This window comes from Halomicrobium zhouii, assembly GCF_900114435.1.
Taxonomy (GTDB): Archaea; Halobacteriota; Halobacteria; order Halobacteriales; family Haloarculaceae; genus Halomicrobium; species Halomicrobium zhouii.
The window spans coordinates 1-109,757 of record NZ_FOZK01000001.1 but is presented as its reverse complement, the minus strand read 5'-3'; the positions used below and the strand labels follow the sequence as shown (position 1 = coordinate 109,757).

The window sequence follows — 109,757 nt, the reverse complement described above, 5'->3', positions numbered from 1 at the left end:
CACTACGGCGACCGCGGTGGCGCCGAGTGGTGTAACCACTACAACCAGCCCATCTCGGAACTCAAGACCCAGCCCGTCCAGCCCGGCGAGGAAGTCGCCGTCGAGGTCGAGGACATCCACGAGAGCGGCGCCGGCGTCGGCCGCACCGACGACGGCTTCATCATCATGGTCGACGGCGTGCTCCCGCCGGCGAAGTCCAAGGTGAAGGTGACCAAGGTCCGCTCGAACCACGCCCGCGCCGAGGAGATTGAACGACTCGAACTCGACGACGAAGGCGAGGACGCGGACGACGACGAGGCCGACGCGGCCGACGCGGAGGGCGAGGACGACGAGGAAGAGGAGAGCAGCCGCGGCCCCGACCGCGAACGACTCGGCAGCCGCGACAACTTCTGGGGCAGCTAGCCCCGGACCGACGGCGCGCCCGACGTGGACAGTCTCGACGCCGTCTCTCTGGTGCATTTTTCCGACGTCTGCTGCTCTGTTTCGGAGTGGGTGTGACGATTTCGTGACTCAGTGAGCACTGGCACAGTACCGACGCAGACGCCTCGAAAGCCCCCGACCGGGCCTCGCCCTTTCAGTCCACCGTCAGAGCAAGTCGTTCGAAAGGCGCTCCGCGCCTTTCGTGATGACGAGAGACCTTCGGTCTCTCGAACCACTCTGACGAGCCCTCGTTCGCTTCGCTCACGAGGACTCCAGGGGCAGCGTTGCTCGCGCGAGTTCAGCGCGCCGAGAGCTTTCCGGGTGTTGTTGTCCCTACAGTGCCGTCCAGCACTCAGGTCCCAGAACTACCCGTTACAGAAGCACCGTCACTCACACACCGACTCCGAAGCCCGTGGACATTTGAGGGTGCCACGCGAGCGCTCACACATGGATCTGGAACTCGACGGCAACGTCGCACTGTGTACCGCAGCGACCAGCGGTCTCGGCCTCGCAAGCGCGACCGCACTGGCCCAGGAGGGCGCCGACGTCGCCATCTGTGGCCGCACCGAGTCGCACCTCCACGACGCCCGCGAACAGCTGGCGGACGCCGGCGACGGCGACGTCCTGGCGGTCCAGGCCGACATCACCGACCGGGACCAGATAGAGGCGTTCGTCGAGCAGACCGTCGAGGAACTCGGCGCGCTCGACCACGTCGTGACGAGCGCCGGCGGGCCGCCCAGCGGCTCGTTCCTCGACTCCACGGAGCGCGACTGGTACCAGGCCTACGACCTGCTGGTGATGAGCGCCGTCTGGACGACCAGACTGGCCTACCCGTACCTGAAGGAATCGGACGCCGGCACGATCGTCAACATCACCTCCGGGTCGGTCCGGGAGGTCATCGACGACCTGGTGCTCTCGAACTCGGTCCGGCGGGCCGTCATCGGGTTGATGAAGACCCAGTCTCGCGAGTTCGGCCCCGAGGTCCGCGTCAACGCCGTCCTCCCGGGCGCCCACGAGACCCCGCGCATCCAGGAACTCGTCGAGGACGCCGTCGAGCGCGGCGACTACGACAGCTACGAGGAGGGGATCGAGAACTGGTCCGACGCGCCGCTGGGCCGGGTCGGCGACCCGCGGGAACTCGGCGACGTCGTCGCCTTCCTCTCCAGTGCCCGCTCGTCGTACGTCACCGGCGCGGCGCTGGCCGTCGACGGCGGGTCGATGCGGAGCACGTGACCGACCACTGTCGCTGACGGGACGAGCCTAGAACAGCCCCCGTTCCCGGAGTTCGGCGACGACGTCACGCACTCGCTGGGCGTCGTCTTTCGGAACGACGAGCGTCCGGTCGTCGAAACTGGCGACGATCAGGTCCTCGACGCCGACGAGGCTGACGTGGCCGTCGGTGGCGACGACGTTGTCCGCGGCGTCGACGGCGAGGGCGTCGCCGAGGACCGCGTTGTCGTTGTCGTCCTCGCCCTCGCCACTCCCACCGTCGACCAGCCGCTCGATGGCGTCCCACGCCCCCAGGTCGTCCCACTCGAAGTCGGCGGGGACGACGAACACCGAATCCGACCGTTCGAGCACGGCGTAATCGACGCTAACGGGGTCGACGGCGTCGAAACCCCGACTCGAATCGCCGTCGTCGAGCGCGTCGACCAGCGGTTCGAGTGGCGATTCCCTCGCCTCCTGCAGGAACGCCTCCGGCGTCCACGCGAACATCCCGGCGTTCCAGTAGAAGCCGCGGTCGACGTACCCCGCTGCCGTCTCGCGATCGGGTTTCTCGCGGAACTGCTTCACCGCGAAATAGCCGTCCTGCGGGTCGCCGGGCTCGATGTAGCCGTACCCGGGATCCGGCCGCGTCGGCTCGACGCCGACGGTGGCGACCCCTCCCGTTTCCACTGCAACTCGCGCCGCGCGCTCGGCGACGCCCCGAAAGTCGCCGGCGACGTGGTGGTCGCTCGGCAGCACGAGCATCGCACAGTCCCCTACCTGCTCCCGGACTCGGTGGGCGGCGTAGACCAGCGCCGGCCCGGTGTCCTTCGGTTCGGGCTCGGTCAACACCGCCGCGTCGGGGGCGTGCTCGTGGATCTCGTCCGCGTACGCCTCGCGCGTGAGGACGTACGTCTCGTCGGCGAAGGCGGCGCGGTCGACGGTCTGCGTGAGGAGGGAGTCGTCCCCGCCGAAGGAGAGGAACTGCTTCGGGCGGTTCGACCGGCTCGCGGGGTAGAGCCGTGTGCCCGTGCCGCCGGCGAGTATCAGCGCGACGAGTGGCCTGTCCATCAGATGTTCGTAGTCGCGTACTCGCTGTGAAGGTTTGGCTAGGAGAACGTTGTGGTGAGTACGACGAAACCAATGAGAGAGGAAAGCCCCGGCGTGCTCGATGGCTGCGACTCGCTGCGGTCCTCGCCTACGGCTCCGGTCCTTACTTCGTCTCGCTCACCGAAAGACTCGCTTCGCTCGTCTTTCGAGCCTTCGCTCACTCCGTTCACGAAGACATCGAGCACGCTGCCCCTTTCATTCCCACCCTGCCTGATTACTCTCCTCGGCCATAGCGGTGGCCGGGAGTGCGTTTTATCGCGCGACCAGGGGAAGGGCAGGCTGGCACTAGCAATTGTACCGCGAGCGACCGGAGGGAGCGAGCGGCATCCTCACGAGCGAAGCGAGTGAGGGCTCGCGGGAGCTTTGCTCCCGCGGTGTTTTTCCCCGACGTTTTTCAAGGAGTGGTTCCCGCAGCGACCGGAGGGAGCGAGGAGACCCGACGCAGAAAAAGGTCGTTCCTACCAGGTCTCGACAGTCCCGTCCTGGACGTCCTCCGCACAGCCCTGGCAGTCCGGATGATCGGGGTCGAAACAGGCGGGCCGGCCCTCGTCGTCGAGGGCGACGGCCCGGCGTTCGGCGTAGCGACGGCAGACGATGCGGGCCTTGCCGTCGTCGGTCTGCGGGAGGTCCGCGAGTGCGCTTCGCTTCGCGTCGGCGTAGGCCGTCTTGGCCTCCTGGAGCTGGCGGCCCGCCGAGCGGAGCGTGGACTGGATGAAGCGCTGGATGCTCCCGCCGTCGTCGACCATACACGGGGTTGTACACCGGGACAAATCAATCTTCTCGAAGGGCGGAAAATCGCTCCCGGGTACTGGTCGGAACCACAGGACAGCGCCTCGTTCCCGTTCACTTTCACTTCCACTGCGCACTCTCCGTGACTTTATAGGGGAGCACGGCCAATCTCCACCTGTCTCCCATTGAAATCACGCGGAGACAGCAACCATGACAGATTTGCGTACACACGCCGAAGAGATACAGGAGCAGTTTTCCGACCAGCTCGACATCGACGTCGACGACGTCGTCGAACGCCTCGAAACCCTGGTGAACGACTACCAGGTGCCGCTGAACGAGGCGCGCCGGAGCGTCGTCAGCAACTACCTCGACGAGGCCGGGATGGAGCGCGACCAGCTCGGCGGCGGTGGCGGCGGGAACGAGCACGTCCAGGTCGCCGAGGTCGACGAGCCCGAACAGTGGATCGACATCACCGCGAAGGTCACCGAACTGTGGGAGCCCCGTTCGGACTCCGTCGGCCAGGTGGGCCTGCTCGGTGACGAGAGCGGGACCATCAAGTTCACCAAGTGGGCCAAGTCAGACCTCCAGGAACTGGAAGAGGGCAAGGTCTACGATCTGGGCAACGTCGTCACCGACGAGTACGAGGGCCGCTACTCGGTGAAGCTCAACTCCACGACGACCATCGAGGAGCTCGACGAGGACCTCGAGGTCGGCAACGACGACGTCACCGTCGAGGGAGCGCTCGTGGACATCCAGTCCGGGAGCGGCCTCATCAAGCGCTGCCCCGAGGAGGACTGCACACGCGTCCTCCAGAACGGCCGCTGCAGCGAGCACGGCGAGGGTGAGGGGGAGTTCGACCTCCGCATCAAGGGCGTGCTCGACGACGGCGACGAGGTGACCGAGGTCATCTTCGACCAGGACGCCACCGAGGAACTGACCGGTATCACGCTCGAGGAGGCCAAGGAGATGGCCATGGACGCCCTCGACACCGAGGTCGTCGCCGACGAGATGAGCGAGGGGATACTGGGCTACTACTACCGCGTCACCGGACCGACGTTCGGCCGCTACGTCCTGGTCAACGACCAGGAGCGCCTGACCGACCCGGTCGACGGTGAAGCGGCGCTGATCAAAGCGAGGTCGATCTAGATGTCCGGCGCACCTACCCGCGAAGTCGCCCGCCGCGTCTTCGCAGACGAGTTCAACGACGCGAGTTACACGTTCAAAGAGTCCGACGACGAGCGCGCGCCCGTCTACGTCCTCCTCCCGACCGGGGAGCGAGCCAACCGCATCTTCGTGGTCGGCACGCTCACCGAGACGGAGGACGTCGGCGAGGACAGCGAGTACTGGCAGGGACGCGTCGTCGACCCGAACGGCGACACGTTCTTCATGTACGCCGGGCAGTACCAGCCCGACGCCGCGTCGATGCTCCGCGAACTGGAACCGCCGGCGTACGTCTCCGTCGTCGGCAAACCCCGCACCTACGAGACGGACGACGGCGAGGTCAACGTCTCGCTGCGCCCCGAGTCCATCTCGCAGGTCGACGAGGCCACGCGCGACCGCTGGGTCGTCGAGACGGCCGAGCGCACGACCGAGCGCATCCAGCGCTACGAGGGCGACGAGACCAACGAGTACGCCGAGATGGCCCGCGAGGAGTACGACCTCCCCGTGGAGAACTACCGGCGAACCGTGGTCGGCGCGCTAGAAAGCTTAGAGGAGGAGCAGCGCGACGAGAGCGAAGCGACGGTCTAGAAGGCTTCTCCGCCGCGGCTTTTCTTTTGGCGTCGGTGACTGGTGGTTTCTGGGCGAGAGAGCGACTGAGTTGATCAGTTCGCGACTAAACTACTGACGGCGCTACCAACAACAAAGGAAAGCCCCCTCCCGCTCGGGTCGGGGGGCTTGCTGCGCTCCTCGCTTCGCTGCGGTGCTTACTGCGCCCACCTTCCCCGAGCGGTCGGCCCCTTTCAGTCCCACCCGTTTCTCCAGGCCGATTAGCTGACTCGGGTGGGACTGAAAGGGGCGGCGTGCTGCGGGAACCCCGGCGACGTAAGCACTGGAGCGAGCGTAGCGAGTGAAGGGCGCAGCGAGCCGCGGGACCGCAGCACGCCGGGGCTTTCCTCTGTTGGCGGAAGGGTGAGCAGTTCCGTCCACACCGACCGATCAACACAGTAGTTCTGCTAGTCACTCGAACGCCGATATTCCAGTCAGGTCCTCACCCAGGATCAGCGTGTGGATGTCGTGGGTGCCCTCGTAGGTGTAGACGGTCTCCATGTTCGCCGCGTGGCGCATCGGCGAGTAGTCAGTCGTGATGCCGTTGGCGCCGAGCATCTCGCGGGCGGTCCGGGCGACGTCGCGGGCCGTGCGGACGTTGTTGCGCTTGGCCATCGACACCTGCTGGGGGCGTAACTCGCCGCGTTCTTTCAGTTCGGCCAGCCGGTCGGCAAGCAGTTGCGCCGTGGTGATCTGGGTGGCCATCTCGGCGAGTTTCTCCTGCTGGAGCTGGAAGCGTCCGATGGGGCCGCCGAACTGGTCCCGGTCGGTGGCGTACTCGCGGGCGACCTCGAAGCAGTCCCGGGCGGCGCCGACGGCGCCCCAGGCGATGCCGTAGCGGGCCTGCGTGAGACAGGAGAGCGGCCCCTTCATCCCCTCGACGCCGGGGAGGACGGCGTCCTCGGGGACCCGGACGTCGTCCAGCACGACCTGGCCGGTCGAAGAGGCTCGCATCGAGAGCTTGCCGCCGATCTCGGGCGTCTCCACCCCGTCGGCGTCCGTCTCGACGAGGAATCCCCTGACCGGTCCGTCTCCATCGTCGGCCTCACCGTCCGTTCCGCTATCCAGTTTCGCCCACACGAGCGCGACGTCGGCGATGGGGGCGTTAGTGATCCAGGTCTTCGTTCCGAACAGTCGATACCCGTCGCCGTCCCCGACCGACTCGGCGCGCGTCTCCATGCTCGCCGGGTCGGAACCGTGTTCGGGTTCCGTGAGGCCGAAACAGCCGACGAGGTCGCCGCTTGCCAGGCCGGGGAGCCAGCGCTCGCGCTGGGCGTCGCTGCCGTACTCCGCGATGGGCCACATCACGAGCGCGCCCTGGACGCTGGCCATCGACCTGACTGCCGAGTCGCCGGCCTCCAGTTCCCGCATCAGGAGGCCGTAGGCCGTCTCCGAGAGGCCTGGCAGGTCGCCCCACGAGAGGGTGGGCGCGTAGAAGTCGAGGTCGCCCATCTCGCCGACGAGGCGCTCGGGGAACCGGCCGTCCTCGAACCAGTCGCCGACGTCCGGGGCGACCTCGCGGTCGACGAACCTGCGGGCCGCGTCGCGGACCTGGCGCTCCTCAGCAGTGTAGTCGTCGTCGAGCGCGAGGTAATCGAGCATGCCGGAGATGGGGTCGCTGGCGTGAAAAAGCGTCCGGCGGTGCGCGGCGTCCCCCGGCTGAACGGACCGCACAACCTTTATTACGCCCTTTCACGACACTCCGGCAATCATGCTTTCGCTCGGCCAGAAGCTGGTCGCGGTGGCCATGCTCGCGTTCCTCGAACTCGTCGCCTTCCTCTTCTTTCCGATAGCCGGCGTCATCGGTCTGTTCTTCGCGATCCCGATGGCGATCCTGACCTGCAAACGGTGAACGCCCCGGTGCCCGATCACCGTGTAACGTCACCGTTATCTCCGGGCAGACGGACCGTTGCCCTGTGCCGGATCGACACACGTTGCGGGAGTGGCTCCGACAGGCCGGCCGCGCCGGCGCGCTGCTGGCCGGCCTCGGCGGGGTCGTGTGGGCGAGCGGGTTACCGTTCGTCTTCCCCAGCCTCGGCCCGACGGCCTACCTGTTCGCCACCGACCCCGACGGCCCGGAGTCGGCGCCGCGTCGCGTGGTCGGTGGCCACGCTCTCGGCGTCGCTGCCGGCCTGGTGGCGTACCACCTCGTCGCCGGCGACGTGACCCTGACCGCCGCGACTGGACCGGGCACCCTCGCGTCGCTCCGGCTGGCCGTCAGCGGCGTCGTCGCCGTCGGACTGACGACGGTCGGGATGCTGGCGACCGACACCGGGCACGCGCCCGCGTGTGCGACGACGCTCATCGTCTCGCTCGGCATCCTCTCCTCGCCGCTGGAGGGAGCGATCATCGTCCTCGCGGTGGTCGCTCTCCTCGTCGAACACGAACTGTTGCTCCGGCTTCCGTGAGGACTGGGCCGTCGAAGAAGTAGCTGTCAGTCGTCGGCAGCGGCCGAGTCGCCGCCGTCGCCAGTCCCAGTCGGCGTCTCGTCGTCCGACGTGACGTCGCCAGATTCGGCGTCCACCGCGGCGTCGGCGGAACCGGTCCCCGCTCGCGCCTCGACGTAGTCGACGAAGTTGTCGAACAGCTGTTTGGCCTCGCAGGCGGCCTGGTAGTTCGACGGCGTGATGCCGTCGAGCACCTGCTCGATGCGCTCGGCGGAGAGCTGGCCGTCCTTGCCCCTCGTCACCATCTCGGCTGTCTCGGGGTCGTACTCGGGGTGGAACTGGACCGAGAAGACGTCGTCGGCCCGGAAGCCGTGGACGCCGTACTCGTTCTCGGCGAAGCGCTCGGCGCCGGGCGGGAGTTCGACGACGCGGTCGGAGTGGGTCGTGAAGACGGTGAACTCCTCGTCGACGCCGTCGAGCAGCGGCGACTCGCCGTCGTGGCTGACGCTGCGATAGCCGATCTCGTAGTCGTCCATCGCCTCGACGGTCCCGCCCAGCGCGTCGGCGAGCAGCTGGTGGCCGAAACAGACGCCCAGGAACGGGATATCGCGTTCCACCGCCTCGCGGACCCACTCGCGTAGCTCCGCGATCCACGGTTCCTCCCAGTAGACGGAGGCGCGCGACCCGGTGACGACGCAGCCGTCGAACGCGAAGTGCTCGGGGAGGTCGCGGTCGACGACGTCGTACTCGACGAGGTCGGCGGCCAGTTCCCGGCGGAAGTTCCGCCGGTTGTCCGACCCATCGTGGGCGGCGTTCAGCAGCGCGATCCTGGGACTCATTCGGTAGTAGCTGACGGCCTCGAGGCTGAAAAGGGTGCACATTCGTGGATAAATCTGTCACTTTCTCTGACGCGCCGTGGCGAGGCCCTACCGGTCGTCCGTCTGCTCGTCCAGCCATCGCACCAGTGCGTCGCTGACGGCGGCCGACTCCTCGATAAAACACCAGTGACCACCTTCCACGGCCTGGTAGTCGCCGCGGGGGAGGTCCTCGGCCAGCGACTCGCCGGCGCTCGCCGGAACGATCACGTCCTCGACGCCGTGCATGACGAGCGACGGCAGCGTCACCTCGTACAGCGGCGGCGCCTCGAACTCGCGCATGGCGGCGGCCTGGGCGTCCCAGCCGTCGAGAGCGGCGTCGTCTTCCGCCCGCCACTCGGTGATCTGATCGACGACGTCGGGATAGTCCGCCAGGTCCGCCGCGAAGGCGGCGTCGAGCGAGGCCCGCAACGCCTCGGGATCGTCGGGCGCGGCCCGCAGGGTACTGAGCCGGTCGGTGACGGCGTCGCCGTTGGCGGCCGTTCCGAGGAGCGTCAGCGAGTTCGCTCGATTGTATCGATGGGCGTAGGCGAGCGCGACCATCCCGCCCAAGCCGGCGCCGACGAGGTGGACGTCGGCGACCGAGTGGTCGGACAGCACCGCCTCCAGGTCGTTGACCAGCGTCGCGACGTCGTAGGGACCCGGCGGTGCGTCGGAGCGGCCAGTCCCGCGGAGGTCCCAGACCAGGGTCTCGTAGGGACCGGCGAGCGCGGGCTGTTGCCAGCCCCAGAGCCAGGCGCCGGCGCCGACGTCGCCGATAAACGCGACCGTCGGGCCGGTGCCGTCGACGTCGTAGTGGAGCCGCGTGCCGTTGCGGTCGACGGAAGGCATCGGCGGTGCTACGGTGGGGTGCCTCAAGGGGCTTTCCAGTCGTGACGGACGGCCGACGCTACCGGCGGGTCGTGGTGCGCGTCAGCGAGACGAGCAGGCCCACGCCGGCGAGGAACAGCAACACGTCGAACAGCTCGGGAATCGGCAGGTACGGGTCGCCGAACAGGCCGGCGGCGACGAGTGCGAGCGCGATCGCCCCCGGTATCGGCCGAGCGGCCACAGCCCGGCCGATTAGCCGCCCCTGCCAGGCGAGGCCGTCGAGTTGCCCGGCGACGGCCGCGGCCAGTGATCGGTTCTCGTCCGGGTTCGTGGCCGGTTCGAACCGGTCGAGGTCGGTTCGCGGAACGCGGTGGATCTGGCCGGTGTGGACCCGCCGGCCGTCGGCGTCGACGACCCGAAGGACCGTGACACTGTCCTCGGGGGTTCCGACGACGCGATAGACGCCCGGTGGGAGGTCGGCGTCGACCGGTCCGTCCCCGGACAGCCGAAAGTGGTCGGAGACGGCGACGTCGTCCCCGGATGCGTCGGCGTTCGCGGCCATCCTCACTCCCAGGGGTGGAACCCGCGCCGGTCGGGCCACAGTGCGTACCAGTACTTCTTGTCGTTCTCGATGCTCAACTCGCCGTCCAGGTTACTCTCCAGTTTGAACTCGGCGCCGGAGTCGCGCTCGTGGTCGTCGTGGGGTTCGGGGACGAACGGGTAGTAGGCGCCGCGCCGGAACGAGTAGATCCAGTAGGCGAGCAGGCCGTCGTGGTCGCGCTCGAAGGCGAAGACGGCGGCGAGCAGCCGCGAGCCGTAGCGCGCCTCGATCAGCGTGTCGGCGGCGAAGTGGATGGACGTCACGAGGTCCTCGAACTCCTCGTCGTGGAGGACGATCCACTGGTAGCCGTGGTCGTCGCTGGTGAACTCCGCGGTCGTGCCGGTCTCGACCTCGCCGGCGTCGAGGATGGCCTCCACCTCGTCCATGGCGTCACGGAAGTCGGTGTTGTCCACGTCGGCGAAACACAGCGCTGCGTCGCCGGTCGGCGCGTAACCGAGTTCGGCCTCCATCGTCAGGTAGGCCGTCGACATCCCGAACAGGTCGTCGGGGTCGGCGTCGCGGGTGGCGTCGGCCTCGGCCTTGATGCCGAGGACGCTCTTGAGGCCGTCGAACAGTCCCATGGGTCGACTGTGGGGTGCCTGCGATAAGGTGGTTTCCGTCCGGGACCGACGAGGTCGAGCGACGGACGGCGGTGAGAGACCGTCCGACTCAGAACCCTTCGAGTTCCCGCTCCAGGTCACGGAGGCGTTCCACGCGCTTCTCCGTCGAGGGGTGGGTGCTGAACACCTTCCCGACGAAGCCGGACTTGATGGGGATGATGAAGAACGCGTTCATCTCCGCCTGGTCGCGCATGTCCTCCTTGGGGACTTTGTCCATCCGGCCGGATATCTTCATGAGCGCCGAGGCCAGCGCGGCGGGCTTGCCGGTGATGGTCGCACCGCCGCGGTCGGCGGCGAACTCCCGGTACCGGGAGAGCGCCCGGATGAGGAGGAAGGAGATGATCCACACCACGAGCGAGGCGAGGATGGCGACGATGACGCCCCCGCCCCCGTTCCGGCGGTTGCCGCCGCCGAAGAAGGTGCCCCAGCGGACGACCATGAACGCGATGGTCGAGAGGAACGAGGCGATGGTCATCACCATCACGTCGCGGTTCTTGATGTGGGCGAGTTCGTGGGCGAGCACCCCTTCGAGTTCGTCCTGGTCGAGCGTGTCCATGATGCCCGTCGTCACGGCGACGGCGCTGCTCTTCTTCGAGCGGCCCGTGGCGAAGGCGTTGGGTACGCGCGAGTCGGCGACAGCGATCTTCGGCTTGGGCAGGTCGGCCTGCTGGGAGAGCCGCTCGACCATCCGGTGGAGTTCCGGATACTCGTCCTCGTCGACGGTCCTGGCGCCCATCGAGCGCAACGCCAGCTTGTCGCTGAAGAAGAACTGCGCGAACAGGAACACTCCCATCAGCGGGAGCATCCAGAAGTACGAAAACTCCACGAGGACGCCGACGAAGACGATGTAGAGGGCGAACAGCAGGAACATCGTCAGCACCATCCGGGCGCGGAGTCCCCAGTCGGTTTTCCACTGCATATGGGGGCCGTACGTACTGAAACGGGTAAAGGCGTTCGTTAGTGGTTCACGCTCTCGAGGCGGTCGCTCACGGCGAGCTGGCCCGTTCCGGTGAGGTCCGTGGCCGCCTCGGCCGAGCGAACGAGCTCCTTGGCGGCCAGGGACTGCAGCGCCGCCGAAAGCTCCTGTTCGGTCAGGTCCAGCAGCGAGCCCAGATCCGGCGTGCCGTCGGTGGAGTACAGCGCGACCATCACCATCTTCTCGGCGTCGGAGAGCCGGATCCCGCGGACCGTCGCCAGCGTCTGGTGGTACTCCCGGCGCACGTAGCGCCAGACCAGGCGGCGCAGGCGGTCGTCCGCGGCGGTGACGACCGTCGTCACCGGTCGATTGTCCGTGACCCTGCGGAGCTGGACGGCCGGTCGGCTCTCGCCGTCGAAACTCCGTTCGATGCGTTCGACGTCGACCACGTCCGAGAGGTCGAAGGCGAGGCGCGCCGCGTCCCCGGCCTCGTCGGTGAACGCGACGCCGTGGGGTCGGACGTACAGCACCATCTCCTCCGGGTCGGCGTCGGTGACGCGTCCGCCCTCCCGGGCCGGGTCGACGACCGTCATCGGCGTGACGTTGAGGAGGATGCGGTACAGCGCCGACGCCATGTCCCGGCGCTGGGCGGGCGGGAGCTGGATGCTGACGGCGAGTTCGTCGCGGCCCGACGGCCGGTGGCCGACGGTGACTGCGTGGGGGAACGAGGCGCTCAGGCGACCGGGGACGTCGTCGATGCGGACGTCCCAGACGTCCTCGAGGGGGACCAGCAGGTGCGGCGCGTCGGCGTCCTCGGCGCCCTTCTCCTCGCTCCAGAGGACGAACAGCTCTTCCTGCCCGAGGATGACCCGGCCGGGAATCTCGCGGCCGCCACAGAGCCCGTCGGCGGCGGCGCGGGTCGAGAAGTCCGCGACGACCGGCTGGGTGACGACGTCGCGGGCGCAGGTCACGTCGGGCGCCGTCGCCTGGCTGCCGCTCGCTGTGGACGGATCGTCGGGTAGGCCGGCGCGACCGCGGTCGGCACCCGTGACCGCCGACGCCCCGTCCGCGCGGAGCGCGTTTTCGTTCCCGTCGGCAGCACTCGGACCCTCCGCCCACGATCCGGCGTCGGTCCGCCTGTTCGGGCCGCCCGCCGCGGCGTGGTCGGCCGGGTCGTAGTCCACGGACGCCGGCAGGTCGGTCGGCCGCGGGACCCGCTCGGGGGCGTCGGTCGCGGTTGCTCGCTCGGCCAGTGCGTCGGCGTCGGCCGCCCCGACGTCGAACGGTTCCGACTCGAAGGCCTCGGTTCCGCAGGCGACCGGGAACGCCGATTCGGGGTCGGCGCTGCCGTCGACGCCCGCCAGGCGGGCCATCCGGGTCGTCACGTCGGACTCGCCGGCGGCGGCGTAGGGTTCGACCCGCGCCTCGCCGACGCCGAGGACGGCCGCGGTGCCGTCGGCTTCCAGCCCCAGGTCGGACAGAAAGTCGACGGTCGTGGCGGCGAGCAGCCCCGGCGTGAGGTCGTCGGGCTCGATACCGTCCGCGGCCTCGCCGGCGGCCCGGAGGAGTTCCCGGGCGTCCCCGGGCAACAGATCCAGCAGGTACCGGTCGGCCGTCGCCAGCAGCGCCGCGCTGATCCGCCGTGACCAGCCGAACGGAACGGTCCGGGGCGCCCTGTCGGGCGACGGCGACCAGCACTCCTCGTAGAGTACCTCCCGGATCGGGTCCGTGTGCTCCCGGCGCCGGCGAGCCAGTTCCCAGCACCCGGCACAGGCACAGGGATCCTTCTCGGGGACCTGCAACTCGGCACGCTCCCAGTCGACCCACCCTTCGTTGCAATGCAGCGCCTCCTCGAGGGTCAGTCCCAGCCGGCCGGTCAGCAGGACCAGCGTCGCCGCGCGAGTCCGTTCGACCGACGACGCCAGCTCCAGCGCGCCCCTGTACAGCCGCTCGAACGACGCCGTCTCGAGCGTCTCCCCCGGGTCCACCCAGTCGTCCATCACCTGCTATCGTCGATCATAGTATATGAATGGTGGCGACTGTTCGCACGAGTGATACTGGCCTTTATCGGTGTCTGTCCCCTGGACACGGACAGATGTCTACCGTACTCGTCACCGGCGGCCTCGGTGGCTCGGGCCGATGGATCGTCGACCGACTCGCTGCGGAGTACGAGGAGGTGGTCTGCGTCGACCGGGTCCGCGGCGAGAGCGGTCACCGGAACGTCGACGTCCGCCAGGCCGACCTGACCGACCGCGGCGAGGTCTTCGATCTGATAACGGCGTTCGACCCCGACGCAGTCGTCCACTGGGGCGCCATCCCCCACCCCGAGGGCCACGCCGGCGGCACTGTCTTCGAGAACAACGTCGTCTCGGCGTACAACGTGCTCGAAGCGGCCGGCCGCGCCGGCGCCGACGTCGTCTGGGCCTCCTCGGAGAGCGCCTACGGCTTCCCCTTCGCCGCGGAGACGCCGCTACCGGACTACCTCCCCGTCGACGAGGCCCACCCGATGCGGCCCGAGGACCCCTACGGCACCTCCAAGGTCGTCGGCGAGGAGGTCGCCGAGATGGTCGTCCGCCAGTACGACGTCTCCGTCGTCTCCATCCGTCCCTCGTGGATCCAGTACCCCGGCGACTACGAGTGCAAGAACTTCGACCCCAGCGACGGCGGCGTCGGCAACTTCTGGAGCTACGTCGACGTCCGTGACATCGCCAGCGCCGTCAGCGCCGCGCTGGCGGCCGATATCGACGGCCACGAACCGCTGCTCGTCGCCGCCGACGAGAACTACGGGGGCAAGCCCACCGTCGACCTGTTCGAGGACTGGTTCGGCGAGGTCCCCGACGACGTGAATCTGGACGGCGAGGAGTCGGGCATGTCGAACGCGCGAGCGACGGAGCTGCTGGACTGGACACCCGAACACACCTGGCGCGAGGCACAGGACGAGGACGCCGAGGGGCCGGACGTACGGGCGCTGTAGTCGCCGACCGGCGCGCCGACGGACCCTATTGCATCGCGCCGTCAGCCACCCAATACACTTTCGTCCCGCGGTCCAAGGGAGCGTATGGCACACTCCAGTTCGACGCCGGGCAGCGGCGGATTCGACCGCCGGGACCTCCTGTGGGCAGCTGGCGCCGTCGTCGCCGTCAACGCGCTCGGGGCGGCGCCCGCGCTTCTCGCCGGCCCCGACTCGGCGTGGTTCGCCGCGCTCGAAAAACCCGCCATCTACCCGCCGGGCTGGCTCTTCGGCGTCGTCTGGACGGCGCTGTTCACGCTGCTGGGCGTCGCGGTGTACCTGGTGGCGCGGCGCGGTCTCGATGCACGGGCCGTGCGAGTTGCGCTCGGTCTGTTCGCGCTGCAGTTCGCGTTCAATCTCGCCTGGACGCCGGTCTTCTTCGGCGCCCAGGACCTCCTCGCTGCCCTGGGTGTCATCGTCGTCCTCGACGTTCTCGTCGCGGCGACTCTCTGGGCCTTCGCCCGGGTGGACCGGCGGGCCGCTGCGTTACTGGTGCCCTACCTGGCGTGGGTCCTGTTCGCGACGCTCCTGAACTACCGCTTCTGGGCGCTGAACTGAGGAGTCGCTGCAGAAACGGGGAACCGCTCCCTCGAAAACCGCCCCCGTCGACAGAACTTGTTCACTCCATTCGCTGCTTCCGCCAGCGCAGCGTCAGGATGAGCAGTTCGAAGCCGACGATGAGGCCCGCGGTGACGGCCACGGCCTCGGACTGGGGCAGCGCGAGCGCCTCGACGGTCTGGAGGCCCGGCGGGTTCGGACTGGCGAAGTAGCCGACGACCAGCGCGAGGATCCAGTAGGGGACCCGGGCGCGGTTGACGACGTCCCAGACACGGACGTTCCGCGAGTAGTTGCGGACCAGATAGGCCAGCAGTTCGAACAGGCCGATCAGGACGACTGCGGTGATGATCGGCGTCATCGCGACCAGGTCGTTGAACTCCAGCGTGCTCTGGACGAGGGCGGGGAACTGCTCGTAGTAGCTGCCGGGCAGCGGCGCCGCGCTGGCGAGGTAGCCCGCGGCGACGGCCAGCGCCCAGGCGTAGGGCCGCCGTTCGGCGAAGGCCGCCGGGTCGAACAGCGGCGAGTCGCTGTCGGTCCAGCGGAGCAGGAACAGCGTCCCCTCGAACAGGCCGATCATCGTGACGGCGACCATCAGCGGCGCCATCCCGGTCGGGTCGGGACTGAACACGAACGCCAGCGCGCCGAAGCCACCCCAGAAGTACAGTCGGCGGTCTTCGAGCCACCGGCGGGTCGTGACGCCCATCATGATGGCGAGCATCACGAGCAGCGGGATCTGGAAGACGATGGCGAAAAAGCCGATCATCAGGACGATGAGGTTGAACGTCTCCGTCAGGCCGAAGGCGATCTCGGCGGCCTGCTCGCTGTAGTTCGTGAAGTACGAGAACATCGCCGGCAGGACGGCGAAGTAGGCGAAGCCGACGCCGACGGCCGCGAGCACCAGGCTCGTCGGGACCGCGGCGAGGTAGTACCGGCGCTCGCGGGGGTAGAGACCGGGGCGCATGAACCGGTAGGTCTGGTAGACGGCGACCGGGAGCGCGGCGATGATCCCGACCAGCGAGGCCACCTTCAGACGCGCGAGCACGAGCGCGAGCGGGTGGTAGATCCGCGGGCTGACAGAGTCGGGACAGGCGTCGGTGACGGACAGCCGCCCGCCCAGGAACGATCCCTCCAGGCAGGTCTGCTGGCCGGGACCCAGGAAGGAGTACCAGAGGAAGTTGATCAGTTCGTCAGCGTAGAACAGCGTGATGGCGCCGACGCCGACGACGACGAGACCGACGGCCATGAACCGCAGCGCCATCTCCTCGACGTGTTCGGTGAGCGGCATCTCCTCGTCGTCCGGCGCCGTCGCGCCGCCGAGTGCGCCACCGCCGCCACCGCCGCCACCACCGGCGCCGGCGGCGACCGGGTCGTGGCCCGCGGGGCCGCCGGGCGCCGCCTCATTCCTGACCGCCGACGCCTCGCTGGGACCGATCTCGTAGGCGTCGTCGTCCGCGTCGTCGTCGGCCCCGTCGTCGGCGTCGCCACCGGACGGGTCGGCGGCGGTGATCTCGTCGCCGGTGACCTCGTCGGTATCGCTCTCGTCACCGTCGTCGCTCTCGTCGGCACCTTCATCGGCCTCGACGCTCTCGTCGTCACCCTCGGTTTCGTCGTCACCCTCGGATTCGTCGTCACCCGACTCTCGCTTGACCTCCTCGACCCACTCGGGCGGTTCCCTGCCCTCGGTGTAGTCGCTCGGGTCGCCCATCTTGCCGTCGAAGTCGATGGAGGACTGCTCCCGGTAGGAGTCCGAGGACTCCTCGGTGTCTTCTTCGACCTCGGTGTCGGTACCGTTCCCGGTGTCGTCCTCGTTCCCGGCGTCGCCCTCTCCACCGATGTCGTTCGTGATCCCGGCGTCGTCCCCGGGATCGTCGTCGGGATCGCCGCCGCTGGCACCCGCTGGCCCGTCGTCCTCGCCCGGCTCGGTGTCTCGGCGATCGCCCATCTGTCCCGGGTTTGGCCACTCGCTGTTGTAAACTTTCTTTTCCCGCGGCCCGGCGCGGACCGGAGTCCTGATGAACAAATTGATAACGGGCAGCGGGCTACCAACGGCAAAGATGGCGAGTGGGCTCGACGAGGACACGATGCGGACGGTCCAGAGCGGTCGGGAGACCGCCGGGACCATGCTCCGGACCGCCCAGAAGCACCTGCAGAAGGTGTTCATCGTCTGGGTGGTCGTCCTGCTCGCGACTATCATGGTCCTGCAGAGCTTCCTGTGGGACCAGCTCAAGCGGGACCTGCTGTACTCGAAGATGGACCTGACGACGTCGCAGGCCTCCAAGGTCATCGCGGTCACGCCGTTCGACGTCATCCTGCTGCAGGTGAAGATCGGCGCCGTCGCCGGGATTCTGGTGGCGCTGCCGATTCTGATCTACCTCAGCCGCGACGCGCTGCGCGAACGGGGCTTCTGGCCCGGCGACGAGGTGGCGACCTGGAAGATCGGCGCCATCGCCGTCACCAGCCTCGCGCTGTTCGTCGGCGGCGTCGTGTACGCGTACGAACTGTTCTTCCCCCTGATGTTCGGCTTCCTGGCCGAGAACGCGCTGAACGCGGACTTCCAGCCCAACTACTCCATCGTGCTGTGGGTCCAGTTCATCGCGCTGCTGGGGATGTCGTTCGGCCTCGCCGCCCAGATGCCGCTGATGATGAGTGCGCTCTCCTACTCCGGCATCGTCCCCTACGAGACGTTCCGGGACCGCTGGAAGTGGGCCGTCGTCGCCATCTTCGGCTTCGGCGCCCTGTTCTCGCCGCCGGACCCGTTCACCCAGATCATGTGGGCCGCGCCGCTCGTGGGGCTGTACGCGATCAGCCTCGGCATCTCGAAGATGCTCGTCCAGGCGAAGCGGGCGGGCGAAGAGGTCAGCGCCCGGTCGGTCGCCCGGGCGCGCTGGAACAAGCTCGCCGCCGCCGCGCTGGTCGTCGGCGCGCTCGTCACCTACGTCATCGCTTCCCCCACTACGTTCGGCTACGTCCAGCGCTTCGCCGCCTGGTTCCCCTCGGACGAACTCACTGGCGACATCCAGCAACCGGCCTGGTTCGGCCTCCCGCCGGAGACGACTGCACTGCTCATCGGCGCGGCCGTCGGCCTGCTCGCGGCCGTCCTGGTGCTGTACTACTACATGATCCAGGAACTCGGCGTCGCCGCCGCCGAGGCCGGGAACTTCGGCGACCCGACCGCCATCGACGTCGGGTCACTCTCCGCGGACGCGGTCCGCGCTGCGCCGCGCGAGGCCTTCGAGGAGATGGAGGAGACCGAGGCGCTCAAGCTGGCCGACCAGGCCATGAGCGACGACGACACGGACAAGGCCCAGGCCATCCTCGACCGGTTCGACCAGATACACGCGAGCGACGGGGCGGCCGCCGAAGGCGGCGAGGGCGCGACCGAAGGCCCCGCCGAACCCGAGGACGAAGAGGGCGGGGGCGTCTTCACCGAGACCTCCGCGGGGATGCTCAACGCCTTCACGGAGGAGGAGACCACCGAGGACGACATCGGCGGCTACTACCACGACCTGGCCTTCATCTTCGACTCGCTCACCTCGAAGGCCATCTGGTTCGTCGCGACGTTCATGATCGTCACGAGCGTCGTCTTCGTCTTCCTCTACTCGGGCATCCCCGGCGCCGGCGCCGCGGCGATGGCCGACGGCGGGACCGTCATCGCGGAGAACGGCACCGTCGTCGCCGAGAACGTCGACGTGCTCAACGAGGGCGTCACTGTCCTCGCTCGTAACGAGACCAGCGGGCGGGCAGACGCCGTCGCGAGTAACGCCGTCCTGACGACGCGGGAGGGGACGGGGGACTCCGGCGCGAGACCGAGCACAGCCGTGCTGCAAAACGATTCCGTCCTGCTGTACAACGCGACGGTGACTGGCCAGAACATCTCGGAGCCCGGCGGCCCCTACCGGATCGAGAACGCGACCGTGCTGGTCCAGCAAGAACCCGTCGTCGACACCACATCCGGCATCGGCATCATCAAGAACGCCTTCGTCTCCCACCTCCCGCCGGAGATGCAAGAGGACGTCCGCTTCATCACGCTCCACCCCGTCGAGCACCTCATCTTCATCGTGAAGTTCTCGACCATCATGGGGGCCATCTCCGTCGTGCCGCTCCTGCTGTACTTCGCCTGGCCCGCCATGGAGAAGCGCGGGCTCGTCGGTGGTGACCGGAACGTACTCGGCGTCTGGGGCGGCACCGTCTTCCTCACCCTCATCGGCGGGAGTCTCATCGGGTTCCTCTACGTCGCGCCCACGGTCATCTCCTGGCTCGCCTACGACGTCCTCCAGGCGGACATGATCATCTCCTACCGCGTCGCCAAGTTCGGGTGGCTGGTGCTGATGTTCACTGTCGGCGTCGGCCTCCTCATCGAGGTGCCGGTGACGATGCTGCTGTTCCACCGCGGCGGCATCGTCCCCTTCCAGACGCTCCAGGAGCGCTGGCGCACCATCACCCTCGGCGTGTTCGCAGCCGGTGCGCTGTTCTCCCCGAAGGGAATCTGGACGATGTTCCTCGTGGCCATCCCCATCACCATCGCCTTCCTGGTCGGCCTGGGACTGCTGTGGCTATACACCCTGGGCGGCCGACGCGCGCCCAAGGCCAGCCGGAAGGCCGCGGACTGAGGCCGAGAGGGAGTTTGACCACATTCACCTTACTCAACTACATTCTTCGATAGCCGATGGACCAGCCGATCTCCTGGTGGACTGAAAGGGCGAGCCGGGCTGAACGAAGCACGGACCCGTAAGCACCGAACGGAGTGAGGCGCGCAGCGTGGTCCGCGCGAGTTCAGCGCGGCGAGGGCTTTCTTCTGTCGTTAGTGGTTCTGTCGCAGTCTTCCGATCCCCTCCATCTACAGTTCGTCCCAACAGATCGCATCCCATATTACCGAGAGTGCACCTGGAGAAGACATGCCCAAGATTAGCGTGGAGATTCCCCGGGAACTCCTGAACGACCTGGACCGCCACGTCGGCGACGACGGGAAGTTCGTCAACCGGAGCGACGCCATCCGCGCGTCGATCCGCAAGAACCTCGACATCCTCGACGAGATAGACGACCGACACGGCCGACTGGCAGACGAAGAGGTGTCCGAAGATGAGTGACGGCACTGCGACGGCAGCGACGCCGGCAAGCGCTCCGTCGATGGCGCCGCTGCAGGTGGGGCTGGTCGCGCTGTTCGTCACGGCGCTCGTGACTGCGCAGGTGACGGCGTCGAAGCTGCTGGCGTTCGGGCTGCCGTTCTCGCTGCCGCTCGGCATCGACGCGCTCGTCCTGCCGGGGGCGGCGCTGGCGTACGCGCTGACGTTCTTCGCGTCGGACTGCATCGCAGAGCTGTACGGCAAGCGGAACGCCCAGGTGGTGGTCAACGTCGGCTTCGTGATGAACTTCGTCTTACTGCTCCTGATCTGGTCGACCATCGAGGCGCCGGCGCTCCCCCAGGCCGCCCAGTCCGTCGACCTCGACGCCTTCCGGAACGTGCTGGGCTCCAGCACGGCCATCGTCGTCGCCAGCCTCTCGGCGTACGTCGTCAGCCAGAACTGGGACGTGATCGTCTTCCACCGACTCCGCGAGTACACTGACGGCGACCACCTCTGGCTGCGAAACATCGGCTCGACGGCGACCAGCCAGTTGCTCGACACCGTCATCTTCGTCGGCGTCGGCTTCTACGTCCTCCAGGGACTGCCGTTCGCCGAGGCCCTGACGCTCGTCGTCGGCCAGTACGTCTTCAAGCTCCTCGTCGCCGTCGCCGACACCCCGTTCGTCTACGGCGTCGTCGAACTGGCCAAGCGGACGGACGCGAACGTCGTCCCGGTCCGGGCGGACTGACAGGCGCGCTTCGGGGGCTCTTCTCTCCACCTCTCCACTTCTCCCGGCAGCTCACCCGTTTCCGTTCTGGTCCCGTCCCAGATCGTAGAACTCCGCGTTCGGGCGTATGTCCGCGAGGTGGGCCAGCCGGTTCGAGAGGGCGAAGAAGGCAGCCACGCTGCCGATATCCCAGATAGCCCGACGGCTGAAGCCGTGGTCCTCCAGGCGGGCGAAATCGTCCTCCCCGATCTCGGCGGGCTGCTCGGTCAATTTTACTGCGAAGTCGAGCATCGCCAGGTGCGCGTCGCCGACGTTCGCCGTCCGGTGGTTCGTCGCGAGTTGCTCGGCGAGGTGGGGATCCTCGGCGTAGATGCGACACAGCGCGCCGTGGGCGACCACGCAGTAGAGGCAGTCGTTGGCGCCGCTGACGGCGACGACGATCATCTCCACCTCTTCGCGCTCGAGTTCGGTCCACTCGACCAGCGCGTCGTGATAGGCGAAGAAGGCCCGGAAGTGCGAGGGGCGGTACGCCAGCGCGCGGAAGACGTTCGGTGTGAAGCCCGCTCGCTCCGTCTCTTCCTCGATGCGCTCCCGGAGGTCGTCCGGAAGGTCGTCGACGTCGGGGACCTCGAATCGTCGCATCGCTGGTTCGGCGCTTGTCATGTGGTACCGAACGGTCCGGGGCGGCAAGAAGATTGGCCGGTCGATTCGACGGCGCTTTCGAGGAAAACGCGGTGAGCCGCTGGGTCGTCCGCGCCCTCAGTAGCCGTCCAGCGGCTGTGCGAAGCCGAAGTCCGGCTTGACGTCGTCGACGCGCACGGTGAGCGTCTCGCCTTGCTCCGTCCCGCCGACGAAGAGGGTGAACCCCTCCACCTTGGCGATGCCGTCGCCCTCGCTGCCGACGTCCTCGATGGTCACCTCGAGTTCGTCGCCCTCGCGGACCGGCGCGGTGAGGAAGCCCTTGCCGACGAGGTAGAGTTCGGAGGAGGCGTCGCGGGAGGCCTCGGGGCGGACCTCGCGGACGTACTCGAACTCGTTCTCGACGCGTTCCTTGAGGTCGTCGAGGTCGCGGCCGTCGAACACCTTCGCCGCGAAGTCGCCGCCGCTGCCCAGCACGTGCAGGGCGACGTCGAACGCCTGGCTCGCCAGGTGGACCGAGCGCGCGTGGTCGAGGTCGTAGTCGCCGGTCATGTTCGGTGCCATGTCGGAGATGACGGTATCGGCATCGCCGACGATGTCGATGACCTCGTCGACGGTGTCCGCGTCGGTCATGTCGCCGCGGACCAGTTCGACGTCGGCGCCGTGGTCCTCCTCCAGTTCGTCGATGCGCTGGCGGTCGACGCCGACGACGGTGCCCCCGTCGCCGACGCGTTCGGCCGCGACCTGGAGCCACCCACCGGGGGCGGCGCCCAGGTCGACGACGGTGCCGCCCTCGCCGAGCAACCCGGCCGTCTCGTCGAGTTGCTGCAGCTTGTAGGCCGAGCGGGCGCGATACCCCTCCTGCTTGGCCCTGTTGTAGTAGTCGTCCTTGCCACTCATTTGGCGTCGATAATCGGCGGAGGGGGTTAGGGGTGTCGTCTCGGTGCTCAGTCGGTGAACTCCGACAGCTCTCGCCGCCGGCGTTCGTCGGCTGGTACGTTCGTGATGATGACCTCGGCGACCTCACCGCGGTTGTCCCCGTCCGAATTGATCGCTCTGGTCGCCTGGACGATCTCCACCTCGAACGAGTCGTACTCTTCGTACAGTTCCGCCACGGGCGGGGAGTTCGAGAGGACGACGCGGACGCCGGCCTCGTCCAGGTCGACGGCGAGATCGCGGAGGCGGCGCTGGTCGTCCCTGTCGAACCCTTCGGCGTGGTAGTCGTTGAAGTCCGCCGTCGTCGACACTGGCTGGTACGGCGGGTCGAAGTAGACCAGGTCACCGGCGCTGGCCGCTTCGCGGACGTACTCGAAGTCGTCGTTGTGGATGGCGGTGTCCTGGAGCGCTTCGCTGACGGCGCGGACCCGCTCGGCCTGGACCCAGTCGGGGTTGACATAGTTGCCGACGGGGACGTTGAACTCGCCGTCCTGGTTCTCGCGGTAGAGGCCGTTGAAGCAGGTGCGGTTGAGGTAGATGAAGAGGCTCGCCTCGCGGACGCGCTCGTCCGCCGTCTTGTCGTCGATAGCGTGTAGTCGGTTGAACTCGTCGCGGGCGTCGTAGTAGTAGTCGTCCGAGTGTTCGTGTGTCCGGTTCTCCTCGACGAGTCGCTCGGGCTGGCGCTGGACGACGCGATAGAGGTTCACCAGGCGTCGGTTGATGTCGTTGATCGAGCCCTCCGCGGGCGCGAGGTCGAAGAAGACGGCGCCGCCGCCGAAGAAGGGCTCGTGATAGCGCTCGTGGGACTCGGGGAAGCGAGCAGTGATCTCGGAGAGTAACTGGCGCTTCCCGCCCGCCCACTTCAGCACCGGCTGGACCATCACTCACGAGTGGACCGCTCTACACCATAAATCCCCGTAAGCGTGGCCGGTCCCGTTGCACCCGCCCGCGTTCGAGTCTCGGGACGACCAGGGGAATCGTTCCCGGATCGAACAGGAGGGGTCGTCCCGGATCCGAACACGTTCGGGTCGGTTCTCGATCCCTGAGACCGCTTCTCGCCCGCTGAGACGCCGCTACCTGGTATATGCGGGTGGTCGGACAAGCAGTAGGTAGAGGGAATCACCTATGTCATCAGTCCCGCTCACGACGCGTCGGCGCGTGTTGCAAGCCCTCGGTGTCGGCGGTGCGACCGCCGTCGCCGGGTGCGTCTCCACGCCGGGGACCATCGAAGAACCGCAAGTCGACCAGAGCACGCCCCAGGAGCCATCCATGAACCCAGCCAAAGCCACCGACGTCGACCGCGTCGCCGCGGACCCGACCGACATTCCATCGCCCATCGACCGTGACGAACCGACCACCCACGACATCGAGATGACGACGAAGGAAGTCGTCGCCGAGGTCGAGCCCGGGGTCACGTACACGTACATGACCTTCGACGAGCAGATTCCGGGGCCGATGATCCGCGTTCGCGTCGGCGACACGGTGAACCTCACTGTCACCAACGACGAGAGCAACTCGATGCCCCACAACATCGACCTGCACGCGGTGCGCGGGCCGGGCGGCGGCGCCGAGGCGTCGATGGTCACTCCCGGCGAGACCGCGACGTTCCGGTTCAAGACGACGTACGCGGGCGCGTTCGTCTACCACTGCGCCGTGCCGAACATGGACTACCACATCTCCTCGGGGATGTTCGGGATGATCCTGGTCGAGCCAGAGGAGGGTCTGCCAGCGGTGGACCACGAGCTCTACTTCGGCCAGCACGAGCTCTACACCACGGGTGAGGCCGGCGAAGAGGGCCACCACGACTTCGACTTCGAGACCCAGCGTGCGGAGGACCCGACCTACGTCCTCGTCAACGGCGAGAAGTACGCCATCACGCCGGACGGCTACGGCGTGCCGACCGTCGGGACCGACGAGACGGTCCGGGTGTTCTTCGCCGACGGCGGGCCAAATCTCACGTCCAGCCTCCACCCCATCGGGTCGGTCTGGGACGAGGTGTACCCGCAGGGGTCGGTCGAGTCCCGGCCGCAGGTCAACGTCCAGACGACGCCGGTGATGCCAGGCTCGGCCGTCGTCGCAACGATGCACAATCCCGTACCCGGACCGATCAAGCTGGTCGACCACGCGCTGAGTCGGGTCGCCCGGAAGGGCGCGCTGGCCGTCGTCTCGGTCGAGGGCGAGGAAGACCCAGAGATATTCGACGCCGACCCGGCCTGAGCAGTCGGTGAGGGCGCCTCGCAGTGGTGGTTGCCCCTTTTTACCGGCGTTCGCCGGTAACTGGCCACCTCGAACACCGGTACGGGCTGACGACCACCACTCTCAGCTGTCTGATCCGCCGTTCCCGTCTCCGTTTTCTTCGCCGGCGCGGTTCAGGAGCCAGCCACCGCCGAGCAGGCCGCCCGCTGCGGCGAAGAGACCGAACCCGGGACCGGCCCCGCCGCTGGGCCCCTGTGCGGCCCCGCCTGCCTCTGTAGCTGCACCGGTCTCCGTGATCCCCTCGCCGGGCTTGGTGCCGGCGTCGACGTTCCGGGCGCCTATCTGTTCGAGCTCGACGGCGACGTACCCGCTCTCACACGGTATCTCGTCGTTGATGATGAACAGGTCGCCACCGCCGATTTCGGCGCGCCGGGGGAGGTAGAGCTGCGTTCGCTGTTCGTACTGGTCGGCCCGGCGGTCGAACAGCGTGACGTCGTACGTGAGCGTGTCTTCGTCCCCCCAGTCGACGGCGTCGCACTGGTCGGCGATGCTTGCCTGGACCGGTTCGACCGGCCGGCCGACGTGGATCCACATCCCGACCAGGTCCCCCTCGATGTCCTCCTGTTCCAGCGTGACGCCCGTGGTGGTGACCCGCGAGGGCGTCTCGCTGGCCGCCGTCCCGTCGGCCGTCGTCTCGTCGGTCCCTGCCTCGCCGGTCCCCGTCTCGTTCTGGGCGGCGGCGACGCCGCTCGCCGCGACGGTCCCGACTGCCGCTCCGCCGGCGCGAAGCACTGTTCGTCGCGAGTACGCGGTCCCGCTGTCGTCGAACTGACTGCTCGGTGGGGGATCTGACATTACGTACACAGATTGGCGGCTGACGGGGAAAGCAATTCCGCGGACGGCATCCGACTGGTACGTTATCGAATTACCGGGCCGCCCGCTCGCGCGTGGGCGTAATGAAGTGACTTTTTAACGGATGGGGGCGTAGCCCGCTTCAAGATGTTCAACGCTATCGTGAGCGCGGACACGCTCCAGGCTGCTCTCGACTCTGTGAGCGTGCTGGTGGACGAGTGCAAGATCCACCTCGACGAGGACGGCATCGAGATCCGTGCCGTCGACCCGGCCAACGTCGGCATGGTCGACATGACGCTGGAAGCCAGCGCCTTCGAATCCTACGAGACCGACGGCGGCCTCATCGGCGTCAACCTCGCCCGCCTCGAGGACATCGCCGGGATGGGCGACGCCGGCCAGCTCGTCCACCTCGAACTCGACGAGGAGACCCGCAAGCTCCACATCGCCATCGACGGCCTGGAGTACACCCTCGCGCTCATCGACCCCGACTCCATCCGCCAGGAGCCGGACCTGCCGGATCTCGACCTGCCGGCCCACGTCGTCATCGAGGGCCGCGACATCGCCCGCTCGGTGAAGGCCGCCGACATGGTCTCGGACCACATCGCGCTCGGCGTCGATTCGGCCGACGAACTGTTCTACGTCGACGCGGAGGGCGACACCGACGACGTCCACCTCGAACTCGACGAGGGCGACCTGATCGACCTGACCGCCGGCGACGCACACTCCCTGTTCTCGCTCGACTACCTGAAGAACATGAACAAGGCCATCCCGAAGGACGCCGAGGTCCGGATGGAACTGGGTGAGGAGTTCCCCGTCAAGATGCACTTCGACTTCGCCGAGGGCCAGGGCAACGTGACGTACATGCTGGCTCCCAGAATCCAGAGCGAGTAACGCCCGCTTCGTCTCTCCGATCTTCTCTTATCGCTACGGTCCGCAGCCGCGCGGTACGGCAGTCTTTGCCGACCACCAGGGTGGGAATGAAAGGGGCGGCCGGTTCGAGGAACCCGGCCGACGTAAGCACCGGAGGCCGAAGGCCGAGGAGCGCAACGAGGCCTGGGACTCGAACCGGCCGGGGCTTTCCTCTGTTGTCGATAGTTTATCTGCCAGTCCCAGCAACTGCAACTACGTCTAGTCTTGCGAGCGTCTGACGCATGATTTAGTAGAACGAATACGACGGATCCACTATGGAGAGTCTCGGCGACGCCTACACCGGTTCACGCTTCGAGGGGCGGGACCCGAGACGCGTCTACGCCGGGGCCGCGCTGGTCGCCGTCGGCGTGGCAGCCATCGTCGCGGCCATCGTCGTCGGGACCGGGTCGGTCAACGGCCTCGTCGGCGCCGACGGCGTCGTCGCGGCCCAGGGCATCGCCGGCGTCGTCGCGGGGCTGGCCATCCCGGCGCTGATGATCGGCGTCGTCGTCGTGCTGCCAGCGAGCCGTCGCGAGCGCCTGGGCGTCCTCGCCGGGACCGTGCTCTGTCTCGGTGGTGTCTGGCTGTTCACGCAGTCCTATCCGCACAGCTGGACCGACGGGGCCAACCAGATGGCGTTCCCGACGATGCTCACCTACTTCGCCGGGGGTAGCCTCGCGTTCTGGTTCGTCTTCACCGCCATCGCCGAGTTCCACGTCCGGAACAACCCGACCGACGAGGTCAGCCTGGAACTCAAGCGGCAGGGCGAGACGAAGACTGTCCAGCTGTCCCGGCAGGAGTACCAGCACTACCGGAAGGCCATCCGCGGCGACGGCGGCCAGACGGAGCAGGTTATTCGGGAACTGGAGTCGCGGTTCGACGACTGAGCCGGTTCGAACGGGCCGATTGTCGCGTTCTCTCGACACCTCGAGTCGCCGTCGACACACTGACTTGCCGTCCGTGCGACGCGCCTGTATGATCAGCCAGGGGTTCATGGTCGGCCAGCGGGCGGACTACGAGGACGCGCTCGCGTTCGCCGACGACCGGGAGTTCGACTTCGTCGAGGTGAACATGGAACACGGGTTCGAACGGCGGACCATCGATCCCGAAAGTGTCGGCGACGCCGCGGTCGACCACGGCGTCGGCCTGGTCGCGCACCTCCCGTATCGACTGGACCCCGGGTCGCCCCACGAGCACGTCCGCGAGGGGGCGATCCGGGAACTGGAAGCCGCGCTCGACGCGGCGGCGGCGATGGGCGCGGACCGGGCGGTGTTCCACGGCGTCTCGAAGGCCCACCCGGACACCTGGGACCACGACGACGTCCGGGAGTGGATATACGACACCGTCCGGCGGGTGGCGGGACACGCCGACGACCTGGGGGTCACGCCCTGCGTCGAGAACCTGAAGTCGCCCTACTTCGGCGCCGGGGACTTCCCCGACCTCTTCGAGCGGACCGACGCCGCGGGCTGTCTCGACACCGGGCACGCCTACGTGACCGGGCAAGGGGGCAAAGAGCAGGCGGACCTGATCCGCGAGCACGGCGACCGCATCGACCACGTCCACATCAACGAGACCCGGCGGGACGAGGAGGACGAGCACCTGCCCGTCGGCCTCGGATTCGTCGACTTCGACGCCATCGCGACGGCGATGGTCGAGACGGACTGGGAAGGAACCTGTACGCACGAGCTGTGGCCCTACCGGCCGGAGTACGCCGCCGAGAGCAGGCGCCAGTTCGAGCGCCTACTCAGCGAGTCGTCACAGGTGGCGTGATCGAGAGGGCCGCCGGCACTCTCCGGTTCGTCGTCGCGGTCGTCGACGTCTCACAGACGCTTTTGCCGTTCACGCCCGGTCTGTCGTCGTCCTATTCACCTGTCTGTCATACGTATTGGTGAGACGGGGGCGACGTGCCTACATTTATTCATCAGTACGCGTAACGACATAGCGATGCAACCACTCCACGCGCGCTACCCGTTCCTCCAGTCGGCCCGGGAGGCCGTCGACGCTGCTGGCGTGGACCTGGCGCAGGTCGTGGCGACGGAGGACGACGTCGTCGAGCGCGCGCTGGAGCGCGTCGAGTGGGCGATCACCGACGGGAGCGTCGGCGAGCCACACCGCCGGACGCGGGTCGAGTTGCTCTCCTATCCCGTCGCGCGCGTCCTCGTCTCGCTCGTCGACGCCCACGTCTGCACCCGGAAGTACGCCCAGGCCGAGGCCGAGTCGGCCCGCGAGCGCTTCGGCGAGGAGTTCGCGGCCGACGACGAGTTGAAGAGCACCCGGACGGAGCGGCTGCGACTCGCCGACCTGCTCGCCGAGTTCGACCTGACGAGTTCCGTCCACGAGGACCCGGACGGCGACGGCTACCGCGTCGACGTCGGCGCGTACCTCGACCTGGCCGCGGACCAGTGGGGCGACGAGTGGCGGCTGGTCAACCGGCCGCTCACCGACGGCCAGGTCCCGGTCACCGAGCAGGAGCTCCACGTCCTGCTGAAGCAGGCGATCCGCCACCGGATCGACGACGGCCTGCCGTTCTCGGTGCCCGACGCCATCGCCGACGAACTCACCGACGAGGTCGAGCGCGTCCAGGAGGTGCTCGCCGACCTGGACCTGACCCGCGACATCGACACGGTCGTCCCGGAGCTGTTCCCGCCCTGTATGCAGGCGCTGCTGGACAAGGTCCAGAAGGGCGAACACCTCGAACACCACTCGCGCTTTGCCATCGCCACGTTCCTCACGAGCATCGGGATGACGACCGACGAGATCGTCGAACTGTTCCAGGTCAACCCGGGCTTCGGCGAGGACGCCACGCGCTACCAGGTCGACCACATCCGCGGCGACACCAGCCCGACGGAGTACTCGACGCCCTCGTGTGCGACGATGCAGTCCTACGGCGACTGCATCAACCCGGACGACCTCTGTGACACCATCTCGCATCCGATGGCCTACTACGAGAAGAAGATCGACGACGCCGAGGACGACGAACTCGAAGACTGGCGCGACGCCCAGGAAGCGAAGTCGGAATCAGACTGACGGAGAGAGCGACGGGGCGCCGACCGCGGCAACGACCCGTTCAGAACTCCATGCGTTCGAGCAAGAGGCCAGCGCCGAGCATCAGCACGATGAAGAGGCCGAGCACGCCGACGAGCATCGTCCCGCCCTCGGCGGTGAGGCTGCCGTTGGCCCCGTAGTTAGAACTGACGTAGACTGCCCCGGCGATAAACAGCGTCACGGCACCGCCCGCCAGGAGGAGCTGGTAGACCGTCTCCCGATCAACGTCCATGCCCTGCCGTTTTTCCGGCCTGGCCAAAAGCGCTTCGAAGGGTGGCTGTCCCTCGATCAGCCCCGGATCACGGTGCCCTCTTGCGATTCCACCGAGACATTTAGGCTCGTCGAGCACCTATCTTTCGACTGGACGCCGACGCAAAGACAGCCGCGTCCGTACTGCTATGACGCTCATCGAACCCCACACGGACACCCGGAAGACCGCACTCGCACCGGACCTTCGCCGGCTCGACGACCGGGCCGCGCGCGCCTGGACCGAGCGGATGGCGGTCCGGCCGCTGGGCGAGGGCCGCTACGCCGTCGACGCCGAGAGCGGCGCGACGTACGTCGTCGACCTGCCCGAGCGCTCGTGTACGTGTCCCGACAACCGGATCCGACACCAGCACTGCAAGCACCTGCGCCGCGTCGCCATCGAGATAACCTCCCATCGCGTGCCCCCGCCGGGCAAGACCCTGGCGCGCTGTGACTCCTGCGAGGCGGAGACGTTCGTCGAGGAGGACGCGCCCGGTCCTCACCTCTGTCCCGCGTGCAACCTCGAACCCGGCGACGTGGTCTTCGACCGCGAGACCGGCGACCGCCTCGTCGTCCGGGCCGTCACCGACCGGCGGGCCGACGAGGTCGCCATCGACGCCGCCGACACCACCGTGGCCGACTACCCGACCAACGAGGGATACCCGACGGACGACCTCGTGGTCGAGGCGAGCTATTTGAGCGACGTCACGCGCCGGCGGACCCGGGACAGGCGCTACTCGTTCCCGCTCTCGCGCCTGGAACTGGCTGACGACGCCGAGCTCGTTCAGTAGCCCGTCTCGCTCCCGAGCTGGCTATCTTCTCGAACCGTCGGGTCGTCTCGGGCAGTGTCACTCGTCCCCATCGTTGCGCTCTCGTTCTGGTAGGCCTTGGCGAACGTGTAGAACGCCGCCACCGTGACGAAAAAGGTCGCGAACGGGAGGAACGGGTAGAGGAGGTAGCCGATCAGTATCACGGTCAGCGTGCCGACGAACGTCTGGATCCCGAACAGGACGCCGGCCTGGACGAGCCACGCCATCGCGTAGTCGCTCGACTTCGCGACCGGCACCAGGCGCTCTTTCGAGAACGCCGCCCGGACGTCGCCGGTGTCGGCGTAGATGCACACGGATATCGGATACAGATAGCTCACCGCCAGCGAGTACGCCATCGCCAGCAGGGAGAGGAGGACGAACACCAGCAGCGAGAGCACGCCGAGGGCGGCAACGGTCGTCTCCACGTCCGACCCGCCCATCGCCGCGCCGCCACCGACCAGGGCAACGAAGCCGACGGTGACGACCAGGCCCAGGAGGACCAGCGGGAGCGCGTACCCCAGCCCGACGAGAACGGAGTAGCCGCCGTCGACGAGCAGTTCCTTCCAGTCGCCGAACGCTGGCGGGTCCTCGTTCCCGGCGTAGGTCGCCCTGACGACGCGGACGTAGTACCCGGCGAGGACGAGGCCGACCGCCAGCCAGGCGGGCGCCAGCAACAGGATCAGGATGGCGACCGGTGCGAGAAAGATGGAGAGCACGAGGAGTGCGAAAAACGCCAGCGTCAACAGCGACGGCACCCCGCCGCCGACGAGAAATCGCTTCAGTGTCCCGTCCCCACGGAGCGGATAGCCGAACGCGTCCTCGTAGTCGATAGCCATTTGTGACGACATTCTGCCGCCCGTACAAACCAGTTTCCCGTCAGTCGCCTCCCGTGAGCGTTCGCCTGGCCGCTGCGTATCGAAGAACCGTCACTGCAACATCGCCGCGGCGTCCTCGACGGAGAGGTCTCCGCGCTCCAGCGCCGAGAGGACGTCCAGTGTCGCCTGGTCGGGTTCGTCGTCGGCCGCCCGCCGTTCCTCGATCTCGTCTAGGGTCACCTTGCGCGTGTCGCCGACGAACTCCGGGAAGTCCGTCCCCTCGGCGACGGCCGTCTCCTTCTTGACGCGGTAGTTCCCCCCGTCGGTGATGTAGAGGTCGCCGGGATGGAAGAAGTACCAGTCCTCGCGGTCGAAGCGGACGCCGACGCGGGGTTTGGCGCCGAAGTTTCGCGAGAAGAAGAGCAGCGCGTCGATCTCCTCGCCGTCGAGGTAGATGGGGTCGCCGGCGCTGGATTTCGCCTCGATGGCGTAGAAGGTGTCGCCGTCGCCCGCCAGCACGTCCGGGAGCTCGCGCTCGGTGGCCGACCCGCTGGCCGGCGCCCGCATCACGGCGAAGCCCGCCTCGTCCAGCGCGTTGACCAGTTCGCGTTCCCGCCTGTCGCCTTTCGCGTTCGAGTTCGACATCGTCGGTCCTCAGCGGTCGCTCCCGGTCCGCGCGTCGTTCGAAAGTCGATGGAAGCGGGCGGTCCGGCGGTCCTCGTTCGCGTTCGAATCCGGCATCTGTCGAGTGCTTGCACTCGGGGCGTTTAGCCCTGTTGGGACCGGAGCGAAAGTGAAGGCGGGCTCGCCGTTCGGGTTCTGGCGGCGCCGTGCTCTCGGCGCCCCGCTTTCCCACCCTTTTACCTCACACCACCCCCAGGCTACCCTATGACCAACGACGAACTCATCGCGGCCCTTCGCGACGCGGACGCCGTCAGGTACGGCGAGTTCGAGCTCTCCCACGGGGGCACGAGCAGCTACTACGTCGACAAGTACGTCTTCGAGACGGATCCCCACTGCCTGGAACTCGTCGCCGAGGCCTTCGCCGAGCGGCTGGCGGCGCTGGGCGACCAGAAGCTCGCCGGCGTGGCGCTGGGGGCGGTCCCCCTCGTCGCCGTCACGAGCGTCGAGACGGGGCGGCCCTACGTCATCGCCCGCAAACAGCAGAAGGACTACGGGACGGCGAACCTCATCGAAGGGAATCTCGAAGAGGGCGAGGAGGTCGTCATCCTGGAAGACATCGCGACGACGGGCCAGAGCGCCGTCGACGCCGCCGAGGCGCTGCGGGAGGCGGGCGCCGAAGTCTCCCGCGTCGTCGTCGTGGTGGACCGGGAGGAGGGCGCCCGCGAGAACCTCGCCGACAGCGGTCTCGAACTGGCGTCGCTGGTCACCGCCTCCGAGCTGCTGGCCGACGCGCCCGACGACGTCGACGCGGCCTAGTATCGGCGGACCGAGCATTTCTCGCCCATCCCAGTAGCGATAAGAGGGGGTCCGTGCATGTACCGGTAACATGGCCGTGGGAGACACGCTGAACGACGTGTTCGACCTCGACGAACACGACACGAACGTCCGGACTGAACTGCTCGCCGGGTTGACGACGTTCCTGACGATGAGTTACATCGTGGTCGTCAACCCGACTATCCTCTCGACCGCTATCCAGCCGGCGGGGATCGGCCCCGACAGGACCTTCCAGATGATCGCCGTCGTCACGATCATCGCCGCCGCGGTGGCGACGATGGTGATGGCGTTCTACGCCAACAGACCGTTCGGGCAGGCGCCCGGCCTCGGGCTGAACGCCTTCTTCGCGTTCACCGTCGTCGGCGCGCTCGGGGTCGATTGGCAGACGGCGCTGGCCGCCGTCGTCGTGGAGGGCATCGTTTTCATCGCACTGACCGCCGTCGGCGCGCGCGAGTACGTCATCCGGCTCTTTCCCGAACCCGTCAAACTCGCGGTCGGCGCGGGTATCGGGCTGTTCCTCGCCATCATCGGTCTCGAAGAGATGCGCGTCGTCGCCGGCGACCCGGCCACCTTCCTCACCTTCAGTCCCGTCTTCGCCTCGGACCCGGTCGCCGTCGTCTCCGTGATCGGCCTGTTCGTCACGCTGGCGCTGTACGCCCGCGGCGTCCGCGGGTCGGTCGTCCTCGGCATCGTCCTGACGTCGATCATGGGCTACGCCGCCTCGGCGCTGGGCTTCTCGGCGTTCCCCGCCGACGAGGTGCCCGGCGGGGTCATCCTCAAGGACAACATCCCCCTCGCCCCCGACGTCCCCATCGTCTACGACGCCGCCAGCTACAACATCGCGCCGCTTGCCGGCGCGTTCGTCGACGGTCTCGGGAACGTCGAGGCGTTCTCCTTCGCGCTCATCGTCTTCACCTTCTTCTTCGTCGACTTCTTCGACACCGCCGGCACGCTCACCGGCGTCTCCCAGATCGCGGGCTTCCTCGACGAGGAGGGGAACCTCCCCGACATGGACAAGCCCCTGATGGCCGACGCGGTCGGCACCACCGTCGGCGGCATGCTCGGCACCTCCACCGTGACGACGTACATCGAGTCGGCCACCGGCGTCGAGGAGGGCGGCCGCACCGGCCTGACCGCCCTCGTCGTCTCGCTGCTCTTCCTCGCATCGCTCGCCGTCGTCCCCCTCGCAGCGGCGGTCCCGACCTACGCCTCCCACCTCGTCCTGGTCGTCATCGGCATCGTCATGCTCCAGAACGTCGTCGAGATCGCCTGGCAGGACTACACCTACGCCATCCCCGCCGGCCTCACCATCATCGTGATGCCCTTCACGTTCTCCATCGCCTACGGCATCGCCGCCGGCATCATCTCCTACCCCATCGTCAAGGCTGCCCAGGACGACTGGCGTGACGTCCGCCCCGGCCAGTGGGTGCTCGCGGCCCTGTTCGTCGTCTACTTCTTCGTCCGCACCGGCGGCGTCCTGGGGTAGTTCGGTTCTGGAGTTCGCTGGGGCTCTTCGGTCGGTCGCTCGTCGCGAGAGTTCGCTCAGTCTGGGTTCGAAGTGAACGTCACACGGCGCTAGTACCCCGCATCGTCGGCGTGCACGGACCAGTAGATCTGTACACCGGCGTGGCGGCGGTCGAGATGCTCCTGGAGTACCGCTCCCGTCTCGAACTCGGTGGTACAGATGTCACAGAAATACTGCTGGCGTGGCCGCGGTGCCGTTTCTCGCTGAACGTCACCGGGCGCGTTCCCGTGCCGGGTGTCGTCCCGACCGAAAACTGACGAATTCACTACCGTCGATAGCCTATCGAAAGCCAGGAACTTCGGGTGGTCGACAATGAGCTCCGAGACGACGGCGAACGGAATCGCGATCAGGACCACCACGCCGACGATGTCGGTCGTGAGTTCCGCATCGGTAGCGATCAGGACTGCGAGAATGTCTTCGGTCACGCCGAAGACGAGCCCGACGACGAAAAACTCGAGCACGCGCTTGAATCGACCGTGATGCATATTCTGAAAACGGGTTGTCAATACTTTATTCGACCTCTTTCGTTCAAAAGCACGTGGCATCCGGTTGGGCAACTGCTCCCCGTGCGGTGATTCCGTCCGATATCGTCTCGACGCGCTTTGTCGGTTCGCCCTGCTGACCAGTCACGCGTCGACAGTCAACCGGTTGCATCAGCGACCTCGTCCGACGACTCCTCTCGACCGTCGGTCCAGTTCCAGGCCAGCACGTTGACGGAGACGCCAAGGACCAACAACCCCCACGTCGCCCACCAGGACTGGTACCAGAGGACGTCCATCATGACCACCGGGCCCTTCACGAGGGGCCAGAGGGGTTCGATCCGCGTCGAGACGTCGGGCGCCGAGAGCATGTCGGCGAAGATGTGCGCGAGACTGGGGACCCAGACGGTGAGAAAACCGATCTGGAGGGCCTTCTCCTGCGCTCGCACGGAGACCCAGCCGGTGCGGTCGCCGATGCGTCTGAAGAGCATTCCGACGAGCGGGCCGAGGGCGGCGGCGAGTACCGTGACGACCAGGACGGTGTGCAGGAGGCCGTGGTGGTGGATGCCCGCGGCCCACTCCGAGAGGACGAGGTCGACGTCCGGTAACATCCCGAACCAGAATCCGACGGCGACGACCAGCGCCGCGGTCCGTCGGTGCTCGACGTAGTACCAGACGGGCGCGAGCCAGAGCAGCGCCATGCCGAGGTGGCCAACGACGTCGACCATACCCGCGAAATACGCGCTTCGCGCGGAAGGCTCGCACGCCTAATCCATTTGGCACGGTTGGGACCGTGTCGCGTTCACGACCGGGTGTGGGCGAGGCGGTCGCCCAGGGCCGGTGCGCCGACGGCGCCGCCGCCGGCGAGGACGGCGCCGAGGAACGCGACGACGAGCCCGGGGGTGAGCGCGTAGACGGCGCCGAAGAGCGCGGCGGCGACGGCGAGCACGGCGACGGCCGCCATCACTTCCCGCCCGCTGGAGGGGTGTGCGGCCGTCGCCTCGGCGACGGCGCGCCACGCGACCCAGGCGCCGAGCGCCCCGCCGAGCGCCGTCACGCTGTCGAAGGTGAACCCGGTGAACAGCCCGAGCACCCCGGCCGCGACGGCGAACAGCAGCACCAGACCGGGCTCGGTGCCGCCGTCGGAGAACCGGTAGAGCGCGCCGAGGGCGAGCAGGCCGAGGGCGACGCCGACGACCACGTCGACGGCGTAGTGCACGCCGAGGACGAGCCGCGAGAGCGAGACGAGGGCGACGACCGTTCCCGCGACCGCCAGCCGGCTCCGCCGCGTTCCCCGGTCGAGTATCAGCGCGACGCCGCCCCAGACCATCGTCGTGCCCAGCGCGTGCCCGCTCGGGAAGCCGGGGCCGTGTCCCGTCGCGATGTCGGCGAACACCGGCTGGAGGACCGCCGGGATCCACCCCAGCGCGGGCGCTTCACTGGCACCGGGCGGGCGCGGGAGCATGAACGCGTGCTTCAGCACGCCGATGAGGGCGACGTAGGCCAGCACGAGCCCCAGCACGAACAGCCCGCGTCGGCGGTCGATCCCCCACCGCGGGAGCCGCTCGCCGGCGACGTAGAGCGCGCTGCCGAGGGCGAAGAGGAACCAGACGTCGCCGAGTTGCGTCACCAGCGCGAAGAGGACGAGCACCGGCCACTCGGCGTAGCCGTGGAGCAACTCCGTGATGCCGACGCCGCGTCCGTTTAGCGCCACGTTGCAAGGTGGATGCCTCTCTCAGTGTTAAATCCCCGCACTGTCTCGATCGGTCCTGTACGGCCCGCGCAACACACCGTGGGCCTGATAGGACTCGGCGTCCAACGTACCGCCGATGGCGAACCTCGAACTCTACGAACTCGACGGCTGCCCGTACTGTGCGAAGGTCGTGAACAAGCTGGAGGAACTGGGCCTGGAGTACGACTCCCACATGGTCCCGCGCTCGCACTCCGAGCGGACCGAGGTCGAGGCGGTGTCGGGCCAGACCGGCGTCCCCGTGCTCGTCGACCCCGAGAACGACGTCGAGGGGATGGCCGAGTCCGACGACATCGTGGCGTATCTGGAAGAAGAGTACGGGAGCTAGGCTGGTCCCTCCGGTCGGAACCAGCTTACAGACGAGCGGGGAGGAACGACCCGCGAGTCGGACGCCTCGGCCTGACTCGCGGAGCGCGCTTTCGAACTACTCCCGGCGGTCCGACTCGCTTCATCACCGCCTGCAACCGATGGGGAGCGGTGGCTACGCGAATCACTGTGAAACAACTCGTCGCTGGCCTTTAGCGTCGTGTCCTACTCGGTACGGGCTTACAACCACCACTATCAGTCGGCGCCGGTCTCAGGCCGACTCTTCGGCCGGGTCGCCCGACCGGTCGAGGATGAGGTCCCGCAGTTCGTCGGCCTCCTCGATGCCCTCGATCTCCTCTTCCTCGACGAGGGCGGTCCCGTCGACGGACTCGCGGCTGGCGCGTTCGACGACGTACACCGACCGCGTGCGGGTGACGTGGCCCACCGAGGACATGATCCGGGCGCGTTTCTCGGCGGTCTTGGTGAGTTCGGAGTGGCCGGTGAGCATCTGCTCGCGGCGGTGCTCGTTCTCGCTAACGGTCTTGAACGGCGCCCGATCCGTCGGGTGGACGTCGAAGCCGATGCGGGTGAAGACGGTGACGATGCCCTCGTCCTCGGGGGCAACGTCGGGGTCCGCCGGCGTCTCCTCCTCGTCGCGGATCTCCTCGGCGCCGTCGAGGACGCTCACCGGCGAGGTGAGCGGCTCCTCGAACAGATCCTCGAGTTCGGCCGCCACCTCGACGGAGGCGTCCATCCCGTCCTCGTACTTCGATACCGTCCGTCGCGAGACGCCCAGCTCCTTGGCCAGGCGGCCCAGCGACCACTCGCGGTCCTCGCGGGCGTCCGCGAGCACCTCGCTGTCGATGTTGACGTACAGGCCGCCCGGCGCGGCGTAGATGAGCGGCGGCACCTCCTCGACGAACAGCTCCATCGCCGTGTCCGGCGAGAGGACCGGCACGCCGTGGCGGAAGTAGGTCACGCCCGGCTTCAGGTCCTCGTCGCGGGTCCGCAGGCCGATGACGATGGGCGTCGCGTTGAGGTAGGTGCCCAGTCGACGCATCTCGGCGCCCGTGCTGGCGTCGAAGGCGTCGATGTTGGCCAGAATCTTCACGAGCAGGACGTCCTCGCCGCGGCGGGCGGCGACGTCGAAGCTCTTGGGGCGGATCGCACACCGGTCGCTCACGAGGAATCCGGCGTCCGTGAGCATCGCGGTGACGTTCTCCACCAGTGCTGACCGTGACATGTGCCTCTAGAGAGTATAAGTAACTCGCCCCATATATGCGTTGCGCCGGTGATATGGGCGCTGTACCGCGGTTTTTCTGGCGGCCTACGATACGTTATTATACGTTGACGTGTCGTCTGAGAACTAGCTGAGGTAAGTGTCCGGGGAGGCCTGGCCGCTCCATTCGATCGTTATTGGTGGCCGGTAGGGCTGCTACCAGCGGAAATCTTCTCGACCGCTTTCGCGGCCATCGATAGACGAAACCCGGAAGGCGGGGCACACACAACCTCTCGCCAGTGACGGTCATCGGACTGGACGACACGGACTCCCGCGATTCGGGGATGTGTACGACCTACGCCGCGGCCACGCTGGCCGACCGGGTAGCGGCCGCTGGCGGGACGGTCGAGCGAACGCTCCTCGTCCGCCTCAACCCCGCCGTCGAACACAAGACGCGAGGGAACGCTGCGCTCGCGGTCCACTGCGACCTCGACGCTGCGACGGCACTGGGACTCGTCGAGGACGTCCTGGCGATGGCCGAAATCGACGACCCGAAGACCAATCCGGGGGCGGTCGTCGCCGACTGCGGCCCGGACGCCGTCCCGGACCCGGTCGCCGACCACTCCCGCCGAGCCATTCGAGAACTCCTGTCGATCGACGACGCACGCGGCCTGATCGACGAATCTGGGTTCGCCGCCGTCGCCGAGGGGAACGGCCGGGGACTCGTCGGTGCCCTGGCCGCCGTCGGCGCCTGGCGGGCATTCGACGACTGGACCTGCGAGTGCATCTCCTACCGGGAGCGCGAGCGGTGGGGAACCGAACGGGACGTCGACGACGAGTCGCTGTTCGCGGCGGCCGACGAGCATTACCCGCAGGCCTGGGACACGGTCGACCGCGGCGAGAGGTACGCCGTCGCCGTCCCGCGGACGCCCTGTCCGATCCTCCACGGCATCCGCGGCGACGACCCGGCGGCGGTCCGGGCGGTCGCCGACGCGGTCGAGAGCGAACCGGTCGCGGGTCGTCACCTGTTCGTGACCAACCAGGGGACCGACGCCCACCTCCGGGACGAAACGCTTGCCAACGCGATGGAAGGCGGTGCTTACCGGGTCGACGGGACCGTCTGCGAACCGCCGGAGACCCGCGCTGGCGGCCACGTCTTCACCGCGATTCGGGATGGTACCGACACCCTTGCCTGCGCGGCCTTCGAACCGACCAAGCGATTCCGCGACCGGGTCCGGGCGCTCCGCGTCGGCGACCGGGTCACCGCCTGCGGCGAGGTGAGCGACGGGACCCTCAAACTGGAGAAGTTCGCCGTGCGCGACCTGGTGACAGTCGAGCGCGTCACGCCCACCTGTCCCGACTGCGGCCGGTCGATGGAGAGCGCCGGGCGGGATCAGGGGTATCGCTGCCGGGACTGTGGCACGTCACAGGCCGAGAAGGCCGAACGACGGCTGGAGCGGGACCTCGAGGTCGGCTGGTACGAGGTGCCGCCGTGTGCGCGCCGGCACGTAGCAAAACCGCTAGTCCGGGGTGGTTTCGACGCGCCGACGTATCCCGAGCGGTGAGTAATTCGACCGCGTGCGAGCCTGTGGCGAGCACGCGCCTTTTTTGGTCCAGATTTTTCGAGGAGTGGTCGCCGCAGGCGACCCGACGAAGAAAAAGGTGGTTGCGAAACCGCTGGTCCGGGGTGGCTTCGACGCGCCGACGTATCCCGAGCGGTGATCGCGGCGATGATCGATCGCCTAACATCGCGAGCCCTTCCGTTTAGGGAGTTATTATCTCGATTAGGTTGTCCTCTGGGTCGCGGATGAACAGTATCCGGGCACCCGTGGGCGTCGTCTGTGGCTCGCTCAGGGTCTCCACGTCGTCCGGCAGCGACTCGTAGAAGGCGCCGACGTCGTCGACTTCGAAGCCCAGGTGCTTGGCCCCGCGCTGGTTGACGCTCTCGGCGGTGCAGGGTTCGCCCGCGGGGTCGTACTCGATCAACTCGACGCGAACTCCCTGGGCGTCCAGGTGGGCGAATTTTCCGGTCGCGTTCGGGACGCCGACGCCGGTTGCGAACGACTCTCCGGAGCTCTCGAACTCCGTGAGAACGTCGAAGCCCAGGACGTCGCGATAGAATTCGACGGCCTGCTCCAGGTCTGAGACGGTCGTTCCGACGTGGTGTGCGGTGAGGTCGGTCACGCGTGGGATAGCGGGGGCGAGGCGAAAAGCCGTGTCGGTCGTCGCCGGGTACCTTATCACTTCGATATGTCGGATCGAATGATTGACTCAGTAACGATAACGCCGCGTGAACGGTGGTAGACGCCAGATAACAATGCCTCTGTAGTTGCAAGCTGCTGTCGATGAGCCACGAGCCGCCATCCGAATCACGCGACCCGCTCATGGAGAGCGGACCGACCTCGCCGCTGCCCCAGGACGAGTTCCCCAAGTACCCGCTGTCGACCGTCGTCGAGCCGCGCGCCGACGGGTCACGTCGCTGCATCTTCTATCCGGAAGAGGAAGCGGACGAGGCCGCCGCCGAGACCTGCTGGCTCGCCGCCAACCACGACCTGGTCGTCTCCATCGCACAGTGGCGGTGAGGTCGCCTCGCCCGGTCTCTCTTCTTACTCGGTCACTCTCCCGCTGGTGAGCCACGGCTCAGCGAAACAGTCCGCGTCGCCCACTCCCGGAGCGCCGCGACCGTCGCCCGCTCGACGCGGGAGACCGGATGGTCGGCTCCCAGTTCGTCGCTCTCTAACGCGTTGAGGACGGCCACGTCCGCCCGGTCGCAGTAGTCGCGGACGCGGTGGGGCGCGTCGGCGTCGTGCTGCCGGGGAATCGTGGCGTCGTTGACGAAGACGGCCCGGGGCTCGGCCGGCGCCGCGTCGAGAAGCTGGTCCGCTCGTTCCGCGTTCTCCTCGGCGAGCGCGACGGCGTCAGACTGACTGCCGGCCGACGCGCGCGGCGCGTGCGCTTCCAGCCGCCCGACCCAGCCGTCGTCCGGAATCGCCGTGAAGCGGTCGAGCCGCCCGCCGAGGAGACGGCCGTCGCGTTCGAGTTCGGGCGCGAAGTCCAGGACGACCAGACCCTCGGTTCCCTCGCGTTCGATCCACGTCTCCAGGGCCCGTGCCGTGAGCCGCGTCTTCCCGGTGTTCGACGGGCCGACGATCAGGGTCGACCCGGCCAGCGGGAAGGGGAGGTCGCTCACGCCGTCTGCGACCCCGTTCCGAGTTCCTCGGTGACGTACTTCGCCAGGAGGCCGACGGTGGCCAGGCCGAGCGCGACCGCGAAGGCGAGCACGAACCCGGAGAGCGGCGTGACGCCGCCCGCGACCTGCTCGCGGACGAAGTTGGCCGCCAGGGCACCGGCGACGGTCACCAGCGCCAGTCCGCCGACGTTCGAGAGGGTGGAGTTCGGCACGTCCACCGCGTCGGAGTTCAACAGGTAGAGGACGACCGCGATGGCGAACGGCGTCCCGACCGTCCCGAGCGCGAGCACGAGGACGAGCTGGCCCAGCACCGCGCCGCCGATGAACGCGCCCGGCGCCGACAGCAGCGCGACGCCGACCAGCAGCGCGCGGTATCTGTTGTCGTCGACCGTCGTTCCCCAGCCGAACTTGTCCGCAAGCAGGAATGGCGGAACGATGGTGTTGGCGCCCAGCGTCGAGACGGCGGCGCCCCAGAGGCCGACGAGGAACAGGAGCTGTGCGTTGTCGCCGGCGACGGGGCCCAGTGCCTGTGCGGCGCCGACGGCGGTGAGGTCGCCAGAGGTGAGGACACTCGCCGCCACGAGGAAGATGGCGAGGCTGTAGACGCCGAAGGCGACGAGCATCGACGCGCCGACGTCGAACGTCGCCAGGCCGTAGTCCTCGCGGGTCCACCCGCGCGAGCGCATCGTGTAGGAGTGCATCGTGATCAGCGTGATGTGGACGGCGCCGCCGAGGATGCCCGCGGCGACGAGCGCGCCACCCGGCGGGACGCTCGGGACGAGCCCCGCGGCGGCCGCGCCGGCGTCGATGGGCACCACGAACAGGCTGGCGACGAAGGCGACGACGACCCCCAGCACCAGTACTTTCGCCGCGACTTCGAGGAACCGGTACCCCCGGCCGGCGAGGCCGGCGGCGAGCACCACGGCCCAGGCGACGCCCCAGATCCTGGCGTCGACGCCCGTTACGGTCGCGGATACGGTTGCGACGGTCTTCATGATCACCAGCTGCGCCACGCCCGAGGCCACGACGGCGTCGGCGACCAGCAGCCACGCCCACGTCTCGCCGAGGGTGTCCTCGACGACGCCGACGATGCCCCGCTCCGTCAGGAGGCCCAGCCGCATCGCGAGGTACTGTGCGAGCGCCCCCGCCCCGGCCGAAAGCACGACCACCCACAACATGCTGTAGCCGTACGCCCCGCCGGCGGTGACCAGGCTCCCGATGGTCGCCGGGCCGGCGGCGACGGCTCCCGCCACCCAGGAGGGCCCCATCTCGCCGAGATACTCGGTGAGCGTCTCGCTGACGCCGGCCGACTCCTCCGCCGAAGTCACGTTACTCATCGGTGGTACCACTGGGGGGTTTCGTTAAAAGCTGGCGATAAAGGCCGTCTGAACGGCGGAAATCTTCGGTTTCGGTAACACGATCGGCGTCGGAGAGCGGTCGACCCGGCCGGACTGACGGCAGGCCGGGCGGTCAGGCGGTTGGTTCAGCGGCCGCTCGTCGGGCCAGGTGTCTGGAGGAGCGAGGGACGGAACGAGCAGCGGCGCAGTCGCTGTCGGCCAGTGTGGCCTGCGAGCGCGTGAGCGCCCGTCGCCGCGTTACGCGCTACAGATCTGGTGCAGGTCGTCCAGGCAGTCGATGTCCCAGGTGGGCCAGACGTTGAGCTCCCAGTCCGTCCGGTGGGGCCGGCGGATGAACGCCGAGTCGATGCCGGCGTTCTCGGCGGCTCGGATGTCGGACTCGTTGTCGCCGACGAACAGCGCGGAGTCGGCGTCGAGATCCGAGAGCGCGCGGTCGATGTAGTGGGAGTTTGGCTTCCGGCGGTCGAGGCTCTCGATGGTCGCCTCGCGACCGTAGGCGGCGCCGAAGTGGTGTCCGACGTCGAAGTGGTCGAGCAGGAAGTCGACGGTGGCCTGCTGGTTCGAGCTGACGATGCCCATCGCGGCGTCGAGGTCCGCGAGCGTGTCGACGTCGTCGTAGAACGTCTTCCGGCCGGCGCGTGCCTCTTCCTGCTGGGCACGCGACATGGTGTCGTCGCGTGCGCGCCAGAACGTGTCGGGGTGCAGATCGTACGTGGTACAGATGTCGTTGACCTGTCGGGGGGTCGCACCGATGGTCATGTCTTCGACGTGGTCGGGGTCCGGGTCGGTCACACCGAACTGTTCGAACGTGTCCTGGGTCGCCTCCCGCAGGACGTCGAAACTGGTTCGACCGACGAGGACACCGTCGTTGTCGAAGACGACGGTATCGTAAGTCACACTCGTACTGCGCAGTTCAGCGTAATAAGAGTTTCATTCAGTAGGGTTATACGTGCCAACATGCCACACGGGTGGGTGTGCACGGTCGACCACTCACGATTTATACCGGGCGTCGCCCAACGTGGCTGCATGTCGCTGCGGTTGCCGAGCGAGGTCGTCGTCGAGCAGGTGTTGCCCACGCTCCGCGTGCTGCTGGCACGGGAACTCGCCGACCGCGGGCTCACCCAGCAGGAGATCGCCGACCACCTCGGCGTCACCCAGGCCGCCGTCTCGAAGTACGTGGGCGACGCGCCCCCGGTCGAAGCGCGCATCGCCGACCACCCGCGGACTGCCGAGACCGTCGAGCGCGTCGCCGACGGCCTCGCCGGCGGCGAGATGGACCCCTACGACGCGCTCGCCGAGGTGCTGGACCTCGTGCGGGCCTTCGAGGACCGCGGGCCGATCTGCGAACTCCACGAGGAGGCGATGCCGGCCCTGCAGGGGCTGGGCTGTGACCTGTGCGTGCGAGGCCAGGACCAGGTGCTCAGCGCCGAGCGGGACGTGCTCGCGAGCGTTCGCAAGGGCGCCCGCGTCCTCGCGACGAGCCCGGGGATGGCCGCGTTCGTTCCCAACGTCGGCTCGAACGTCGGCGGTGCGCTGCCGGAGGCCGCCGACCCGACCGACGTCGCCGCGATTCCGGGCCGCATCTACGCCATCGGCGGCCGCGTCGAGGTGCCGGCGAATCCCGAGTTCGGCGCCTCGAAACACGTCTCGACGCTGTTGCTGGCGGCGACGGGCGTCGACCCCGCGACCCGCGGCGCGGTCAACCTCGCGACCGACGACGCGCTGCTCGACGCCGCCCGCGACCGTGGGATCGATCCCCTGGCGTTCGACGCCGAGTACGAGAACCGCGGGGAACGACTCCGCGAACAGTTCGCGGCGCGCGGCGGGGAGGTACCACGCGTGCTCTATCACGAGGGCGCGTTCGGCATCGAACCGATCACCTTCGTCCTCGGGGAGACGGCGGAGGCGGCCGCGCGGCTCGCGGCGGACCTGGTCGAGAGCGCACGATAGCGGCGGTTTCTATCCTTTCAGGCCGCTGCCGGTGAGGGCGACGACCACGTCGTCGGAGTCGTCGAGAATACCGTCCTCGCGGAACCGCGAGAGCGCCGCCGTCGCCGTGGCCGAGGTGGGTTCGACGTGGAAGCCCGCTTCGGCCAGCCTGTCCCGTTCGGCCGCGGTCACCGCGGCGTCGACGGCCGCGACCGCGCCGTCGGTCCCCTCGATGGCCTGCCGGATCTGGTCGGCCCTGGCCGGCTCCCGGATCTGGATGCCGGCCGCCTCGTCGTTGGTCGGTTCCTCAGAGCCACCCGTCACATCTGCCGTCTCGAACGGGGCGTAGCCGGTCGCCTGCGCGCCCAGCAGTCGCGGCACGTCGTCGGTCCAGCCGGCGCGTTCGAGCGCCCGGAAGCCGCGGTACGCGCCCAGGAAGAGCGTTCCGTGGCCCAGCGGCGTGACGACGGCGTCGGGGACCGTCCACTCCCGCTGGGCGGCCAGTTCCAGCGCCCACGTCGCGGTGCCCGCGAAGAACGCCGGGTTCCAGGCGTGGCTGGCGTACCAGGCGCCGCCCTCGCTCGCCGGCGGACTGGATTCGACCGCCGCGATACAGGCGTCGGTGACGTCTGCCCGGGATCCTTCGACCCGGACGACGTCGGCCCCGGTGCGTTCGATGGCCCGGAGCTTACCCGCTTTGGCGTCCGCCGGGACGTAGATCTCCGCGTCGATGCCGGCCCTGGCGGCGTATGTCGCGATAGCGAGGCCGGCGTTACCCGAGGAGTCCTCAACGACGCGGTCGACGCCCAGCGCCAGCGCCTGGGAGACGGTCGTCGCCGCGCCCCTGTCTTTGAAACTCCCCGTCGGGAACAGGTACTCCAGTTTGAACTGGGCGTCCCAGGAGGGGGCGTCCACCAGCGGCGTCCACCCCTCGCCGAGTGTGACGCGCCGCTCGACGGGGAGGAACGCGTCGAACGTCCAGAGGCCGCGACCCCGGTCGAGGGAGAGCGGGTCCGGCGCGCCGGCGTCGGGCACCGACCGGTCCGCGTAGTCGAGCGCGTGGCCGCAGTCACATCGCCAGGGGCCGTCGGCCGGGTACTCGGCGCCGCAGTCGTCACAGCGGTAGCTGGCTTCGCTCACGGGCGGTGCTCACCAGTCGGTGTCGACGCCGGGTTGGTCGCCCGGTGGGGCATCGGGTAGGGAGTTGCACCGACGACGACCACGGTCAGAACAGCGAGACGGCACCGGCGACGATGGAAGAACCGATCATCAGGAGGACGAAGATGATGGCGATGACCTGCTGCTTGTCCATGTCGGGCATTTGGAGGCGACCAAGGTATGTGTTACGACCGTTCCCGCCGTCGCTCCGTCAGCGACCGTCGACGCCGCCGAAGCTCCCGATCGCCACCCCAGGCCGAGACGGCCACCGTCTGTTCACCAGCCGCGACATTTCTACGATCATATGCAGTAGATAAAACAAGTCAGAACGGTGCTAGATATTTATCACCAGCTGTTGTGAACGATTCGTCCCGGGTACGAACCCATGTACACACGACGCGAGCTACTTCGGTCCTCTGCAGCGGGGACCGTCATCGGCGCAGGCGTACTGGCGAGCAGTTCGAACGCGACGGCCGACGGGGCCTCGTTCGGCGACGGCGTCAACCTCCAGCCGTCGTACTTCTGCGACGGGGACCAGGATCTGGGCTGGGACCTGCTGACCGACTACCCGGACATCGAGACTGTCCGGATCGAGATCGAGCCGTTCTCCTTCGGCGAGGTGGCCACGACGGTCGAGGACGCAAAGCGGTGGATCGACGAGGCCGGCCAGAACGGCCTGAACGTGATCGCGACGTATCACCACTACCCTGACAACGGGTCGCCCGAGGCCTCGGCGCTCCAGAACGCGGCTGAGTTCTGGGTCGAACATTACGAGACCCTCTCGGCCGACACCGATATCACGGTCAACATGATGAACGAGTGGGGGAACCACGACGTCACCGCAGACGAGTACGCGTCGGCGTACGACGACGCGATCAGCACGGTCCGGGACGGGACGAGCTACTCGGGGCCGATCGTCTGTGACGCCCCGGGCTGGGGCCAGGGGACCTACCGGCTGGCCGACGCCGTCGAAGGGATCGACGACGAGAACCTGATCCTCTCCGCCCACGTCTATCCCTCGGCCTGGAACGCGACGACGGGCCAGAATCTGGTTCCCGCGGACCTCGACGTCATGGACGAGACGGGCTACCCCTGCATGATCGGCGAGTTCGGCAACTACGCCGACAGTACCGGCGCCGACTGGTCGGCGATAATCGACTACGCGAAGCAACTCGGCTGGCCGGTGATCGGCTGGGCCTGGAACGGCGACGGCTCCGACGACCCGATGAACATGGCTGACCCCTACTGGGGCGACGACTGTTCGGCGGATACGTACACCGAGAGCGACTACTTCGGCGTCGTCTACGACAAGCTCGGCGACGGCGGCGGGACGGAGACGCCCGATACCGAAACGCCGGAGACGGACACACCAGACACCGAGACGCCAGAGACGGACACACCAGAGACGGACACACCAGAGACGGACACACCAGAGACGGACACACCAGAGACCGACACGCCGGAGACGGAGGCGCCCGACACGGAAACGCCCGGGACGGAGACGCCGCCCCAGACGGAGGTGCCGCCGTCAGGTGACCTCGTCGCCTCCATCGATCCGGGAGCGACGTCCGGGTCGGTCGGCGACCTGATGCAGTTCTGGATCAGCGACGAGACGGGCAACAGCACCTGGATCACCGATCTCCAGTGGAAACTGGGCAACGGGTCGACGGGCAGGGGCTGGTACACCGACGAGCGCTACGACTCGGCGGGCACCTACACCGTCACCCTCACCGCCACCGACAACGAGGGCACCACGAGCACGGACACGGTGGACGTGACCATCTCGTAGGGCGACCCCGCCGACTCTCTCCGACTTCGCCCACCGGCCACGTACTTTGCCGTCAGTCCACGTGGGCGTCCACGACGACGTGGGCGACCCCTTCGCTGTAGCTCTTGACCTCGCGCGTCTCCAATACCTCGACCTCGCGGTCGACCGTTGCGGCGGCGTCCCGCAGTCGCTCGATGGGGCGGTCGAACACCAGGTCGTTCGGCGTCGCCTCGTGGACGTGAATCGTTCCGCCGGGCGCGAGCGCGGTTAGCGCCGCGTCGAGGTACTCGTAGCCGCTGTCTCCGTCTGGCTCCGTCGCGTCGTAGTAGCCCATGACGACGCGGTCGGCCGGGGCCTCGTTCGCGAACTCTTCGACGACGTCGCGGCAATCCGCTCGATAGGGGTGGACGCGGTCGCCCACGTCGTTGAGCATCGCGTTCTCGACCAGGTAGCGAAAGGAGTCGGGGTTGCGCTCGACGGCGGTGACCTCGGCGCCGGCCCGCGCCATCGGGAGCGTGAAGTAGCCGACGCCGGCGAACATGTCCAGGACGCGCTCGTCCTCGCTGCTCGCGTGTCGCTCACTCCGTTCGCTCCCGCTCGCCCGTTCGGTGCGCTCTGTCCCCTCGCGCACCACGTCCCCCATCCGCGTACGCTCCGCCTGGTTCCCCGGCGAGAACATGACTTCGGCCAGGTCCAGCGCGTAGGCGGTGCCGTGCTCGTGGTGAATCGTCTCCGTGTCGCCGGTGCCGGCGACAACCTCGACTGCGGGTTCCCGGTGCTCGCCGGTGATCGGGCCCCGCGACAGCACGGTGTCGGCCTCGCCGTGGAGCGAAAGCAGCGCCTCACCGACCTCGTTGGGTCGTGGGGCGTCGCCGAGTTCGACCAGGACGACGCTGCCGACTACGGCCCAGGAACCCGGCGCCAGGTCGAGTTCGTCGTCGGTCCACCCCATCTCGCGGAGGTAGTCTTCGAGGGTTCGCAGGCGCGGCTCGCCCACCTGGCGGACTATCTCCAGGTAGTCGACGCTTTCTGGGGGCTCGGTGACGGGAATCGCGACGGCGTCGTCGGTCCACTCGCGGACGTGGCGGTCGTCGTCGTAGACGCCCTCGGATTCCAGTGCGTCGATGACGCGCTGGGAGCGGGACTTGGGGACGACCGCCGCGAGGTCCTGGTCGGCGGAATCTGCCATCTAGGTGTCCGCAGGACGCCGCCGGGTGAAACAGTTTCGCGTCGTCACTCCCGTTCCGTCACTGGCTCGGACTCGCCGCTGACGTGGCGACTCGACCGGTCGCCGGTCGCCGGGTCGCCGACGGACGTCTCCTCCGTCGCGAGCAGGTCGTCCAGCCGGCGTTCGAACTCTTCCTGACCGATATCGCCGGCGGCGTAGCGGTCGCGGAGTCGCTGGACCGGGTCGTCGCTGTCGGCCTCGGCCTGGTCCGCCCGAGCTACGGCGTCGCCGAGGTCCGGGACGGGGACGGCGTCGGGTAGCGGCCACAGAACGAGGGCGGCGACCGGCGTCGCCAGTAACCAGCCCACTATCAACGTCTCGAGGATCGACTCGGCGGGCAGGCCGTTGACGACCTGCAAGAGGGCGACGACGCCGGTCGAAAGTGCGAGCAGGATGGGGACGAGCGCCAGACACTTCTCGGCGACGCCGAGGGGCGACAGCAGTCGGTGGTCGAACTGGAGGGCGGGCATGCGGTGGAGGTGTATCCCCACCGATAAAAAGTGCGGGGGACGGGCGTCTCAGGACTCGTCGGACGTCTCGGGCAGCACGTGCAACCCGGCCCGGCTCTTGAGCACCGGCACCTCGTCGGCGTCGGGGTCCATGTAGTCCGGTCGCGCGATGGTCGTGGCCTCGTAGGTCTCGGGGTCGAGCACCTGGACCGCGCGCTCGTCCTCGACGGCGACCAGGACGGTCGACTCGGCGTCTTCGCGGGTCCCCAGCCGGCGGGCCTCGGGCTCGTCGCCGACCTCGAAGCTGGCCTCGTAGTGTTCGCCCGTGGTCAGCCGTCTCCCTTTCAGGTTGCCCTGGTTCGAACTCACGAGCACCGGTCCGTCGCCGTCGTCGGGGTCGATGATCTCGCCGGGGCGGTACTTCGGCAGGCGGACGGCGTAGCTCACCCGGTACACCTCGTTGCCGTCCTCGTCCTCGGTGATCAGCCGCTCCGAGTCCGAGAAGCTCCCGCCGAGTTCGTCGACGATCCGGCGGGAGACCTTCATCCCGATCTTGTTGGTCGAGACCTTGATGTTCGGCCCCTCCGAGCCCTCGTTGATCTCCGTGACGAAAGCGTCCCGGTCCCCGGTCGCTTCCATCTCCTCGACGACCTCGTGGGCGATCTCCTTGGCCCGGTCGACCTCCTCGCTGTCGGGCGTCCGGTCGACCGCGCGGACCTGAACGATGGAGGCGAAGGAGCCACCGGCGATCTTCCCACAGCGGGTGCAGGTCTGGCGGGCGATCTTGACCGGGACCTCCACCTGCTCGGTGACGGGCGTGTCGCGGATGACGCCCGAGAACTCCGCGTGCATCCGGATGTTGTTCTGGTCCAGCTGCTCCGGCGCGACCTGCCAGGCCACGCTCTCGGCGTCGACGTGGATGCCCAGCGCCTCGCTGACCTCCTCGATGGCGACGTCGGTGTAGTCCTCCGCGCCGATGTCGACCCACCGGTTCCCCCGGTGGACCGCGCCGCACTGCGCGCACACCCTGACCTCGATGGACTCCGGCGCGTCCACGAGGTCGAACTCGTCGAAGTAGCAGGCGTCACAGAGCGGGCTGGTCGAGTGCTGTGGCTCGCCCGGTCTCGATTCCAGCGCCTCGTCCGGAATCTCGTCTCCGCACCGCGGACAGAACGCGCCCGACCGACTCATTGGACAGTCATAGCTGCCAGGACTGTTTAAGGCGTGCGTTCCGTGTCGCCCCGCCGCGCGCTGTGACTAGACCCCGAACGGCCGGCAGTGACGCCGCGGTCAGTCCGACGGCTCCGGGACGGCGTCGAGGTACTTCTCGTCGACGACCCACTCGCCGTCCTCCTCGACCATGTACTCGCCGTAGTAGGGGACGCGGTTCGCCACGGTCTCGCGGAACGTCTCTCGAATCTCCTCGGTCGTCATCTCGCCCATCGATCGCAGGTCGTCCGTGCGGTTGAGACAGCCCTTCAGCTTCCCGTCGTGGGTGACCCGGACGCGGTGGCAGTTGGCGCAGAAGTCCTCGTTGCCGACGGGGTCGACGACCTCGACCATCCCGGCCGTCTCGTCGTCCAGTTCGCCGCCATCGTCGGCCGGGCCGTCGCCGCTTCCGCCACCGATCCAGTAGCGCCGGCGACCGTGCATCTCGCGGGTCTCGACGCGGTCGGCCCGCTCGGCGAGCCACTCGTGGACGTCGTCGACGTCGACGGCCCACTCGGGGTTGCCGGTCAGTTCGGGCATGTACTGGAGCAACTGGAGGCGCAGGCCCGGCCGGTCGGCGACGAAGTCGACCATCTCCGGGACCTGCGCGGCGGTCTCGCGCAGCAACACCATGTTGAGTTTGACGGGGTCGAGGCCCGCGTCGAGGGCGGCCTCGACCCCTTCCAGCACGCGGTCGAAGGCGCCCGACTGGGTCACCGCGGCGAACTGCTCGGGGTCCAGCGCGTCGAGCGAGACGTTGACCCGCTCCAGCCCGGCGTCGACCAGTTCGGGGGCTCGGCCGGGCAGGAACGTGCCGTTGGTCGTCATCGAGACCTCCATCCCGTCGGGGACCCGGCGGACGATCTCCGCCAGGTCCTCGCGGAGCATCGGCTCGCCGCCGGTGAACTTCACGGCGTCGACGTCGAACTCGCGGGCGACGTCCAGGAACCGGACTACGTCGTCGGCCGTCATCTCGTGGTCGCGGGGGGCCATCGGGCCGCGGGTGTCGCCCAGCCCCTCGTTGTGGCAGTAGACGCAGTCGAAGTTACACCGGTCGGTCAGCGAGACGCGGACGCCCGACACCTCGCGGTCGAACGCGTCAACGAGCACGGCGGATCACTCCGGACGAACCGGAATCGCACGGGCCGACAGTCGCGGACCTGGCCCGTCGTTCGCGGGGAAACTGGGTGTTCATTGGATTCGAGCGCCGATAGCGTTGGATGTGAACGACTACCACCGCTGCGGGGAAAACAGTTGGGTCTGGCGCGAAAATAGCGGGACGACGCGATGTTCGGCTCCTGCCGCCAGTCCGTCTTCGCGGAACCGGACGGCGCGGTTCCAACAGCTTCTTTCTGCGGTGGGTCGAAGCCCCGGCTATGAACCACGAGCAGTCGCGCGACCTGTACGACCGCGCCCTGTCGGTCATGCCGGGCGGCGTCAACTCGGCGGTCCGGGCCGCCATCGAGCCGTACCCCTTCTTCGTCGAACGCGGGGACGGCGGCCACGTAATCGACGCCGACGGGAACCGGTACGTCGACTGGGTGATGGGGCTCGGACCACTACTGTACGGTCACGACCTCCCGCAGCCGGTCGAGGCCGCCATCCAGTCCCACGCGAGCGAGGGGCCGATGTACGGAACGCCGACTGAGGTCGAGGTCGAACACGCCGAGTTCGTCACGCGACACGTCCCGAGCGTCGAGATGATCCGCTTCGTCAACTCCGGGACCGAGGCGACCGTCTCCGCCTGCCGGCTCGCCCGTGCCGCGACCGGTCGCGACAAGATCGTCGTCATGCAGGGCGGCTACCACGGCGCCCAGGAGTCGACGCTCGTCGAGGGGGACGGCGACGCCGTCCACCCGTCGAGCCCGGGCATCCCGCAGGCGTTCGCCGAGCAAACGCTCACGCTGCCGTTCAACGACAAGGAGGCGGCTCAGACACTGTTCGAGGAACACGGCGACGATATCGCGGCCGTCCTGACGGAGCCGATCCTCGCGAACTACGGTATCGTCCACCCCGTCGAGGGGTATCACGAGACGCTCCGCGACCTGTGCGACGACTACGGTTCCCTGCTCGTCTTCGACGAAGTCATCACGGGCTTCCGCGTCGGCGGTCTCCAGTGCGCCCAGGGGAAGTTCGGCATCGAACCCGACCTGACCACGTTCGGCAAACTCATCGGCGGCGGCTTCCCGGTCGGTGCGATCGGTGGACGGGCCGAACTCGTCGAACAGTTCACGCCCGCCGGCGACGTCTTCCAGGCCGGGACCTTCTCCGGCCACCCGGTGACCATGGCCGCCGGTCTCGAATCCCTCCGCTACGCCGCCGAGAACGACGTGCACGACCACATCAACGACCTCGGCGACCGGATCCGCGAGGGGCTCACCGACATCGTCGCCGACCAGGCACCCGAGTACACTGTCGCAGGCACCGACGGGATCTTCAAGGTCCTCTTCTCCAGGACGGCGCCGGAGACGTTCGACGGCCACTGCGAAGCCGGCTGTCGCCAGCGGACCGACTGCCCGCGGTTCGACCACTGCCCGAAGAACGCCGCGGACGTCAAGGCGGGCGAGACAGACCGCTGGCGTCGCGTCTTCTGGCCGAAGATGAAGGACCAGGGCATCTTCCTCGCACAGAACCAGTTCGAGGCCCAGTTCGTCACCTACGCCCACACCCGGGAAGACGTCGAGGAGACTCTGGAAGCGTACAAGGAAGCGCTATAGACCGTTAGTCCTGGCCGCCATCGCCACCCTCACCGCCGCTACTCTCGTCAACACCACGCCCTTCGTCAGCCCCCGCTCGTTCTCCGACGGCCCCGTGCCCACCGCTCACGCCGGGCCGTCCGCCGCCACTGCTCGCGAACAGCCGCCGGACGAATCCTATCGACCGCCGCCAGCCGGCCACGATGCCCACGCCGAAGGCGCCAAGCGGGATCAGCGCGAGCCCGATGGGGATGACGTAGCCGAAGAAGACGATGACGTACTTCAGGGCCGTCAGGCCGCCGTAGAACGCCTCGAGGAACGCGTCGGTGAAGCCGAAGGCGGACTCGTAGTTCCTCGGTGGCTTCTCGCTCTCGGGTTCGTGCATGTCGACGCGGATGGTCGACATCGACTCGCGTTGCTGGAGGGACTGTTGCTGGCTGCGCAGGTTCCGGATGTCGCCGCGGACCTGGCGGAGGTCCTCGCGGACCCGTTCGGCCTCGTCGACGTCGTCGGTCTCGTTCAGGAGCCGTTCGAGTTCACGTTCTTCCGCTTCGAGCTGTCGGATCCGCTCCGCGCGGTCGTCGTACTCGCTCGTGAAGTCCTTCACGCGGACGTCCTCACGCTCGACGTGGCCCAGCGCGGCGATGGCGTCCCGCGCGCTGGCGAAGCGTTCGGGCGGGACGCGAACGGTGACGGTTCCGCGGTCCCACTCGCCCTGGCTGTCCTGCGAGCGGTCGCCGACGTAGCCGTCGTTGTCCGCGGCGATGGCCCGGAGTCGGTGGAAGGCGCGGCTAAAGTTGTCGACGCGCAACGCCATGTCGGACTCCCTGACGACGACGCGGTCGCCGTCGTCGGTGTAGTAGCTCCCGACGCCGTTCCCGCCACTACCGTCGAAGCTCGCGTCCAGTTCCGCGCTGCCACCGTCCCCGCCCGCCTGCGGTGCGCTGGCCGCGTCTCCGCCGCCGCCCATCCCCGCACAGCCGGCGAGGACGACGAGGGCGGCCGTCAGGAGGAGGGCGATCTGCCGTCGGTCTGGCCTGATCTGGATCATCGGTCTGGTCTACCTGGTAAAGGCACGGTACCATGCATCAAACGCCCGGTGGGTGAAACCGCCGTTTGACCGACGGACGCCCCCTCACTCGGCGGTTTCGACGTCTCGCTTTCGCCCGCTGCTCACCGCGGCGCCAAACCTATTTTATGCCGGCCTCGGTAGCGCCGATATGGTCCCCTGGAAACTCCTCAAGTACGCCGCGCTCGCTGTCGGTGTGTTCGTGCTGGTCAGCGCCGCCGTCTCCATCGTCGGCACCGTCGTCGGCATCGCCGCGAGCATCCTCGTCGCCATCGTCGCGATGCTCGCCGTCGCGGGCCTCACCTACGCCCTCGTGAAAGGGCTCCTCTGGTGGCGAGGAACGAACAGCGAGTCGTCCCGTTCGACCGTCACCGGGAGCGACGACGCCGATCGGGTCGACCGGCTGACGGAACAGTACGTCGACGGCCAGCTCAGCGAGTCACAGCTCGAACAGCGACTGGAGTCCGAACTCGACGGCTCGGGGTCGGACGACGTCGACCGCGAACTGGAGCGCCTGCGGTCGTCCTGACGCTATCGCCCGCGAGCGAACACGTCAGGCGGTACCCTTTCGAGCGGGGCGGGCCAACCCCCGCGTATGCCGGACGACGACGACATCTCCCTGTCGGAAAAGCGAGTGTACGAGGCCCGCCGAGAGGCGACGCGGGCCTACGTTGCCAGCGGCGTCGGCGTCGCCCACTTCGACGCCTCGGACGACCAGATCGGTCGGTTCGGCCTCGACCGCCAGTGCGTCGCTCGCGACGTCGCGGGCGCCGACGACCGGTTACTCGTCGCCACGGACGAGGACGTGCTCGTGGGCAGCGAAGACGGGTTCGAGTCGACGGGGTTCGGCCCGGCGGTCGCGGTCGGCGTCGGCGAGGTGTTGCTGGCGGCCGGTCCCGACGGCCGCGTCGCCCGACTGACCGACGGCGCGTGGGAGACGGTCGGCCAGGTCGACGACGTCCGTGCGATAGACGGCGATCTGGTCGCCGCGGCAGAGGGGGTCTACCAGGCCGAACGCGCGGACGGCCTGGACCTCTCACACGACGGCCTGGAGGACGTTCGAGACGTCGCTGCTGCCGGGCCGCTCGTCGCGACCGATTCTGGGCTCTCCGCCGGCGACGGCGATGGTGGCTGGGACCGTGTACTGGAGGGGCGAGCCACGGTGGTCGCCAGCGACGGCGAGCACGCCCACGCCGTGGTAGACGGGACGCTCTTCGAACGCGTCGACGGCACGTGGCGCGACGCCGACGCCCCCGCCGGAACCGTGGTCGGCGTGGCCTACGACCGGGGCACCTTCGCCGTCACTGACGACGGCCGCGTCCTGCTCGACCCCGAGACCGCCAAGGACGGCTCGCCAGGGTGGCGTACCAGGTCGCTGGGCCTCACCGACGTTGTCGGTGTCGCGATTCCGTGATCTGAACCAACTCTTCCGATGCGACGCGTGATGGTCGATGCAGGTGAGCTACGTATCGATTGGTGGGTTACGGGATTGTCGCTCTTCGCACGAAGTCAAACAACTCGAAAGCCCTCGGCGCGCTCGTCGCGGGCTGCGCGGGATATCCTCGCTCCTCCGTCGCTCGGATAGGGCCCGTCTCAGCCCACGCGACCGCGTCTCGCCCTTTCATTCCGCCAGGTCCAGCCTCGCTCGCGCGATGAAACGCGCTCACGGGTCGCTTCGCTCCCCGTTCGCTCGTTCGGAGGCCCCTCCCTCCGGTCGGCGCCTCCCTGCGCTCGCGATTGGAACCGCCACCCCTCCCCGGATTCGCGCCGTCCGGCGCGAATCACGCGTCCTGACCGCCCCGCAACCGCCCGGCCGGGAGCGAGTGGGCGAGCGGTGGGCGGTCCGAGCGCAGCGAGGACCGGCGGATGGGCGAGCGGGAGCGAAGCGACACGCGAGCCGCGAGGCCCTCGCGACCAGGGCAAGGGCAGGGCTGCGGTAGCGGGCCTGGCGGAATGAAAGGGCGAGCGCCGCGCGGGCTTTCCGGGTGTTAGCGGTCTCGTTTCTTCCATCGAGATCGCGACGAACCAACTAGTCAGTACACAGACCAGAGTCAACGACCACGACCCAAATTGAAACTCCCGGCCCACCACCTCCCAGAATCGAAAAGCGGTTTAGGGCAGCGGGCAAGCCTCGACACATGATTATTCCCGGGTCAGCGACGCAGGCGTTCGCGGCGGCGCTGGCCGACGCCACCGGCGAGCCCCTCGTTCGCGCCGAGTACGAGCGCTTTCCCGACGGCGAGGTGATGGCGAGCGTGCCCGGCGAGCTATCGGGGCGCGCGGTGGTCGTCGCCTCCACCGTCTCCACGGACGCCCACCTCGAACTCCTCCAGCTACAGGACGCCGCGCGCGAGGCGGGCGCCGACGAGGTGGTCACGGTCCTGCCGTACATGGGCTACGCGCGTCAGGACGAGGCGTTCAAGTCCGGCCAGCCGGTCTCCTCCCGGGCGGTGGCGCGGGCCATCTCCACCGGAACCGACCGGGTGCTCACGGTCAATCCGCACGAGGAGGCTGTCTGCGACTTTTTCGACGTCCCCGCGGAGCCGGTCGACGCCGCCGGACGGCTGGCCGAGCCCTTGCCCGAGGACCTGGCCGACCCGCTCTTCCTCTCGCCCGACGAGGGCGCCGTCGACATCGCCCAGGCGGTTCGCGACGCCTACGGCGACGGCGAGACTGACTACTTCGAGAAAGAGCGGGACTACGACACCGGCGAGGTCGAGATTACGCCGAGCGACGCCGACGTGGGCGAGCGGGACGTCGTGCTCACCGACGACATCATCGCGACGGGGTCGACGATGAGCGAGGCCGTCGCGGTGCTGAACGACCGCGGTGCGGGCCGGGTGTTCGTCTCCTGCGTCCACCCGATGCTGGCGAGCAACGCGCTGACGAAACTCCAGACCGCCGGCGTCGAGCGCGTCTACGGCACCGACACCATCGAGCGCGCGGTGAGCGCCGTCAGCGCCGCGCCCGCGGTGGCCGACGAACTGTAACCCTCTCCTGCGTGTGACTCCGGGGAACGCTGTAACCGGGCGACAGCCATATTGCCCGTCCTTTGCTAACTGGTACCGATGGACGAACAGGAGATCGTCGACCGGGCGGAGGTGCTCGAGGACCCCGGCAACCTGTTTCCGAACGGTGACGTCGACGAACCGCGCTGGGTGGCCGAGGACCCCGAGACGGGCTCTCGCGGGATCGGCCAGTTCGAACTGGAGGCGCGCGTGAACCTCGTCCACGCCGTCGCCGCCCACCGCGAGGACCCGGAGACCGACGTGGGCTACGTGAGCGTCGGCCGGGACCGCACCTACGAGATGCGCTGGCGGAACGACGAACGGCTCGCGGACCGGGTTCGCGACGCCCTGGGACTGTAGCGGTAGTGGCTCGCTGTCAAGTGATTGCCGCCGGTCACCACTTCGTCAGCCCAGCGCGGCCGCGGTCGTCGGAGAAGACACCGAGGAAGGCGGCGACGTGGGTGCAGTCCGCAGCGGCGGCCGGCACCCCGTTGGGTTTATTTCGACCGGCGATGCAGTAGTTGTATGATCGACCGGGACCGATTCTGGGCGTCGGTGGACGACGCCCTCGCCGCTATCGGCTTCCTGTTCGTCCTGGTCCCGGTGCTTGGCGTGGTGACGCGGTTCGTCGATCCGCCGGGTTCCAGCGAGTGGGTGGCCCTGGTCCTGCTGTCGGCGGCCGCCGGCGCGGTGTATCGGGAACGGGACCACGACATCGGCGACCTCGGGAGTTTCGTTCTCGCGGCGACTGTCGTTTTCGTCCCGGTCGTGTTGCTCGTGACCGGGCTTTATCTCATCGCCGGGCTGGTGATTCGGAGTGGCGTCGACGGGACCATCGGCCTCGGCGGTGCGTACGTCGTCGTCGTCCTCGGTGGATCGTACGCCGTCGCGTACTGGTACGCCTACCGCGGCGGTCGCGAGCGCGTCCGGGGCGGAGCGAGCGAGCACTCCGCCGAATCGGCGTGACCGGAACCGACCGACTGGTCCGCCCTCGCTACGCTTAATGCGAGTTCCGCCGGAGTCGGTAGCGAGGCGATGATAACCGACTTCGCGCGGGCGACGGTGCTGGTCGAGGACTACGAGACGGCCCTGGCGTTCTACGTCGATGTCCTCGGCTTCGAGGTGATATTCGACGACGAACTCGACGACGGGACGCGAATCGTCCACGTCGGGCTGCCCGAGCAGTCTCCCGCTGGGCTCTGGCTCATGGCAGCCGAGGGCAGCGACCGCGTCGGCGACCAGACCGGCGGCCACCCGTCGTTCGTCCTGTACACCGACGACTGCCGCGTCGCTCACGATCGGCTCGTCGACGAGGGCGTCGAAATCACGCGCGGACCGGTCGAGACGGCCGACGACGTCCACCTCCACTTCGAGGACCCCTACGGCAACGAAGTCGTGCTGGTGGAACTGGCCGACGGGGACGCGTGACCGAAGCGCCGGACCCTACCACTTCGTCAGCCCTGCGCGACCGTGGTCGTACGAGAGGATGCCGAGGAAGGCGAACACGCCGGTGAACGCCGCGGCTGCGCCGAGGTAGAACACCCACTCCATGCCGGCGTTAGTCATGAGCCATCCGCCGGCCAGCGGTGCGAGGATCGAACCGGGCCGCCAGACGAGGTCGCGGACGCCGAAGCTGGCTGCGACACCCGAACCTGTCCCTTCGTCAGCGAACAGCGCCATACTGGCGGGTTCACGGATGGAGTCGGCGACGCCGAGGAGTCCCGTGACGACCAGCAGCGGAATGAATGCCGTCGAGAGGTCGCCGAAGAAGGGGAAGACGGCCGGCAGCCCGAGCGCAGTGCCGATCGCGGGCGTGAACGGAACGACGATAGCGACGGCCCCGTAGAACAGCCCCCCGAGGAAGACGAACCGTGCGCGGCCGAACCGGTCCGAGAGCCCGCCCATGTAGGGCTGGCTGAGCATGTTGGTGAATTTCTCTGCGGAGACGATCACCGCCACGGCCGTCGCGCCGGCCGCCGCGGCGTTCCCCTCGGCGGTGAACCCGAGGCCGCCACGTGCGACCGACACGCCGGCGAAGATGGGGACCCAGGTCCGGACGAGCGTCACGGCGACGGCGTACTGGGCGCGGAAACTCGTGATCGTGAGGATACGGCGATTGAGCGCCATGTCGGAGAAGGCGAAGCCCTCGACGGTTGTCTCGTCAGGTTCGACCCATCGCCACACAGCGACGAACGCGCCAGCAGTGATGACCATCAGGACGCCGAACACCGCGCCGAATCCGAAGGCGTCGTACAGTACGCCCGCGGACATCGCCCCGCCGATCGAGGCGGCAAAGCGCCAGGCGTTGGAGACACCGATGGTATTGCCCCGACCGTCGTCTCGCGCGAGTTCACCGACCAGCGCGAGAGCGAGCAATCCGGCTGTCGTCGCGGCGATGCCCTGGAGCCCTCTGACCAGAATGAATCCCAGGGACGTTTCGATGAACGGGAACGCCGCGTAGGCAGTGGTGGCCAGCCCAAGTCCGACGAGCAGGATGAACCGCTTGTCGAAGCGGTCACCGAGGTAGGCGACTGGCAAGACCGCGACGGCCTGTGCCAGCGTCAGTCCGGTCACGAACATCCCGGCGACCAGCCCCGTCGCACCGAGGAGTTCGATGTACGTCGACAGCAGCGTCAACAGCGTCACCAGCCCGTAGGCGTTGGCGAAGCGAGTGAAAAACAACGCCCGTAGTTGTCGCTTCGTATCGGTCACTGACTGCTCAGTCAGTACAGGTGGTAAAACGACTTTCGGAACGGGTCTCGTCGGCGAATTAGCCGTTTCCACCGGTTCGGCGTGAAAGAAAAACTCCGGGCCTTGCTAGTCGGACGCTTCCGCCGACGCCACGGGCGCGATCGCGATCCCGCATCCACCTTTTTCTTCGTCGGGTCTCCTCGCTCACTCCGTTCGCTGCGGGGACCGCTCCTCGAAAAATCGGGGCCAAAAAAGCGGCGCTTCACTGCGTTCGGCGCCGTACTAGTCGGACGCTTCTGGTGTTGCGATGGCCTCTATCGCGATGGTCATCTCGACGCCTTCGACGTCCCACGTTTTCTCGTGGCCGTCGGTGACGTCTCCGAGTTCGTCGGCGCGGACCTCCTCTTTGATCAGGTCCTCGTGCTCTCGGACCAGGCGGTCGACCCGCTCGTCGGCGACCGACAGGTCGAGTCGGATGCGCTCCTCGATGTCCAGTTCCATGTCCTTGCGCATCTCCTGGACGCGGCGGACGACCTCGCGGGCGTATCCCTCGCTCTCGATGTCCTCGGTGAGGGTGGTGTCGACGTAGACGACGCCCGAGCCGTCCAGGGCCTCGAACTCGGTGCCGGAGACGCCGTCGGGGGTCTGCCGGCGGAACTCGACCATCTCGTCGGTTATCTCGACGTCCTCACCGAGGCTCTCCTCGACGGCGCTCTCCAGCGCGTCGAGGTCGGGGCCGTCGACGCGGGCGTCGTTGAGCGCCTGCATGACGCGTCCGGCGTCGTCGCCGAACGCGGGCCCGAGGACGGACATGTCCGCCTCGGCGGAGTAGCTGAGTTCGCCCCAGGACTCGTCGGGACCGAGCACCTCGACGGAGCGGGCGTTGAGGCGGTCGGCGACCAGGTCCTCGTGGGCCGCGATAGCGTCTGCGACGGGCAGCGAGTCGGTATCGACGACGACGCGCGTGACCGGCCAGCGGAGCTTGCGTTCGGCCTGCTGGCGGGCGTTGGAGCCGGCCTCCTCGACGGCGCGGACCGCCTCGACGCGCGTTTCCAGGTCGTCGTCGCGCAGGCGCTCGTCGGCCTCGGGCCAGTCGCACATGTGGACGGTGGGGTGCCCGTCAGCACCGGTGAGGTGGCCGTAGATTTCCTCGGCGACGAATGGGGTAAAGGGCGCCAGCAGCGCGACGACCTCGCGGAGGACCCGGTAGAGCGTCGCGTAGGCGGCCCGCTTGGACTCGCTGTCCTCCTCCTCCCACATGCGCTCGCGGACGAGCTGGACGTAGTAGCGGGAGACGTCCTCGACGACGAACTCCAGCACTTCGTCGATGGCGAGGTCCTGGCGGTACTCCTCCATCGCCTCGGTGGCCTCGGCCTCGACGGTCTGGAGCCGGGAGAGCACCCAGCGGTCCTCGATGGCGAGGTCGACGTCGTCGACGCTCACCTCGTCCGGGTCGAAGCCGTCCATCCGCATGTACGGCAGCGGGAAGCGGAAGACGTTCCAGAGGATGTTGAGCCGCCGTTGCATCTCCGCGGTCTCGTCGTAGGAGAACTGCATGTCCTCCCCGCGAGCCGTCAGCGAGAGCAGGAACGCCCGCATCGGGTCGGCGCCGTAGTCGTCGATGACCTCGCCGGGGTCGACGCGGATGTCCCTGGACTTGCTCATCGCGCGGCCGTCGGGCATCAGCGCGTGGCCGTGCATCAGGACGCGCTTGTACGGGCTCTCGCCGACGGCGGCGGTGCCCATCCCGAGCTGGGACCAGAACCAGCCGCGGGTCTGGTCGTGGGCTTCCAGGATGAGGTCGGCGGGCCACAGCTCCTCGAAGGCCTCGGTCTCCTCGGGGTAGTCGAGCGTGCCCCACGTCGCCACCGAGGAGTCGAGCCAGACGTCGAAGACGTCCGGGACGCGCTCGTAGGTGACGCCGTCCTCGGTGATGGTCAGGTCGTCGACGGTGTCCTTGTGGAGGTCGACGTCGTCGGGGTCGACGTCCTGGTCGACGCGCTCTGCGAGTTCGTCGCGGTCGGCGACGACGACGGCGTCGTCCATGTCGCCGCTCCAGTTGTCAGGGAGCCAGATGGGGATGGGGATGCCCCAGTAGCGCTGCCGGGAGACGTTCCAGTCCGGCGCGTCCTCGACGAAGTCACGGAAGCGGTTCTCGCGGGCCCACTCGGGGTACCACTTCGAGTCCCCGATGTTGTCCAGCAGGTCCGCCTTGACGTCGGTGATCGTGATGAACCACTGGTCGGTGACGATCTGGATGATGCCGGTGTCACAGCGCCAGCAGTGGCCGTAGCTGTGGGAGGTCGTGCCCGCAGCGAGCATCAGCCCCCTGGACCGCAGGTCCGTGATGATGCCGTCGTTAACGTCCTTGACGTACTCGCCAGCGTAGATGCCCGCCTCGTCGGTGTAGACGCCGTCGCCGCCGACGGGACAGACGATGTCCAGCCCGAGTTCGCGACCGCGCTCGAAGTCCTCCTCACCGTGGCCGGGTGCGGAGTGGACCAGCCCGGTCCGGTCGGCCTCGACGTAGTCGGCGTCGTACACCTGCAGCGCGCCCTCGAAGTCGTTCGAGCCGCCGCCCGGTGCGTCGGGCACTTCGTCGCGTAGCGGGTGCTCGTACTCCCAGCCGACCATCTCCTCGCCAGTGAGTTCCTCGACGACCTCGTAGTCGTCGTAGCCGGCCTCGTGGACGACGTCCTCGGCGCACTCTTCGGCGACGTAGAGCCGTTCGGTCCGTCCGTCCATCTCGACGTCGACGCCGACGTAGTCGAGGTCGGCGTCGACGGCGACGAACGTGTTCGCGGGGATGGTCCACGGCGTCGTCGTCCAGATGACGAGGAACCCCTCGCGGTCCTCTAGGGGGAACTTCACGTAGATCGACGGGTCCTCGACGTCCTCGTACTCGACTTCGTTGTTGGCGATGGCGGTCTCACAGCGGGGACACTGCGTGATGGAGCGCATCCCCTGCTCGACGAGGTCGCGCTCGTTAGCCTGTGCGAAGCCCCACCAGGCGGCCTCCATGTACTCCGGGTTGATCGTCTTGTACGGGTCGTCCCAGTCCATCCAGACGCCGAAGTCGATGAAGTCGGACTGGAGGCTGTCCAGGCTCCCCTCGGCGAACTCCCGGCAGGCGTCGATGAAGTTCTCGACGCCGAACTCCTCGATGTCCTTCTTGTTCTCGAACTCCATCTCCTCCTCCACCTTCGTCTCGATGGGGAGCCCGTGCATGTCGTAGCCCGGGCGGTCCGTGACGTCGAAGCCCTGCATCCGCTTGTAGCGGATGTAGACGTCCTTGAGGCTCTTGTTCCAGGCGTGGCCCATGTGGGCCGACCCCGACGTGTACGGCGGCCCGTCGACGAAGAAGAAGTCCTCGCCGTCGGCCCGGTGCTCGACCGTCTGCTCGTAGGCGTCGACCTCGTCCCAGTAGTCGAACACCCGCTCCTCGACGGCCCCGGGGTCGTACTGGTCGTCGACTTCTCCGAACCGCTCCGGGGAACTCATCGGCGGTCCCCCGTCTTCGTGGCGAATTGCTTCATATGTGGTTGGATCCACGCTGGCATTAAAGGGGAATCGGTTGGGTGGGAGGAGTTGGCAGCTGGGCACCGCCGCTCTCCGGGGACCGCCACGATGACCGCCGGCGCCACGCTTTTGCCGACCCGGGTCACGTATCGATCCGATTGATTCACCGATGGCAGACGAGACCGCCGATCTCGCGGAGTTGCGGGACGAGATAGACCGGATCGACGACGACCTTGTCGACCTGATCGCCAAGCGCGTTCGGACTGCCGAACGCGTCGCCGAAGTGAAATCTGACGCGGGGACCGACCTCGTCGACGAGGGCCGCGAAGCCGTCGTCAGGGCCAACTACGCGGACAACTTTCGACAGCAGGACCTCGACCCGGAACGAGGGCGCGAACTGGCTGACTCCCTGATCGCGCTTTCACTGGCCCGGGAACGGGAGGTCGTGAGAGACAAGTGAGGGCCGCGGACCGGCGCCGGTGCAGTTCACGAACGAACCGAACCGCGCCAGTGACGCTCCCAGAACAGCGCCAGGACGACCCAGGCGTACAGGAGTACGCCCACGAGAACCGCACCCCGTCCCGCGGTCGTCACGAGCGGAACGGCCGCGACCAGCCCGGCGACTTCCAGCCCGAGCCCCGCTGCGATAGCCCCGATGGAGGCGAACGCCGTCCGGTCGCCGACACCCCGGATACTCCCGACCGCGGGCGGGTAGAACTGGTAGGAGACGCCGACGATAGTCAGGCCGAGAAAGCCCGCGACGTTCAGGCGGTAGTGGGCCTCGATCAGGGGCGCGCTGACGCCGCTGAACGCGAACATGACCCCGAGCGCGACGCCGACGAGGCCGGCGACGGCGCCCGCCAGCACGCCGTAGAACCCAACGCGGTCCCTGTCGGTCCGGACGAACAGCCACACGTACGCGAGGGCGAACCCGCCGACGGCGATCCCCTGGAGTGCCGCGCCCACCTGGAACCAGATTCCGTCGTACAGGGTCGCCGCGAGAATCGCTGGCGCCACGGCGCCCGCCGGGAGGACGAGCGCGACGAGCGGCCGCGGCGGCGACGCGACGAGGAAGCGCGGTAGCAGTCTGAAGCCGACGGCGAGTACCATCAGTGTGGCCGTCCCAGCGGCCAGGAGGTGCGTGACGCGCGGGGCGAAGCCGTCGACGATGGGCGGCAACGGCGTCCACAGCGCGAGCGTGCCGTACGTGCCGACGGCCAGATAGGCCAGCGCGACGGGGACGAACAGGTTCGCCCACCGGTCGACGGGCCGGCGGTGTTCGTTGGCGCCGCCGGTCGCCGTCTCGGCGCCGGTGAGGTTGTCGCGGACGGTCCACCCGAGCGCGGCGAGGAAGACGGCCACGCCCATGGCCCACAGCGTGGCCCCGGCGCTCCCGACGAGGGACGGAACGCCAGGCACGGTGGCGGCGGCCAGCGCCAGGCAGAGCGTCCCGGTGGCGGTCAACGGCAGGTGGACGGCCGGGGCTCGCGGAATCGCCAGCTGGCGGTCGAAGTACGAGGGAACGAGCGAGTACGCCTTGCCGAAGAGGACGTGGAAGACGAAGCCGTAGAGACCGAGCGCGACGCCCACGCGGCGGGGGAGGCCGGCCAGCGTCGCCAGTTGCCAGGTGACGAACGACAGCGCGCCGAACGCGACGAACAGGCGCGCCCACCGAGACGTCGTCGCCGCGCTCATCGCTCCGTCCTCGTCGCGTTCATGGGCCCCTCGTTCCCGCGGTCATGACTCGGCCCTCGTCGCGCTCATCACTCCGGTCGCTCCATGCTTCCCGTTACTGCACGTGGGCCCTTGTAACGTGGCCGCCGCAGCCGCACTGCTCGACGTACTCGTAGTCGACGTCGTCGCCGAAGCACTCGTCGAGGTGGGGGTAGAGGTACTCCTCGGGGTGGCCGTGGTCGCCGTGGGTGACGAGGTTGACGTGGTTGCCCGGCGCCGTGTGCTCGACGGCGTCCGCGGCGTGGGCCAGCACGAGCGTGCGGTCCTCGCCGTGATGGGGCTTCTCCAGGTTCGCCGACCAGGAGTTGTCGTGGACGCGGTCGGTGACCGGTTCGACGTCGTCGTGGGAGACGGCGGTCATACCTGATCGGTGGCGCCGGGCGGAGAAGGGAGCCAGGCCGAATATGTTCGCCTACGCCGGTCCCGATTCGAGCCAGTCGAACTGGTTGGTCAGTTCGACGCGGCGCTGGCGCTTGATGACCGTCGCGTCCAGCAGCGGCCCGATGAGGCGGGCCTGCAGCGCGAAGTCGGTGGTGGCGCTGACCTCGACGCCGTCGGCCGTCTCCTCGAGGAAGTAGCGCGTGACCATCTCGTCGAAGATGCCCTCGCGGTGTTCGTAGGCCAGCACGGCCTCTGGGTCGTCGAACAGGTCGAGGACCAGTTCGATGGTCGCCAGGCCGACGCTGTTGGCGATGGTGAGGGTGTCGCCGTCCACCGTCACGTCGTCGAACCCGCTCGCGCGCATGAACTCGCCGACGTCGGCCATCGCTGCCCGGACCTCGTCGGGGTCACGCTCTATCTCCCGCGTCACTGTGACTGATTGCATGGCAGGGGGTACTCGGCCTCCACAGTCGAAGCTTGTGGGACCGGGCTCAATGCAGATGTGGCGAACATGTTCGGCAACACTGATGGGGGCGAGGGGCGAAGATGTTCGTACATGCCAGAGGCGAAACTGCGGCTCACGATCCCCGACGGCATCTGGATCGGCGACATCACCCGCCACAACCCCGACACGCGAGTCCGCGTGCTGGCGGCCATCCCCGACGAACTCAGCGGGGTGGGACTGGCCGAGATCACGGGACCGGCCGCCGCTACCGTGGTGGCCGAGATGGTCGACGAGGAGGAGTTGACGAACGTCGAGACGCTCCAGCACCGCGACGGCGAGGCGCTCGTCCAGTTCGAGACGACCAATCCCCTGCTCCTGTTCCCGGCGCGGGGCTCGGGCATCCCGCTCCAGATGCCCTTCGACATCGTCGACGGCGAGGCCAGTTGGGAGGTGACAGCGCCCAACGAGCGCCTCTCCGAGCTGGGCGAGCAACTGGAGGAGTTCGGCATCCAGTTCACCGTCGACTACGTCCACCAGTACACCGCGAGCGACCAGGTGCTGACGGACCGCCAGCGCGAGATCGTCCGGGCCGCCGTCGAGGAAGGGTACTACGACACACCGCGGCGCTGCTCGCTGACCGAACTGGCCGAGGCGGTGGGCATCGCCAAGTCCTCCTGTAGCGACACGCTCCACCGCGCCGAAGAGACCATCGTCAAGGAGTTCGTCGAGCGCCAGCTCACGGACGAGCCCGCGCCGTCCGCGTGACTGCGTCGCCGCTGTCGACAGCCAGCACCGCTCCGAACAGTTTTCCCGTGGCCGCGGCCAGGTGTTCGGCGAACGTCGACCGGGAGATGTCGAGCGCGTCGGCGACCTCGCCGGCGTTTGCTCCCTTCGGGTACTCGAAGTAGCCCATGTCGTAGGCCGTCTGCACCACCTCGCGCTGTCTGTCGGTGAGGCCGTCGTCGTCCAGCGGGTCGTCGTCGCGGTCGTCCGCTTCCAGGTTCGTCAGCCGCCGGACGCCGACGCCGTCGAACGGCTCGCGGAGACGCTCGACGACGGCCCGGACCGCGTCCAGGTCCTCGACGTGGGCCGTCACGACGAGCGTGCCGTCCTCGGCGCGGACGTCGGTCGCCGGCCCGACGACCTGTTCGATGATTTCACAGACACAGTCGTTCACGGGGTCCCGCTCGAAGCGATAGAGCGTCTCGGAACCGGTCGTCGCGACCGATTCGAGCCCCTCGACGCCGTCGACGCTCGATTCACCCGCCGCGTCGGCCGGGAGGCGGAACTCCTCGGTTATCGATTCGTCGCCCCGGATCGACGCGCGCGAGACGCCGGAGACGCGCTCGCCAGCCCGCTCGGAGGCCTGTGCGACCGGACACGACCCGGGGGACGCCACCGCGAACTCGACGGCGAGTGCCATAGGCGTGGCTACGCAGTCCCACGACAAAGGGGCTGAGGCGAACGTGTTCGGATAGCCCAACGGACTTGGACAGGCCGCCCGACGGCACGACTGCTCAGGCAAACAGGTCCGTCGAGAGGTACCGCTCGCCGGTGTCGGGGAGGATCACCACGACGGTGTCCTCGGGCGCGTCGGCGGCGACCCGCTCGGCGACCGCGAGGGCGGCCCCCGACGAGATGCCGGCGAGTAGCCCCTCCTCGCTGGCGAGTCTGCGCGCGGTCTCGACCGCGTCGTCGTACTCGACCGTGTGGACCTCGTCCAGCAGTTCCGTGCGCAGGATCTCGGGGACGAACCCGGCGCCGATGCCCTGGATGGAGTGGCTGCCCGCGTCCTCGCCCGAGATCACCGCAGATTCGGCCGGTTCGACGGCCACCGACCGGACGTCGGCTTCCAGCTCCTCCGTCAGGTACTCCGAGACGCCTGTGATGGTGCCGCCCGTGCCGACCCCCGCCACGACGGTGTCGACGTCGCCGTCGGTCGCCGCCCATATCTCGGGCCCGGTCGTCTCCCGGTGGATCCGCGGGTTCGCGAGGTTGGTGAACTGCTGGGGGACGAAACTGGGCTCCCGCCCGGCGGCGATTGCCTCGGCCTCCTTGATGGCGCCGTTCATCCCGCCATCGGCGGGCGTGAGTACGAGGTCGGCTCCGAGTGCGCCGAGGAGTTTCCGTCGCTCCTCGCTCATCGACTCGGGCATCGTCAGGACGAGGTCGTACCCCTTCGCCGCGGCGGCGACGGCGAGGCCGACGCCGGTGTTGCCACTGGTCGGCTCGACGATGGTCGTCCCCGGTTCGAGGTGACCCTCCTCCTTGGCCCGTTCGAGCATCGCGACGGCGATGCGGTCCTTCACCGACCCGCCGGGGTTGGTCGCCTCCACCTTGCCGTAGAGGTTGGGCGCGAAGGACTCCAGTGTCAGCAGGGGCGTCTCGCCGACCAGTTCCGTGACGTCGCTGGCTACGTTCATCTCGGCGGAGGATTGTCCCGCCGCCGCCGTCAGCACCGACCCCGCCGATTGGGGGTCTTTACGAGGCGGGTACGGGCGGTGGGTGAGTTCCGCGGGGGAATCGAGCCCCGCAATACTGTGGGTTGGCCGTCTTCCCGGAGCAGGTGGTATCTCGACGCATGGGCTGTTCACCCCTCGTCACGGCGAACCGGCGACTGATAGCGGCGATGGAGACGCCGCCCGACTCCGGGGCCGAGGAGCGTCTCGACGAGGTCGCCGCCCTGCTGTGGGCGATGGAACACGAGCACGTTACCGACCCCGGCGCGTGCTGTCGCGTCCGCGAGAAACTGCGGTCGCTGGAGCAGAAGGTCGACGAGCGTCGCCGGAGCGACGTCGAACGCGCCCGCCGGTCGGTGGAGTCCTACGGCGAAGGCCTCGAGCCGGTGTGAGCGAGGCGGCGCTGGGCCCCGCGGTCCGAACGTGTTCGAGCCAACCGATACGCGAGCGCGGACCCGACTTGTTGGTATGTCCGCGACCACCACGCTCGACGTGCGCGACGTCGACGACGAACCGTTCCCCCACATCATGTCGGCCCTGTCTGACCTGGCGGAGGGGGAGACGCTGGAACTGGTCAACAGCTTCGAGCCCGAGCCCCTGTACAGCGTCCTCTCCCAGCGCGGCTTCGACTACGAGAGCGAGCGAGTGGCCGAGGACGAGTGGCACGTCTTCGTCAGCCACGCTTGATGATGTAACGTTCTCTCTACCGTCGTAACAAGTACCAAGAACGACCCGAAAGCCCCGGCCTCCTCGACTCGGGTGCCGCCCCTGCGCTCCTCACTTCGTTCCGGTGCTTGGGGCGTCAGCCTTCGTCGAGGAGGCCGCCCCTTTCAGTCCCGCCCGCGGTAGATTTCGAATCGAGCCGTTACGACTCGCCCGCGTCCTCGCTACCGCCGTCGACGACGGCTAGCTTACGCTGTTGCTTGAACCACTCCCACTCGCGGGCGGCGGTGGGGTGGTCGTCGATGTCCCACGGGTCGTCGCTCTGGACGCGCTGGCCCTCGAGCCAGCTGGTGACGAGGTTCCAGACGAAGACGAGCTGGCCGAAGGTCAGCAGTATCACGCCGAGAGTCGCGACCTGGTGGAGGCCGGCGAACAGTTCGACGGGGCCGACCGTGACCTCGTAGCTCGCGTACCGGCGCGGCATCCCGGCGTAGCCCAGCAGGATCATCGGGAAGAACGTCACGTTGGTGCCGACCATCGTCAGCCAGAAGTGCCACTTCGCCAGGGTGCGCTGGTACCAGCGCCCGGTGTAGAGGGGGAACCAGTAGTAGATGCCCGCGAAGACGGCGAAGGCGATGGCGCCCATGATGACGTAGTGGAAGTGGGCGACGACCTGGTAGGTGTCGTGGAGCAGCAGGTCGACGGGGATCGAGGCCTCGAACACGCCGGTGACGCCGCCGATGATGAAGTTGAACACGAAGCCGACGCAGAAGAGGAACGGCGCGGCGAGTCGCAGGCTGCCGTTCCACATCGTCGTGATCCAGTTGAAGACCTTGACCGCGCTCGGGATGGCGATGGCGATGGAGACCGCCATGAACGAGGCGCGGAGCCTGGGGTCGATACCCGTCGCGAACATGTGGTGGGCCCAGACGCCGAAGGCCAGCACCCCGAGCGCGAGCGTGGAGTAGACGACGTACTTGAACCCGAACAGCTTCCGGCCGGTGAACTTCGGGAGGATGTAGCTCACCAGTCCCATCGGCGGGAGGACCAGGATGTACACCTCGGGGTGGCCGAAGAACCAGAACAGGTGTTGCCAGAGGATCGGCCCGCCGCCGTCGGCGGTGAAGAACGTCGTGCCGACGTTGCGGTCGAGCAGGAGCATCACGAGCGCGCTGCCCAGCAGCGGGAACGAGAAGAGGATCTGGGCGGACTGGACGAGCACCGTCCAGCTGAAGATGTCCAGCGTCGCCCACGTGACGCCCTCGCCGCGTTCGGTGAAGATAGTCGTGATGAAGTTGATCGACCCCAGCGTCGCCGAGACGCCGGTGAGGTGCAGGCCGAGCACCATGAGGTCGATCCCCCGACTCGGCTGTTCGATGGAGAGCGGCGTGTACATCGTCCAGGACGTCTGGGCCGGGTCGACGCCCGGCAGGAAGAACCCGGCCCAGATGAGTATCGCACCCATCGGCAAGAGCCAGAACGCGATGGCGTTGATCCGCGGGAACGCCATGTCGTCGGCGCCGATGAGCAGCGGGACGAGGTAGTTCGAGAACGCCGCCAGGATGGGCGTGCCGAAGAGGAACAGCATCGTGATGCCGTGGCTCGTCATCAGCGCGTTGTACGTGCTCGCCGTGAGCAGGTCGCTCGGCGGCGTCACCAGTTCCAGGCGCATCAACACGACGGCGACGCCGCCCCAGGCGAAGGCGACGACGGCGAAGGCGCCGTACATGAGCCCGATGTCCCTGTGGTCGACCGTCGTCAGCCAGCGCACGATCCCGGACGGTTTCTCGGCGTGGCCGTGACCGACCTCCTCGCCGTGTCCGGGCGCACCGCCGCCAGTCGGAACGTAGTCGTGCCAGTCCTCGACGCGTGCCAGCATCGCGACGACGACGACGGACAGCGCCGCCATCACTGCCGTCGTCGCGAGCGTCTCTGCGGGAGCCATGATACTGAGGGGGTTCAAGGCAGTACCCCGTCAGGGTTGTCTGGAACATGTTCGCGGTGGCTCCCTCACTGGAATCCCAGGGCCACCGACGCCCTCAGAAGGGGGCGCCAGTGGCCGACGACTCGGTGGCCGCCGGTCCACCGGCCTCCTCGGTCGCCGCCAGGTCACCCGATTCGCGGAACTCCTCTTCCAGCTGCGTGAGCTTGCCGTTGATGGCGACGGCCTGGTGGTGCATCGGTGCCACGCGGACGCGGACGAGGTCGTACTCGTGGGACTCCGGGGCACCGTTCCAGGCCCGGAACGCACCGAGACAGAGGGTATCGCTCTGCGGGCAGAACTCCGTCGTCGGCGTGAACTCGGCCCGGAGGACGGTGGGGTCGTCGTTCTGGCGCGCATAGCGGAAGCCGGCACCCGGGTGGCGCGGGTCGAGGTTGAGGCGGGCGAGGTTGTATCCGAAGGTCATGTCGTAGACGCCCCGGTCTTCGAACCGCTCGTGGGTGAGGCGGTGGAACGCGGCGTGGGCCCGGCCGTCCAGCACGTCGTGGCCGGCGAGGAACGGTCCCACCTCGGGAACGTTGTCGGGGACGAACTCGTCGTACCGATCGAAGCTCTCGCCGTCGTCGGTGGCGAACGGGCTGGGGAGGTTCATACGCAGTCGTTCGGTCCCGACGCGGCTATCCGTACTCCCGAACACGTTCGGCACAACCCGGAGCCGTCCGGGCGTCGACGGTCCGGTATGGTCGCGACAGACTTCACGAGCGAGCGCGCTTTCGAGGACGACCGGTTCCGTGCGAGCGTTCTCCACGAGTCGGACAGCCAGAAGGTGGTCATGGGCTACTTCCGCCCGGGCCAGTTCATCCCCGTCCACGCACCGGATAGCCAGGTGGCCATCACCGTCCACTCCGGAAAGGGAGTCGTCCGCGAGGGCGAGACCGACCACCACGTCGAACCGGGGTCGGTCGTCGTGGTCCCGGCTGGCGAGAAACGCGGCGTTCGCGCCGAGACGGAACTGCAGGCGACGCTCGTGACCGCACCGCCGCCGGGCGAGGCGGCCCACGAGCCGGTTCGCCGCGGTCTCGAACGGGACGAGTTCGAACCGGAACTCGAGTGACTGTCCGGTGACTCCGCACCGGCACCCGAACATATTCGGGGCAACCACCTCCAGGCCCAGGAACGAACCGCCAGTCGCATGCCAGAAACGACGCTCGACCTGCGCGACGTCCCGCCGGCGGAACGCCACCCGATGATCCACTCGGCTTTCGAGGCGCTCGGGAGCGGTGAGGCCCTCGAAATCGTCAACGACCACGAGCCCAAGCCGCTGTTCTACGAGTTCCAGGCCGAGGTCGACGCCTTCGACGCGGAGAACTACGACTGCGAGCGGGCGGAACCGGGCAAGTTCGTCGCGACGCTGCCCAAGGTGTGACTCGATGAGCATCGAACGCGCGAACGTCGACGCGGCCGACGAAGCGGGGCGAGCGGCGCTGTTCGAGGGCGAGCCCCGGACCGTCCACCTCTCCCTGTCGGCCGACCAGCGGGTCCCGGCCCACGACCACCCCGACAGACAGATCCTCTTTCACGTCCTCGAGGGCGAGATCGCGCTCGACCTCGACGACGAGACCCACGACCTGTCGGCCGGCGACGTGCTCCGGTTCGACGGTGACTGCCAGATATCGCCGAAGGCCGTCTCGGACGCGCGGGCACTCGTCGTCCTCGCGAAGGCGTAGGCCGCGACTCGTCTATTCCAGAAACAGTTCCCGGACGATCTCGGCGACCGCCTCGTTCGCTTCGTCGCCCCGTTCTCCCACCGCTCCTGCCTCTGCCGCTCCTTCCGTCTCTCCCGTCTCTGGCAGCCCACACGCGGGCGCTGCCAGCAGGTTCTCGACGAGCCGGTTGGCCAGTTCCGCGACGGCCCCGCGTTGTTCCGGCGTGAGGTCGCCGCGCGCGGCCAGCTGCGAGTACGCCCGCGCGACCGCTTCGTCCCGGATCGTCTCGGCCCGCTCACGGATCTGTCGCAGTTCGCTCCCGCCAGTTAACCCGTCGTCCATCGCTCCGTCGCTCGCCGTCCGGTCGCCCGGCTCCTCGCTCCCCCTCACGTCGGTCGTCGCCCCCTCGCTCGCGGTCGGCTCCGTCACAGTTCCTTCCAGATGACCGTGATAGTCGCGTCCGCCTGTTCGACCGTCTCGTAGGCGTACCCGCGGTCCTCGAGCTTCGGGTAGAGGTGCTGGGGCGCGCGGTCGTTGTACTGGACGAGGACGACGTCGTCGGCCAGATCCGGGAGCAGTTCCAGGGTCTGGCGGAGCGGGGCGGGCGGGCCGGCGGCGGCGACGTCCAGCGTCTCGACGAGGGCGTCGCTCGGTGCGTCGGTCTCCGCCAGGACGGACCGGGTGGCCTCTTCCATGGGTGACCCTACCGGCCCGACGCCGCCGACCGTTTCCCCGAATATGTTCGGGCCCAGAGCCAGCAACGTCGGCCCCCACCGTCGATCCATGAGCGCGATACCCGCGGACGTCGACGCGGACCGGGGCCCGCCGACCGTCGTTCCCCTCGGTCACTTTCTGGTCGGCCTGGCCTTTCTGCTCGCCGGCGTCGTTACCGTCGCGGCCGAACCGGGGGACCGTGGCGGCACGCTGGGGACCGTCCACCTCCTGCTGGCCGGCTGGGTCTGCGTGACGATCATGGGCGCGATGACGCAGTTCGTCCCGGTGTGGTCCAACGTCGGCCTGTACTCCCGTCGGCTGGCTGTCTGGCAACTCGGGCTCGTCACCCTGGGACTGGCGGGCCTGGCGAGCGCGTTTCTCACCGGCCGGTATGGACTGGCACCGATCGCCGGGCTCGTCGCCGCGCTGGGATTCTGGACGTTCGTCTACAACCTCGGGCGGACGCTGCGTGGGGTCGAGGAGTTCGACGTGACCGAACGGCACTTCGCCGTGGCGCTGGCGTGGTTCCTGGCCGTGACGACGCTCGGGCCGCTGCTCGCGCTCGACCTGACACTGGGCCTGTTCCCCGTCGCGGGCGTCGACCACGCCGGCCTGCTGGGCGCTCACGCCACGCTAGCGGTGTTCGGGGCCGTGCTGACGACGGTCGTCGGCGCGCTGTACCAGCTGGCGACGATGTTCACCCAGACGGAACTGGGCCCGGTCGAACGACGCTTTCAGCGGGCGGAGACCGTCGCCTATCCCGTCGGCGTCGCCGCGCTCGCCCTGGGAAGACTCCTCGCCCACGGCTGGCTCGCCAGGGCGGGCGGGCTGGTCGTGGCCGTCTCCCTCGTGGGCGTCGGGCTCGTCCTCGCGAACAGGCTCCGCCTGACACGGGTCGACTGGAACCCGATGCTCACCAGGTACAGCCTGGTCGCCGGGTTCGCCGTGGCGTGGGGCGCGACGGCGGCCGTCGCCTGGTGGATCGACCCGCTGGCCTCCCTGTACGGCGCACCGAACGTCGGTCCGCTGCTTCTGGCCGGCGTCGTCGGCTTCGTCGTCGCGGGGACGCTCTACCACATCGTCCCGTTCCTGATCTGGGTCCGCGAGTACAGCGACCTGCTCGGGTTCGAACCGGTGCCGATGGTCGACGACCTCTACGACGGGCGGGTCGCCGCGGTCGAACTGCTCCTCGTCCTCGGCGGCGGTGCGCTGCTCGCTGGCGGCGACGCCCTCGGTGGCGGCTTCGGACGAGCCGGGGCGGTCGTTCTCGCCGTGGGCGCGGCGCTGTTCGCGGCGAACCTGGCGCTGGTCGTCGTGCGTCACGGCGACGACTCGATACGGGGACTACTGCCCGGGAGCGCGTGAGAAGGGTGGCCCGCGTCTGGTCACCGGGCGTACAGCGAGTAGAGGATGACGCCGAGGCCGGCGGTCATCAGCAGACTCTCGATGAAGATGGGGACGGCCAGGTCGATGTGGAAGAACTGGGCCACCACGAGGTGGAGGATCCCGCCGAGGAACGCCCCGATCGTTATCACCCCGAATCCGAGGGCGAGCGCGCCTAACTCGCGCGCCTGGGTCCGTTTGTACGCCTTGTACGAGTAGTACGTGATGAGGCCGCCCAGGACGAGCGTGAGCGTCTTCGTCGCGATGATACCGATCTCTGAACTTGGAACGTGCGGGCTCATGTTTCCTTTCTAACCTCCGACCAGAGCGTGGCCAGGCGCTGGTCCGCCGACCGGGGGCGGTGGGCGATGTCGACGTCGAACTCGCGGTCCTCGTCGAGCATGACGACGACCTCCTCGAAGTCGATGGCGTACCGGCTCGCGTGTTGCCCGTCGGGGCGCACCTCGACGCCCTCGGCCAGGAGCGAGGCCTCCGTCAGGAGCTCTATCTTCCGGTAACAGGTCGACAGCGGGACGTCGCTGGCCTCGGAGATCTCGCTGGCCGTCATGGGCTCGTCGAGCGCCTTGACGATCGCCCGACAGTCCTCGTCGTCGAGCGCGTCGAGGACGTCCTCGAAGTCGGGCCCCTCCTGGTCGCCGAACGGGTCACGGACCATCTCTCCTGCCGGTCTCTGGACGGAAGCACCATAACCCCACCGACATCGCCGGGGGACGCCGCGGCATCTGGTCGGTCACCGCCGAACACGTTCGCCCGCCATCGGCTGGTCGTCCCTGTCGAGGAACGCCGCGAACGCGAGCGGCGACAGCAGTCCGGCCACGAGCGAGACGCCGAACGCGATGGCGCCCCAGTCGGCCCCGCTTAGCTCGCCGCTCCCGCCGCCGGATCCGCCGGCATCGCTGCCGCCCGACTCGCCGCCGCCCCCGCCGGCACCACCGAGGGCCGGGTCGCCGACGACGACGACGCCTTTCATCCCCATCGACTTGTGGGGCATGCAGAAGTACTTCACGACACCCTCTTCCTCGAAGGTCTGATCGAAGGTGAATCCCTGCTCGTCGGTGAGTTCGCTCTCGAAGCTGCCGTCTTCGGCTTCGACGTTGTGGCTGCCGGCCACCCACTCCCAGGTGACCGTCGTGCCCGGATCCACGCGGATCGCGGCCGGACCGAAGCCGAAGTTACCGCCGTTGGCCTGGCTGCCGACTTCGACGGTCACGTTGCCGCTCCCGGTCTCGTCGACCAGGCCGTCGTAGTTGTCGGCGTTGTCCAGGTAGCCGTCGAAGCCGGGGGCCGACCCCGATCCCGAATCCGAGGACCCGCCGCCGGACGACCCGCCGCTGCCACCGGGGAGGTCGCCCACGACGACGACGCCTTTCATGCCCATCGACTTGTGGGGCATGCAGAAGTACTTCACCACGCCCTCTTCCTCGAAGGTCTGCTCGAAGGTGAAGCCGGCCTCGTCGGTGAGTTCGCTCTCGAAGCTACCGTCCTCGGCTTCGACGTTGTGGCTGCCAGCGACCCACTCCCAGGTGACGGTCGTTCCGGGGTCGACCTGGACGGCCGCGGGGCCGAAGCCGAAGGTACCGCCGTTGGCCTGGCTGCCGACTTCGACGGTGACCTCGCCGCTGCCCGTCTCGTCGACGACGCCGTCGTAGTTGTCCACGTTGTCGAGGTAGCCGTCGAAGGTAGTCTGTGCACGCGTGGGCCGGGCGCTGGCCAGCGCCGCGCCGCCGATAGCGGCGCCAGCACCTGCGCGAAGGACGCTCCGCCGGGAGTACGTCTGGGTGTTCATCGGTGAAAACTACGACGACTCCATATAAACCGGACGCGGGCTTTCCCAGTCGCCGGGAACGGTTCTTCGCCGCTGAGAACGCCCCTCCGGGGGTATATACTGCGGGTCTTTATCACCTCCTGTATGACGAAGCACATCGGCGCACCCGGACGCGGTATCTCGCGACGCGACTTCGTGAAGGCGACCGGTAGCACTGGCTTACTGGCGAGCGTGGCGGGCTGTGTCTCCACGCCGGGAACACAGCATAGCGTGGACGCCGGCGCGGGCGACCCAACGCCCCAGCAGTCGGCGTCGGACCTCCCCACGACGTCGCCCCCGGAGGTCGTCAACGTCGACGAGCAGGGCGGGTCGGTCACGCTCACCTCGACGCCCGCGCGTCACCTGGCCCACCCCGGCCAGTCGATGGGTGGCCCCGTCGAACTCCCGAAGGTGTGGGCGTTCTCGGCCGACGACGGCGAACCGAGCGTCCCCGGCCCCATCCTCCGGACCACCGAGGGCGAGGACATGGAGGTCACCTTCGACAACACCGACGGCGCCCAGCCCCACACCGTCCACTTCCACGGCGTCCGCAAGACCTGGGAGAACGACGGTGTGCCGACGACCACGGGCATCCGCATCGACCCCGGCGAGAAACACACCTACGAGATCCCCGCCAACGTCCCCGGAACCCACCTCTACCACTGCCACTACCAGACCCACCGCCACATCGACATGGGGATGTACGGCATCTTCCGGGTCGACCCGAAGGGGTACGAGGAGGCCGACAAGGAGTACTTCCTCACGATGAAGGAGTGGGACTCCCGGCTCAACCGCCAGATGGCCGGCGAGGACGTCACCTACGACGTGCGGAACCGCCGCCCGGACACGTTCACCATCAACGGGAAGTGCGCACCCCGCACCCTCCACCCCGAAGACGGTTCGCCCATCATCGTCGAACACGGCGACACAGTCCGCCTCCACCTCTGCAACAACGGGTACATGAACCACCCGATGCACACCCACAACCACCGCTTCCAGGTGGTCGCCCGGGACGGCGGCACCGTCCCCGAGGCGGCCCGCAACTACCAGGACATCACCGACGTCGCGCCCGCCCAGCGCCACACCATCGAGTTCGAGGCGGACGCCGACCCCGGCATCTACCTCATGCACTGCCACAAGGTCAGCCACGCCATGAACGGTACCAGCTACCCCGGCGGCATGGTCAACGGCATCGTCTACAAGGAAGCGATGGACACCGACGTCTTCCGTAGCCTGATGGAGTACGCCGGCTACGAGGGCTGAGATCGCGACCCCGCCCGGTCGCCGTCGTGATCCGACTCGTTATATCGATCCACCGCCTGGGACGCTCGTGAGTCTCTTCGCCGAACTCGAACTGCCGCCCGAGGCGTTCGCCCTGGCGGACACGCTCGCGGCGCTCCCCGACGCGGCGATCGAGGTCGAACGCGTCGTCGCCGCGGAGGACATCCTGACGCCCTACTTCTGGGTCGCGAACGTCTCCGCCGAGGCGTTCGAGGCAGCCGCGGGGGACGACCCCTCCATCCGGGACGTCCGTCGCCTCGACACCTTCGAGGAGGCGACGCTGTACCGGGCCGAGTGGACCGAGACCATCGAGTCGGCCGTCGCCGCGTTCACGCGGGTCGGCGCGGTGATCCTCGACGCTGTCGGGCAACACGACCGCTGGGAGGTCCAGCTCCGCTTCGACGACCGGGACCAGCTCGTCGAGTTCCAGACCTACTGCGCGGACAACGACGTCGACTTCCGGATCAAGCGCCTCTACGAGGTCGCGAGCGCCCACACGGGCAGGCAGTACGGCCTCACCGAGAAGCAACACGAGGCGCTCGTCGCGGCCTGGGAGGCAGGGTTCTTCGAATCCCCCGCCGAGGCCACGCTGTCGGAGATAGCGGCCGACCTCGACATCTCCCAGCAGGCCCTCTCCCAGCGGATGCGGAAGGGGTACGACGGGCTCATCGCCAGCACGCTCGTCACCGAGCACCCCGGCGACGAGTGACGCCGCGGGGTCGCGTACTTAACGCCTTGTTCAGACAAGCGTGTGGTTCCTCCCGACGCGGCCCGAATCTATCGCATGACCGACGACTCCGTCGCGTTCGACGCCGTCCTCGACCTGTGTCGGGACGGCCATCGTCGCATCGTGCTCGGCGTCCTCGCCGACCAGGACCGGCCGCTGACGATGCAGGACCTCGCGAAGGCTATCGTCAGGCACAATCACCACACCCCGTTCCCGGCGGTCTCCGGGGAGACGGTGACTGAGGTACAGCACGCGCTGCACCACCGTCACGTCCCGAAACTGGTGGCAAGCAACGTCGTCGACTACGACGCCGCTCGCCGGACCGTGGCGCCGACGGGGTTCGACCGCCTCCAGCCCGCCCTCTCGGCGATCCTCGACGCCGACCCGGATCTGTCGCCTCCGCTCGAGCTGTGACGTCCCGGCGCGTATGCGCCTGCCGACAGCGTCTCACACCACACCGTCGACCTGCTCGTCGCCGGGCAGCGGGCCGTCGTAGCCCTCCGGAACGTACTCACACAGCGGGTCGCTCGCCAGTGGATCTCCAGTAGTAGCAAACGCCCGCGACCGGCTCCCGCCGCAGACGTGCCTGAACTCACACGCGCCGCACTTCCCCTTCAGCTGGTTCCTGTTCCGGAGTGACGTGAAGAGGTCGGAGTTCCGATACACGTCCACCACGTCGTCCTGGCGGACGTTGCCCGCGGGCTTGGGCAGGAACCCCGAGGGGAACACCTCGCCCGTGTGGCTCACGAAGGCGAAGCCGTCGCCGGCGACGATGCCGGCGCGGCGTTTGGTACCGGGGTCAGCGCCGCCGTTCCCCTCGCCCTCGCCGGCTTCTCGTCGCTGCTGGATGCCGACGCGCCGGTAGTGGGGCGCCTCGGTCGTCTTGACGCCGAAGGGTCGCTCGTCGCTGACGTCCTGGAGCCACTCCATCACTCGCTCCGCACGCTCGGGGGAGATGGGGTCCAGTACCGCGCCGCGGCCGACGGGGACGAGGAAGAAGACGCTCCAGAGGACGGCGCCCATCTCCTCGACCAGGTCGGCGACGGCGGGGAGTTCCTCGATGGTCTGGGCGCAGACGGTACTGTTGATCTGCAGTGGCAGCCCCGCGTCGGCGGCGTCCCGGGCCGCCCGGAGCGTCTGTTCGAAGCTTCCGGATTCGCCGCGGAAGGCGTCGTGCGAATCGGCCGTCGCGCCGTCGAGACTGACCGCCATCCGCCGGAGGCCGGCGTCGGCCAGGTCGTCGATGGCGTCGGCGGTGAGTTCGTCCGTCCCGCTGGGGGTGAGCGTCATCGAGAGCCCGCGGTCGGTGCCGTAGTCGACGAGTTCCACGAGGTCGGGGCGTTTCATCGGGTCGCCGCCGGAGAGGACGACCAGTTGTCCCTCGCCGAACTCGCTCACGTCGTCGAGCAACTGCTTCCCTTCCGCGGTGGTGAGTTCGTCGGGGTGGCGGGCCGGCTGGGCGTCGGCGCGGCAGTGCTCGCAGGTGAGTTCGCAGGCCTGGGTAACCTCCCAGATCAGTACCAGCGGTCGCTCGGCCGTGTCCGCGGGCGGTCGCATGCGGGAGTGTACTTGCTCGTCACGAAAAACGGCGTACCCGGATTCCCAGTCGCTGGGAACAGGCTGTACGGGTTAGGTCGGGCGCGCGCAAGCGATGGACATGCCCACCGAACCACCAGTCCCGGACCGCGAGTCCGGCCGGCTGGACCACGAGGTGACCGCACCGCGAGCGAGCAACGGCCGCGAGTGGGACCTGTTCGTCAGCGAGGACGCGACCGACCCGCCGCGTCACGCCGGCAGCGTCACGGCGCCCTCGCGGGAGGTCGCCGTCGAGCAGGCCGACCGGCTGGTGGGCAGGGACGCCGAGACGCTGTGGGTCTGTCCGGCCGACGAGGTGACCCGGCGGACGACCGCGAACGCGAGGCTCGCGAACCGATGATCTCCGTCAGCAAACTGCTCTGTGACCTGGACGCCGAGGGCGACGGCCTGCGCTACGACGCGGCCGACGAGTCCGGCAAGCCACAGATAACCGAGGAGAAGCAGCGTCGCCCGGTCGTCGTCTGGAACCTCACGAAGCAGTGCAACCTCTACTGCACCCACTGCTACGCCTCGGCGGACACCGAGACGGCGCCGGGCGAACTCTCGACCCGGGAAGGGAAGGCGCTGCTCGACGACCTGGCCGACTACGGCGCGCCGGTCGTCCTCTTCTCCGGCGGCGAGCCCTTGGTCCGCGACGACCTGGAGGAGCTGATCGCCTACGCCGCCGACCAGGGGTTGCGCCCGGTGCTCTCCACGAACGGCACGCTCATCACCGAAGAGCGCGCCGAAGCGTTGCGAGACGCCGGCCTCCAGTACGCCGGCGTCTCCGTCGACGGCCTCCCCGAGCGCAACGACGCGTTCCGCGGGAAGGAGGGCGCCTTCGACGCCGCCGTCCGCGGCATCGAGCACTGCCTCGACGCGGGGCTGAAGACCGGCCTTCGCTACACCATCACCGACCACAACGCCGCGGACCTGGAAGGCGTGGTCGACCTCCTCACCGACGTCGGCCTCGACCGGTTCTGTTTCTACCACCTCGACTACGGCGGACGCGGGACCGAAATTCTCGACGCGGACCTCACGCCGACCGAGCGCCGGGAAGCGGTCGAGAGAGTCTGCGAGATGACTCGATCTTACCACGACCGCGGCGAGGAGATCGAGACGCTGCTGGTGGGCAACTACGCCGACGCGGGCTTCCTGGTCGAGTACGCGCGCGAGCACCTCGGCGAAGCCCGCGCCGAGCGCATCCACGACTACCTCCGGATCAACGGGGGCGACCCCGCCGGCGAGCGCGTCGCCAACGTCGACTACCAGGGCAACGTCCACCCGACGCAGTTCTGGCAGGGCTACTCGCTGGGCAACGTCCGCGACCGGCCCTTCGGCGCCATCTGGGAGGACGACTCGAATCCCGTGCTGCGAGCCCTTCGGAACCGTGACGACCAGCTGACCGGCAAGTGCGCGGACTGCCGGTACAGGAGCATCTGCCGTGGCGGATCCCGCCTCCGGGCGCTCACCGTCCACGATGACTTCTTCGCGCCCGACCCGCAGTGCTACCTGACAGACGGAGAAGTGAGCGCCGTCGGGCCGGACGTCGGACTCCCCGACGCCTGACCGGCGGAAACCACGCCTGACCGGCGACCGTCACGAGCGGGCCCGGTCGAATCTTCTGTCGTCGCGGCGCCGGCGCTTACGTCGCGGCGCCGGTGCTCACAGTTCTGTGCAGACGCGAAAAAGAACGCGACGAGACTGGATCACGCAGCCGCGCAGTCGGCGACTGTCGGCTTACTCGACGTGGACGGCGCCTTTCATGCCGGCGGCCTCGTGGGGCGTACAGGAGTAGATGAACGTCCCCGACTCCTCGAAGGTGTGGCTGTAGGTGTGCCCCTCCTCGGAGGCGGTCTCCGCGTCGAGGGGCCCGTCGTCCTGCGAGACGACGTCGTGGCTGCCGCCCTCGCCGGTCCACTCCCAGGTGACGGTGGTCCCGCTGGAGATGGCGATCGCCGCGGGGTCGAACGAGAGCCCGTCGTAGCCGACGAGCACCGTCACCTCGTCCTGGCCGGTCCAGTCGACGGTCTGTTCGTAGTTGTTCGCGCCGTCGAGCCAGCCGTCGTAGTCCGGTTCCTCGTCGAGGTACGACCGCTCGCCGCCGTCGCCGCCGTCGGAGCTGTCGCCACCGTCGCTACCATCGCTGCCGTCGGAGCCGCCCCCACCGTCACCGCCGTCGCCGCCGCCCGAACAGCCGGCCAGGAGCGTGGCCCCGGCGATACCCGTCGCGTACATGAACGTCCGTCGCTCGAAGGTTTTCTCTGACATCACCTGCACCTCCGTCGTCACGGAATAAAGGCCCGTAGCCGATTCCCGAGAACTGGCAGGGGCGGCGAACATGTTCGCCAGAACACCGTCACCGACGCGTGGCGCGCGGCTCAGGTCGCCGCGATGGTCCCGCGCCAGCGGACGAGGACGGCCGCAGCGACGAGGGGGACGGCGACCCACGCGGCCAGCGTGACTGCGAGCAGGCCCGTCGAGAGCCCGGCAGCCGAGAGCACACTGGCGAAGCCGCCGGTCCCGCCGGCGCCGAGTTCACCCAGCACCAGCACCCGGTACACCGACGTGGGGTTCGCCAGGACCAGCGCCGTCACCGCGCCCGCCGAGAGGTCGAACGCGGCCACGACGCCGAGCGCGAGCAGGTCGTGGACGAGGACGAACCAGACCCACGCCAGCAGCGCGGCGCCGAGCGCGTGGGTCTTCTCCCGGACCAGCGTCGACAGCGCAACGGCGACGGCGAGAAACGCCAGCCCGAGCGCGGCCGCCGCCAGCAACAGCGTCGCGAGCGCGGGCACGGTCGACGGGCCGTACTCGGAGACGAGGATGCCCCCCGGGATCAGGAAGCCGAGGGCGACGCCGCCGACGAGGACGACCCCGCGACCGAGCGCCGTCCCGGCGAGGATCCGGGTCCGGGTCACCGGCAGCGCCGAGAGCACCTCCATCCAGCCGCTCTCGGCCGGCCCGACGACGGCGTCGTACCCGTAGGCCAGCGCCGTGAGCGGGACGACGTACACCGCCAGCATCGCGAGACTCGCCGCGGTCCGCTCGAAGCCCGCGGGCCCCGGCGCCGACCCGGCGAACGTCAACACCAGCATCCCGAACGCGGCGAACAGGCCGACAAGGATGACGGCCCAGCGCCGGCGGAGGCCGAGCCGTATCTCCGTGGCCGCGAGCGAGCCGACCTGCCGGGTGGCCAGGGCGGCCCGCGTCCGGAGCCCGCTGGCCGTCGCCGACTCGCTCTCGGAGTTGGTCGCGGTCGCGGCCGTCACCGTCGCGCCACCGTCGGTTTGTGGGTCGCTCTGTGGTTCGGTCATGGCGTGCCCTCCTCCCGGTCCGCGGGAGTGGCGTCTGGCGGTCGCTGGAGGTCGCTGGCGTCCGACGGTCTCTCGGTGCCGCTGCCGGCCGGACCGCCGGCCGCCACCGCCTGTCCGTCGCCGGACTGCCCGTCACCGGTGACGACGGCCTCGAACGTCTCCTCGAGGCCGCTCGTCCCGGCGGTCAGTTCCGATAGCTCGCCCGCCGCGAGCAACTGGCCGTCGTTCAGTATCGCCACGCGGTCACAGAGTCGTTCGACCTCCGCGAGGGCGTGCGAACAGACCAGTACGGTCGCGTCGGTCCGCTCGCTCACGTCCTCGACGATGCGGTGGAACGCGACGACGCCGAGCGGGTCGAGGCCGGCGGTCGGCTCGTCCAGCAGCAACACGTCCGGGTCGGGCAACAGCGCCGTCGCCAGTCCCAGCCGGCGGCCCATTCCGTTCGAGAACCCCTCGACGGGTCGGTCCGCGTCGCCGTCGAGCCCGACGGTCGAGAGGACCGACGCGACGCGCTCGTCCACGTCCGAGAGGCCGCGCACGCGTGCGGTCACCGCCAGGACCTCCCGGGCCGTCAGTTCGGCCGGGAACCCGGCGCGTTCGGGCAGGTAGCCCACGCGCTCGCGGATCTCGGGCCCCGCGGCGGAGACGGTCGTGTCGCCGATGCGGACCGTCCCGCTGTCGGGCGTCTCGTGGCCGATCAGCAGCCTGAACAGCGTCGTCTTGCCGGCCCCGTTCGTCCCGAGCAGGCCGAACGTCGACCCAGACGGGATCGACAGCGTCAGCCCGTCGAGCGCGGTCACGGCGCCGTACGTCCTGGTCACGTCAGTCGTTTCGATGTGCATTGTCTGTGTGGTCGGCGTAGTAGTGCTCCCAGTCGTGGGGCGACTCGACGAGCGGGTGGTGGTCGACGATGCCCGGCGACTCCAGTACCGGGAACGAGTTCTCGGCCATGCGGACCGCGGAGAACGCCGGGCTCTCCGCGAAGACGCCCGCCTGCGGGTGGTCGTGGAGCACCTGTTCGACGGTGCCGGCGGGCCGGTGGCGTAGCTCGCTGACGCCGTCGCCGGACCGGTCGGCGGTCCGGGCGTCCGACCAGTAGTTGCCCTCGTGGGTTCCGTTCCACGCGACGACGGCGTCGTTGGTCGAGAACGCCTGCAGGTCGTTGTGGACGAAGCTGTTGTTGACGACGGTCTGGTCGGTCGACCCGGCCGTGGAGTGGACGCCCACGGTGTTCTCCATCACCAGGTTGGACTCGATCCGGTTGTCCTGGCCGTTGGAGGCGAACAGGCCGTGCTCGTTGCCGGCCAGCACGTTCCCGCGGATGGTGGTGTCCTCGACGTCCTTGACGAGGATGCCGTGGCCGCTGCCGCCGTCGTTGTCGACGGCCCTGTTGTCGACGATCCGCAGGTTCTCGCTGACCATCAGCGCGTAGCCCACGTCGTTGTCGAACGCGAGGTTGTCGGCAAGCAGGTTGTCGTCCGAGTACATGTAGTGGACGCCGAAGCGCAGGTCCCACATGCGGTTGTCCGTCGCCTCGACCCCCTCGGCCCAGGAGAAGTAGATGCCGTCCCGGACCCGGGTGATGTCGTTGCCGCGGACGACGACGTCCTCGGTCTCCCAGAGGTTGATCCCGTTGCCGCGCTCGGCGTGAGACCGGACCTCCTCGCGACCGACGATGGTGCTGTTCTCGATAGTGACGCCGTCGACGCCGTCGACCCACACGCCGAAGGTGACCTCGGTGAGTCGCACCGAGTCGAGCGTCGCGTCGGTGCCGTTGACGAAGACGCCCGCGTCCTCGGTGTCGGCCTCCCAGCCGGAGTTGTTGATCCAGATCCGTTCGACGGTGACGTTCGGCGCCTCGATGGCGAGCACGTCGCCCTCGCCGCCGCCGTCGATCATCGCGACCGGGTCGCCGCTCTCGGCGGCCCCGTTCCCGGCGGTCCCGGGCCCGGCCGCCGTGACGGTAACGTTCGCCGTCCGGACGGTCACGTTCTCGTCGAAGCGGCCCGACAGCCGGACGGTGTCACCGGGGTCGGCCACGTCGACGGCCGCCTGGACGGAGCCGTACTCGGTCCCGTCGACGGTCGCGACGCCGTCGTCATCGGGCGCCTCGAAGGCGTCCGGGTCCGGCACGTCGGCGTCGACGGTGACCGCGTCGGTGTCGGTGCCGGACGTCTGCTGCGGGGCGGCGGCCGCACCGGCGGCCGCCACGACGAGCACGAACGCGGTCAGCGCGACGTACAGCCGACCCAGTCGCACGGCTCAGTCACCTCCCGGTGCGGGCGGGCGATCGTCCGACTCCCCCTTTTCGAACCGCTCGCGAACGAGTCGCGGGAGGTCACCGACCGTGGCACGGCTTCCCCGGCAGAGGTACGCGCCGGCGAGCAACACCACGGCGAGCGCGACCATGTACCCGCCCGGGCCGAACCAGGCGAAGCCGCTGATGTTCGCGACGGCGTAGCCGCCCAGGACCGGGGGCGTGAATCCCTCGACGCCCATGAGTGGCGCGTCCGGGTCCAGCGCGTGGCCGGCCTGGTAGAGCCGGTACTGGATGACGGCGAACATGACCACCAGCACCGACAGGGTGCCGACGAGCTGGGCGGTCAGCCCGAGCCGGAGTTTCCGCTCCGTGGGCGCCAGCGCGACGAACAGGCCGGTCGCCGCCATCGCGAGGAAGGTGACGGGGCCCAGCACCCACTCCGGCGTGCGGATGGCCTTCTCGTGGACCTCGTAGTTGGGCTCAAGCAGGACCGGGTCCGGGTAGTAGAACCCGACGTACTTGTTCAGCGCCTGTACCTCGGCGAAGTCGCCGCCGAGCCGGGGGTAGGCGTACAGTTCCACGACGAGCTCCGTCGTCGGGTACTGGGGTGCCAGGAACGTGATCCGCCACATCGGCACCAGCAGCGCCCCGAGCATGAGCAGCGCCGCCGCTATCGGCAGCGCGCGCCGGAGTTCGGCCATCCGTGCGATCCGTGTCTTGGTCATGAGCAGAGAGGGGGATGGGGCGGGGACTGGTCGGTCAGTCGCTCGGTTCCACGATCAGCCGCGAGCGCATCTCCAGGTGGAGCGCGCTGCAGAAGTACGAACAGTAGGCCCAGTAGACGCCGGGCTGGTCGGCGGTGAAGGTCACCTCGCGGGTGTCCTGTGGCACCAGCGCCAGGTCGATGTCGTACTCGGGGATCGCCATCCCGTGGACGATGTCGCTGGTCGTCTCGACGTTCGTCGCCGTGATGGTGACCTCGTCGCCCTCCTGGACGCGGATCTCGGGGAAGGCGTACTCGTTGCGCTTGACGTAGGTCTTCACGTGGACCGTCGAGTCGTCGATCCGCTCGACCTCGGCGCTGTCCTCGTCGACGTACTCGGCGTCGTAGTCCTCGGGGTCGTACACGTCCGCGGGTTCGATCTTGTCCGCGGCGACGATGGAGGCGTCGTGGGGCTCCGGGAACGACGGCTTGTCCTTGATGAGTTCCATCCCGCCCTCGTCGTCGCCGATGTAGATCAGCTGGTCGTTCTCGGGCTTGAGCGGCCCAACGTTGAGGAATCGGTCCTTCGAGAGCTTGTTCAGCGAGATGAGGTAGTCGCCCGCCGGGTCCGCGGTGTACGATTCGGAGGCGATGAGGTGGCCGGGGTTGTAGTGGACGTCGATCTTCTCGACGATAGGGTCCTCGCTGCCTTCCTCGGCGTCGACCGCTGCCTCGATGTCCCACTTGGCGACCTGCGAGTCGATGAACAGGGTCGTGTAGGCGTGCCCGCGACCGTCGTAGGCCGTGTGCAGCGGCCCCATCCCGACCCGCGGCCGGCCGACGATGGCGTCGGCTGGGTCGTCGACCTCCGGTAGCTGCTCGATGTCGATGACCGCGCAGGTGGGGTCGAGTTTCCCGCTGGCGATGGCGTACTTCCCGTCGGGAGTGACGCTGACTCCGTGGGGGCTCTTCGGCGTCGGGACGTACTTCACGATCGGCCGGTCGCCCTGGTTGAGCGGGCTCTCTCGCGTGCCGTCGACGACGGGGACGCCGTTGATCTCCTCGTAGTCGCCGGCCTCGACGGCTTCTTCGATGGCGGGCACGTCGAAGGCCTTCACCCAGTCGCGGTCCGACTTGGTCATCTCCGCCTCGGTCGTCCCGTGTTCGCTGTTGTACCCGGTCGTGAAGAACCAGCGGCCCTCCTTGCCCCCGTCGCCGTTGTCCATGTTCCCGTCGACGGCTACCTCCCACTCGACGTTCATCGACTCGGGGTCGATGGCGGCGATGGTCGAGGAGTACGCCTCGGGGTCGTCCAGGTCGCGACCGTCGTTCTGCATCGGGACGCGGAACTCGCCGACGCCGAAGACGTACTTGGTGTCCGGGAGGAGACAGCAGGCGCCGTGGGTGCCCTGCTGGTTCGGGATGTCGACGATGGCGTCCGTCTCGAAGTACTTCAGGTCGATGCGGGCCATCCGGCCGTTTGCCTTGTCGTTGACGAACGCCCAGCGGCCGTCGTAGTCGTTGTCCGTCTGGGAGACGCGCGGGTGGTGCGTGTCACCCCAGCGGTAGTCGCCGCCCTCGTTCGCCAGCATCTCGCTGGTCCGGTTGTCGTGCCCGTAGCCCGTCGCGCTCTCCTCGTTGAACACCGGGACGCGCATGAGCTCGCGCATCGAGGGGATGCCCAGGATGCGGATTTCGCCGGAGTGACCGCCGCTGAGAATCCCGTAGTACTGGTCGAGTTCGCCTGGGCCGACGTGGTGCTCGCCCTTCCCGCCCGTCCCGGTCCCCTGGCCGCCCGCCCCACCGTCGCCGCCGTCGAGGACGCCCAGACAGCCGGCCGAGGCGCTCACGGCGCCGAGCGCCCCCGCAGCCTTCATGAAGTCCCGCCGGTCGACGGACAGCCGCGGCAGTTCGAGCGAGGTTCCCTCGCCGGCTTCGTCCCCGTCACGCTCCCCGCGGAGCGCGTCGAGTTCCTGTTCGTGCTCCGCGATCGAATCGTCGGTGTTTGCGGTCATTGTTGTGGTGTGTCCGGTCGGTGAACCGTTCTACAGCCGAAGCTACCGGGATCGTACGTATACCCTCGCCGGGGATTCTCGGGCGGCTGGAAGCAGGCCGAACCCGTTCGACCGTTTATTTAGGGCCCGGCCCGCGGCCCCCCGTCGGACTCCGCCGACGGCCGTCGATCGCTCCCGCAGACGCGGTACCGACCGCTCGGAGTCCGCGCACGCGCAGCAATCGCTGTATCGGCGCCGGATTGTTCGATCGCCGCCGGATTCTCAGTTTGTGGGAGCGCTTCTCCCGTTTCGGGAACCCGCTATGCGCTTCAAGAGGTATCCCTGCCAACTACCACCTGTAAGAGGGACCAACCTATGGCAACCAACACCCGACGACTCGGCGCGGAACTGTTCGGTCGCGAGACCGAGTTCGACTACGCGGAAAACAGGATCGGCTACGCCATCCTCGCGCTCCGCGTCACGATGGGCTGGGTCCTGCTCCAGGGCGGGGTCACGAAGCTGATCACCTACCTGGACGCCGACCCGGCGAACAACTGGACGGCGGCGGGCTACCTGGCCAACGCCATCCCCGAGGGCAACCCCCTGGGTGACCTGTGGCTGACGATGGCCGGCAACCCCCTCGTCGACGTCCTGGTCATGTGGGGCCTGACCCTCACGGGTCTGGGACTCATCCTGGGCGCGTTCGTCCGCTGGAACGCGTTCTGGGGCGCCGTCATGATGCTCATGTTCTGGGCCGCGGCGCTGGAAGGCGGCCTCATGGCCGGTCTCCCCATCGCCCACGGCTGGGTCGTCGACGACCACCTCGTCTACGCCGCCCTGCTGTTCGGCCTGGGCGCCATCGGCGCGGGCCGCATCCTCGGCCTCGACGCCTACCTGGAGGACCTCGACGTCGTCCAGAACAACGCCTGGCTCCGCTACCTGATGGGGTAGCAGGCCGGCGATAGCTGCCTGATGCACCACTGCGGTATTCTGTCACCACTCTTCCGAGACCTCTTCGTGATAGCGCTTGCCCCGTTCGTACGTCTCACGGAGGTCGGCGAGCGGCGTCGGCGACGCGTCGACGCGGAGGTCGTCGTACCACTCGTGGGCCAGCGGTGCGTCGGGGTCCACGACCTTGATCGCCGCACTGCTGGCCTCCGACTTCCGTTTATCCCCGCCGGCCTCGTCCCCGGCCTCCAGTGCGTCGAGTAGCCGCTCCGCAAGTAGTCGCGACTGATCAGCTTCTTCGTACGTTTCGGCGACCGCGTCGACCACCTCCTCGCGGACGAGGAAGTTCCCGGCGACGCTGTAGTGCTCGCCACTCCGGTGAGACACGCAGTCCCAATCGTACCCGTCGTCAGTCGGGTCAGTCACCGCTTCGCCGTGGTGGACGAACGAACTGTCCGCATCGAGGGCATGGATCTGCAAGGTATCGGCGTTGCCCGCGTCGGCGAGGATGTCCGGAAGGAGGTCGTCGACTGAGCGCCCGTTGGCGAGTTCGTCGAGCGCTCGTGGCCCGAGATCGCCCTGCGTGAGCGCCTGGGTCGCCACGGCGCCGTCCTCGCTGACGAACGGCGTGAACACGCCGATGGTCGGGTTGGCCGTCGTGACGCCGACGGCGAAGCGAAAAGGGCCGCCCTCGTTCTCAGAGAGCGACTCACGAACGCAGATGCTGAACGTCATGACCAACCTGCTCGCACAGGATTCAAAAACGCGCGGATCTCGTGACACGAAGGCCATCGGATCCGTGAGCTACAAACCCATTCGCCGCCCACCGACGACCGTGTCGCCGACCGTGCCGCCGTTCCCCGATTCCGACGACCGGCTCGTCCTCGCCGAGTCCTGCGAGCGCTGTCCGAACCTCGTCGAGAGCCGCGAGTGCATCTCCTGGGGGAACGGCCCGCTCGACGCCGAGGTGATGGTCGTCGGCGAGGCCCCCGGTGAGGGTGAGCCAGACGTCCCTCAGTGGCAGGGTGGCAACTGGACGGGGATGTCCTACACCAATCGGCGCTCAGGAAAGAAGATTCGGACCCTGCTCGCCGACGCGGGCTACGGCCACGACGACTGTTTCTTCTCCGCCGCCGTCCGGTGTCACCCCGAGGGAAACCGCGATCCCACCGCGGCGGAACTGGACGAGTGCCGTCCCTTCCTTCGGGAGGAGATCGAGACGATAGCACCGCGAGCCGTCGTCACGACGGGCAAGCACGCCACAGAGAGCGTTCTGGCGATCGAGGACGAGGCCATCGACGGGTTTCTGGACAGCGTGCTCGACCCGAAACGATGCCCTTCGCTGGACGCGACCGTCGTGCCGATTCTCCACCCCTCCTATCAGGAGGTGTGGATCTCGCGGCTGGGCTACGACCGCGAGGCGTACGTCGCCGAGATTCGGGAGACGCTGGCCGCAGTCGACACCCAGGAATGGGAGTAGTCTCTGTTTTGTTTTTGCCGTCGGCAGTGACCACTTTCATCGCAAGTGGCGATAGGTGGTAGCCGAACCGATCCTGTCAATAGAACACGGTGTATTCGAGGTATACATACGGGTGCCAAGATATGCGGAAACGACAAACTATCACGGTGGCGGCGGCTGTGATGTACGCTGTCGGTATGCTCGCGTACGTTCACCTGGCGTTGCCGACGAACCCACCGGCCGATTCGATTGGAATGACCGTGTTAGTACTCGGAGGCCAGGCCGCTGGGATGATACTGCTCAGCGGCGGCCCGATTTACTTGCTGCTCCGCTTGCGGCTCGTCTCACCCGTCGTTTTCGCCGGTCTGTGTACGGCACTCAGTATCACCGACCTGTTCGACGGCGGGGAGTTCACCGTGCTGTACGTTGGCTGGTGGTTCTTCTTCGTGGCGCCACTCGCATTCTTTGCCGTGGTCGAATCTGTCCTGCGTGCGTGGTTCGAGTTCTTCTCTCTCGAACCGCTCGTGTAGTCCTCCGGAGTATCGCGGGAAGTTTTGTGGACATCCGTTTGCCTGTCAGATCGTCACGCCAATCCACGATCTCACTGATGCTGTGGCCATGGCCTACACGTCCGCGTCGTCCAGCCAGCCCTGGGCCGCCGCCTTCACCGCGCCCGTCGTCGAGCCGACGTTGAGTATCTGGTAGCCGTTCTGGGCCTTCTCGTTGGCGTCGTCCATCCCGAACGCGAGGTTGCCGACCGGGACGCCGGCGTCGACGGCCTTCGACCGGGCGGTCTCGACGGCCTCCTCCACCTCGGGGTGGTCGGCCTCGCCGGGGTGGCCCAGCGCGACCGAGAGGTCGAGCGGGCCGAGGAAGACGAATCCGAGTTCGGGGACGTCGAGGATGGCGTCGAGGTCGTCCATCGCCGCCTGGTTCTCGATGGTGACGCCGACCATCACCGCCTCGTCCTCCGTGGCGGCGTAGTCCTCGGCCTGGCCCCAGCGGCTGGCGCGCGGGTTCGCCATCCCGCGCCGGCCTGGTTCGTCGCCCACCTCGAAGTGGGCGGCGCTGATGGCTCGCTCGACGTCCTCGACGTCCTCGACCTGGGAGATGAAGAGGTTGCGCACGCCCACGTCGAGGCACTTCCGGACCATGCTGGGACTCGCCGCCGGGACGCGGACGAGCAGTTCGGTGCCGGTTCCTTCGGCGGCCCGGAGCAGGTTCTCCAGGGCGTCGCCGTCGCGGGGACTCGGCCCGCCGTGTTCGAGGTCGATCCAGACGAAGTCCATCCCGAGGTCGCCGTACAGCTCGACGAGGTTCGGACTGTACGCGCTGTCGAGGACGCCGAGCGCGACGTCGCCCGATTCGACGGTCTCGCGGAGGCCGTTGGTTCGGTGAGCGTTCACCATACAGACACGTCGGGCCTGGCGTGGAAAAGGGCACGGGCGGCACACTGGTCGCGACCCGGTGACCCGGCGACCAGCCTTCCTCACCATTAAAGCCGGCGCCCGCCCCAGCGAAGCCATGGACGAGATGGAGGGCGTCTGCGTCGAGGACTGCACCCGCTGCGAGGCGCTGGTCGCCTCGCGCTCGCGCATCGTGAACGGCGCGGGGCCCGCGGACGCCGACTTGCTGTTCGTCGGCGAGGCGCCCGGTGCGCGGGAGGACGAGCGCGGCGAACCGTTCGTCGGCCGCAGCGGCGACGTGCTCGACGACGCGCTGCGGAACGCCCGCCTCGACCGCGGCGACGTCCGGATCACCAACTGCGTGCGCTGCCGGCCGCCGGACAACCGCGACCCGAGTACGGAGGAACTGGCCAACTGCCGGGGCTACCTCGAGACCGAGATAGACCGCGTCGACCCGGAGATCGTCGTCACGCTCGGGAAGGTCCCCGCCGAGCACCTGCTCCAGCGCGACGTGGCCGTGACCGCCGAGGCGGGCGACGTCGTCGACGTCGAAATCGAGGGCACCCGCCGGCAGGTCCTGCTCTGCGTCCACCCCGCGGCGACGCTGTACGACCGGAGCCAGGAGGACACCTTCGTCGACACCATCGAAAAAGCGGCGGACTACACCGACGCCGAGAGCGGCCAGTCGCGGCTCGGCGACTGGTAGGTCGGCGCCGGCACGTCGACCGGTGGGGGTCGCGACCGGGTCACCGAGCGAAACTTACACTTACAGTGACAAGATTGCACATGGCAACCCTCACCGACGGCGTGTTCTCGATCCCGACCGACGGCGTCGCGCTGGAGGGCGAACTTGTCGTGCCTGCGGGTGCGTCGGGCCTCGTCGCGTTCGCCCACGGCAGCGGGAGCAGTCGCCACAGTCCGCGAAACAACGCCGTCGCCGCGTCGCTGCGCGACCGGGGACTGGGGACGCTGCTGTTCGACCTGCTCACCGAGGCGGAGGACCGGGACAGGGCGAACCGCTTCGACGTCACGCTCCTGACTGACCGGCTCGTCGCCGCGACGGCGTGGCTCCGCGACCGCGCCGACGTCGGGGGGCTCCCGGTCGGCTACTTCGGATCGAGCACCGGCGCGGCGGCCGCGATCCGCGCGGCGGTCCGGGTCGAACCCGGTGTCGGGGCCCTCGTCTCTCGCGGCGGCCGCGTCGACATGGCCGAATCGGTGCTCGGGGAGGTCGAGGCGCCGACGCTGTTCGTCGTCGGTGGGGACGACGCGGACGTGCTCGCGCTCAACCGGGAGGCCCACGCCCAGCTACGGTGCGAGGCGGCGCTTCACGTCGTCGAGGGCGCCGGCCACCTGTTCGCGGGCCCCGGCGAACTGGAGGAGGTGGCCGCCGTCGCTGGCGAGTGGTTCGTCGACCACCTGCGGTGAGCGGGCCGCCAATCTCGCTGCAAGCCGAAGCGTCTTAGCCCGCCACCGACAACCCACGACCATGGCAACGAAACAGACCGCCGCCGAGGTGGTCGTCGTCGACTACGGACTGGGGAACCTCCGTAGCGTCACGCGCGGGCTCGAACGCGCCGACGCCGCCGTCGAGGTGTCGGCCGACCCCGCCGACCTCGACGCGGCGGACGGCGTCGTCCTCCCCGGCGTCGGCGCCTTCAGCGAGGGGATGGACAACGCCGGGCCGTTCCGCGACGTCCTCGCCGAGCAGGCCGCCGACGGCAAGCCCCTGTTCGGCATCTGCCTCGGGATGCAGATGCTCCTGACCACCAGCGAGGAGGCCGAGCGCGAGGGCCAGGGCGACGTCGAGGGCCTGGACCTCATCCCCGGCACCAACGTCCGCTTCGCCCAGGGCCAGAAGATTCCCCACATGGGCTGGAACGAACTCGACGTCCGGCGCGACCACCCGCTCGTGGAGGGTGTGGACGGCGAGCACGCCTACTTCGTCCACTCTTACTACGCCGAACCCGAGGACGAGAACGCGGTCGTGACGACGACCGACTACGAGGTGGAGTTCCCCTCCATCGTCGCCAACGAGGCTGGCAACGTCTTCGGCACGCAGTTCCACCCCGAGAAGAGCGGTGAGACTGGTCTGCAGATCCTGCGCAACTTCGTCGAGATTTGCGCTGACTGGTGAGGATTTCTTCCGACAGCCCAGGCTCAGGCCCGGTTTCTGGGTTCGTTTCACGTCGACAGCTATTACTCAGTTGCTGATCCTCTCTTGACCAATCGGCCCCTGATGGTATCTGGTCGACGCACTTACCTCTCGACCCTCGCTGGCGCCGTGGTCGCCAGCGCCGGGTGTATGCGCCTCTCATCGACCGAGACCGAGCAGTGGACGCCGAACCCAGACCGCTTGCGGTGGCGCTACTGGGCGGGCAATCGAGTTTCATCGTCGCCGGCCCTGCACGGTGGCAGTCTCTACGTCGGAAGCCACGATGGCGGTCTCCGGTCACTGGATCCGGCAACGGGCGAACTCATCTGGAATTTCGAGACGGGTGACGAAATCTGGTCAGACCCTGCCGTCGACGGTGAGACCATATATGTCGGTAGCCGCGACGCCAACTTCTATGCAGTCGCTGCCGATGGAACCGAACGCTGGCGTTTCGAAACCGGCGACGAAATATTCAGTGATCCGGCTGTCGCTGAGGGATCTGTATTCTTTGGCAGTCACGACGACAACGTCTACGCAGTCGATCTTGACTCTGGGGATGAGCAATGGGCGCATTCGATGGCACACGACGCTGGGGCGGGACCGGCGGTATACGACGGGGTCGTCTACGTCGGCAGTAGTGACAATTCAATCTACGCCCTCGATGCCGCCGATGGCGAGTCACTGTGGACCTACGAAACCGGAGACAGCATTTTCAAATCGCCCGCCATTAGTGGTGATCGCGTCTTTATTGGGTCGAAGGACGGCATCCTCTACGCGCTGGACCGGCACAACGGCGACCTGTACTGGTCACTAGAGACGGATCTCGACATCAACTGTGCGCCCGTCGTCTGGAACGACACCGTCTACACCGGCAACTATCTGGGCGTCCTCTACGCCGTCGACGCCGAGACGGGCGAGGTGCGCTGGACGAGTGAGAAGCCAGAGGGGCCGCTCAACGGTGACCCGGCTCTCGTCGACGGCGTCCTGTACATCGGCGACCGGCCTGGGTTCCTCCGCGCGTTCGACGCCGAGACCGGCGAGCAACTGTGGAAATACGAGACCGGAAACGCCGTCCAGTCGAAACCCGTCGTCACCGACGACACCGTCTACTTCGGGAGCAACGACGGGTACGTGTACGCCATCGAGCGGTGATCCCTGGCCGCTCCGAGATGGACCAGTTCGAAGCGAATCCAGGCGGCGGCCTCGAATTGTCTGGCGATTACTTTGCCTCCGCTCCTAGCGGTGACCACCGGATCAACTACCGGCGCTGTTGTCACTCTCAGCAGTTGATCGGAGTCGTGTGCTGCATACAGTGGGTGTATCCAGCACGCATCGCAGGTGACAACCGGGCTGATCGGGAACGATCTCGACCGCTACTGCCCGGAGCGAAACAATTCGGGTTTCGAACGGACCTCGTACAAACTACCGGAAAGGGTGTTGTTCGACTCACGTTACTGTCAGCATTACACCACCGAGATAAAATCAGCCGTCCGCTACACGCCGATAACGCCACCATTACTAAGGTGTCATTACTGAAATAGTTAGGCAATACACACGTATGAAAAGAAGTTCCGTCGTAGTCCCGTCGGCGACCGCGACCAGTTCCGTCGCGTTCCACCGCTCCCTCGGCCGGCGCGGGATACGCACGATAGCCGTCTCGGAAACCGAGGACGACCCGGCGTTTCGGTCCCGCTACTGTGACGAGTCAGTGGTAGTACCTGACCCGGCCGAGGACATCACTGACTACAAGGATGCGCTGTTAGCCCTGGCGGCGCGTCCGGACGTCGAGACGATCGTTCCCCTGCGCGAGGAAGACATCTACGTCCTCTCGAAGTACCGGGCCGCGTTCGGCGAGCACGTCGCCACTCCCTGGCCGTCGTTCGAGACGCTTCGCACGGCTCACGACCGGGATCGCCTGTTCGCCGCTGCGCGAGAGGCCGGCGTCTCCGTCCCCGAGACCCAGCCGATAGACGACGTCGACGACTGGAGCAGGGAGCTCGTCGTGAAATCCAGGTTCGCGCTGCTGGCGGACGAGTACGTCCCGGAACGCCTGAACGACGAGATCGTCGACGGCGGGAGCGCGACGTTTCTCCGGCCGAACGAGCGCCCCGACGTCGAAGCGCTGAAATCCGAGTTCAAGCACGAACCGCACGTTCAGAAGTATCTCAGAGGCACCGAGTACTCGCTCGGCGTCCTGTACGAGGACGGCGAACCAGTGGTCGAGACCCAGAAGCGGGTCATCCGGGGAGAGCACTACTACTGTGGCCCGAGCGTCTACCACGAGTCGGTCGACATCCCGGAACTCGAAGCGGTCGGGCGCGACCTCCTCACGCACCTCGGCTGGCACGGACCTGCCGACGTCGACATCATTCGGGACGAAGAGACCGGTGAGTACAAACTGCTCGAGATAAACCCCCGGTTCTGGGCGACTGTCCAGATGGAGATCCACGCCGGTTTCGATTTCCCCTACTACTACTGGAACCTGGCACGAGACGAACCAGTTCAGGCGATTCCGACGGCCGAGGCAGGTGTCACGTCGCACTTTCTCCTCGGCGAACTCTCGTACCTCACGAGCATCCTGACCGAGGATCATCCCCTCTGTACTCGCCCTTCAGCGCCCTCCGAAGCGTTGGAAATCGGCAAATCGGTGCTCCGAGACCGGCGGTCCGACCTCCTGACTTTCGACGATCCCCGTCCGTTCGTCACCTGTCTCGCGAACGAGGTGCGCGGCATAACGTAACTCGTCGAGCACTCTTCGGAGTCCTGGAGCGGCAGGAACCGTGCACCGGTCCGCACACGGGACCGGATACGTCGACGTCCGACGCGCTCGGTCCGGACGCGACACCGCGCAGTCACGACACCAAACGGTTTTATCCGAATCTCCGAAACCCACAGGCGATGGTTGCAGACAGGCTCCCCGAGTGGGGGGTGACTCGCTCGTTCACTGCCCTCGCCGTCGACGTCGCCGATGCTGTGGTGTTCGTCGTCGGCCACTTCCTCGCCGTCCTCCTCTCCAGCGCCGTCTGGCTCGCGCTGGGGGCGGTGTTCGCCGCCGTCGCTCCCGTTCCCGGGGGCGTCGGGCCAGAGACGCTCGCGACCGTCGTCTGGCTGGCGATCGTCGTCACCGGGCCGGCCGTGGTCGTCGCGCGGGTCCTGCGTGCACCGATCCGCATGCGGCTCACGGATCGACCGGTAGTGGTCCTCGTACCCCCGGTCTTGCTGCTCGGAGCGGTCTTCGCCGTCGTCGTCGAAACCGCCGCCACCCCCCTGGCCGTGCTGGCGCTCGTCGTCGCGACGTTCGTCCTGGTCCGCCGGGTCGTCCACCTCTACGCACAGCACGTGCGCGTCGGGCCGCTGACTCGCACCGCCCGGTTCCGGGTGGCGACGGCCGCGCTGCTCCCGCTCTCGTTCGTCCTCCTGTTCCTGAACGCCGCCGCGCTGGACGGCGTCGTCCCCCTCGGCGACACCGGGTGGGCCTGGCTCCGGGACGCGCTGGCGACGCTGGGCGTCCCGGTGCTGGTCGACGTCGGCGAAGCGACGTTCGACGCGCACGTCCTGGCGCTGCTGGCCGCGCCGGTGGTCCTCTGTGGCATGTACGTCGTCAGCCAATTGCTGAGCGCCGTGGCGGTCACGCTCGCGGCGGATGCGGAGGGCACCAGCCCGCTACCGGTCGTCGACCGGGTCGCGAGCGGCACCGTCGCGCTGCCCGGCAGCGGGTCCGTCGCGACGTGGCTCTGGACGGCCGTCGGCGGAACCGCACCGACGGCGACGTCGAGCGCTGCCTCTATCACCCTCCCTGACTCGAAGGCCGACTGGAAGTACGACGACGCCGACGCCGAGCGGGCCCACCGGCAGGCACAGCAGCGCGACCCCGCCGAGGCGGTCGAGATCGGCGAGGTCGTCCCGCTGGTCCTGGAAGAGGCCGACTACAGCTCCGACCCGCCGACGATCATGGGCTCGCGCAACGCGCTCAAGGTGTTCGTCGAGGACGTTCCCCGCGGGCTCTCCGAGCGCGACACCATCTGCGTGAAGGTGACCGACTACGGCGGCAAGCGCACCAGCGCAGAGGCCGTCTTCCTCTCGCGGGGTCGCTGCTCGAAAGCCGATCGGCGCGCCTGACGGCCGAGAGGTGTCGGATGGGTGATACGATTGCCCCTTCTGAGAAACAGACCGCGCACCGCGAGCAGGCGGCCCGTCACGCCCCGTCGCTGCGACGCTCGTTCCACCTGAAGTGAAGGTCCGATTCGCCCCGTGCAACTCCGAAACCGGTGCGTGCACTGCCGAACACCCTCGAAAGGCGGTACTACGCACCTCCATTCAAAGGCGACACCGATATCCAACCCCCTGGCTTCGACTCTACCCGTCACGGCGAGGGGACGGCGGACTCCGTCCCACGGCGTCCTCACTCGTCGGGTCCGCGGCCGGGAGGGTGAGGCTGGCGACGGTGCCGTCGTCGCTCACGTCGAACGCGAGGTCGCCGCCGAGCTGACGAGCGCCCCAGCTCGCCAGCCAGAGCCCCAGTCCCGTGCTGTGTTCGAGGTCGGTCTCCCGGCCCGAATCGATGACGGCCAGCTCCTGGTCGGGCACGCCGGGGCCTTCGTCCGCGACGCGAACGGTCACCGACTCCTTTTCGGCGTCGACGTCGACCCGGACCGCGTCGCCGTCGTCGGGCGACCCGTGCTGGAGTGCGTTCTCGAGGAGCGCCTCTGTCACGACCCGGAGCGTCTCCTCGTCGGTTTCGAGAGTCACGGGCGAGCACTCGAGGGTTATCGACCGCCCGGGGAACGCCTCGCGGAGGTCGTCGACGACGCTGGCCAGCAGGTCGTCGAGGGCGACGGGCGTCTGCCGTGGTTCGCGGGCGACGATCTGCTCGACGCTGCGAGCCTTCTCGCCCAGCGCGACCAGTTCGTCGGCCTTGCGCTCGACCGTGTCGAGCATCCCCGACACCTCCTCGTCGTCGACCAGGTCGTTGGCGGTGGTGGTGAACCCGTGGACGACGGTCATGTCGTTGCGGAGGTTGTGCCGGAGGACGCGGTTGAGCACTTCGAGGCGCTGTTCGCGCTGGAGTTCCTCGGTGACGTCCTGGAAGACGACGGTGTAGCCGACGTGGGTGTCACCGCCGTCACGGAGCGGTCTGGCGGTGACGTTGAACGTGTGGGGCGCGCCGTCGCGCTCGATGGTGACGCGCTGGTCGCCGACGGTCGGGTCGAGACTGTCGCCGTCGAGGTAGTCGTCCAGGGGGTTCGTGAGCGCCGCCCGCCGGTCCACGTCGAGCAGCGTCGCCGCCGCGGCGTTGACCGTGACGACGCGGCCCTGCTCGTCGACGATGACGACGGGATTCCCCAGGTCGTCGAGGGCCGCTCGCTCCCCCGTCCGCCGGGTCGCCGGGTGGAACTCGAACATGTCGCTCCCGACGAAGGCGTAGGCGTCGAAGAGGACGTGCGGGAGGAAGAGCACCGTCGCGAAGTTCACCGTCGGCACCGGCCCGAGACCGAACAGCCAGGCGTACAGCGCCGCCGTCGGTGGGAGCGTGCTCAGGCCGACAGCGACCGCTTCCCGGCGGTACAGCGGCCCGTAACTCACGACGGTGTCGAGCAGGAGCACGCTGGCGACGAGAGGGAACAGCGCGCCGACGGCGGCGACGGCCAGCGCCCACGGCTGGAGCGCGTAACTCGCCGTCGCGACGCCAGCGACGGGGAGAACCTCGAACCCGGTCCAGACCAGCCCGTGCCAGGGGTTCGTTGCGACGGCGACGGCCACGACGATGGGGAGCGTCAGCAAAGCCCGACCGGCTCTCGTTCGGACGAACCGGCCGCGACCGGTGTACCCCAGCGCGAAGGCGAGGAAGGTGACGCTCATCGTCGCCATGGCGGCCCAGACGACGACTTCGAGGGCGAACCGGAGCGCCGGGTCGGAGACGAGCAGCGCCGCGGCGTAGGTGCCGCTCCAGACTGCCTGGCCACCGAGACTGACCAGGAACCACCGGGCTCCGGGCTTGTCGCGGTACTGCCAGAGCGAGCCGATCAGGAAGACCGTTCCGACCCCTGCGACCGCCGAGGCGACGACGAGCCAGGTGCCGGGAACCATTTCGTGTACACTGCGCGTACAGCCTCTTTCCGGTTTCGGTCACCCGGATCGAATGCCCGGGTCGGTGATCGACCGCTACTCGCCCAGCGAGTCCGCGTAGTCGTTCCAGACGCCCTAGCGGGCCCAGTTCGGTGCGCGGACGGCCGAGTGGTCGAGGGCCCGCTCAGAGGAACTCCCGCACGTCCGAGTACCACATGTCGTGTTCCTCTGCCGCGCCGATGGCGCCGGCGATGCGGGCGGCGATGGCGTGCCAGCACAGCTCCTCGGGGTCCTCGACGTCGAGGTTGTACGAAGCGTCCGGACAGGCGCAGTCGTCGTCCTCGATGATGTACTCGTCCTCGTGGCCGACGACGACGACGAAGTCGCGGTACTCCTTGACCCGACCCTCGCCGACGGCCTCGATGGCCTTCTGGCCCCGGTCGCCGTGGACGCCGACGATGCGGTCGACTGCCTCCGGGGTGAGTTCCCCCGCGTCGGCCAGCATCGCCTCCCACTCGTCCACGGCGCTCATAGATAGGCTTGGGTAACGCCCCTCAAAACAGGTTCGGTGGTTCACGGGCGTTCCGCTGGCGAAGGTCGGCGTTTCCGTCGGCGTCGGGGCCACGCGGCGGCGCGGTCCGCACACAGCACCCGAACGGCTTACTCGACCGAGCCCGTAGGTGCGGATATGAGCACCGGACAGGAGGAGACGACTGCGGGGACGCCCGCGACGACGGTGGTCGTGTCGTACCCGCCCGACATGGGCGAGGACGGACAGGCGTTCCTCGAACGGGCGTCGTTCCGCAACTACCTCGCGCGAGCGTGGGACGAGATCGCGCCCGGGGAGACCGTCGAGGAGATGGTCAACCTCGGCTGCTGCACCGACGCGCAGAACGTTCCCCTCACCGTCGAATCGGTCGACGGCGGGACGCGGATGGGTCCGGACACCGCCGTCGAGTTCGTCGAGGGCGACGAACCGGCCGGGCTGGGCTGTGACTGGTGATCTGACGGTTTCGAGAGGTTTGGGGACTTTCATTGGGTTCTCGCATCGGTCAGTACAGATCGGCTACGTAGCGTTTGGTGGATACCGGGGTTGTCGCTGTTAGCACGACGTCAAACAACTTGAAAGCCCTCGGCGCGCTCGTCTCGTGCGACTCGCTGCGCTCCTCACTTCGTTGCGGTGCTTACTTCGTCGGACGTCGGCGAGCGCACCTCGCCCTTTCAGTCCGCCAGGATCAGCCTTGCTCGCGCGATGAAACGCGCCCGCGATTGACTCCCCACCCCTCTCCGAACCCGCCGCCTCCGCGGCGGGTCACGCTTCCTGACTGCTCCGCACCCGCCCGGCCGGGAGCGCGTCCCCGAGTAGACGCGAGGGGCGCGCGACCCGGGGAAGGGCAGGGCAGCGGTGCTATGCTGTCCTGGTGGACTGAAAGGGCGAGGCGCGGTCCGGGAACCCCGGTCCCGCAAGCACCGGAACGAAGTGAGGAGCGCAGCGGGGCCGCGGGACTGGAGCGTGCCGAGGGCTTTCTGGGTCTTGGTGTCGATGTTCGTTTCACCAACTCGAACGAGAACCACCCGTACACTACACACACCGAGGGAACGGCTCTATCGGCTGCGGGAACGGTGAACGGAACTGAATCGAAGCGGAACCGTCTTCAGTCGGTCGTCGCTGGTCTGGATCTCAGAAGGCGTCCCGGAGTCCCCACACCGCTCACACGAAACACATCCCTTAACGCACCCGGTCACCGAGTCAAACCAAGAATGCGCGTCACGGAGGGGCAGGTCACGGTCGAGGTGCCCGAGCAGGCCGACGCGGGGAAGGGCGAGAACGTCTTCTTCAACCCGGTCCAGGAGCTGAACCGGGACCTGACGATCGCCGCCCTGCGGGCCTATCGCGAGCGCGAGCCGCGGGCAGAGCGCTACCTCGACGCGACGGCGGCGAGCGGCGTTCGCGGGGTCCGGGCGGCGGCCGACGGCTGGGAGGCGACGCTCTGCGACGTCGACCCCGAGGCCGTCGACCTGTGCGAGCGGAACCTCGAACGCAACGACCTGGCCGCAGAGGTCCGCCATCAGGACGCCAACGTCGCGATGCACCGCGATCCCTGGGACGTGGTGGATATCGACCCGTTCGGGACGCCCATCCCGTTCGTCGACGCCGCCTTCCAGGGCACCCGGAACCTGGTCTGCGTCACGGCCACCGACACCGCGCCGCTGTGTGGCGCCCACTTCGAGAGCGGCGTCCGCAGCTACAGTGCGATTCCGCGCAACACCGAGTACCACGCCGAGATGGGGATGCGCATCCTCCTGGGCGCGCTCGTGCGCACCGCCGCGCGGTACGACCTGGCTGCCGTCCCAATCCTCAGTCACGCGACCAAACACTACGTCAGGACGTATCTCGACCTGGACCAGGGCGCCACCGTCGCCGACGAGATGATCGACCAGGTGGGCCACGTCTACCACTGCCAGCACTGCCTCTGGCGCGACCACAGCGCGGGGCTCCACGCCGACGCGCCGGCGTCCTGTCCCAGTTGCGGCGAGCACCTGCAGACGGCGGGCCCGCTGTGGCTCGGCCCCACCTGCGAGCCCGCCTTCGCCGACGAGGTGGCCGACCACCTGACCGCGGACATGGGGACCGCCGACGAGGCCGAAGACTTGCTGGCGACGCTCGCCGACGAACTCGTCACGCCGACCCACTACGACCAGCACCGGCTGTGCAAGCGCTGGGGCCGGGGCGCCGAGTCGATGGACGAGTTCCTGGCGAAACTCCGGGACGCGGGCCACGAGGCCTCGCGGACTCACTACGGCGGGACGACGTTCAAGACGGAGGCTGACGTCGAGCAGATCCGGGACGCTATTGTCGGCGAAGACGGCGACTCCTAGCTGTTCTCGGGCCGGGTCCGCTCGCGGTCGGAGGCGACCAGCGAGTAGGCGCCGTAGTACACCGGTCGCAGGAAGTAGTTGAGCATGGCGACCAGGCCGAGGACGCCGCCGAGGGACTGCAACTCGCCCGGCGTCGCGCCCAGCCCGACGGCGGTGGTCGTCGCGGCCAGCGCGGGCGCTATCCACAGGTCCCGCAGGGTCCGCTGGAGGTCGTGACTGAACAGCGTTCCGAGCGGCGGGACGTACTCGCGGGCGGCGAACAGTGCGACGGCGGCGACCAGCAGGACGCCGACGACGACGGGCGACCCGTGGAGGCCGGCCAGGCTCGCCCCGATGAGGAGGAGGCCCGCGACGAGCAGGTAGACGGTCGCCTCCAGCGTCAGCCGGTCGAGCGCGCGATACATGCTATCAGAGTGACGGTCGCCGCTCATAGTGTTTCTGTTGTCACGATCCGGACCTCCCGAGCCCGGTTCCCCCGGCCTCGTGACGGCGGCAGTTCCCGCTACCGTCCGGCGTCCCGTCGCTGACCGGTTCTCCCGCAGGCCGGCGCCGCACCCGGACACAACTGGTATATAAGTTGCAGCGAACGCAACCAGCGAGCGTGCAACGGACCTCGGCCGTCGCGACGGGCCGGAACGCGCTCGCCACCGCGGGCACCGTCCTCGCTACGGCCCGGGAGAAACAGCTCTCCTTTCTCGCGGCGAGCATCGCCTACTACATGCTGGTGTCACTCGTCCCGCTCGGCCTGCTGGCGCTCGTCGTCGCCACGACGCTGGGTGGGGCGCCCTTCGCCGAACGAGTCGTCGCCGCACTCGGTGCCGTCCTCACCGACGACGCGGCGGCCGTCGTCGCGGACGCGCTGGTCGATTCCGGAGGTCGGGGCGGCGCGACACTCCTGGGCCTCGTCGTGTTGCTGTGGAGTGGCCTCCGGGTGTTCCGCGGGCTGGACGTGGCGTTCTCGCTCGTCTACGGCCACGGCCGCCGCGACTCGTTCGTCAACCAGATCCGGGACGCGCTGGTCGCGCTCGGGGGGATCGCCGTCGCGGTCGTCGCGGTCGTCGCCGTCACCGCGCTGGTCACTCGTTCCGGCGTGGAGGTCGCCGGCGTGCTCGGACCGGTCGCCCTCGTGGCGACGCTCACGGCGGCCTTTCTCCCCGTCTTCGTGGTCTTCCCCGACGCGGCCGTCTCCGTCCGCGACGCGCTCCCCGGAACGCTCACCGCGGCGGTCGGGTGGACGCTGCTCGGGTCGCTGTTCACCGCGTACACCGCGTTCGCCGGCAGTGCGGAGCTCTACGGGCTGATAGGCGGGGTCCTGATGCTCGTGACGTGGTTCTACGCCGCCAGTCTCTGCCTGTTGCTGGGGGCGGTCGTCAACGCGACGCTCGCCGGCGAACGTGTACGGGACCGGCAGTTACAACAGGTAGCCGGTCGTACCGACCTGTCAATGACGGACGACGAGGGTGACGGGGAGACGCCCCCACCGGGCGACCCCGACGAACCTGTCGAGCCGGCCAGCGAGGAGGAACTCCAGCGAGTCCGCGAAGAGCTCCGCGAGTTCCGCGAGGACGTCGACGACCGCACGCTCCACCGCGAGGCCATCGAGGACGACCTCCGGGCGTACGTCCGCAGCGAGATGCGCGGCGGCCACGCCCGCGGCTGGGGCCCGTACGTCGTCCTCCTCTACGGGACGGTGATGACGCTCGGTGGCTTCGTCTATCTCAACGGCCTCGTGGCTATCGGCGCGATGCTCGTCATCTGGCTCTCGACGCTCGGTCTCTACGTCCTGATGGTGCTGGTCGGCACCGGGTTCAACCTGGTCGAACTCCCCGCCAGGGCCATCGGGCGCGTCCGAGATCGATAGGAACTGTTCTCTTCCGGGAGCACGTCGTGACGACGAAAGAGCGACCGAGAGAAGGTATCGGGCCGCCGGGCCGAGAGCGGCCTCGTGGCAGCGTCAAAGGTTCAGTAGCGGTCGCAGTTCAGTAGCTCTCGAGGTACTGATCGAGTTCCCACTGGGAGACTTCGACGATGTACTCCTCGAACTCCTGGGTCTTGGCCTCGACGAAGTTCTCGAAGACGTGCTCGCCCAGCGCGTCCTGGACGACTTCGTCGGTTTCGAGGGCGTCGATGGCCTCGCCGAGGTTCGACGGCAGCGTGGTGATGCCGTACTCCTCGCGCTTCTGTTCGTCGAACTCGTAGATGTTCTCGCGGACCGGGTCGTCGCAGTTCAGTTCGCGCTCGATGCCGTCGAGACCGGCGTGGATGAGCGCGGCGAAGGCGAGGTACGGGTTACACGACGGGTCGGGGAAGCGCGCCTCGATACGTGAGGCCGCGGGCGTCCGCGCGGCCGGCTTGCGGATGAGCGCCGAGCGGTTGCGGTCGGACCAGGCGACGTAGACGGGCGCCTCGTAGCCGGGAACCAGGCGCTTGTAGCTGTTGACGGTCGGGTTGGTGACGGCCGAGAGCGCCTCGGCGTGGTCGAGGATGCCGGCGGTGAACTGCTTTGCCACCTCGCTCAGGTTGAACTCGTCGTCGTCGTCGTGGAAGGCGTTCTCGCCGTCCTGGAACAGCGAGAAGTGGGTGTGCATGCCGGAGCCGTTGATCCGCGCGATGGGCTTGGGCATGAACGTAGCGTGCAGGTCGTGTTCGGCCGCGATGGCGCGGACGACCGCACGGAACGTGGCGACGTTGTCGGCCGTCGACAGCGCGTCGTCGTACGTGAAGTTGATCTCGTGTTGACCCTCGGCGACCTCGTGGTGGGAGGCCTCGATGTCGAAGCCCATGTCCTCGAGGCCGAAGATGATGTCGCGACGGACGTCCTGTGCGAGGTCCTTGGGGGCGAGGTCGAAGTAGCCACCGACGTCGTTGGTCTTCGTCGTCGCGCGGCCCTCCTCGTCCTCCTCGAAGAGGAAGAACTCCGGCTCGGGGGCGGCGTTGACCTGGTAGCCCATATCTTCGGCGCGCTGGATGGCGCGCTTGAGGACGCCGCGCGGGTCGCCGGCGAAGGGCTTGCCGCTGGACGTGTCTATCACGTCACAGATGAGCCGACCTGCGGCGCTCTCGTCGTCGTTGCGCCACGGGAGTACCGCGAACGTCGACGGGTCGGGGTCCAGGCGCATGTCGGACTCCTGGATGCGGACGAAGCCGTTGATGGAGGAACCGTCGAAGTAGATGCCTTCGGTGAACGCCTTCTCGGCCTGGTCGGCCGGGACGGAGACGTTCTTGACTGTACCCAGAATGTCCGTAAATTGCAGACGCAGGAAGTCGACGTTCTTTTCTTCGATTTCGTCGAGCACGCCCTGTGCCTCTTTCGAGAGTTCGCTTGTCATCTTTGGACACCCGAACGGAACACTGCTATTACTAAAACCCTGCTGCTTTGCGCAAACATTCCGTTCCCATCCTCCATTTCTGGATATTCGTAAAATTCTAATCCCCCCGTACCGTGTCCACCTGTAATGACGTACGAAAATCTCGACCGGAAGCTAGTGAATGAACTCCTGGGCGACGGGCGCGCCAGTCTGCGGAGCCTCGCCGAGGACCTCGACGTCTCGGTCACCACCGTCTCGAATCACCTCTCGACGCTGGAAGACGAGGGTATCATCGACGGCTACACCCCCAAGGTCGACTACGACGCGCTGGGGTACGACGTCACTGCCATCCTCCAGCTGAAGGTGGAGGGGTCCTCGCTCCCCGAAGTCACCGAGACCCTGCGCGAGCACAAACAGATGGTCTCGGTGTACGAGGTGACGGGCAACTACGACGTCATCGCCATCGGCAAGTTCGCCGACACCGACGGCATGAACGCACAGATCAAGGAACTGCTCGTCGACCCGGAGATCAAAGAGTCCAACACCAGCGTCGTGCTCAACGCGGCGAAGGAGCACGAGCAGTTCGACCTGGACCTGGCTGAGGAGTAGGCTGGGGCCGAGCGTAGCGAGGGCCCAGCTAAAGTGCGAACGGGGAGCGGAGCGACACGCGAGCAGGACGGCGCCGACCGGAGGGAGGGGCCGTCTCATACGCGAGCGGGAGCGAACGGAGTGAGCGACACGCGAGCAGGCTGGGGCCGACCGGAGGGAGGGCCCAGCTACAGAGCGAACGGGGAGCATAGCGACCCGTGAGCAGGACGGCGCCGAGCGTAGCGAGGGACCAGCGCTATTGCGGACGAGATGGTCGCTTGCCCGTGCGACTGGGTAACTCACCTTCCAAACATTCTTGACTGACCGGTTAGTCAGAGAGAACAATGAGTGACCCCGCCGACGACATCATGCGGGCTACCTACGACGCGCTCTGCAGGCACGGCTATGCGGATCTCACGATGCGACACATCGCCGAGGCGGCCGATTGCAGCAAGGCGTCACTGCACTACCACTACGAGAGCAAGCAGGGGCTCATGCTCGCGTTCCTGGACTACCTCTTCGAGCGGTTCACCGAACGGGTCGGTGGGGTCGACGGCGAGGGGGGCGTGGCCGGCGAGCGGGCCGACGGGAGCGCCGACGCGGCCGCCGACCCCGACGCGCGCCTCCGCGAATTCGTCGACGACGTCCTCCACCCGCCGGCCGAGGGTGACACCGCCCGGGAGTTCCGGACGGCGCTGCTGGAGATCAAGGCACAGTCGCCGTACGACGACGCCTTCGGGGAGCGCATCGCGGCGTTCGACGACCACATCTACGGGACGGTCCACGACCTCGTGGTCGCGGGAATCGACGCGGGCGTCTATCGCGAGGGGACCGACCCCGACGAGGTGGCCCGCTTCGTCCTGGCCCTGGTCGACGGCGCCCAGGCGCGCCACGTCGTCGCCGGCGAGGACGTCGACGCGCTCCAGACCGCTCTCGAGACGTACCTCGACGCGCTCGTGCAGCCGACGGTGGAACCGACGCCGGAGGTGTCACAGTGAGCGCGCGCGAGTTCGTCCAGCGGCTCCGGAACGCCGCGGGCGGCCTGTTCAAGGGCCAGGAGCAGCTCGACCTGACCAGCGGTACCATCGCGGCGCCGCTGTTCTACCTCTCCCTGCCCATCATCATCACGAACCTCCTGCAGGTGGCCTACAACCTCGCGGACACGTTCTGGCTCGGTCGCTACAGCACGGAGGCGCTGGCGGCCATCAGCTTCGGCTTTCCGATGGTGTTCTTCCTCATCTCGCTTGGGATGGGCATCTCCGTCGCCGGGAGCGTGCTCGTCGCCCAGCACACCGGCGCCGACGAGACCCGCGAGGCCCAGTACGCCGCCTCACAGACGGTGACGTTCGCGTTCCTCGTCTCGCTGTGCCTGGGCACGGCGGGCTTTTTCTTCGTCGAGGAGTTCCTCGCCCTGCTCGGGGCCGCGCCGGACGTCCTGCCGGGCGCCACCGCCTACCTGGAGGTGATGTCGGCCGGTCTGTTCGCCATGTTCGGCTTCTTCGTCTTCATCGCGCTCATGCGCGGCGCGGGCGACACCATCACCCCGATGCTCGTCATGTTCGGGACGGTGGTGTTCAACGTCATCCTGGACCCGTTCCTCATCTTCGGGTGGTGGGTGTTCCCCGAACTGGGCGTCCAGGGCGCCGCCATCGCGACTATCTTCTCGCGCGGCCTGGCGATGGTCGTCGGCCTGTGGATCATGCTCCGGGGCTACCGCGGCGTTCGCATCCGACCGGCTGAGATGGTCCCGGACCCGTCGTACCTCAAGAAGCTGGTCCGCATCGGCATTCCGGCCTCCGTCGAGGGTACCGGCCGGTCCGTCTCGGTCATCCTGATGCTCGGCGTCGTCGCCACGTTCTCGACGCCCGTCGTCGCCGCCTTCGGCGTCGGGACGCGCATCTTCTCGCTCATCTTCATGCCCGCCATCGCCGTCGACCGAGGGGTCGAGACGATGACTGGCCAGAACATCGGCGCCGGCAAGCCCGACCGGGCGGGGACGGCCAACCACTTCGCCGCGAAGGCCTCGTTCCTCGTCCTCGCGGCGATGGGTGTCGTCGTGTTCTTCACGGCGCCCGCCGTCGTCAGCGTGTTCAGCGACGACCCGCAGGTCGTCCAAATCGGCGCCGAGTTCCTCCGTTGGGTCGCCCCGACGTTCGGTTTCATCGGCATCGTGCGGGCCTACTCCGGCGGCTTCCGCGGCTCGGGCAAGGTCGTCGTCTCGGCGTCGCTGGCCATCCTGATGCTCGGCTTCCTCCGCCTGCCGGTCTCCTGGGTCGCCTCCCGCGTCGTGGACATCTCCGTCGTCAGCGTCTCGATTCCGGGCGTCGGCATCTTCGAGACGACCGCCTTCGCGAACACGCTGGTCGCCGACGCGTTCGCCTACTCGCTGGGTTCCCGCGGCATCTGGCTCGGCTTCGCCGTCTCGAACGTCGCCGCCGCCGCCATCGCCTACGTCTGGTTCCTGCGAGGCACCTGGCGCGACGCCGACCTCACCGACGATCCGACGACCGCCGCCGCCGCTGACGACTGAGCTCACCGACGATCCGACGACCGCCGCCGCCGCTGACGACTGAGCTCACCGAC

The 109,757-nt window shown here is 68.2% G+C and carries 117 protein-coding genes (1 of these 117 running past the window's edge); 59 read left to right on the top strand and 58 right to left on the bottom strand.

The window, feature by feature from the left end; all coding sequences use genetic code 11:
- Positions 1–402: the 3' portion of a TRAM domain-containing protein gene (locus BM337_RS00580; protein ID WP_089812882.1), read on the top strand. It extends 69 nt beyond the left edge of the window; the window shows 402 of its 471 coding nt (coding positions 70–471); the start codon falls outside the window, past its left edge; the stop codon is at positions 400–402.
- Between the two features lie 465 nt (positions 403–867).
- Entirely contained in the window at positions 868–1,653 is a 786-nt protein-coding gene (locus BM337_RS00575; RefSeq protein WP_089812880.1) for an SDR family oxidoreductase, read from the top strand.
- Between the two features lie 27 nt (positions 1,654–1,680).
- Here the strand turns inward: BM337_RS00575 and BM337_RS00570 are convergent, their stop codons facing one another.
- A complete protein-coding gene (locus BM337_RS00570) occupies positions 1,681–2,697 on the bottom strand; it encodes a mannose-1-phosphate guanylyltransferase (protein ID WP_089812878.1) in 1,017 nt (338 codons plus the stop codon).
- A gap of 497 nt (positions 2,698–3,194) precedes the next feature.
- The gene (locus BM337_RS00565; RefSeq protein ID WP_089812876.1) at positions 3,195–3,482 is read right to left on the bottom strand and encodes a DUF7091 family protein; all 288 of its coding nucleotides are present in this window, start codon (positions 3,480–3,482) and stop codon (positions 3,195–3,197) included.
- A gap of 193 nt (positions 3,483–3,675) precedes the next feature.
- Between BM337_RS00565 and BM337_RS00560 the strand changes: the two genes are divergently transcribed.
- Together BM337_RS00560 and BM337_RS00555 are read left to right on the top strand one after the other, a co-directional pair.
- Positions 3,676–4,611, top strand: coding sequence for a replication factor A (locus BM337_RS00560; RefSeq protein WP_089812874.1), 936 nt, complete (start codon positions 3,676–3,678; stop codon positions 4,609–4,611).
- On the top strand, positions 4,612–5,214 hold the full coding sequence (locus tag BM337_RS00555) for an RPA family protein (protein ID WP_089812872.1): 603 nt from the start codon (positions 4,612–4,614) through the stop codon (positions 5,212–5,214).
- 429 nt (positions 5,215–5,643) lie between these two features.
- Here the strand turns inward: BM337_RS00555 and BM337_RS00550 are convergent, their stop codons facing one another.
- On the bottom strand, positions 5,644–6,834 hold the full coding sequence (locus BM337_RS00550; RefSeq protein WP_089812870.1) for an acyl-CoA dehydrogenase family protein: 1,191 nt from the start codon (positions 6,832–6,834) through the stop codon (positions 5,644–5,646).
- 109 nt (positions 6,835–6,943) lie between these two features.
- Here BM337_RS00550 and BM337_RS20840 point away from each other — a divergent pair, with 109 nt between their 5' ends.
- Both BM337_RS20840 and BM337_RS00545 read left to right on the top strand, forming a co-directional pair.
- Entirely contained in the window at positions 6,944–7,084 is a 141-nt protein-coding gene (locus BM337_RS20840; protein ID WP_177227095.1) for a hypothetical protein, read from the top strand.
- Between the two features lie 64 nt (positions 7,085–7,148).
- Entirely contained in the window at positions 7,149–7,640 is a 492-nt protein-coding gene (locus BM337_RS00545; protein WP_245778574.1) for an HPP family protein, read from the top strand.
- Between the two features lie 26 nt (positions 7,641–7,666).
- Here BM337_RS00545 and BM337_RS00540 read toward each other — a convergent pair whose 3' ends face one another.
- The 6 genes from BM337_RS00540 to BM337_RS00515 all read right to left on the bottom strand — a co-directional run bounded on the left by BM337_RS00540 (position 7,667) and on the right by BM337_RS00515 (position 13,441).
- Positions 7,667–8,458 carry a type 1 glutamine amidotransferase gene (locus BM337_RS00540; RefSeq protein WP_089815471.1) on the bottom strand — a complete coding sequence of 264 codons (792 nt, stop codon included), beginning with the start codon at positions 8,456–8,458 and terminating at the stop codon, positions 7,667–7,669.
- A gap of 87 nt (positions 8,459–8,545) precedes the next feature.
- Positions 8,546–9,325 carry an alpha/beta fold hydrolase gene (locus tag BM337_RS00535; RefSeq protein WP_089812868.1) on the bottom strand — a complete coding sequence of 260 codons (780 nt, stop codon included), beginning with the start codon at positions 9,323–9,325 and terminating at the stop codon, positions 8,546–8,548.
- Between the two features lie 58 nt (positions 9,326–9,383).
- Positions 9,384–9,866 (bottom strand): hypothetical protein, encoded by a 483-nt coding sequence (locus BM337_RS00530; RefSeq protein ID WP_089812866.1) that lies wholly within the window; start codon positions 9,864–9,866, stop codon positions 9,384–9,386.
- A gap of 2 nt (positions 9,867–9,868) precedes the next feature.
- On the bottom strand, positions 9,869–10,486 hold the full coding sequence (gene pspAB / locus BM337_RS00525; protein WP_089812864.1) for a PspA-associated protein PspAB: 618 nt from the start codon (positions 10,484–10,486) through the stop codon (positions 9,869–9,871).
- An 88-nt stretch (positions 10,487–10,574) separates the two neighbouring features.
- The gene (gene htpX / locus BM337_RS00520; RefSeq protein WP_089812862.1) at positions 10,575–11,444 is read right to left on the bottom strand and encodes a zinc metalloprotease HtpX; all 870 of its coding nucleotides are present in this window, start codon (positions 11,442–11,444) and stop codon (positions 10,575–10,577) included.
- A 38-nt stretch (positions 11,445–11,482) separates the two neighbouring features.
- On the bottom strand, positions 11,483–13,441 hold the full coding sequence (locus BM337_RS00515) for a CheF family chemotaxis protein (RefSeq protein ID WP_089812860.1): 1,959 nt from the start codon (positions 13,439–13,441) through the stop codon (positions 11,483–11,485).
- A gap of 95 nt (positions 13,442–13,536) precedes the next feature.
- On the opposite strand from BM337_RS00515, the gene BM337_RS00510 reads away from it, so the two are divergent.
- A complete protein-coding gene (locus BM337_RS00510; protein ID WP_089812858.1) occupies positions 13,537–14,415 on the top strand; it encodes an NAD-dependent epimerase/dehydratase family protein in 879 nt (292 codons plus the stop codon).
- A gap of 84 nt (positions 14,416–14,499) precedes the next feature.
- Entirely contained in the window at positions 14,500–15,009 is a 510-nt protein-coding gene (locus BM337_RS00505; RefSeq protein ID WP_089812856.1) for a TspO/MBR family protein, read from the top strand.
- Positions 15,010–15,070: 61 nt separating this feature from the next.
- Here the strand turns inward: BM337_RS00505 and BM337_RS00500 are convergent, their stop codons facing one another.
- Entirely contained in the window at positions 15,071–16,951 is a 1,881-nt protein-coding gene (locus BM337_RS00500; RefSeq protein WP_245778573.1) for a twin-arginine translocase subunit TatC, read from the bottom strand.
- A gap of 112 nt (positions 16,952–17,063) precedes the next feature.
- Here BM337_RS00500 and BM337_RS00495 point away from each other — a divergent pair, with 112 nt between their 5' ends.
- The 3 genes from BM337_RS00495 (at position 17,064) to BM337_RS00485 (ending at position 20,820) form a co-directional block, all read left to right on the top strand.
- Positions 17,064–19,619, top strand: a complete 2,556-nt coding sequence (locus BM337_RS00495; RefSeq protein ID WP_089812854.1) for a twin-arginine translocase subunit TatC — start codon at positions 17,064–17,066, stop codon at positions 19,617–19,619.
- 285 nt (positions 19,620–19,904) lie between these two features.
- Complete coding sequence (locus BM337_RS00490; protein ID WP_089812852.1) at positions 19,905–20,096, top strand: ribbon-helix-helix domain-containing protein; 192 nt, start codon at positions 19,905–19,907, stop codon at positions 20,094–20,096.
- Positions 20,089–20,820 (top strand): queuosine precursor transporter, encoded by a 732-nt coding sequence (locus BM337_RS00485; protein WP_245778572.1) that lies wholly within the window; start codon positions 20,089–20,091, stop codon positions 20,818–20,820. Before BM337_RS00490 ends, BM337_RS00485 begins: the two co-directional genes overlap by 8 nt.
- A gap of 51 nt (positions 20,821–20,871) precedes the next feature.
- Here BM337_RS00485 and BM337_RS00480 read toward each other — a convergent pair whose 3' ends face one another.
- From BM337_RS00480 to BM337_RS00470, 3 genes are all read right to left on the bottom strand, one after another.
- Complete coding sequence (locus BM337_RS00480) at positions 20,872–21,462, bottom strand: peroxidase-related enzyme (RefSeq protein ID WP_089812848.1); 591 nt, start codon at positions 21,460–21,462, stop codon at positions 20,872–20,874.
- Between the two features lie 96 nt (positions 21,463–21,558).
- Entirely contained in the window at positions 21,559–22,338 is a 780-nt protein-coding gene (locus BM337_RS00475) for a 23S rRNA (uridine(2552)-2'-O)-methyltransferase (protein ID WP_089812846.1), read from the bottom strand.
- Positions 22,339–22,385: 47 nt separating this feature from the next.
- The gene (locus tag BM337_RS00470; protein WP_089812843.1) at positions 22,386–23,255 is read right to left on the bottom strand and encodes a DNA adenine methylase; all 870 of its coding nucleotides are present in this window, start codon (positions 23,253–23,255) and stop codon (positions 22,386–22,388) included.
- A 244-nt stretch (positions 23,256–23,499) separates the two neighbouring features.
- Here BM337_RS00470 and nirK point away from each other — a divergent pair, with 244 nt between their 5' ends.
- The gene (nirK, locus tag BM337_RS00465) at positions 23,500–24,591 is read left to right on the top strand and encodes a copper-containing nitrite reductase (protein ID WP_089812841.1); all 1,092 of its coding nucleotides are present in this window, start codon (positions 23,500–23,502) and stop codon (positions 24,589–24,591) included.
- Positions 24,592–24,693: 102 nt separating this feature from the next.
- Here nirK and BM337_RS00460 read toward each other — a convergent pair whose 3' ends face one another.
- Positions 24,694–25,425: a hypothetical protein gene (locus BM337_RS00460; protein WP_089812839.1), complete on the bottom strand. Its 732-nt coding sequence runs from the start codon at positions 25,423–25,425 to the stop codon at positions 24,694–24,696.
- Between the two features lie 144 nt (positions 25,426–25,569).
- Here BM337_RS00460 and BM337_RS00455 point away from each other — a divergent pair, with 144 nt between their 5' ends.
- The 4 genes from BM337_RS00455 (at position 25,570) to priL (ending at position 29,358) form a co-directional block, all read left to right on the top strand.
- Positions 25,570–26,313 carry a DNA polymerase sliding clamp gene (locus tag BM337_RS00455; protein WP_089812837.1) on the top strand — a complete coding sequence of 248 codons (744 nt, stop codon included), beginning with the start codon at positions 25,570–25,572 and terminating at the stop codon, positions 26,311–26,313.
- Positions 26,314–26,606: 293 nt separating this feature from the next.
- Positions 26,607–27,218 (top strand): cell division protein CdpA domain-containing protein, encoded by a 612-nt coding sequence (locus BM337_RS00450; RefSeq protein ID WP_089812835.1) that lies wholly within the window; start codon positions 26,607–26,609, stop codon positions 27,216–27,218.
- An 88-nt stretch (positions 27,219–27,306) separates the two neighbouring features.
- Complete coding sequence (locus BM337_RS00445) at positions 27,307–28,101, top strand: sugar phosphate isomerase/epimerase family protein (RefSeq protein WP_089812833.1); 795 nt, start codon at positions 27,307–27,309, stop codon at positions 28,099–28,101.
- A 174-nt stretch (positions 28,102–28,275) separates the two neighbouring features.
- Positions 28,276–29,358 (top strand): DNA primase regulatory subunit PriL, encoded by a 1,083-nt coding sequence (gene priL / locus BM337_RS00440; RefSeq protein ID WP_089812832.1) that lies wholly within the window; start codon positions 28,276–28,278, stop codon positions 29,356–29,358.
- Between the two features lie 40 nt (positions 29,359–29,398).
- On the opposite strand, the gene BM337_RS00435 is transcribed toward priL, so the two are convergent.
- Complete coding sequence (locus BM337_RS00435) at positions 29,399–29,608, bottom strand: DUF7472 family protein (RefSeq protein ID WP_089812830.1); 210 nt, start codon at positions 29,606–29,608, stop codon at positions 29,399–29,401.
- A gap of 166 nt (positions 29,609–29,774) precedes the next feature.
- Between BM337_RS00435 and BM337_RS00430 the strand changes: the two genes are divergently transcribed.
- Positions 29,775–30,413 (top strand): SWIM zinc finger family protein, encoded by a 639-nt coding sequence (locus BM337_RS00430; protein ID WP_089812827.1) that lies wholly within the window; start codon positions 29,775–29,777, stop codon positions 30,411–30,413.
- Here BM337_RS00430 and BM337_RS00425 read toward each other — a convergent pair.
- Together BM337_RS00425 and hjc are read right to left on the bottom strand one after the other, a co-directional pair.
- Entirely contained in the window at positions 30,407–31,267 is an 861-nt protein-coding gene (locus BM337_RS00425; protein ID WP_177227093.1) for a DUF4013 domain-containing protein, read from the bottom strand. The two genes, BM337_RS00430 and BM337_RS00425, sit on opposite strands and share 7 nt — an antisense overlap.
- Positions 31,268–31,357: 90 nt before the next feature.
- On the bottom strand, positions 31,358–31,891 hold the full coding sequence (hjc, locus tag BM337_RS00420; protein ID WP_089812823.1) for a Holliday junction resolvase Hjc: 534 nt from the start codon (positions 31,889–31,891) through the stop codon (positions 31,358–31,360).
- Between the two features lie 243 nt (positions 31,892–32,134).
- Here hjc and pyrE point away from each other — a divergent pair, with 243 nt between their 5' ends.
- Entirely contained in the window at positions 32,135–32,686 is a 552-nt protein-coding gene (gene pyrE, locus BM337_RS00415) for an orotate phosphoribosyltransferase (protein WP_089812821.1), read from the top strand.
- 70 nt (positions 32,687–32,756) lie between these two features.
- On the top strand, positions 32,757–34,190 hold the full coding sequence (locus BM337_RS00410; protein WP_089812818.1) for an NCS2 family permease: 1,434 nt from the start codon (positions 32,757–32,759) through the stop codon (positions 34,188–34,190).
- Between the two features lie 89 nt (positions 34,191–34,279).
- Here the strand turns inward: BM337_RS00410 and BM337_RS00405 are convergent, their stop codons facing one another.
- The 3 genes from BM337_RS00405 to BM337_RS00395 form a co-directional block, all read right to left on the bottom strand.
- The gene (locus BM337_RS00405) at positions 34,280–34,714 is read right to left on the bottom strand and encodes a hypothetical protein (RefSeq protein ID WP_089812817.1); all 435 of its coding nucleotides are present in this window, start codon (positions 34,712–34,714) and stop codon (positions 34,280–34,282) included.
- A gap of 155 nt (positions 34,715–34,869) precedes the next feature.
- Positions 34,870–35,436, bottom strand: coding sequence for a metal-dependent hydrolase (locus BM337_RS00400; protein WP_089812815.1), 567 nt, complete (start codon positions 35,434–35,436; stop codon positions 34,870–34,872).
- A gap of 74 nt (positions 35,437–35,510) precedes the next feature.
- Complete coding sequence (locus BM337_RS00395; protein WP_089812813.1) at positions 35,511–36,422, bottom strand: phosphatase PAP2 family protein; 912 nt, start codon at positions 36,420–36,422, stop codon at positions 35,511–35,513.
- A gap of 115 nt (positions 36,423–36,537) precedes the next feature.
- On the opposite strand from BM337_RS00395, the gene BM337_RS00390 reads away from it, so the two are divergent.
- Positions 36,538–36,786: a glutathione S-transferase N-terminal domain-containing protein gene (locus BM337_RS00390; RefSeq protein ID WP_089812811.1), complete on the top strand. Its 249-nt coding sequence runs from the start codon at positions 36,538–36,540 to the stop codon at positions 36,784–36,786.
- Between the two features lie 249 nt (positions 36,787–37,035).
- Here BM337_RS00390 and BM337_RS00385 read toward each other — a convergent pair whose 3' ends face one another.
- Complete coding sequence (locus BM337_RS00385) at positions 37,036–38,007, bottom strand: transcriptional regulator (protein WP_089812809.1); 972 nt, start codon at positions 38,005–38,007, stop codon at positions 37,036–37,038.
- Between the two features lie 275 nt (positions 38,008–38,282).
- On the opposite strand from BM337_RS00385, the gene BM337_RS00380 reads away from it, so the two are divergent.
- Entirely contained in the window at positions 38,283–39,548 is a 1,266-nt protein-coding gene (locus BM337_RS00380) for a tRNA(Ile)(2)-agmatinylcytidine synthase (protein WP_089812808.1), read from the top strand.
- Positions 39,549–39,747: 199 nt separating this feature from the next.
- On the opposite strand, the gene BM337_RS00375 is transcribed toward BM337_RS00380, so the two are convergent.
- Positions 39,748–40,167: a VOC family protein gene (locus tag BM337_RS00375; RefSeq protein ID WP_089812806.1), complete on the bottom strand. Its 420-nt coding sequence runs from the start codon at positions 40,165–40,167 to the stop codon at positions 39,748–39,750.
- Positions 40,168–40,328: 161 nt separating this feature from the next.
- On the opposite strand from BM337_RS00375, the gene BM337_RS00370 reads away from it, so the two are divergent.
- The gene (locus tag BM337_RS00370; RefSeq protein ID WP_245778571.1) at positions 40,329–40,565 is read left to right on the top strand and encodes a DUF7511 domain-containing protein; all 237 of its coding nucleotides are present in this window, start codon (positions 40,329–40,331) and stop codon (positions 40,563–40,565) included.
- 32 nt (positions 40,566–40,597) lie between these two features.
- On the opposite strand, the gene BM337_RS00365 is transcribed toward BM337_RS00370, so the two are convergent.
- The 3 genes from BM337_RS00365 to BM337_RS00355 all read right to left on the bottom strand — a co-directional run bounded on the left by BM337_RS00365 (position 40,598) and on the right by BM337_RS00355 (position 43,428).
- Entirely contained in the window at positions 40,598–41,173 is a 576-nt protein-coding gene (locus tag BM337_RS00365) for a hypothetical protein (protein WP_089812804.1), read from the bottom strand.
- A complete protein-coding gene (locus tag BM337_RS00360) occupies positions 41,170–42,510 on the bottom strand; it encodes a divalent metal cation transporter (RefSeq protein ID WP_089812802.1) in 1,341 nt (446 codons plus the stop codon). The genes BM337_RS00365 and BM337_RS00360 overlap by 4 nt, the downstream gene beginning before the upstream one ends.
- 258 nt (positions 42,511–42,768) lie before the next feature.
- On the bottom strand, positions 42,769–43,428 hold the full coding sequence (locus tag BM337_RS00355; RefSeq protein ID WP_089812800.1) for an HAD family hydrolase: 660 nt from the start codon (positions 43,426–43,428) through the stop codon (positions 42,769–42,771).
- Between the two features lie 129 nt (positions 43,429–43,557).
- Between BM337_RS00355 and BM337_RS00350 the strand changes: the two genes are divergently transcribed.
- On the top strand, positions 43,558–44,481 hold the full coding sequence (locus tag BM337_RS00350; RefSeq protein WP_089812798.1) for a thiamine-phosphate synthase family protein: 924 nt from the start codon (positions 43,558–43,560) through the stop codon (positions 44,479–44,481).
- A 9-nt stretch (positions 44,482–44,490) separates the two neighbouring features.
- Here the strand turns inward: BM337_RS00350 and BM337_RS00345 are convergent, their stop codons facing one another.
- The gene (locus BM337_RS00345; RefSeq protein WP_089812796.1) at positions 44,491–45,600 is read right to left on the bottom strand and encodes a pyridoxal-phosphate dependent enzyme; all 1,110 of its coding nucleotides are present in this window, start codon (positions 45,598–45,600) and stop codon (positions 44,491–44,493) included.
- 403 nt (positions 45,601–46,003) lie between these two features.
- Here BM337_RS00345 and BM337_RS00340 point away from each other — a divergent pair, with 403 nt between their 5' ends.
- Complete coding sequence (locus tag BM337_RS00340) at positions 46,004–47,407, top strand: cellulase family glycosylhydrolase (protein ID WP_089812794.1); 1,404 nt, start codon at positions 46,004–46,006, stop codon at positions 47,405–47,407.
- A 52-nt stretch (positions 47,408–47,459) separates the two neighbouring features.
- Here BM337_RS00340 and BM337_RS00335 read toward each other — a convergent pair whose 3' ends face one another.
- The 4 genes from BM337_RS00335 to moaA all read right to left on the bottom strand — a co-directional run bounded on the left by BM337_RS00335 (position 47,460) and on the right by moaA (position 51,382).
- Positions 47,460–48,575, bottom strand: a complete 1,116-nt coding sequence (locus tag BM337_RS00335; protein WP_089812792.1) for a class I SAM-dependent methyltransferase — start codon at positions 48,573–48,575, stop codon at positions 47,460–47,462.
- A gap of 44 nt (positions 48,576–48,619) precedes the next feature.
- On the bottom strand, positions 48,620–49,084 hold the full coding sequence (locus BM337_RS00330; protein ID WP_089812791.1) for an SHOCT domain-containing protein: 465 nt from the start codon (positions 49,082–49,084) through the stop codon (positions 48,620–48,622).
- Between the two features lie 48 nt (positions 49,085–49,132).
- Positions 49,133–50,254 (bottom strand): 60S ribosomal export protein NMD3, encoded by a 1,122-nt coding sequence (locus BM337_RS00325; RefSeq protein WP_089812789.1) that lies wholly within the window; start codon positions 50,252–50,254, stop codon positions 49,133–49,135.
- 99 nt (positions 50,255–50,353) lie between these two features.
- Complete coding sequence (moaA, locus tag BM337_RS00320; protein WP_089812787.1) at positions 50,354–51,382, bottom strand: GTP 3',8-cyclase MoaA; 1,029 nt, start codon at positions 51,380–51,382, stop codon at positions 50,354–50,356.
- 266 nt (positions 51,383–51,648) lie between these two features.
- On the opposite strand from moaA, the gene hemL reads away from it, so the two are divergent.
- Positions 51,649–52,989 (top strand): glutamate-1-semialdehyde 2,1-aminomutase, encoded by a 1,341-nt coding sequence (hemL, locus tag BM337_RS00315; RefSeq protein ID WP_089812785.1) that lies wholly within the window; start codon positions 51,649–51,651, stop codon positions 52,987–52,989.
- A 4-nt stretch (positions 52,990–52,993) separates the two neighbouring features.
- On the opposite strand, the gene BM337_RS00310 is transcribed toward hemL, so the two are convergent.
- Positions 52,994–54,019 (bottom strand): DUF4349 domain-containing protein, encoded by a 1,026-nt coding sequence (locus tag BM337_RS00310; protein ID WP_089812784.1) that lies wholly within the window; start codon positions 54,017–54,019, stop codon positions 52,994–52,996.
- Between the two features lie 169 nt (positions 54,020–54,188).
- Between BM337_RS00310 and BM337_RS00305 the strand changes: the two genes are divergently transcribed.
- From BM337_RS00305 to BM337_RS00280, 6 genes are all read left to right on the top strand, one after another.
- The gene (locus BM337_RS00305; RefSeq protein ID WP_089812782.1) at positions 54,189–54,566 is read left to right on the top strand and encodes a hypothetical protein; all 378 of its coding nucleotides are present in this window, start codon (positions 54,189–54,191) and stop codon (positions 54,564–54,566) included.
- Between the two features lie 66 nt (positions 54,567–54,632).
- A complete protein-coding gene (locus tag BM337_RS00300; protein ID WP_089812780.1) occupies positions 54,633–55,451 on the top strand; it encodes an HVO_0234 family beta-propeller protein in 819 nt (272 codons plus the stop codon).
- Between the two features lie 724 nt (positions 55,452–56,175).
- Complete coding sequence (locus BM337_RS00295; protein ID WP_089812778.1) at positions 56,176–57,027, top strand: ribose-phosphate diphosphokinase; 852 nt, start codon at positions 56,176–56,178, stop codon at positions 57,025–57,027.
- 78 nt (positions 57,028–57,105) lie between these two features.
- Positions 57,106–57,405, top strand: coding sequence for a hypothetical protein (locus BM337_RS00290; RefSeq protein WP_089812777.1), 300 nt, complete (start codon positions 57,106–57,108; stop codon positions 57,403–57,405).
- A gap of 165 nt (positions 57,406–57,570) precedes the next feature.
- Positions 57,571–58,011: a hypothetical protein gene (locus BM337_RS00285; RefSeq protein WP_089812775.1), complete on the top strand. Its 441-nt coding sequence runs from the start codon at positions 57,571–57,573 to the stop codon at positions 58,009–58,011.
- Between the two features lie 69 nt (positions 58,012–58,080).
- Positions 58,081–58,473, top strand: coding sequence for a VOC family protein (locus BM337_RS00280; protein WP_089812773.1), 393 nt, complete (start codon positions 58,081–58,083; stop codon positions 58,471–58,473).
- A 15-nt stretch (positions 58,474–58,488) separates the two neighbouring features.
- Here the strand turns inward: BM337_RS00280 and BM337_RS00275 are convergent, their stop codons facing one another.
- Complete coding sequence (locus tag BM337_RS00275) at positions 58,489–59,757, bottom strand: MFS transporter (RefSeq protein WP_089812771.1); 1,269 nt, start codon at positions 59,755–59,757, stop codon at positions 58,489–58,491.
- A gap of 261 nt (positions 59,758–60,018) precedes the next feature.
- Positions 60,019–63,237, bottom strand: coding sequence for an isoleucine--tRNA ligase (gene ileS, locus BM337_RS00270; protein ID WP_089812768.1), 3,219 nt, complete (start codon positions 63,235–63,237; stop codon positions 60,019–60,021).
- A 187-nt stretch (positions 63,238–63,424) separates the two neighbouring features.
- Between ileS and BM337_RS00265 the strand changes: the two genes are divergently transcribed.
- A complete protein-coding gene (locus BM337_RS00265; RefSeq protein WP_089812766.1) occupies positions 63,425–63,715 on the top strand; it encodes a chorismate mutase in 291 nt (96 codons plus the stop codon).
- A 26-nt stretch (positions 63,716–63,741) separates the two neighbouring features.
- Here BM337_RS00265 and BM337_RS00260 read toward each other — a convergent pair whose 3' ends face one another.
- The 3 genes from BM337_RS00260 to BM337_RS00250 all read right to left on the bottom strand — a co-directional run bounded on the left by BM337_RS00260 (position 63,742) and on the right by BM337_RS00250 (position 65,815).
- Positions 63,742–64,950, bottom strand: a complete 1,209-nt coding sequence (locus BM337_RS00260; RefSeq protein ID WP_089812764.1) for a hypothetical protein — start codon at positions 64,948–64,950, stop codon at positions 63,742–63,744.
- Between the two features lie 94 nt (positions 64,951–65,044).
- Positions 65,045–65,350, bottom strand: a complete 306-nt coding sequence (locus BM337_RS00255; RefSeq protein ID WP_089812762.1) for a CGCGG family putative rSAM-modified RiPP protein — start codon at positions 65,348–65,350, stop codon at positions 65,045–65,047.
- A 51-nt stretch (positions 65,351–65,401) separates the two neighbouring features.
- Complete coding sequence (locus BM337_RS00250) at positions 65,402–65,815, bottom strand: SRPBCC family protein (RefSeq protein WP_089812760.1); 414 nt, start codon at positions 65,813–65,815, stop codon at positions 65,402–65,404.
- A 111-nt stretch (positions 65,816–65,926) separates the two neighbouring features.
- Between BM337_RS00250 and BM337_RS00245 the strand changes: the two genes are divergently transcribed.
- Positions 65,927–66,580 carry a helix-turn-helix domain-containing protein gene (locus tag BM337_RS00245; RefSeq protein WP_089812757.1) on the top strand — a complete coding sequence of 218 codons (654 nt, stop codon included), beginning with the start codon at positions 65,927–65,929 and terminating at the stop codon, positions 66,578–66,580.
- On the opposite strand, the gene BM337_RS00240 is transcribed toward BM337_RS00245, so the two are convergent.
- Together BM337_RS00240 and cysK are read right to left on the bottom strand one after the other, a co-directional pair.
- Positions 66,552–67,238, bottom strand: coding sequence for a helix-turn-helix domain-containing protein (locus BM337_RS00240; RefSeq protein ID WP_089812755.1), 687 nt, complete (start codon positions 67,236–67,238; stop codon positions 66,552–66,554). The two genes, BM337_RS00245 and BM337_RS00240, sit on opposite strands and share 29 nt — an antisense overlap.
- A gap of 94 nt (positions 67,239–67,332) precedes the next feature.
- Complete coding sequence (gene cysK / locus BM337_RS00235; protein WP_089812753.1) at positions 67,333–68,238, bottom strand: cysteine synthase A; 906 nt, start codon at positions 68,236–68,238, stop codon at positions 67,333–67,335.
- Between the two features lie 158 nt (positions 68,239–68,396).
- Here cysK and BM337_RS00230 point away from each other — a divergent pair, with 158 nt between their 5' ends.
- Positions 68,397–68,666 (top strand): DUF7553 family protein, encoded by a 270-nt coding sequence (locus BM337_RS00230; RefSeq protein WP_089812751.1) that lies wholly within the window; start codon positions 68,397–68,399, stop codon positions 68,664–68,666.
- Between the two features lie 76 nt (positions 68,667–68,742).
- Positions 68,743–68,961, top strand: coding sequence for a DUF2249 domain-containing protein (locus BM337_RS00225; RefSeq protein WP_089812749.1), 219 nt, complete (start codon positions 68,743–68,745; stop codon positions 68,959–68,961).
- Between the two features lie 178 nt (positions 68,962–69,139).
- Here BM337_RS00225 and BM337_RS00220 read toward each other — a convergent pair whose 3' ends face one another.
- The gene (locus tag BM337_RS00220) at positions 69,140–70,882 is read right to left on the bottom strand and encodes a cbb3-type cytochrome c oxidase subunit I (protein ID WP_394327756.1); all 1,743 of its coding nucleotides are present in this window, start codon (positions 70,880–70,882) and stop codon (positions 69,140–69,142) included.
- 94 nt (positions 70,883–70,976) lie between these two features.
- The gene (locus BM337_RS00215) at positions 70,977–71,531 is read right to left on the bottom strand and encodes a DUF7998 family protein (protein WP_089812747.1); all 555 of its coding nucleotides are present in this window, start codon (positions 71,529–71,531) and stop codon (positions 70,977–70,979) included.
- Between the two features lie 87 nt (positions 71,532–71,618).
- Between BM337_RS00215 and BM337_RS00210 the strand changes: the two genes are divergently transcribed.
- From BM337_RS00210 to BM337_RS00200, 3 genes are all read left to right on the top strand, one after another.
- On the top strand, positions 71,619–71,993 hold the full coding sequence (locus tag BM337_RS00210) for a cupin domain-containing protein (protein WP_089812745.1): 375 nt from the start codon (positions 71,619–71,621) through the stop codon (positions 71,991–71,993).
- A 78-nt stretch (positions 71,994–72,071) separates the two neighbouring features.
- Entirely contained in the window at positions 72,072–72,305 is a 234-nt protein-coding gene (locus tag BM337_RS00205; protein WP_089812742.1) for a DUF2249 domain-containing protein, read from the top strand.
- A 4-nt stretch (positions 72,306–72,309) separates the two neighbouring features.
- Entirely contained in the window at positions 72,310–72,606 is a 297-nt protein-coding gene (locus BM337_RS00200; protein ID WP_089812740.1) for a cupin domain-containing protein, read from the top strand.
- A 12-nt stretch (positions 72,607–72,618) separates the two neighbouring features.
- Here the strand turns inward: BM337_RS00200 and BM337_RS00195 are convergent, their stop codons facing one another.
- Entirely contained in the window at positions 72,619–73,014 is a 396-nt protein-coding gene (locus BM337_RS00195) for a hypothetical protein (protein WP_089812738.1), read from the bottom strand.
- Positions 73,011–73,280 (bottom strand): DUF2249 domain-containing protein, encoded by a 270-nt coding sequence (locus tag BM337_RS00190; protein ID WP_089812736.1) that lies wholly within the window; start codon positions 73,278–73,280, stop codon positions 73,011–73,013. The genes BM337_RS00195 and BM337_RS00190 overlap by 4 nt, the downstream gene beginning before the upstream one ends.
- Positions 73,281–73,368: 88 nt before the next feature.
- On the opposite strand from BM337_RS00190, the gene BM337_RS00185 reads away from it, so the two are divergent.
- Positions 73,369–74,664 (top strand): hypothetical protein, encoded by a 1,296-nt coding sequence (locus tag BM337_RS00185; protein ID WP_089812735.1) that lies wholly within the window; start codon positions 73,369–73,371, stop codon positions 74,662–74,664.
- Positions 74,665–74,684: 20 nt separating this feature from the next.
- Here the strand turns inward: BM337_RS00185 and BM337_RS00180 are convergent, their stop codons facing one another.
- The 3 genes from BM337_RS00180 to BM337_RS00170 form a co-directional block, all read right to left on the bottom strand.
- Positions 74,685–74,984, bottom strand: a complete 300-nt coding sequence (locus BM337_RS00180; RefSeq protein WP_089812733.1) for a DUF7521 family protein — start codon at positions 74,982–74,984, stop codon at positions 74,685–74,687.
- Positions 74,981–75,358, bottom strand: a complete 378-nt coding sequence (locus tag BM337_RS00175; protein ID WP_089812731.1) for a winged helix-turn-helix domain-containing protein — start codon at positions 75,356–75,358, stop codon at positions 74,981–74,983. The genes BM337_RS00180 and BM337_RS00175 overlap by 4 nt, the downstream gene beginning before the upstream one ends.
- 75 nt (positions 75,359–75,433) lie before the next feature.
- Entirely contained in the window at positions 75,434–76,489 is a 1,056-nt protein-coding gene (locus BM337_RS00170) for a halocyanin domain-containing protein (RefSeq protein ID WP_089812729.1), read from the bottom strand.
- Between the two features lie 123 nt (positions 76,490–76,612).
- Between BM337_RS00170 and BM337_RS00165 the strand changes: the two genes are divergently transcribed.
- The 3 genes from BM337_RS00165 to BM337_RS00155 all read left to right on the top strand — a co-directional run bounded on the left by BM337_RS00165 (position 76,613) and on the right by BM337_RS00155 (position 78,929).
- On the top strand, positions 76,613–77,770 hold the full coding sequence (locus BM337_RS00165) for a multicopper oxidase domain-containing protein (protein WP_089812727.1): 1,158 nt from the start codon (positions 76,613–76,615) through the stop codon (positions 77,768–77,770).
- A gap of 67 nt (positions 77,771–77,837) precedes the next feature.
- Positions 77,838–78,497, top strand: coding sequence for a helix-turn-helix domain-containing protein (locus tag BM337_RS00160; protein ID WP_089812725.1), 660 nt, complete (start codon positions 77,838–77,840; stop codon positions 78,495–78,497).
- 75 nt (positions 78,498–78,572) lie between these two features.
- The gene (locus BM337_RS00155; RefSeq protein ID WP_089812722.1) at positions 78,573–78,929 is read left to right on the top strand and encodes a DUF7344 domain-containing protein; all 357 of its coding nucleotides are present in this window, start codon (positions 78,573–78,575) and stop codon (positions 78,927–78,929) included.
- Between the two features lie 33 nt (positions 78,930–78,962).
- Here BM337_RS00155 and BM337_RS00150 read toward each other — a convergent pair whose 3' ends face one another.
- Positions 78,963–80,072, bottom strand: a complete 1,110-nt coding sequence (locus BM337_RS00150) for a TIGR04053 family radical SAM/SPASM domain-containing protein (protein ID WP_089812720.1) — start codon at positions 80,070–80,072, stop codon at positions 78,963–78,965.
- Between the two features lie 100 nt (positions 80,073–80,172).
- Between BM337_RS00150 and BM337_RS00145 the strand changes: the two genes are divergently transcribed.
- Together BM337_RS00145 and BM337_RS00140 are read left to right on the top strand one after the other, a co-directional pair.
- Positions 80,173–80,451 (top strand): Htur_1727 family rSAM-partnered candidate RiPP, encoded by a 279-nt coding sequence (locus BM337_RS00145; protein ID WP_089815464.1) that lies wholly within the window; start codon positions 80,173–80,175, stop codon positions 80,449–80,451.
- Positions 80,448–81,659: a TIGR04347 family pseudo-SAM/SPASM protein gene (locus BM337_RS00140; protein WP_089812718.1), complete on the top strand. Its 1,212-nt coding sequence runs from the start codon at positions 80,448–80,450 to the stop codon at positions 81,657–81,659. The genes BM337_RS00145 and BM337_RS00140 overlap by 4 nt, the downstream gene beginning before the upstream one ends.
- 171 nt (positions 81,660–81,830) lie before the next feature.
- Here BM337_RS00140 and BM337_RS00135 read toward each other — a convergent pair whose 3' ends face one another.
- The 6 genes from BM337_RS00135 to nosZ all read right to left on the bottom strand — a co-directional run bounded on the left by BM337_RS00135 (position 81,831) and on the right by nosZ (position 88,385).
- Entirely contained in the window at positions 81,831–82,361 is a 531-nt protein-coding gene (locus tag BM337_RS00135) for a halocyanin domain-containing protein (protein ID WP_177227092.1), read from the bottom strand.
- A 110-nt stretch (positions 82,362–82,471) separates the two neighbouring features.
- Positions 82,472–83,407 carry an ABC transporter permease gene (locus BM337_RS00130; RefSeq protein ID WP_089812716.1) on the bottom strand — a complete coding sequence of 312 codons (936 nt, stop codon included), beginning with the start codon at positions 83,405–83,407 and terminating at the stop codon, positions 82,472–82,474.
- Complete coding sequence (locus tag BM337_RS00125; RefSeq protein ID WP_089812714.1) at positions 83,404–84,249, bottom strand: ABC transporter ATP-binding protein; 846 nt, start codon at positions 84,247–84,249, stop codon at positions 83,404–83,406. Before BM337_RS00125 ends, BM337_RS00130 begins: the two co-directional genes overlap by 4 nt.
- Complete coding sequence (gene nosD / locus BM337_RS00120) at positions 84,230–85,666, bottom strand: nitrous oxide reductase family maturation protein NosD (protein ID WP_218155499.1); 1,437 nt, start codon at positions 85,664–85,666, stop codon at positions 84,230–84,232. The genes BM337_RS00125 and nosD overlap by 20 nt, the downstream gene beginning before the upstream one ends.
- A 3-nt stretch (positions 85,667–85,669) precedes the next feature.
- Entirely contained in the window at positions 85,670–86,392 is a 723-nt protein-coding gene (locus BM337_RS00115; protein ID WP_218155498.1) for a hypothetical protein, read from the bottom strand.
- A gap of 34 nt (positions 86,393–86,426) precedes the next feature.
- The gene (nosZ, locus tag BM337_RS00110; protein ID WP_089812712.1) at positions 86,427–88,385 is read right to left on the bottom strand and encodes a TAT-dependent nitrous-oxide reductase; all 1,959 of its coding nucleotides are present in this window, start codon (positions 88,383–88,385) and stop codon (positions 86,427–86,429) included.
- 354 nt (positions 88,386–88,739) lie between these two features.
- Between nosZ and BM337_RS00105 the strand changes: the two genes are divergently transcribed.
- Positions 88,740–89,315, top strand: a complete 576-nt coding sequence (locus tag BM337_RS00105) for a DoxX family membrane protein (RefSeq protein WP_089812710.1) — start codon at positions 88,740–88,742, stop codon at positions 89,313–89,315.
- A gap of 42 nt (positions 89,316–89,357) precedes the next feature.
- On the opposite strand, the gene BM337_RS00100 is transcribed toward BM337_RS00105, so the two are convergent.
- Complete coding sequence (locus tag BM337_RS00100; RefSeq protein WP_089812708.1) at positions 89,358–90,047, bottom strand: DUF1028 domain-containing protein; 690 nt, start codon at positions 90,045–90,047, stop codon at positions 89,358–89,360.
- 112 nt (positions 90,048–90,159) lie between these two features.
- Here BM337_RS00100 and BM337_RS00095 point away from each other — a divergent pair, with 112 nt between their 5' ends.
- Together BM337_RS00095 and BM337_RS00090 are read left to right on the top strand one after the other, a co-directional pair.
- A complete protein-coding gene (locus tag BM337_RS00095; protein ID WP_089815459.1) occupies positions 90,160–90,792 on the top strand; it encodes a uracil-DNA glycosylase in 633 nt (210 codons plus the stop codon).
- 158 nt (positions 90,793–90,950) lie between these two features.
- Positions 90,951–91,301: a hypothetical protein gene (locus BM337_RS00090; RefSeq protein ID WP_177227091.1), complete on the top strand. Its 351-nt coding sequence runs from the start codon at positions 90,951–90,953 to the stop codon at positions 91,299–91,301.
- Positions 91,302–91,394: 93 nt separating this feature from the next.
- Here BM337_RS00090 and BM337_RS00085 read toward each other — a convergent pair whose 3' ends face one another.
- Positions 91,395–92,180 carry an HpcH/HpaI aldolase family protein gene (locus tag BM337_RS00085; RefSeq protein WP_089812704.1) on the bottom strand — a complete coding sequence of 262 codons (786 nt, stop codon included), beginning with the start codon at positions 92,178–92,180 and terminating at the stop codon, positions 91,395–91,397.
- Between the two features lie 115 nt (positions 92,181–92,295).
- Between BM337_RS00085 and BM337_RS00080 the strand changes: the two genes are divergently transcribed.
- The 6 genes from BM337_RS00080 (at position 92,296) to BM337_RS00055 (ending at position 98,451) form a co-directional block, all read left to right on the top strand.
- Entirely contained in the window at positions 92,296–92,883 is a 588-nt protein-coding gene (locus BM337_RS00080; protein WP_089812703.1) for a uracil-DNA glycosylase, read from the top strand.
- An 80-nt stretch (positions 92,884–92,963) separates the two neighbouring features.
- Positions 92,964–93,605 carry a dienelactone hydrolase family protein gene (locus BM337_RS00075; protein WP_089812700.1) on the top strand — a complete coding sequence of 214 codons (642 nt, stop codon included), beginning with the start codon at positions 92,964–92,966 and terminating at the stop codon, positions 93,603–93,605.
- Between the two features lie 61 nt (positions 93,606–93,666).
- Positions 93,667–94,314 (top strand): imidazole glycerol phosphate synthase subunit HisH, encoded by a 648-nt coding sequence (gene hisH / locus BM337_RS00070; protein ID WP_089812698.1) that lies wholly within the window; start codon positions 93,667–93,669, stop codon positions 94,312–94,314.
- Positions 94,315–94,416: 102 nt separating this feature from the next.
- On the top strand, positions 94,417–95,484 hold the full coding sequence (locus BM337_RS21835) for an outer membrane protein assembly factor BamB family protein (protein ID WP_089812696.1): 1,068 nt from the start codon (positions 94,417–94,419) through the stop codon (positions 95,482–95,484).
- Positions 95,485–95,890: 406 nt separating this feature from the next.
- A complete protein-coding gene (locus tag BM337_RS00060; RefSeq protein WP_089812695.1) occupies positions 95,891–97,072 on the top strand; it encodes a carboxylate--amine ligase in 1,182 nt (393 codons plus the stop codon).
- Positions 97,073–97,230: 158 nt separating this feature from the next.
- Positions 97,231–98,451, top strand: a complete 1,221-nt coding sequence (locus BM337_RS00055) for a hypothetical protein (protein WP_089812693.1) — start codon at positions 97,231–97,233, stop codon at positions 98,449–98,451.
- Between the two features lie 237 nt (positions 98,452–98,688).
- Here BM337_RS00055 and BM337_RS00050 read toward each other — a convergent pair whose 3' ends face one another.
- Positions 98,689–100,419: a histidine kinase N-terminal 7TM domain-containing protein gene (locus BM337_RS00050; protein ID WP_089812691.1), complete on the bottom strand. Its 1,731-nt coding sequence runs from the start codon at positions 100,417–100,419 to the stop codon at positions 98,689–98,691.
- Between the two features lie 163 nt (positions 100,420–100,582).
- Positions 100,583–100,930, bottom strand: a complete 348-nt coding sequence (locus tag BM337_RS00045; protein ID WP_089812689.1) for a hypothetical protein — start codon at positions 100,928–100,930, stop codon at positions 100,583–100,585.
- 156 nt (positions 100,931–101,086) lie between these two features.
- Between BM337_RS00045 and BM337_RS00040 the strand changes: the two genes are divergently transcribed.
- Positions 101,087–101,401 carry a DUF7968 family protein gene (locus BM337_RS00040; protein WP_089812687.1) on the top strand — a complete coding sequence of 105 codons (315 nt, stop codon included), beginning with the start codon at positions 101,087–101,089 and terminating at the stop codon, positions 101,399–101,401.
- A 758-nt stretch (positions 101,402–102,159) separates the two neighbouring features.
- Positions 102,160–103,278 carry a tRNA (guanine(26)-N(2))-dimethyltransferase gene (locus BM337_RS00035; RefSeq protein WP_089812685.1) on the top strand — a complete coding sequence of 373 codons (1,119 nt, stop codon included), beginning with the start codon at positions 102,160–102,162 and terminating at the stop codon, positions 103,276–103,278.
- On the opposite strand, the gene BM337_RS00030 is transcribed toward BM337_RS00035, so the two are convergent.
- Entirely contained in the window at positions 103,275–103,682 is a 408-nt protein-coding gene (locus tag BM337_RS00030; protein ID WP_089812683.1) for a hypothetical protein, read from the bottom strand. The two genes, BM337_RS00035 and BM337_RS00030, sit on opposite strands and share 4 nt — an antisense overlap.
- A 197-nt stretch (positions 103,683–103,879) precedes the next feature.
- On the opposite strand from BM337_RS00030, the gene BM337_RS00025 reads away from it, so the two are divergent.
- Positions 103,880–105,139 carry a YihY/virulence factor BrkB family protein gene (locus tag BM337_RS00025; protein WP_245778568.1) on the top strand — a complete coding sequence of 420 codons (1,260 nt, stop codon included), beginning with the start codon at positions 103,880–103,882 and terminating at the stop codon, positions 105,137–105,139.
- 118 nt (positions 105,140–105,257) lie between these two features.
- Here BM337_RS00025 and glnA read toward each other — a convergent pair whose 3' ends face one another.
- A complete protein-coding gene (gene glnA / locus BM337_RS00020; protein ID WP_089812681.1) occupies positions 105,258–106,607 on the bottom strand; it encodes a type I glutamate--ammonia ligase in 1,350 nt (449 codons plus the stop codon).
- A 126-nt stretch (positions 106,608–106,733) separates the two neighbouring features.
- On the opposite strand from glnA, the gene lrp reads away from it, so the two are divergent.
- The 3 genes from lrp (at position 106,734) to BM337_RS00005 (ending at position 109,704) form a co-directional block, all read left to right on the top strand.
- Positions 106,734–107,195 (top strand): HTH-type transcriptional regulator Lrp, encoded by a 462-nt coding sequence (lrp, locus tag BM337_RS00015; RefSeq protein ID WP_089812679.1) that lies wholly within the window; start codon positions 106,734–106,736, stop codon positions 107,193–107,195.
- Positions 107,196–107,518: 323 nt separating this feature from the next.
- Positions 107,519–108,172, top strand: a complete 654-nt coding sequence (locus BM337_RS00010; RefSeq protein WP_218155497.1) for a TetR/AcrR family transcriptional regulator — start codon at positions 107,519–107,521, stop codon at positions 108,170–108,172.
- Positions 108,169–109,704 (top strand): MATE family efflux transporter, encoded by a 1,536-nt coding sequence (locus BM337_RS00005; RefSeq protein WP_089812678.1) that lies wholly within the window; start codon positions 108,169–108,171, stop codon positions 109,702–109,704. Before BM337_RS00010 ends, BM337_RS00005 begins: the two co-directional genes overlap by 4 nt.
- The last annotated feature ends 53 nt before the right edge of the window (positions 109,705–109,757 follow it).

Coding starts and splice junctions, on each gene's coding strand:
- BM337_RS00225 (WP_089812749.1), top strand. CDS start 68,743: ATGTCCGCGACCACCACGCTCGACGTGCGCGACGTCGACGACGAACCG.
- BM337_RS00285 (WP_089812775.1), top strand. CDS start 57,571: ATGATCGACCGGGACCGATTCTGGGCGTCGGTGGACGACGCCCTCGCC.
- BM337_RS00140 (WP_089812718.1), top strand. CDS start 80,448: ATGATCTCCGTCAGCAAACTGCTCTGTGACCTGGACGCCGAGGGCGAC.
- nosZ (WP_089812712.1), bottom strand. CDS start 88,385: ATGACCGCAAACACCGACGATTCGATCGCGGAGCACGAACAGGAACTC.
- BM337_RS00450 (WP_089812835.1), top strand. CDS start 26,607: ATGGAGAGTCTCGGCGACGCCTACACCGGTTCACGCTTCGAGGGGCGG.
- BM337_RS00215 (WP_089812747.1), bottom strand. CDS start 71,531: ATGAACCTCCCCAGCCCGTTCGCCACCGACGACGGCGAGAGCTTCGAT.
- ileS (WP_089812768.1), bottom strand. CDS start 63,237: ATGAGTTCCCCGGAGCGGTTCGGAGAAGTCGACGACCAGTACGACCCC.
- BM337_RS00425 (WP_177227093.1), bottom strand. CDS start 31,267: ATGGCTATCGACTACGAGGACGCGTTCGGCTATCCGCTCCGTGGGGAC.
- hisH (WP_089812698.1), top strand. CDS start 93,667: ATGGCAACGAAACAGACCGCCGCCGAGGTGGTCGTCGTCGACTACGGA.
- BM337_RS00055 (WP_089812693.1), top strand. CDS start 97,231: ATGGTTGCAGACAGGCTCCCCGAGTGGGGGGTGACTCGCTCGTTCACT.
- BM337_RS00080 (WP_089812703.1), top strand. CDS start 92,296: ATGGACGAGATGGAGGGCGTCTGCGTCGAGGACTGCACCCGCTGCGAG.
- BM337_RS00515 (WP_089812860.1), bottom strand. CDS start 13,441: ATGGACGACTGGGTGGACCCGGGGGAGACGCTCGAGACGGCGTCGTTC.
- BM337_RS00030 (WP_089812683.1), bottom strand. CDS start 103,682: ATGTATCGCGCGCTCGACCGGCTGACGCTGGAGGCGACCGTCTACCTG.
- BM337_RS00575 (WP_089812880.1), top strand. CDS start 868: ATGGATCTGGAACTCGACGGCAACGTCGCACTGTGTACCGCAGCGACC.
- BM337_RS20840 (WP_177227095.1), top strand. CDS start 6,944: ATGCTTTCGCTCGGCCAGAAGCTGGTCGCGGTGGCCATGCTCGCGTTC.
- BM337_RS00435 (WP_089812830.1), bottom strand. CDS start 29,608: ATGGACGTTGATCGGGAGACGGTCTACCAGCTCCTCCTGGCGGGCGGT.
- BM337_RS00185 (WP_089812735.1), top strand. CDS start 73,369: ATGAGCGCGATACCCGCGGACGTCGACGCGGACCGGGGCCCGCCGACC.
- BM337_RS00050 (WP_089812691.1), bottom strand. CDS start 100,419: ATGGTTCCCGGCACCTGGCTCGTCGTCGCCTCGGCGGTCGCAGGGGTC.
- BM337_RS00550 (WP_089812870.1), bottom strand. CDS start 6,834: ATGCTCGATTACCTCGCGCTCGACGACGACTACACTGCTGAGGAGCGC.
- BM337_RS00220 (WP_394327756.1), bottom strand. CDS start 70,882: ATGGCTCCCGCAGAGACGCTCGCGACGACGGCAGTGATGGCGGCGCTG.
- BM337_RS00075 (WP_089812700.1), top strand. CDS start 92,964: ATGGCAACCCTCACCGACGGCGTGTTCTCGATCCCGACCGACGGCGTC.
- BM337_RS00145 (WP_089815464.1), top strand. CDS start 80,173: ATGCCCACCGAACCACCAGTCCCGGACCGCGAGTCCGGCCGGCTGGAC.
- BM337_RS00245 (WP_089812757.1), top strand. CDS start 65,927: ATGCCAGAGGCGAAACTGCGGCTCACGATCCCCGACGGCATCTGGATC.
- BM337_RS00300 (WP_089812780.1), top strand. CDS start 54,633: ATGCCGGACGACGACGACATCTCCCTGTCGGAAAAGCGAGTGTACGAG.
- BM337_RS00010 (WP_218155497.1), top strand. CDS start 107,519: ATGAGTGACCCCGCCGACGACATCATGCGGGCTACCTACGACGCGCTC.
- BM337_RS00045 (WP_089812689.1), bottom strand. CDS start 100,930: ATGAGCGCCGTGGACGAGTGGGAGGCGATGCTGGCCGACGCGGGGGAA.
- BM337_RS00085 (WP_089812704.1), bottom strand. CDS start 92,180: ATGGTGAACGCTCACCGAACCAACGGCCTCCGCGAGACCGTCGAATCG.
- BM337_RS00255 (WP_089812762.1), bottom strand. CDS start 65,350: ATGACCGCCGTCTCCCACGACGACGTCGAACCGGTCACCGACCGCGTC.
- BM337_RS00505 (WP_089812856.1), top strand. CDS start 14,500: ATGGCACACTCCAGTTCGACGCCGGGCAGCGGCGGATTCGACCGCCGG.
- BM337_RS00105 (WP_089812710.1), top strand. CDS start 88,740: ATGGCAACCAACACCCGACGACTCGGCGCGGAACTGTTCGGTCGCGAG.
- htpX (WP_089812862.1), bottom strand. CDS start 11,444: ATGCAGTGGAAAACCGACTGGGGACTCCGCGCCCGGATGGTGCTGACG.
- BM337_RS00100 (WP_089812708.1), bottom strand. CDS start 90,047: ATGACGTTCAGCATCTGCGTTCGTGAGTCGCTCTCTGAGAACGAGGGC.
- BM337_RS00265 (WP_089812766.1), top strand. CDS start 63,425: ATGGCAGACGAGACCGCCGATCTCGCGGAGTTGCGGGACGAGATAGAC.
- BM337_RS00115 (WP_218155498.1), bottom strand. CDS start 86,392: ATGACCAAGACACGGATCGCACGGATGGCCGAACTCCGGCGCGCGCTG.
- lrp (WP_089812679.1), top strand. CDS start 106,734: ATGACGTACGAAAATCTCGACCGGAAGCTAGTGAATGAACTCCTGGGC.
- cysK (WP_089812753.1), bottom strand. CDS start 68,238: ATGAACGTAGCCAGCGACGTCACGGAACTGGTCGGCGAGACGCCCCTG.
- BM337_RS00170 (WP_089812729.1), bottom strand. CDS start 76,489: ATGAACACCCAGACGTACTCCCGGCGGAGCGTCCTTCGCGCAGGTGCT.
- nirK (WP_089812841.1), top strand. CDS start 23,500: ATGTCATCAGTCCCGCTCACGACGCGTCGGCGCGTGTTGCAAGCCCTC.
- BM337_RS00490 (WP_089812852.1), top strand. CDS start 19,905: ATGCCCAAGATTAGCGTGGAGATTCCCCGGGAACTCCTGAACGACCTG.
- BM337_RS00240 (WP_089812755.1), bottom strand. CDS start 67,238: ATGGCACTCGCCGTCGAGTTCGCGGTGGCGTCCCCCGGGTCGTGTCCG.
- hemL (WP_089812785.1), top strand. CDS start 51,649: ATGAACCACGAGCAGTCGCGCGACCTGTACGACCGCGCCCTGTCGGTC.
- BM337_RS00125 (WP_089812714.1), bottom strand. CDS start 84,249: ATGCACATCGAAACGACTGACGTGACCAGGACGTACGGCGCCGTGACC.
- BM337_RS00340 (WP_089812794.1), top strand. CDS start 46,004: ATGTACACACGACGCGAGCTACTTCGGTCCTCTGCAGCGGGGACCGTC.
- BM337_RS00295 (WP_089812778.1), top strand. CDS start 56,176: ATGATTATTCCCGGGTCAGCGACGCAGGCGTTCGCGGCGGCGCTGGCC.
- BM337_RS00370 (WP_245778571.1), top strand. CDS start 40,329: ATGAGCCACGAGCCGCCATCCGAATCACGCGACCCGCTCATGGAGAGC.
- BM337_RS00165 (WP_089812727.1), top strand. CDS start 76,613: ATGACGAAGCACATCGGCGCACCCGGACGCGGTATCTCGCGACGCGAC.
- BM337_RS00060 (WP_089812695.1), top strand. CDS start 95,891: ATGAAAAGAAGTTCCGTCGTAGTCCCGTCGGCGACCGCGACCAGTTCC.
- BM337_RS00500 (WP_245778573.1), bottom strand. CDS start 16,951: ATGGGCGATCGCCGAGACACCGAGCCGGGCGAGGACGACGGGCCAGCG.
- BM337_RS00455 (WP_089812837.1), top strand. CDS start 25,570: ATGTTCAACGCTATCGTGAGCGCGGACACGCTCCAGGCTGCTCTCGAC.
- BM337_RS00430 (WP_089812827.1), top strand. CDS start 29,775: ATGACGCTCATCGAACCCCACACGGACACCCGGAAGACCGCACTCGCA.
- BM337_RS00555 (WP_089812872.1), top strand. CDS start 4,612: ATGTCCGGCGCACCTACCCGCGAAGTCGCCCGCCGCGTCTTCGCAGAC.
- BM337_RS00205 (WP_089812742.1), top strand. CDS start 72,072: ATGCCAGAAACGACGCTCGACCTGCGCGACGTCCCGCCGGCGGAACGC.
- BM337_RS00280 (WP_089812773.1), top strand. CDS start 58,081: ATGATAACCGACTTCGCGCGGGCGACGGTGCTGGTCGAGGACTACGAG.
- BM337_RS00390 (WP_089812811.1), top strand. CDS start 36,538: ATGGCGAACCTCGAACTCTACGAACTCGACGGCTGCCCGTACTGTGCG.
- BM337_RS00155 (WP_089812722.1), top strand. CDS start 78,573: ATGACCGACGACTCCGTCGCGTTCGACGCCGTCCTCGACCTGTGTCGG.
- BM337_RS00565 (WP_089812876.1), bottom strand. CDS start 3,482: ATGGTCGACGACGGCGGGAGCATCCAGCGCTTCATCCAGTCCACGCTC.
- BM337_RS00130 (WP_089812716.1), bottom strand. CDS start 83,407: ATGACCGAACCACAGAGCGACCCACAAACCGACGGTGGCGCGACGGTG.
- BM337_RS00230 (WP_089812751.1), top strand. CDS start 68,397: ATGGGCTGTTCACCCCTCGTCACGGCGAACCGGCGACTGATAGCGGCG.
- BM337_RS00535 (WP_089812868.1), bottom strand. CDS start 9,325: ATGCCTTCCGTCGACCGCAACGGCACGCGGCTCCACTACGACGTCGAC.
- BM337_RS00190 (WP_089812736.1), bottom strand. CDS start 73,280: ATGGAAGAGGCCACCCGGTCCGTCCTGGCGGAGACCGACGCACCGAGC.
- BM337_RS00560 (WP_089812874.1), top strand. CDS start 3,676: ATGACAGATTTGCGTACACACGCCGAAGAGATACAGGAGCAGTTTTCC.
- BM337_RS00360 (WP_089812802.1), bottom strand. CDS start 42,510: ATGAGTAACGTGACTTCGGCGGAGGAGTCGGCCGGCGTCAGCGAGACG.
- BM337_RS00540 (WP_089815471.1), bottom strand. CDS start 8,458: ATGAGTCCCAGGATCGCGCTGCTGAACGCCGCCCACGATGGGTCGGAC.
- BM337_RS00200 (WP_089812740.1), top strand. CDS start 72,310: ATGAGCATCGAACGCGCGAACGTCGACGCGGCCGACGAAGCGGGGCGA.
- BM337_RS00040 (WP_089812687.1), top strand. CDS start 101,087: ATGAGCACCGGACAGGAGGAGACGACTGCGGGGACGCCCGCGACGACG.
- BM337_RS00325 (WP_089812789.1), bottom strand. CDS start 50,254: ATGAGTCGGTCGGGCGCGTTCTGTCCGCGGTGCGGAGACGAGATTCCG.
- pyrE (WP_089812821.1), top strand. CDS start 32,135: ATGACCAACGACGAACTCATCGCGGCCCTTCGCGACGCGGACGCCGTC.
- BM337_RS00290 (WP_089812777.1), top strand. CDS start 57,106: ATGGACGAACAGGAGATCGTCGACCGGGCGGAGGTGCTCGAGGACCCC.
- BM337_RS00385 (WP_089812809.1), bottom strand. CDS start 38,007: ATGTCACGGTCAGCACTGGTGGAGAACGTCACCGCGATGCTCACGGAC.
- BM337_RS00400 (WP_089812815.1), bottom strand. CDS start 35,436: ATGGTCGACGTCGTTGGCCACCTCGGCATGGCGCTGCTCTGGCTCGCG.
- BM337_RS00530 (WP_089812866.1), bottom strand. CDS start 9,866: ATGGCCGCGAACGCCGACGCATCCGGGGACGACGTCGCCGTCTCCGAC.
- BM337_RS00310 (WP_089812784.1), bottom strand. CDS start 54,019: ATGATCCAGATCAGGCCAGACCGACGGCAGATCGCCCTCCTCCTGACG.
- BM337_RS00495 (WP_089812854.1), top strand. CDS start 17,064: ATGGCGAGTGGGCTCGACGAGGACACGATGCGGACGGTCCAGAGCGGT.
- BM337_RS00210 (WP_089812745.1), top strand. CDS start 71,619: ATGGTCGCGACAGACTTCACGAGCGAGCGCGCTTTCGAGGACGACCGG.
- BM337_RS00335 (WP_089812792.1), bottom strand. CDS start 48,575: ATGGCAGATTCCGCCGACCAGGACCTCGCGGCGGTCGTCCCCAAGTCC.
- priL (WP_089812832.1), top strand. CDS start 28,276: ATGCAACCACTCCACGCGCGCTACCCGTTCCTCCAGTCGGCCCGGGAG.
- BM337_RS00405 (WP_089812817.1), bottom strand. CDS start 34,714: ATGCATCACGGTCGATTCAAGCGCGTGCTCGAGTTTTTCGTCGTCGGG.
- BM337_RS00350 (WP_089812798.1), top strand. CDS start 43,558: ATGTCGCTGCGGTTGCCGAGCGAGGTCGTCGTCGAGCAGGTGTTGCCC.
- BM337_RS00175 (WP_089812731.1), bottom strand. CDS start 75,358: ATGGTCCGTGACCCGTTCGGCGACCAGGAGGGGCCCGACTTCGAGGAC.
- pspAB (WP_089812864.1), bottom strand. CDS start 10,486: ATGGGACTGTTCGACGGCCTCAAGAGCGTCCTCGGCATCAAGGCCGAG.
- BM337_RS00445 (WP_089812833.1), top strand. CDS start 27,307: ATGATCAGCCAGGGGTTCATGGTCGGCCAGCGGGCGGACTACGAGGAC.
- BM337_RS00485 (WP_245778572.1), top strand. CDS start 20,089: ATGAGTGACGGCACTGCGACGGCAGCGACGCCGGCAAGCGCTCCGTCG.
- BM337_RS00470 (WP_089812843.1), bottom strand. CDS start 23,255: ATGGTCCAGCCGGTGCTGAAGTGGGCGGGCGGGAAGCGCCAGTTACTC.
- BM337_RS00410 (WP_089812818.1), top strand. CDS start 32,757: ATGGCCGTGGGAGACACGCTGAACGACGTGTTCGACCTCGACGAACAC.
- hjc (WP_089812823.1), bottom strand. CDS start 31,891: ATGTCGAACTCGAACGCGAAAGGCGACAGGCGGGAACGCGAACTGGTC.
- BM337_RS00330 (WP_089812791.1), bottom strand. CDS start 49,084: ATGCCCGCCCTCCAGTTCGACCACCGACTGCTGTCGCCCCTCGGCGTC.
- glnA (WP_089812681.1), bottom strand. CDS start 106,607: ATGACAAGCGAACTCTCGAAAGAGGCACAGGGCGTGCTCGACGAAATC.
- BM337_RS00480 (WP_089812848.1), bottom strand. CDS start 21,462: ATGACAAGCGCCGAACCAGCGATGCGACGATTCGAGGTCCCCGACGTC.
- BM337_RS00510 (WP_089812858.1), top strand. CDS start 13,537: ATGTCTACCGTACTCGTCACCGGCGGCCTCGGTGGCTCGGGCCGATGG.
- BM337_RS00180 (WP_089812733.1), bottom strand. CDS start 74,984: ATGAGCCCGCACGTTCCAAGTTCAGAGATCGGTATCATCGCGACGAAG.
- BM337_RS00460 (WP_089812839.1), bottom strand. CDS start 25,425: ATGTCAGATCCCCCACCGAGCAGTCAGTTCGACGACAGCGGGACCGCG.
- BM337_RS00475 (WP_089812846.1), bottom strand. CDS start 22,338: ATGAGTGGCAAGGACGACTACTACAACAGGGCCAAGCAGGAGGGGTAT.
- BM337_RS21835 (WP_089812696.1), top strand. CDS start 94,417: ATGGTATCTGGTCGACGCACTTACCTCTCGACCCTCGCTGGCGCCGTG.
- BM337_RS00150 (WP_089812720.1), bottom strand. CDS start 80,072: ATGCGACCGCCCGCGGACACGGCCGAGCGACCGCTGGTACTGATCTGG.
- BM337_RS00305 (WP_089812782.1), top strand. CDS start 54,189: ATGGTCCCCTGGAAACTCCTCAAGTACGCCGCGCTCGCTGTCGGTGTG.
- BM337_RS00135 (WP_177227092.1), bottom strand. CDS start 82,361: ATGTCAGAGAAAACCTTCGAGCGACGGACGTTCATGTACGCGACGGGT.
- BM337_RS00035 (WP_089812685.1), top strand. CDS start 102,160: ATGCGCGTCACGGAGGGGCAGGTCACGGTCGAGGTGCCCGAGCAGGCC.
- BM337_RS00570 (WP_089812878.1), bottom strand. CDS start 2,697: ATGGACAGGCCACTCGTCGCGCTGATACTCGCCGGCGGCACGGGCACA.
- BM337_RS00260 (WP_089812764.1), bottom strand. CDS start 64,950: ATGAGCGCGGCGACGACGTCTCGGTGGGCGCGCCTGTTCGTCGCGTTC.
- BM337_RS00250 (WP_089812760.1), bottom strand. CDS start 65,815: ATGCAATCAGTCACAGTGACGCGGGAGATAGAGCGTGACCCCGACGAG.